Below are 115177 nucleotides of genomic sequence, written 5' to 3' on the forward strand. Positions count from 1 at the left end.
CACGCCGACCGGAACGCAGCCCGCAACATCGCCGCACGCGGTGTTACGGGCTGGGCAGCCGTCAGCCTGCCGAACGCGGCGTGACCTCGTGCTCATCACCACGAGCCGTCACGATCCGCAAGCTCGGCCCTTCAGGGTCGAGAAGCTGACCGTGGATCCATGGGGTTCGGGTGGGGTGTCACGGGCCGGCGGCCAACAGCCGGCTGATCTCTCCGGCGGCCGGATGCTCCGGAGCGATGGTCAGGAAGCGTCGCAGGGTGCGCGCCGCCTCGGCGGACCGGCTGCCGCGCTGCGCCAGCCCGAGCACGAGCAGGCCGTCCGGGGAGTCTGGGGAGCGGGTCAGCACCTCCCGCGCCGACTGCTTCGCGCCGGCGTTGTCGCCGGCGCGCAGCAGCGCGAAGGCGAGCCGCAGCTGGATCGCATCGTCGGGGCGGTCCCGCAGGGCCTCCCGGTACATCCGCGCTGCGGCGTCGTAGCGGGCCTGCCCCTCGAGGTCGCGGGCCAGCTGCACGGCGACCGTCACGGGATCGGCCGGTTCCGGATCCGGGCCCGGCCGTTCCAGGCGGCTGGCGGCCACCGTTACCGACGCGACGAGGCTCACCATTCCCACCGACACCGCGCGCCACGCCCGGCGTGCGACCCGACCGGTGGGCGCCGCCCGCACCGCCGTGGCCCGCGCGGACGGAGTCAGGCGGGGACGCAGCGTGCGCAGGGCCGCGTAGCCGCCGGCCAGCAAGGTCAGCGCGGGTACGGCCCAGAGCAGCAGCTCCGCCCGGCGGGTCGGCGGGTCGGTCAGCACCTCCGGGCCGTAGCGCTGGACGAACCAGCGGCGGATCTCGTCGCGGTCCCGCCCCTGGGCCAGCTGGTCCGCCACCACCTGCCGCATGGCCGCCGCGATCGGCGACCGGGAGTCCGCCACCGACTCACCCTGGCAGGCCGGGCAGCGTAGACCCACTGCCACGGCGCGTACGGGGTCCTCCCGACCGGTGCCGCCGGTCGACCGGACCACCCCCGCGCCCGCTGCGGCGATCAGCGCCGCGAGGACGAGTGCCCCAACGGCCGCGCGCCACCTCATCGGGCCAGCAACGGCGCCACCCGCTGCTCAAGCCACTGCCGGGTGACCACACCCTGCAGCCGGTCGACGATCCGGCCGTCCCGGTCCACCACGAACGTCTCCGGTACTGCCCGCACGCCCCAGTCGACCGCCCGGGCGCCCTCCGGGTCTGGCAGCACGGTCAACTCCCGTGCGCCGGTCTCGTCAAGTAGCGCCCGGACCGCCTCGGCGCCGTCCCGGACGTTCAGCCCCACCAGCCGCAGCCCACGGGGCGACCACTGCCGTTCCGTCTCGACCAGTAGCGGCAGCTCGTCCCGGCACGGGCCGCACCAGGAGGCGAACACGTTGACCAGCAGCACGTGGCCACGGGCTTCGGTCAGGTCGAACCGGCCACCATCCAGGGTGGCGCCCGTGAGCGCCGGGGCCGGCGCGGGGGTGACGCCGTTGGCGGCGCCGGCGTCGAGCGGCGTCGACGGTGACCGCAGGCCGAGGGCGACCACGGTGCCAACGGCGACGATGAGCACCAGCACCAGCGTCGGGCCAGGTCGCAGCAGGCGGCGGGCGGTCATCACCGGGCCTCGGCGGCGACCGGGTCAGGCGACGCCGCGACGACGTCCGGGCGTCGCGGGCGGGCGGTGCGGATCGCCGCCAGGAGTCCCCCCGCGGCCGTCAGCGTGCCGCCGGCCCAGAGCAGCCCGACGAGCGGGTTCACCGCGAGCCGTACGGTCGCGCTGCCGCTGTCGGGGGCGACCGCGATCAGGGTGACGTACGTGTCCCGCAGCAGTCCGGTCTCGATCGCCGGTACCGTGACAGCGGTGTCCCGGGCGGCGTTGTAGCGTAGGGCGGGCCGGACCGTTCGTTCCCCGCCGCCCGCCTCGGTGAGCCGGAGCCGCGCCCGTACGGTCATACCCCCGCTGGCGCCGCTGCGGTCCACGCCGACCAGGCGCGCGGACACGTCGCCCACCCGCAGCGCCTCCCCAGTGTGGATGGTTCGCTCCGTGTCGCGGCCGTACGCGGAGGATCCCGCGACACCCACCGCAACCAGGGCGATCCCGGCGTGCGCGACCAGTCCGGCAGCCCTGCCCGGTCGCCGGTTCCGGCCGGAGCGCGGCCGCCGGTCGGCCAGCTCTGCGGTCACGCCGGTGAGCACGAACGCCGCCGCTCCGAACGCGGTGAGCGCGGGCAGGCCGGGCCGGCTGAGCAGCCCCACCACGGCGACGGTGGCGAGCGCCACGGCGCCGGGTAGGGCGAGTCGCCGCAGCGCCTGCGTCCGGTCGCGAACCCGCAGGGCCGGCGTCACGCCCATCATCAGCAGCACCGCGATCGCCAGCGGTACCGCCGTCCGCTGGTAGTAGCCGGGTCCGACCGAGGTGCGCACCCCGCCGAGCGGTTCGGAGAGCAGCGGGAAGATCGTGCCGATCAGCACCACCGCTGCGATCGTCACCAGAAGCACGCCGTTGACCAGCACGGCCGTCATCCGGGACAGCAGCGGTGTGCTCCTGCCGTGGGCGGGTTCGGGATCGCGCCATCCGGTCAGGACCGTCGACACGACGACCGTCAGCAGCACGAAGCCGAGCAGGATCGGCCCCAACGGTGAGTCGGTGAAGGCGTGCACGCTGGCCACCGCGCCGGACCGGGTAAGGAACGTGCCGAGCAGCACCAGCACGAAGCTCGCGGATGCCAGGGCCAGGTTCCAGCCGGCCCGGCCGGCGGCGCGGCCCAGGGTGGCGTGCAGGAAGGCGGTGGCGGTCAGCCAGGGCAGCAGCGACGCGTTCTCCACCGGGTCCCACGCCCAGTAGCCGCCCCAGCCCAGCACCGCGTACGACCACCAGGCCCCGAGCCCGATGCCGGCGGTCAGCGCCGCCCACGCCGCCAGGGCCCAGGGTCGGGCGGCCCGTACCCAGTCCCGCCCCTGCTGGCCGGCCAGTGGTGCGGCGATCGCGAAGGCGAACGGCACGACCAGGCCGATGTAGCCGGCGTAGAGCAGGGGAGGGTGTACGCCCATCGCCGGGTGCTGCTGCAGCAGCGGGTTCGGCCCCGGGCCGTCGGCGGGTACCGGGTTCACCTCGCGGAACGGGTTCGCGGCGAAGGTGGACAGCGCGAAGAAGAACATGGTCACCGTGCTGACGACCACCATCGCGTAGGCGTGCAGCCGGGGCGGGTGCCGGCGGTGGGCCAGCAGTGCCGCGTACCCGGCGAGGATCAGCAGCCAGAGCAGCAGCGACCCGTCCAGAGCGGACCAGAGGCTCGTCAGCGTGTAGTACAACGGCACCTGGCGTCCGCCGTTCTCCGCCACGAAGCGGACGCTGAAGTCGTGCCGGAGCAGGGCCGCCTCCAGCAGCGCGCAGGCGACGGCGGCGGTTGCCAGGGTCGCGGCGGTCCCGAGGCGGGCCGCTCGGGTGGGCGTGGCGAACAGGGCCGCCCGCAGCCAGAGCAGGGCGGTCAGGGTGGCGCAGAGCAGACCGACCGTGAGGCTGGCGGTGCCGAGGTCAGCGAGCATCGACCGACCCTGGCGGGGCGGTGGACGGGCGGTATTCGTTGCCGTGCCGGACCACGACGTGGTCGGAGCGGAACACCCTGTCCGGTGACAGGGTGCCCTCGACGACCGCTCCCTCGCCCTCCCGGAACGTCTCCGGTGGGACGCCGCGCTGCTCGACGGTGATCTCGTGACCGTCCTCGGCGAGGCGGAACACCAAGAGGTCGCCGGTGCGCCGCAGCGACCCGGGCACCACGTCGCCGCCGAGGCGTACCCGTTCCGAGGTCGCGTCCGGATCGCCGAGCACCTCGCCCGGAGTGCGGTAATAGGTCAGGGTCTCCCGGAGCGCGCTGGTGACCAGCAGCGCGCCGGCGGCGAGGAGCACGGCGACGACGGCGGTCCGGCCCCTGCGGCGACGGATCATCCGACACGGACCGGGACGCGGTCGGGGGCCGTGTCGGGGGTCAGCCAGCGTTCCAGCCGGACCACCCGGTACAGCAGGACGCAGAGCGCGGCGAGCGTCGCGGCGGCGACGGCGAGCAGCAGGGCGACGGCCATCCTGGGGTCGATGGGCGGGCGCTGCGGGGCGAGCACGGTCGCCTGCTGGTGCAGCGACCGCCACCAGACGACGGAGAAGTGCACCACCGGGACGAGCAGGAAGCTGGCCATCCCGACGACCGCGGCGGGCCGCGCCACCCGGTGGTCGCCTCCGTCTCGCGCGCCGGTCCGCTCTGCCAGTGAGCGGCGCAGGGCCAGGTAGCCGGCGTACGCGAGCAGCAGCAGGACGGTGCTGACCAGCCGGGGGTCCCACGCCCACCAGGCACCCCAGACCAGCTTCCCCCACAGTGACCCGGTGGCGATCGCGACGGCGGTCAGGGCCGCGCCGATCTCGGCGCCCGCCCGCGCGAAACGGTCCCAGCGAAGGTCACCCCCGATCAGGTACGCGCCGCTGGCGGTCAGCACGACGGCGAACGCGGCGTAGGCAACCCAGGCCGCGGGGACGTGGAGGTACATCAGTCGCTGCGCCTGGCCCTGCACCTCGTCGGGGGGTGCCAGCCATCCGCCGGCCACCGTCGCCGCCGCGATGAGCCCGCCGGCGAGCCAGGCCATGGTCCGGCGGCCGGCGGCCGCTCTGCCGGTGTCCGCGACAAGGTCCACGGTGGAGGCTCGCATGATCTCCCTGTCCGCGCCCCGGGGCGCTTGCGGATCGAGGTGCGGTATCACCATAAATCGGTCCGGTCGCACTCGTCGGGTTATCAGCCGCAAACAGGGACGAAGGGGGTTCGGAAGGGCCTAGTGTCGCTCTCGGTGGACACGACAGCAGGGATGACCAGGAGCGCCGCCCGACCCGCCGGGCGGCGCCGGCAACCGCGCCCGCTCCCGGTGCTGACGGCCCTGTGCGGCCTGGCCCTGCTCGCCGGATGCGGTGGTGACCCGCCGTCCGCCCTCAACCCCGCCGGCACGGGCGCCGCCCGCGTCGCCAACCTGTGGTGGCTGCTCTTCTGGATCTCGCTGGCGGTGGTCGCCGAGGTCATGGCGCTGCTGATCTGGGCGCTGGTGTTCCGGCGGGGCAACGTCCGGGTGCGCCACGGGCAGCCAATCCGCTTCGTCGCGATCGCCGGAGCCGGGCTGCCGTTCGTCATTCTCGTCGCCGTCTACGGGGTGGGGCTGCGGGACCTCGCCGCGCTCGCCGTCGATCCCGACCCCGACGCCCCGACGGTGGAGGTGACCGGCCACAAGTGGTGGTGGGAGGTGCGCTATCCGGGGGCGTCCGGGGCGACCGCGAACGAGATCCACATTCCGGTGGGGGAGCGGGTGAAGGTCCGGCTGCGCACGGACGACGTGCTGCACAGCTTCTGGGTGCCGCAGCTCATGCCGAAGACGGACCTGATCGCCGGTGAGACCCGCGAGACCTGGTTGCGGGCGGAACGGGCCGGCCGCTACCGCGGCCAGTGCGCCGAGTACTGCGGCACCCAGCACGCCCACATGGCCTTCCTGGTCGTGGCGGAACCCCGCACCGACTTCGACGCGTGGCTGACCCGCCTGAACGCCCCGGCCCGTCAGCCGCGCACAGAGGCCGAGCGCCGCGGCCAGCAGGCGTTCGTGCAGGGCACCTGCGCCGCCTGCCACGCGGTGCGCGGCACCGGCGCCCAGGGGCAGGTGGGGCCCGACCTGTCGAACGTGGGCTCCCGATGGAGCCTCGGCGCCGGGGCGGTACCGAATGACGCCGGACACCTGGGCGGCTGGATCGTCAACTCCCAGACGGTCAAGCCCGGCAACGCGATGCCCCCACAGCCGGTCAGCGCGGCCGCGCTGCCCGACCTGATCACGTACCTGCGGTCGCTGGATTAGGTCGGGGAGGGGAACTATGGCCACGACCAGCACGCCGCCGGGCGTCAGCCGGGTGGACCTGGCCCGGCTGACGGAACACTGGGCGGAGTCGCCCTCGCTACGCGGCTGGTTCAGCACGGTCGACCACAAGAGGATCGGCCGGCGCTACCTGGTCACCGCCGGGGTCTTCTTCGTCCTCGCCGGACTCAGCGCGCTGGCCATGCGCACCCAGCTCGCCCGACCCGAGGCGGGACTGCTGTCGCCCGAGGAGTACAACCAGCTCTTCACCATGCACGGCACGGCGATGATCTTCCTGTTCGCCACGCCGATGCTCTTCGGCTTCGGGAACTACCTCGTACCCCTGATGATCGGCGCCCGGGACATGGCGTTCCCGAGACTGAACGCCTTCGGCTACTGGGTCTTCCTGTTCGCCGGCCTGTTCATGTGGGCGAGCCTGCCCTTCGGCGCCGCCCCCAACAACGGCTGGTTCGCGTACGCGCCGCTGAGCTCCGAGCAGCACAACCCCGGCCTGCACATGGACGTCTACGCCCTCGGTCTGCTCTTCCTCGGCATATCCACGACCGCCGCCTCGATCAACTTCATCGTCACCGCGCTCAAGCTGCGCGCACCGGGAATGTCGCTCAACCGGGTACCGCTGTTCGTCTGGGCGATCGTCGCTACCGCGTTCATGGTGATCTTCGCGCTGCCGGCGCTGAACCTCGACAACGCGATGCTGTTCCTCGACCGCCGGTTCGACACCCACTTCTTCGACCCGTCGGCCGGCGGAAACGTCCTGCTCTGGCAGCACCTGTTCTGGATCTTCGGACACCCCGACGTGTACATCATCGTCATGCCGGGGCTGGGCATCGTCTCGGCGGTGCTACCCGCCTTCACCCGGCGGGGCGTGGTCGGCTACCCGCTGATCGTGCTGTCCATCGTGGCGATCGCGATCATCTCGTTCGGGGTCTGGGTGCACCACATGTTCGCCACCGGGCTGCCGCAACTGTCGTACAGCTTCTTCAGCGCGGCCAGCACGATCATCACCATTCCGTCCGGGCTGCAGATCTTCGCCTGGCTGGCCACAATGCTGCTCGGCCGGCTGGTCATCCGGGTGCCGCTACTGTTCGTCGTCGGCTTCATCGTGACCTTCGTGCTCGGCGGCGTCACTGGCACGATGTTCGCCCTGACCGCGTTCGACCAGCAGGTCACCGACACCTACTTCGTAGTGGCGCACTTCCACTACGTGCTGATCGGCGGCGCGGTCTTCCCGATGCTCGCCGGCATCTACTACTGGCTGCCCAAGATCACCGGGCGGATGTACCACGAAGGGCTGGGGCGCTGGGCGTTCTGGCTGGTCTTCGCGGGCATGCACGTCACCTTCTTCCCCATGCACCTCTACGGTCTGTTCGGGATGCCCCGCCGGGTCTACACCTACGCCAGCGAGCCGGGCTGGGGCGGATGGAACCTGGTCAGCACCATCGGCTCCTACGTGCTCGCTCTCGGACTGCTGCTCGTGCTCGTCGGCGTGGTGCACGCCGTCCGCCGCGGTCGGCCCGCTCCGCCGGACCCCTGGGGCGCCGACACCCTGGAATGGGCCACCACGTCACCGCCCGAGCCGTACAACTTCCCTGTCCTGCCCCGGGTGCACAGCCTGCACCCGGTGTGGGACGAACGGACCGCCGAGTCGACCGGCGAGGGGGCGACCGCGGACCGCATCCTCAGCGAGGGACGCGTCACACTGCTCACCAGCGAACTGGACGCCCGCGTCGAACGCCCGGTGCCGATGCCGGAGTCAACGCTCAAGCCCCTCGTGCTCGCCGCCGCGTTGCTGGTCCTCTTCGCCGCTCTGCTCGTCGCCTGGTACCCGGTGGCGGCCGTCGCCGCGGTGGTGGTGGCCGCGACGATCGCGGTCTGGCTCTGGCCAGCTGGACCGAGCCGGACGAGCGGGGTGGCGACACCATGACGGATCGGGGCGGGATCATGGCGGCCACCGGCGCCGAGGCGCTGAGCACCGAGCTGCCAGCCGGTCGATCGACCGGCTGGTGGGGCATGGTGATGTTCGTGGCCACCGAGGCCACCCTCTTCGCCTGCCTGCTCGGCAGCTACTTCTACCTCCGCTTCCAGTACGGCCCCCAGTGGCCGCCGGGCGCCATCGGGACCCCGGAGCTGCTCAAGCCGTTGATCATGACCGCCGTGCTGCTGCCCAGCAGCCTGCCCATGGTGTGGGCCGAACACGGCAGCCGGCACGGCCGGCGGTGGCAGCTGCGGTGCGGCCTGGGCGCCACCATGGTGCTGGGGCTGACCTTCCTGACCCTGCAGGCCATCGAGTACGCCGAGAAGCTCCGGCACTTCACCCTGACCACCGACGTGTACGGGTCGCTGTTCTACCTGATCACCGGTTTCCACGGGCTGCACGTCCTGGTCGGCCTGACCATGATCGGCTGGCTGCTCGCCGCCGCCCTGAGCGGCGGCACCATCGACGCCCACCGGCGCGAGCGGGTCCGCAACACCGCCATCTACTGGCACTTCGTCGACGCGGTGTGGGTCGCCATCCTGTTCACCATCTACCTCTCCCCACGACTATGACCACCACACCACCCGGGCCACGGGCCCGTCTGACCGGCGGGGTGCTGCTCTGGTACGGCGTCCTCGGCGGCGCCGTCGCTTGGGCCGTACACGTGGTCGCCGCCTGGGGCCTCGACGAGCTCGCCTGCGCCGCCGGCTCCGACCGCGTCCTCGCCATGCCGCTCGGGCGGGTGGTCGGGCTCGCGGTGATCGTCCCGGCCCTGGTCACCGCGGGCTCGCTGGCGGTCGCCGCCCTGGCGTGGCGACGCACCGCCCGCGCGCAGGCCACGGGCACCCAGGACCGGGCGTACGGCCGGTCCCGGATGCTCGCCGTGGTGGGCGTCTGGGTTAACCTGCTGTTCCTGACGATCATCGTGCTCGGCGGGGTCGCCGTGCTGGTGCTGCCGCCATGTCAGCTCTGAGCGTCCACCAGGCACACGGGCCCGGCCAGAGCCCGCTGGCCGAGAGCCTGCTGGCGATGCTCGTCGTCGTCACGGTCTGCCTGCTGGCAGCCGGCTACGGGCGGGGCGTCCAGGAGCTGTGGTCGCGCCGCGGCGCGGGGCACGTGGTCCCCCGCTGGCGGGTGGCCGCGTTCGGCGCCGGACTGCTGGTGGTGCTCGGCACTGAGCACGGGCCGGCGCACGAGATGGCGGAGTCCTCCTTGGCCGGGCACATGGCTCAGCACATGCTGCTCCTGCTGGTGGCCGGGCCGTTGCTCGCGGCCGGCGCGGCGGGGCTGCCGCTGAGCATGGCCGTGCCGCTCCCGCTGCGCCGGCTGCTCGCCCGCTGCCGGGTGGCGCCGCCGATGCGCCGGCTGCGCCACCCGGGCACGTACGCCCTGCTGGCCGGTGGCGGGCAGACCGTCGTGCTCTGGTTCTGGCACCTGCCCGGGCCGTACGCGGCCGCGGTCGACCGTCCCGCCGTGCACGCCACCGAGCATCTGTGCTTCCTGGCCACGGCCTGGCTGTTCTGGGCGCCGGTGCTCGGCTCGCCACGGCACCGCGCCCCCGCCCCGGTGACGGTGCTGCTGCTGGCCGGCACGATGCTGCCCGCCTCGGCCCTCGGCGCCGTGCTCACCTTCGCCCCGCAACCGATCTATCCGCGGCGGGTGTTCGGCGCCGACCCGCTGCCCGACCAGCAACTCGCCGGGCTGTTGATGTGGGCGCCGATGGACCTGGCCGTGCTGGTCGTGGCGCTGACCGTGTTCCTGGGCTGGCTGCTGCGGATGGACCGCGACCGGCCCGACGGCCTGCGCGGGGGGCCGCCACCCGGAGGGACCCGCCCGATGGCGACCACAGCTGAAGCGGAAGGGGTGGTGCCATGATGCTGCCCCGCCGGCTCTGGGCACTCGGTGCGGCCCTCATGATCCTGCCGATTGTCGCGGTTACCGCCTGCGCCTCGACGGCCCCACCCCCACCACCGGAGTCGCGCAACGGACGGCCCGACCGCGGCGCGGAGCTGATCGCCCAGTACGGCTGCGGGTCGTGCCACACCATCCCCGGCATCAACCGCGCCGACGGCCTGGTCGGCCCGCCCCTGACTCGGTTCGGCGCCCGCTCCTACATCGCCGGTCAACTGCCCAACAACGCCGACAACCTCCGGCGCTGGATCGCCGATCCCCAGGCCGTGGAGCCCGGGACCGCGATGCCGAACCTCGGTATCAGTGCCATTGACGCCCAGGACATCGCCGCCTACCTCTACACGCTGGACTGACCGATGCGGCACTCACGAGCCGCGGCCCGGCGGCTCACCCTGCATCCCCGCCGGATGCTCGCGGTCGGAGCCGTGCTGGTGCTCGTGGCCGGTCCGGTGGCGCTCGCCCCCGAGCCGACCCCCGGGGCGGCGGCCCCGGCCGCGTCCGCGCCGTCGTCCAACCCGGCGGACCGGGGCACCGAGCTCTACCTGCAGCAGTGCGCGAGTTGCCACGGTGAGCAGGGGCGGGGCACGCAGCGGGGCCCGTCGCTGATCGGCGTCGGCCCCGCCTCGGTCGACTTCCAGGTCTCCACCGGACGGATGCCGCTGTCGCGGGAGGAGCAGCAGGCCCGGCGCGCGGAACCGGTGTTCTCGGCCGACGACATCGGCGCACTGGTGGGCCACGTCGGCAGCTTCGGCGGGGGTGGTCCGCAGATACCCCGGGTCGCCCCGGGCAACCTGGCCTCCGGTCAGGAGATCTTCGCCGCCAACTGCGCACCCTGCCATGGGGCCACCGGCGCGGGCACCGCGCTGACCGACGGCTGGACCGCCCCGCCGCTGTACGACGCCACAGCGACGCAGGTCGCCGAGGCGGTCCGGGTCGGCCCCGGGCTGATGCCGGTATTTCCCAGCCAGGTGCTCGACGACCAGCAGGTCAACGACCTCACCGCGTACGTGCAGCGGCTCCGCGGCGAGCGGCTGGACCGGGGCGGCAACCCCCTCGGTCGGCTCGGCCCGCTGGCCGAGGGACTGGTCGCCTGGGTGGCCGTCCTTGGTCTGCTGGTGGCAGCCGCGCGGTGGCTGGGCAGGAGGGCGGGGGAGTGAGCGCGCGGCGTCCCTCGGCGAGCGAGCGGGCGGCCAGTCGCCGGACCGTCGTCGCGTTTCTGGTCAGCGCCGCCGGGGCGGTGGGCTTCGCGGTGACGTACGCGGTGGGCGGCGACACCCGCTGGGAGGGGGTCTGTCTCGCGGTGGCCTTCGCCGGGCTGGCCGTGGGCCTCGCCATCTGGGGCCGGCGGCTCGTGCCGGTCGACGGGTACGTCGAGGAGCACGAGGGCTTCGCGCCGCCTCCGACCGAGCAGGCGATGACCGCCGCGGTGCTCGCCGCGCCGGACAGCCCGGTGCGGCGGCGGGGCCTGGTCGCCGCGCTCGGCCTCGCGCTGAGCGCGCTCGGCGCCGCCGCGCTGTTCCCGCTGCGCTCCCTGCTGCCCTTCGGACGGGCCGACCCGCTCCAGGCACGCAGAGACACCCCATGGGGACCCGGCGTGCGGCTGGTCACAGCGGACGGACGGCCACTGCGGCTGCAGGACGTGCCCGCCGGCACCGCGGTCGGGATCTTTCCCGAGGGCCACCTCGACACCGGGGACGGCCCCGCTTTCGCGGTCCGCCTTGATCCGGAACGCTTCTCCCGCCCGCCCTCCGCCGGTCACGTGAACGGACTGGTCGTCTACTCGCTGCTCTGCACGCACGCAGGGTGCCCGGTCCGGATCTACCTCAAGGGCACCGGGCAGGTGCTCTGTCCCTGCCATCAGTCCTCCTTCGACCTGCTGGCAGATGCCCGGCCGGTGGCCGGTCCGGCCGCCCGGGCGCTGCCAGGGCTGCCGATCGAGGTCGGACCGGACGGCTTCCTCCGCGCGACCGGTGACTTCACCGTGCCGCCCGGCGCGGGCTTCTGGAGCTCACCATGATCACCGGCCGGCTGGCCCAGGCCCTGGACGACCGGCTACGCCTCTCGCCGATCACCCGCCGGGCGCTGGTGAAGGTCTTTCCCGACCACTGGTCGTTCATGCTCGGCGAGATCGCGCTCTACTCGTTCATCGCGCTGATCCTCACCGGCGTCTACCTGACCTTCTTCTTCGACGCCAGCTCCGCCGACCGGGTCTACCGCGGTGCGTACGCCCCGCTGGACGGCGCCACCACCTCCGCGGCGTACGCCTCGACGGTGCGGCTCAGCTGGGACGTCCGGGCAGGCCTGCTGATCCGGCAGACCCACCACTGGGCCGCGCTGGTCTTCGTCGCGGCCATCGTGCTGCACCTGGCGCGGGTCTTCTTCACCGGGGCGTTCCGCAAACCCCGTGAGCTCAACTGGCTGATCGGCGTGACCATGCTGACCCTCGCCCTGGCCAACGGCTTCACCGGCTACTCCCTGCCGGACGACCTGCTCTCCGGGCTGGGCCTGCGGATCATCACCTCGGTGGTGGAGTCGATCCCCCTGGTCGGGGCGTGGCTGGTTTCCCTGGCCCTGGGCGGGGAGTTCCCCTCCGACGAGATGATCCCCCGGATATTCGTCGCCCACGTGCTGCTGGTGCCGGCCGTCCTCGTCGCCCTCGTGTCGCTGCACATGGGCATCCTGGTGCGGCAGAAGCACAGCCAGTTCCCCGGTCCGGGGCGGACCGAGCACAACGTCGTCGGCTCCCGGCTGTGGCCGAGCTACACCCTGCGCACGCTCGCCCTGTTCGCCTGGGTGCTGGCGGTACTGTTCGCCCTCGGCGGCCTGATCCAGATCAACCCGGTCTGGCTCTACGGGCCCTTCGAACCGGCCCAGTCCACCGCGCCGGCCCAGCCCGACTGGTACGTCGCCTGGGGTGATGGGGCCCTGCGGCTGTTCCCGCCGCTGGAGTTCCGCGTCGCCGGGCATCTGGTGCCCGCGCCGTTCTTCCCCGGCGTGGTGCTCGGCGGGTTGACCTTCCTCGTCCTCTACGCGTGGCCGTTCGTCGAACGGCTGCGTACCGGCGATCGCCGGCAGCACCACCTGCTCGACCGGCCCCGCGACCATCCCGTCCGGATGGGCATCGGTGTGGCCGCGCTGACCTTCTACGCGGTACTCACGGTGGCGGCCGGCGACGACATCATCGCCCGCCTGCTGCGGGTGCCGATCTACGACCTGCTGTCGGTGTTCCAGGTGCTGGTGCTCGTCCTGCCGATCCTGGCCGGGGCGCTCGCCTTCCTGACCGCGCGGGCGCTGCACCGCGGCGGCGCAGCCGGCGTCGGCGAACTCACCCGCGCGGACCTGCGGCGGGCCGCCCACCGCTCGCCTCACCCGCCCGAGGGCGAGGGTGAACCGGAAACACCCGCCCTGGACAGGCCGGGGGAGCGAATCGAGCTGTGGCCGGAGGGCGACCTGTGGCGTTGGCGTTACCGCGACGAGGCCCGGCACCTCGTCATCGGCGGGAACCGGGCCCTGCGCTCGGAGGAGGAAGCGATCTCGGCCTCCCGGCTCGCGTACCCGAGGGTCGACCGGGTGGTGGTGCCCGGACCGCCGCCGGCGCCACCGCCCGGGCCGATCCGCGCCGCCCTGCGCCGTTGGGGCCGGGCGGCGGCCGTCGGGTCGCTGCTGCTCGCAGCCCTCGTCGAGAAACGGCGGGACCGCCGGGAGCGGGAACGGGTGGACGGCCCGACGCCGCCGGAGCCGGCGGAAGAGGCACCGACCGGGGATGGGCGGACATGACACACCTGGTGGGGCGCGTGGAAGGAAAGGGCCGATGAAGGCTCCGCCGTCGCCGAGGGTGGCGCGACCGGTGATGTATCACCGATGGAGCTAGACGCTAGCCTCGGCGACGGTGCCGATCGCCTCGTCGTCGAGGAGCGCCCGAACCGCCGCCAGGACCTCCTGCGGATCGTTGGCCATCGCCATACCCGCCTAGGCGAGCAGCGCCGCGGTATCGGCCTGCCGCTGCCGGTCGAGGTCGGCCAGCAAGTGGTCCACCTCCGACACCGACCGCTCTCCGGACAGCGCGCGGGTGGGCGGCTGGAGGTCCATGAAGTGGCAGAGCAGCCGCAACGGCCGGTGACCGTATACCCGGGTGCCGCTCGGCAGGGTGGACCAACCGTAGGTGAGCAGCCGCGCCACGGCGCCGTCGAGCAGCGGCGTGGCCCAGTGGGCGTTGTCGAACAGGCTGTTCGAGGACGCCTCAGGCAGCCCGAGCCGATGCGCGGGGCGGCGTTGATGCAGGCCCTCGCCCGAGTCAACCGTCGATGGGGCGAGAAGCCCAGCGGTCTGGTGGTGAACTTCCTCGGCATCGCCGACGACCTCACCAAGGCGCTCGCCGAGTACACCCGGACCGACATCGACGAAAAGTCGATCGGGAAGGACATCAGCGCGGCGGTCGACATGGTGGTTGAGCTGCACGGCGTGATCGGTAGCCAGCTTCACGGCATCAACTGGAAGGCCAAGCGCGACTCGGGCAGACCGCGTGCCCTCTACCATGCCGCGCTCGACGTCGTGGATTACCTCCGCCGCCCGGAACCAGACCTGGAGGAGGGCAAGCCCACCCTCGCCGATCGCTACGCCGACACCGTCCGCAAGATCGCTCGCGCCTACAGCAAATGCCCGCGTGAGGACAAGCTCCGGCCACTGCGGACGGACCTGGAGTTCTTCGACGCCGTACGTCTGTATCTGGCCAAGCTGAGGGCCGAGGAGCGGGCGGAGCGGGGGCTCGCGACGGCGGCGGACGTGGAGCTGGCGATTCGATCGCACCTGGGCGAACATGGTGGCCATGGTGTTACCCAGACGCTTGGCGCGGTTCAACTGGGTCGTCACCAACCGCGTGACCGGTCCGCTGGCCGGGCGGCTGCCCGGCTTCGGCGTCATCATCCACCGGGGCCGCCGCTCCGGTCGGGTGTACCGGACTCCGATCAATATCTTCCGGACGTCCGACGGTTACGTCGCCGCGCTGACCTACGGGGTCACCGACTGGGCGAGAAACGTACTGGCGGCCGGCGGCTGTGAGCTGGAGACCCGCGGCCGGCGAGTGCCCCTCACCGGTCCCCGCCTCGTGCACGACCCCACCCGCCGGGACATGCCGCCGGTCGTGCGCCAGGTCGTCGGGGTGATCGGCGTGACCGACTTCCTCTATCTCGACACCGTGCCCGATGCAGACCACGTCCGCTAGGCAGATCTCCGCCGGGCTTTCTACCGAAGGCTCGACGGTGGCAGCGAGTCGGCGAGTTCGGCGATAACCTCGGCGTGGCAGCGCTCCGGCACGCACCAGCAGCCGAGCCGGCGTCCGCGCAGGCCGGCGCGGAGGGCGAGGAGGTCGGGTCGGCCGAGCAGGTACGCCCGGTACTTGTCGAGGATCTCGTTTCGGGTGCCGTCAGGGCCAGGGCGGTACGGGCCGGACAACGGTGGGCGGGTCCATCCACGCCCGACCAGCTTGCCGGTAGGCCAGACTGCATGGGGGAAAGGCGCCGCGCTCAGTCACCTGTGCGACGAGGGATTTACGCGACGCGCCCGTCGAACCGCCCAGAGGATGCCCTGGTGGACCACGACACCGGCGCCGGCGTTCAGCACGGCCAGCCCGGACGCGGCAGCGATCAAGCCTGGCTCGATGTTCATCGTGTCCGTGGCGACGAGCAGTACGGGCCAACCAACGGCGGAGATCAGGAGCGGCAGCCACCACCAGCGCCCGAGGAGCAGGCCAACGAGGATCAGGGTCGGGATCATGGCACGGCCCCCTCCATGTTCCCCGCACCTCCGTCCCTTCAAGAACGTTTCCCAGACCGCTCCGGCGGCCACGTGAGCTTGTTTGAGCTCCACCGATCACGCTCATGGAACGTGCGAGGCGTACGTCGAGTGGCCCGGATCAGACCTGCGTGATGACGTTCTTGCCGTACGAGGAGAGGGTCTTCTCCTTGTCGTCATGCATGAGGTAGAGGGCGAAGTTGTGCACCCCGATCTCCTTGAGCTCCTGCAGCCGGTCGACATGGGCTGACTCGGGGCCGACGAGGCAGAACCGGTTGACGATCTCATCGGGCACGAAGTCGGTGGACGCATTGCCAGCGCGGCCGTGGTGTGCATAGTCGTAGCCCTCGCGCCCCCTGATGTAGTCGGTCAGGGCCTTCGGCACGACCCCGGAATCACCGTAGCGGGCGACCAGGTCGGCCACGTGGTTGCCGACCATGCCGCCGAACCAGCGCAGCTGATCCCGTTGGTGCGCGAGGTTGGTGCCCACGTAAGCGGGCGCGGCCACGCACATCGTGATCGAGTCGGGATCTCGACCTGCTGCGGTGGCCGCATCGCGTACCGAGCCGATCGTCCAGCGGGCGATGTCGGGATCGGCCGTCTGCAGGATGAAGCCGTCGGCCTGCTCGCCGACCAGCCGCAGCGCTTTCGGGCCGTAGGCCGCCATCCAGATCTCCAGCCTGCCGTCACGCACCCACGGGATGCGCACCGGCGTGCCGTGGTGTTCGACCTCGTTGCCCTCGGCCAGCTCTTTGATCACGTGCATCGCTGCTTTCAGCGTGGCCAGGCTCGCCGGCGGCTGGCCGATGACCCGCCGGGCCGAGTCGCCGCGGCCGATCCCGCACACCGTGCGGTTGCCGAACATGTCGTTGAGCGTGGCGAAGAGCGACGCGGTGACCGACCAGTCGCGGGTGCTCGGGTTGGTCACCATCGGCCCGACGATCAGGTGCTTGGTTGCGGCGAGGACCTGCGAGTAGATGACGAACGGCTCCTGCCACAGCACGCAGGAGTCGAACGTCCACCCGTAGCGGAACCCGTTGTCCTCGGCGGCGGTGAGGCCCGCCACGACGTCGCGAGCTGGCGGGTCGGTCTGGAGTACGACACCGAAGTCCACGGCTTCTCCTTTTCAGACCAGGTATTGAGTGAGATCGCGCTTCAGGAACCTGCCGTGCCCGGCCGCGCCGTGGAAGGCGTTGTCGTCGACCACGACTCGACCACGGGACAGCACGGTGCAGACCTTTCCGGTCAGCTTCATGCCCTCGTACGCGGAATAGTCCACGTTCATGTGGTGCGTGCTGGCCGAGATGGTCTGCCGGGCTGTCGGGTCGTACACCGTGATGTCCGCGTCGGCGCCCGGCGCGATGATGCCCTTGCGCGGGTAGAGCCCGAACATCCTGGCGGGCGTGGTCGAGCTGATCTCCACCCAGCGCGGCAGGGTGATCTCGCCTTTCACGACGCCCTGATAGAGCAGGTCCATCCGGTGCTCGACGCCGGGCATCCCGTTCGGGATCTTGGAGAAGTCTCCCCGGCCCAACTCCTTCTGGTCCTTGAAGCAGAAGGGGCAGTGGTCGGTGGACACCAGCGACAGGTCGTTGGTGCGCAGGCCCCGCCACAGTTCCGCCTGGTGCTCCCTGGGGCGCAGCGGGGGAGAGGCGACGTACTTCGCGCCCTCGAAGTCGGGCCTGGCCAGATCCTCCAGCGACAGGAACAGGTACTGCGGGCAGGTCTCGGCGAACACGTTCTGCCCGGTGTCACGCGCCTGGGTGACCGCGTCCAGGGCGTGCGCGGCGGAGAGGTGCACGATGTACAGCGGCGAGCCGGTGACCTTGGCCAGCGCGATCGCCCGCGACGTCGCCTCGCCCTCCAGCTCGGGCGGCCGGGTCAGGCCGTGCTGCACCGGGTCCGTCTGACCGTTGGCCAGCGCCTGGAGGACGAGCTGGTCGATGGCGATGCCGTTCTCCGCGTGCATCATGATCATCGACCCGGTGTCCCGGGCCTTCTGCATCGCCCGCAGGATCTCCCCGTCGGTGGCGTAGAAGACCCCCGGATAGGCCATGAACATCTTGAACGTGTTGACGCCCGCGTCGATGCAGGCCTCCATCTCCTTCAGAGACGTGTCGTTGACGTCTGAGATGATCATGTGGAACCCGTAGTCGATCGCGCAGTTGCCGTCAGCCTTGCTGTGCCACTTGTCCAGCGCGGACAGCACGGACGTGCCCTTGCCCTGCACGGCGAAGTCGACGATGGTCGTCGTGCCGCCCCAGGCTGCCGCGATGGTCCCGGTCTCGAAGTTGTCCGCCGAGAACGTGCCGCCGAACGGCATCTCCATGTGGGTGTGGCCGTCGATGCCGCCCGGCACCACGTACTTCCCGGTGGCGTCGATCACGCGCTCGGCACCGGAAGCCCACTGCTCGGCCAGACCCGAGTCGGGTGCGGCGAGCGCCGCTATCCGCTCGCCCTCGACCAGCACGTCCGCCGGGGACGCCCCGGTGGCGTTGACGATCGTTCCGTTGCGGATGACGATGCTCACGGCTTCACCAGCGATTCGTACGTGTCGGGACGGCGGTCGCGGTAGAAGGCCCACAGGTCACGGACCTCGGCCAGCTTGTCCATGTCCAGGTCGCGGACGACGACCTCCGCCTCGCTGTCCGACGCCGCGTCGCCGATGAGTTGCCCGCGCGGGTCCACGAAGTACGACTGGCCGTAGAAGTCGTTGTCGCCCAACGGTTCCACGCCGACCCGGTTGATCGCGCCGACGTAGTACTCGTTGGCGACCGCGGCAGCGGGCTGCTCCAGCCGCCACAGGTACTCCGACAGGCCGCGGCTGGTCGCCGACGGGTTGAAAACGATCTTCGCGCCGGCCAGGCCGAGCGCCCGCCAGCCCTCGGGGAAGTGCCGCTCGTAGCAGATGTAGACGCCGATGCGCCCCACGGCGGTGTCGAACACCGGATAGCCGAGGTTCCCCGGCCGGAAGTAGAACTTCTCCCAGAACCCCTTCACCTGCGGAATGTGGTTCTTCCGGTGCTTGCCGAGGTAGGTGCCGTCAGCGTCGATCACCGCGGCGGTGTTGTAGTAGACACCGGGCTGCTCCTGCTCGTACATCGGCACGATCAACACCACGCCGTGCTGCTCGGCGACCTCGCGCATCAGCGCGGTCGTCGGCCCGTCCGGGATGGCCTCGGTGTACGAGTAGTAGTCCGCGTCCTGGATCTGGCAGAAGTACGGGCCGTAGAACAACTCCTGCAGGCAGACCACCTGTGCGCCCTGCGAGGCGGCGCTGCGGATGGCCTCGACCGCGTTGGCGATCATCGACTCCTTGTCGCCGGTCCACTTCTGCTGCACCAGCCCGGCTCGGATGATGTTGCTCATTGCTCCCCCTTCGCGTGCGCGGTGCGCGGCATCGACAGCGCCAGGTAGACGAGGAACCCGGCGACCAGACCGACCACCCAGCTGTAGTCGTAGAGCGGCTTGAGGAACGGGATGAGCCCGTCGGACGGGAACGGCCCCTTGCCGGGTGCGGAGTAGGCGCCACCCACCGCGAGGACCGCGCCGACGACGGTGGCGACGATGGCGGCCCAGTTCCACCCGCCGGAGAACCAGTACCTGCCCTCGGGGCGGTAGAGGGCCGGCAGTTGGAGCCTGGTGCGGTGGCGGATCCAGTACCCGGCGATGAGTACGCCGGCGACCGCGCCGAGCAGGCCGCCGTAGAACCCGAGCCAGACGAAGATGTAGATGTTGGGGTCCTGCACCAGGCGCCACGGCTGGATCAGGATGCCGAGCACGCCGGTGATCAGGCCCCCGGTTCGGAAGCTCACCAGTCGGGGCGCGGCGTTGGAGAAGTCGTACGCCGGGCTGACCGTGTTCGCCGCGACGTTCACCGACAGCGTGGCGACCACGACGGTGAACAGGCCGAGTGCGACGACCAGCGGGTTCTCGAACTTGGCCGCGAGTTGGATGGGGTCCCAGATCGCCTCACCGTAGATCACGGCGGTGCCTGAGGTGATCATGATCGACAGGATGGCGAAGAACGACATCGTGGTCGGCAGGCCGAGGATCTGGCCGTACGCCTGCTGCCGCTGGCTGCCGCCGAACCGGGTGAAGTCGGGGATGTTCAGCGACAGCGTCGCCCAGAAGGCGATCATGCCCATCAGGGACGGCGCGAACAGCTTCCAGAAGTCGGCGCCCCAGCCCAGCTTCGATGGCTCGGACAGGATCGGGCCGAGCCCGCCCGCCTCGACCAGCACCCAGATCAGCAGGGCGACGGCGACCACGATGACGAACGGTGCGGCCCAGTTCTCGAAGCGCCGCAGGGTGTCCATGCCCCGCCAGATGATCGCCATCTCGATCGCCCAGAACAGGAAGAACGAGGCCCACAGCGTCCACGGGTAGTCCATCACCGTGGCCGCGTTGACCCACCAGGAGCCGAGCAGCTTGCCGGCGATCGCGTAGATCGCTTCGCCGCCGATCCAGGTCTGGATGCCGAACCAGCCGCAGGCGATGAAGGCGCGGAGCAGGGCTGGGAGGTTCGCGCCTCGGACTCCGTAGAACGCGCGGGCGAAGACCGGGAACGGGATCCCGTATTTCGTGCCCGCGTGGCTGTTCAACAGCATCGGGATCAGGACGAGCAGATTGCCCAGCGTGATCGTGAGGAACGCCTGCACCCAGTTCATGCCGAGCTGGATGAGCCCGGCGGCGAGCAGGTAGGTGGGGATGTTGTGCGCCATGCCGATCCACAGCGCCGCGAAGTTGTATGTGGTCCAGGTGCGCTTCTCGATGGGCACCGGGGCGAGCTCTTCGTTGAAGTACGGGCTGTCGGCGATCGTGGAGAAATCACGCAGCTCGACTCGGCCATCCGAATGGGTGATCTGTGTGCCCGGCTCGGCCGCGGTGGTCTCGGCGGGGGGCAGGGGTTCAACGGCCATCGGTCACCTCCCTGTCACGCTGCCGCAACAGCGACCGTCCAACCGGCGCGTGCTGCGGGTGGGGGCGGATCAGCACGATCTTTATCTCGGAATGGTGGGTGCCCCGGACCCGCCACGGGCAGCGGCAAAGTGTCCACGCTTGCCATGATCGGGGCACACTCTGTCCACGGGCATGCCCGCACGGAGCTGTCAATCGCCACGGCGGATGGATTCGGGCCGTCTGCCGGACCCTTGACCCGTCACGCGTCGTCGAGTTCGTGCACCAGCAGCGCCACGTACAACGACAACATCGACTCCGGGTCCTCCAGCGACACCCCGAGCACCTGCGCGATCCGCGACAGCTGCTGGTAGTAGGCCGTGCGTGACAGGTGCGCGGCGCCGGCCGCCGCCGACTTGTTCCCGCCCTGCTCGCAGAAGCAGCGCAGCAGCTCCACGAGCCGGCTGCCCTGGCTGTCATCGCGCGCCAACAGGGGCCCGAGTTCCCGGTGAGCGAAGGCCCGGACACGCTCGTCCTCGCGCAGCAGGTGCAGCAGGCCACGCAGTCGCACGTCGTCCAGCCGGTGGTAGACCTGGGCGCCGGGGGAGCGTAGCGCGGCACCGGCGACGTGTGCGGCCTCGCCAAGACTGCGCCGCACATCGGACACCTGCGACACCGTCGTGCCGACGGCCACCACCACGGCACTGGCGGCCGAGCGGTGAACTTCTCTGGCCAACCGTCGCAGGATCGCATCGACCTCCGCCTGCGCCGGCAACGACAACAGCGCGCGCACGCTGGTGTCGTCCACGACGCCCACCAACGCCGGCACACTCACCCGTCGCGCGGCCAACGCGGTGGCCTCCGCGAGGTCCCGCAACACCTCCTGCGTGGCCAGTGCGGGGGCGCGCGGCGTGATGCTCCCCGGTCGGATCGCCACCCCGACCAGTTTCCGCCGCTCCAGCGCAACGCCCAACGCGGCCGCCCGGGTGGTCAGATCAGCAGGAGGCAGGGCCTGGCCGAGCAGTTGCGCGAGCAACATCCGGTGCGTCTGCCGCTCCAGGCTCTCCCGATCCCGCGCCACGAGCCGGTGCACCGCCAGTGCCGACGCGGCCCGCTCCGCGACCACCACGTGACGGTGCGGGGGAGGGGCCGGCGAGAGCAGAACCAGCCGTCCCCAGTCGGCGCCCTGCGCGCCGACCGCGGTGATCAGCCAGCCGGCTTCCTCGTCGTAGGCGGTCCGTTGGGACACCGCCACGGACCGGGATCGCTGCCCCCAGTCGGTCAGCAGCTCGATCGGGTCCTGCCCGGCCGCGTCGTACGCGAGCACGTCGTGCCCCAGCGTCTCCAGGACGACCGGCAGCCCGGAGATCCTCGCGACCTCGCGCAACACCTCGGCTGGCTCCGCCCCGGCGACCGTGAGCGTGGTGAACGTCTCGTGCACCTGCTCAGCCGCCCGCAGCTCGGCGAGCTGCGCGTCCACGATCAACGCCACGACCGCCTCCGTGACGGACACGAACTGGGTCTCCCGGGCCAGCGTGATCAAGGGAAGTCTGTGTCGTTCCGCAGCGGCCACCAGCGCGTCCGGCACGTGGTCGCTCCAGCGCCGGACCAGCTCCACCACGAGCCCCGCCGCGCCGACCGCGGCCAGGTCGTCCACGTACGCCGTCAGTGCCGTTTCCTCGTCCGGCAGCGCGATGCCGGTGGTCAGCACGAGCTCGCCGCCGCGCAGCAGATGAGCGATGTCGGCGACCTCCGCCGCATGAACCCAGCGGACGGGCCGCTGCAGGCCATCGGACCCCGCGACGACGCGCGGCCGGCCGCGCCGGATCACGGGCAGCGCCACTGCTTCTGCGACCGTCGGGTACATGCCGCCTCCCCTGGGGGGTTGCACACAACGTAGCGCCATCGATGCCGACCCGTACAGGTTGTCGGTGGCGGCGACCACCGAAGTCTCGGGACACTCGGCTGAGGTACGAGATACGGAGGACGCGATGGCGCATCGGGAGTTGTTGCATCGACACCGGTCCGTGCTGCCGAAGTGGCTGGCCCTCTATTACGAGGAGCCGATTGAGATCGCCAGCGCGCACGGTCGCCGGGTGACCGATCGCGAGGGCCGCACGTACCTCGACTTCTTCGGCGGCATTCTCACCAACTCGGTCGGCTACGACGTGGCCGAGATCAGCGACGCGGTCCGCTCGCAGCTCGACACCGGCGTGCTGCACTCCTCGACGCTGTACCTGATCGAGTCGCAGGTCGAGCTCGCCGAGAAGATCGCGCACCTGTCCGGAATCCCGGACGCGAAGGTGTTCTTCACGAACTCGGGTACGGAGGCCAACGAGACCGCGTTGATGCTCGCCACGCAGCACCGCCGCAGCGGGCAGGTGCTCGCCCTGCGCAACTCGTACCACGGGCGCGCGTTCGCCACCGTCGCGATCACCGGCATCCGCGGCTGGTCGGCCAGTGAGCTCAGCCCGATCAAGGTGAGCTGGGTGCACGGTGGCTACCGGTACCGCAGCCCCTTCAAGGACCTGTCGGACGCCGATTACGTCAAGGCGTGCGTCGCCGACCTGCGCGAGGTGATCGAGACCGCGACCGCCGGCGACGTGGCGTGCATGATCGTCGAGCCGATCCAGGGCGTGGGCGGTTTCGCCTCCCCGCCCGACGGCCTGTTCCGCGAGTTCAAGAAGGTGCTCGACGAGTACGGCATCCTGCTCGTCTCCGACGAGGTCCAGACCGGTTGGGGCCGTACGGGCGAGCACTTCTGGGGCATCCAGGCGCACGACGTCGTGCCGGACGCGATGACCTTCGCCAAGGGACTCGGCAATGGTCTGGCGATCGGCGGTGTCGTCGCGCGCGCGGAACTCATGGACTGCCTGCAGGCCAACTCGATCTCCACCTTCGGTGGCAACCCGATCTCCACCGCGGGGGCCCTCGCCACCCTCAACTACCTCCTCGACCACGACCTGCAGGCGAACGCCGCGAAGCTGGGAAACCGCCTGATCCACGGCCTTCGCTCGGTCGCCGCGACGCATCCGGTGGTCGGCGACGTACGCGGCAGGGGTCTGATGCTCGCCCTCGAGTTCGTCGGCCCGGCCGGCGAACCCGATCCCGCGGCCGCGGCCGCCCTGCTGGAGGAGGCGCGCAGTCGCGGACTGCTGGTCGGCAAGGGCGGCCTGCACGGCAACGTGATCCGGCTGGCGCCGCCGATGACGCTCACCGAGGACGAGGCCGACGAGGCGCTGGACATCCTCGCCGAGGCCATTGAGGCGGTGTCGGCATGAGGATCACGCACCGGATCGGCGGCAAGGCATGGACCGGCATCGCCCAGCGCACGGGTGACGTGTACGACCCCGCGACGGGTCAGGTCGGCGGGAAGGTCGATTTCGCCAGCGCCTTCGACGTCGACGAGGCGGTCACCGCCGCCCGCGAAGCCTTCTCCCGGTGGCGCAACGCCTCCCTCGCCCAACGCGCGAACGTGATGTTCGCGTTCCGCGAACTGCTCAACGCCCGCAAGTCCGACCTCGCCGAGATCATCACCGCCGAGCACGGCAAGGTGCTCTCCGACGCGGCGGGCGAGATACAGCGTGCGCTGGAGGCGGTGGAGTTCGCCTGCGGCATCCCTCAGTTGCTCAAGGGCGGATTCAGCGAGAACGCCTCGACCAGGGTGGACGTGTACTCGATCCAGCAGCCGCTCGGCGTGGTCGGGGTGATCTCCCCGTTCAACTTCCCGGCGATGGTGCCGCTGTGGTTCGTGCCCAACGCCATCGCCTGCGGCAACACCGTGGTGCTGAAGCCGAGCGAGAAGGACCCCTCCGCGGCGAACTTCCTGGCGGATCTCTTCGCCGAGGCCGGGCTACCCGATGGCGTGTTCAACGTCGTGCACGGCGACAAGGAGGCGGTCGACCGGATCCTCGAGCATCCGCAGGTCAAGGCGGTCTCGTTCGTCGGGTCGACGCCGATCGCCCGGTACGTCTACGAAACCGGAACGCGCAACGGCAAGCGGGTGCAGGCGCTCGGCGGCGCGAAGAACCACATGGTCGTGCTGCCCGACGCCGACCTCGACCTCGCCGCGGACGCCGCCGTCTCGGCCGGTTTCGGCTCGGCCGGTGAGCGCTGCATGGCGATCTCCGTCGTCGTGGCCGTGAACCCGGTCGGCGACGAGCTGGTCGGCAAGATCAGCGAGCGGATCGCCGGAGTGCATGTCGGCGACGGCCGCCGCCCGGGCTGCGAGATGGGACCCTTGGTCACCGGGGCGCACCGCGACCGGGTGCGGTCATATCTGGACGCCGGCCGGTCCGCGGGCGCGACGCTGGTGGTCGACGGACGCGGTCAACCGATCGACGGCGACGACGCCGGCTTCTGGCTGGGGCCGACACTCTTCGACCACGTCGACGTGGACATGTCCATCTACACCGACGAGATCTTCGGTCCGGTGCTCTCGGTGGTACGGGCTCCCAGCTACGACGCGGCGGTCGACGTGGTGAACGCCAACCCGTACGGGAACGGCACCGCCATCTTCACCAACGACGGCGGCGCCGCCCGGCGGTACCAGAATGAAATCGAGATCGGCATGGTCGGCGTCAACGTGGCGATCCCGGTTCCGGTCTCCTACTACTCGTTCGGGGGGTGGAAGGACTCACTGTTCGGTGACTCGCACGCGTACGGGCCGCACGGCGTGCACTTCTTCACCAGGGCCAAGGTGGTCACCAGCAGGTGGCTCGACCCGTCCCACGGCGGCGTGAACCTCGGCTTCCCACAGAACACCTGATCAGCTCGACAGCCCCGCCGGGCCTCCTACCGGAGGCTCGAGGCCGGCGGCGAGTCGGCGAGTTCCGCGATCACCTCGGCGTGACAGCGCTCCGGCACACACCAGCAGCCGAGCCGGCGCCCGCGCAGTTCCGGCAGGAGGGCGAGCAGTTCGGGGCTGTCGAGCAGGTACGCACGGTACTTCTCGACGACCTCGTCCCGGGTGCCGTCCGGGCCCGGGCGGTACGGGCTGGACAACGGGGAGCGGGGGAGCTGCCAGCCGCCGCGGTACATGGCGCGCCCGACGTAGACCACGTCGGCGTACGCCGGGTCGTCGCGGTGGCCCTTCAGGTTGACTACTGTGGTTGCCCGCATGGCTCGGCTCCTCGCTTCTCCCCGGCGAACGGTAGTCGGGTCGATCCGCGCCCGGCCAGCCTGCCGGTGGGCCAGACTGCACGGGTGAGAGTCACCGCGCTCACCATCCGGTGGACGCCGTGGCGGTTCGTGACCGCCTTCGGTGTGGTCAGCCTGCTGTCGGACGTGGTGTACGAGGGCGCCCGGTCGGTCATCGGCCCCTATCTGGCCACCTTCGGCGCGTCCGCGACCGTCGTCGGGCTGGTCACCGGCGCCGGCGAGGCGACCGCCCTGGCCGGGCGGCTGGCCACCGGACCCCTCGCGGACCGGACCCGCGCCTACTGGCCGCTCGTCCTGGTCGGCTATGCCGTGACCATGGTCGCCGTGCCCACTCTCGGGCTGACCACCGCGCTGTGGCTGGCTGCGGCGCTGTTCGTCGCGGAGCGCGCCGGCAAGGCGATCCGCGGCCCGGCGAGGGATGTCATGCTCTCGAACGCCGCCGCGGCAGTCGGCCGCGGCAAGGGCTTCGCCGTCCATGAGGCGCTCGACCAGACCGGCGGCGTGGCCGGGCCGCTGCTGGTCGCCGCCGTACTGGCCGCCACCGCCCACAACTACCGGCCCGCGTTCCTCGCCCTGGCCGTACCCGCCGTGGCGGCGATGCTCCTGCTGCTGTGGCTACGCGCCGGCGTGCCCGACCCACGCCGCTTCGAACCGGGCCCTCGACCCGGCGCGGCACCCGCTCCGCCGGGCGGCCGGCTGCCCCGGGTGTTCTGGACCTATCTGGCGTTCACGGCGATGACCACGGCCGGCTTCGCCACCTTCGGGGTGCTCAGCTTCCACCTCGCCACCCGGCACGTCGTACCGCTGGCGGTGATCCCGGTCGTGTACGCCGCCGCGATGGGCGTCGACGCGCTCGCCGCGCTGGCCTCCGGGTGGCTGTACGACCGGGCCGGCGTCCGGGTACTGGCCGCGGTGCCTGTGCTGACCGCCCTGATCCCGCTGGCTGCCTTCACCACGACCCCGGCGATCGCAGTCGCCGGAGTCCTGGCCTGGGGCGCGGTGCTCGGCATCCAGGAATCCACCATGCGGGCGACCATCGCCGACATCGTCCCCGCCGCGCGGCGGGGCACCGCGTACGGCACTTTCGCCGCCGGGTTGGGCGCGGCGACGCTGGTCGGCGGGCTGCTCACCGGCGCCCTCTACGACTACTCCATCACCGCGGTGATCGTCACCGTGGTCGGCATCCAGGCCGTCGCCCTGGCCCTGTTCCTCGCCATCGTTCGACCGGCGACCTGACGCAACCTCTTGTCAGCTCACCTTCGGGGTGGCGCGGGAGATGATCGCGGCGAAGTCGACGCCGGTCGGCAGGGTGCCGTACGCCTGGCCGTGATCGCCGCCGAGCCGGGACGCACAGAACGCGTCGGCGACGGCGGGGTGGCCGTGCCGCACCAGCAGCGAGCCCTGCAGCACCAGGGAGAGCCGCTCGACGACGCGCCGCGCCCGCAGTTCGAGGTCGTCGAGGTTGGACAGGTCGGCCCGCACCTGGCGGACTGCGGCGTCGAGCCGTGCGTCGGTGCCGGCAGCGGCGCCCACCTCGGCCTGGAACGCCTCCATGACCTGGTGTTCCTTGACGAGAGCACGCAGGACGTCCAGGGCGGCGACGTTGCCGGAGCCCTCCCATATCGAGTTCAGTGGCGACTCGCGGAACAGTCGCGGCATGCCCGACTCCTCGACGTAGCCGTTGCCGCCCAGGCACTCGAGGGCCTCTGCGGCGTGTGCCGGCCAGCGCTTGCAGACCCAGTACTTGCCGACCGCGAGGGCGAGCCGCTTGAACGCGGTCTCGCTGGCGTCGCCGCGCGCGGATCGGTCGGTCGCTCCGGCGAGGCGCATCATGAGGACGGTGGCGGCCTCGGACTCGACCGCGAGGTCGGCGAGCACGTTGCGCATCAGGGGCTGGTCGATGAGGTACCGGCCGAAGGTCTGCCGGTGGATGGCGTGGTGGGCGGCGGTGATCACGCCTTGGCGCATCCCGGCCGCCGCGCCGATCACGCAGTCGAGGCGGGTCAGGTTGACCATGTCGATGATCGTGCGCACGCCACGACCCTCGTCTCCGACGCGCCATGCGACCGCCTGCTCGTATTCCACCTCCGCCGAGGCGTTGGACCGGTTGCCGAGCTTGTCCTTCAGGCGCATCAGCCGCATCGGGTTGCGGGTGCCGTCGGGCAGGACACGCGGGACGAGGAAGCAGGTGATTCCGCCCGGTGCCTGGGCGAGGGTGAGGAAGATGTCGCACATCGGCGCCGACGTGAACCACTTGTGCCCGACGAGCCGGTAGGTTCCGTCCGGATCAGGGCGGGCGGTGGTGGTGTTGGCGCGCACGTCCGAGCCGCCCTGCTTCTCCGTCATCGACATGCCCGCCAGCAGCCCCTGCTTGGCCAGCGGCGGACGCAGCCCGAAGTCGTACGTCGTAGCGGTGAGCAGCGGCTCGTACCGCGCGGCCAGCTCCGGGTTGTGCCGCAGCGCCGGCACTGCTGCGTAGGTCATCGAGATCGGGCAGCCGTGGCCGGCGTCGGGCCGCCACGTGTAGAACTTGGCGGCGCGGGCCACGTGTGCCCCCGGTCGGGCGTCCGCCCACGGTGCGGCGTGCAGGCCGTGCGTGACCGCGGTGCGCATCAGCTCGTGCCACGCGGGGTGGAACTCCACCTCGTCGATCCGATGGCCGTAGCGGTCGTGGGTGCGTAGGACCGGCGGATGCTCGTTGGCCAGCCGCCCGTACTCGATGGCCTGCTCGGCGCCGCCCAGACGGCCGAGCTCGTGCAGCTCGGCGGCGGCCCAGCCGGCGCCCTCCCGCTCGAGCCCGTCGAGCAGTGCCGGGTCGTCCGCCGCGTCGTAGCCAGCGAGCGGGGAAACCTGGTTGAAGACCTCGTGTGTCGTCACGGCGATACTCCCAGCGCGCGGTGGATGAAGGCGATCAGGGCGGGGATGGTCTCCGGGCCGGCGACCCCGGCGGCCAGCGGACCGACCATGGCCTCGGCCAGGGCGCCGACCAGCGCGGTCGCGGTCAGCTCCGGATCTTGCGGGGGTAGTTCACCGCTCGCCACACCGGCCGCGACGTACCCGGCGATCAGTTCGGCGTACGCGCGGCGAAAGACGAGCCGCTCGGCGTCGACCGCCGGGTCGACCGGCTCGGCGAGCAGGGCATACGCCAACCGTGGGGACTGCAGGGCGCGGCCGGAGAACGTCTCGACGACGGCGGCCATCTGCTCGGCGGCGGAGGTCTCCAGCGCTGCGGCACGCGCGACCGCGTCCACCTCGCGCTGAGAGGCCGTGCGGAACACCTCGGCGAACAGATCGGCCTTGGTCGGGAAGTGGCGGTAGACGCTGCCGGTCGCCACGCCGGCCCGCTCGGCGACAGCGGCGACCGAGCAGCCGGCGTACCCGTGCTCGGCCATGATTCCCAGTGCCGCGACGATGATCCGTTCCCGGGAGGCGCTCAGCCGAGCCTTCACCCGCTCAGTGCTTCGGTACGCCACGCAAGGATTGAACCATCATTCAATCCTTGGCGACAAGGTGTCACTGGGAACCCAACCCGGGACAGCCACGTCGTAGGGGGCATGACGCGTAGCAGCGCCCACGTACCCCAGCCAACGGCCGCCACCGGCGTCCCCCGGATCATGACCCCAGCTCGCGTCATCGGACTGGCCCTGGCCGCCGGCCTGGCGCTGGTCACCGGCTGTACGGCGGAGCCGGTCCCCGTGCCGCCACCTGACCGGCACGTGCCGGCCGGCGGGTTCCAACTCGTCGCGTTCGACTCCTGCCCGGAGGCGCTGCGGCAGCTGAAAACGGCGGCCAAGGCGTACGTCGGGCCCTGGGGGCTCGGGCCGAACGGGGACATCCGTACCTTCGGCCGCGCCGAACAGGCTGCCGGGCCCGCCACTGCGGCGCGGGCGGATGCGGCGCCCAAGAGCTACTCGGGCACCAACACCCACGAGGCCGGGGCCGATGAACCGGACCTGGTCAAGACCGACGGCAAACGGATCGTCACCGTGCAGCACGGCAAGCTGTACGTGGTCGACCCGGCCACCCGCCGGCTGACCGGAGAGCTGGAGCTGGCACCGGGTTCCGATGGATTCCGCGGGGGCGAAGACGGCCTGCTGCTGCACGGCGACCGGGCGCTGGTGCTGCTCCGCGACGGGTGGGCCGGCGTGGCGAAACCGGCCGTCCGAGGGGGAGGCGCGCGCCCGGCAGACGCCCCGACGCCGGACGGCATCGTCGGCCCCCGGCTGATCATGGTCGACCTGTCCGGCGAGCCGAAGATCCTCGGCGAGTACCGGATCGACGGCAATCTGGTGGACGCCCGCCAGGTCGGCACCACTGTCCGGGTCGTGGTCCGCTCCGCGCCCCGGCTAAACTTCCCGCACCCGCAACGGGCCACCGATGAGCAGCGCACCGCCGCCAACCGCGAGATCATCGACAACGCCACCATCGACGACTGGCTGCCCCGGTACGAGGTCACCTCCGATGGGCGAACCAGCGCCGGACGGGTCGGCTGCGAACGGGTGAGCCGGCCGGCCGCCTACTCCGGCACGTCGCTGGTGACCGTGCTCAGCTTCGACCTCGGTGTGGCCACGCTCGGCGCCGGCGACCCGGTCACCGTTATCGCCGACGGCGACACCGTCTACAGCAACGGACCCCGCCTGTACGTCGCCAACGACCAGCGCTGGCGGGTGCTGCCGATGCTGAGGGCGCGGAACATCGCACCCGATCCCGAAGACGAGACCACCGACATCTATCAGTTCGACATCTCGGGCGCCGGTGCCCCGCGGTACGTCGCCGACGCGTCCGTACCGGGCTGGCTCATCAACCAGTACGCCATGTCCGAGTGGGACGGCCACCTGCGAGTGGCCACCACCAGTGGCCGCACCTGGGGCAACAAGCCGAACTCGACGTCCAGCGTGCACGTCCTGCGCGCCGACGGCACGGCGCTGACCCAGGTCGGCAAGGTCACCGGACTGGGCAAGGGAGAGCGGATCTACGCGGTACGGTTCGTCGGCGGCACCGGGTACGTCGTCACCTTCCGGCAGACCGACCCGCTCTACACCGTCGATCTGCGTGATCCGAGGGCGCCGAAGGTGACCGGCGAACTGAAGATCAACGGGTATTCGGCGTACCTGCACCCGGCCGGCGAAGGACGGCTGCTCGGCGTCGGCCAGGAAGCGTCCGACCAGGGCCGCGTCCAGGGCACCCAACTCTCACTCTTCGACGTCTCCGATCCGGCCAAGCCGACCCGGCTCGCCCAGCACCACGTCAAGCAGGGGCACTCCGAGGCGGAGTTCGACCCGCATGCGTTCCTCTACTGGCCGGACGAACGCCTGGTCGTGGTCCCACTGACCGTCTACGGCAAGGGCCTGCCGAGCAACGTGGCGCTGGCCCTGCGAGCCGGCGACGGCGGCTTCACCGAGGTCGGCAGGGTCGACCACACGCCGGGCACCGAGCGTACCGAGGGGTTCACGACGATCCGCCGGTCACTGGTGGTCGACGGAGTGCTCTGGACCGTCTCCGCCGCCGGCCTCAAGGCGACCAGCCTCTCCACCATGACGACCCTCGGCTGGCTGCGTACGACGTGAACGGGACGGTGGTGTGGGCCGGCCGCCCATTGCCCTGGCGTCCGCTCGACTACGAGTGATCAGGCCCATGGTGATCAGGCGGCGGGTACCGTGAACGCCGTGGAGGATCTCGGCGCGAAGGTCTCGTACCTTGCGCTCGCCGTCGGCACCCGGGTCTACGACGTCGACTCGGCACCCGTCGGCGTGGTCGAGCACGTGATCGCTGACGAACAGGCGGACATCCTCCACGGCGTGATCGTGGCACCGCCGAAGCCGTACCGGTCCCACCGCTTCGCCCACCGTGAGCAGATCGCCGATCTGTACGAGCGGGGGGTCGTGCTGTCGGTGCCCGGTGCCGAACTGCACGAGCCCCGCGAGGATACGCCGGCCAGAGAGGTCGAGGCCGCGGGTGACGACCCGGTGCAGGTGGGCCTCCGCCGAGCCTGGGAATGGCTGAGTCGACCACGCTGAACCTGGCGGGTAGATCTGGCATTGCCTGCTGCCCTGCGAGTTCAACGGTCACCGGACGGGCCTGTCGTACGGCCCAGGTCTCAGGCTGATCGGGCAGCGTCGGTGATGTGCGCGATCACGGCCGAGTAGTCCCGGTCACCAAGGCCGGCCTCCTGAGCCGACGCGACCCACTGCCGCGCGGCCGCCGCGACCGGCAGTTCGACGCCTGCCGACTCGCCGGCCGACACGACCAGATCGGCGTCCTTGAGGGCGAGTGACAGCGCGAACCGGAGCGGGAACTGATCGGATTCGATCGCTGGTCGTCGCCGATCCGCTTGCGAGCCGACGGGAGTCGCGGACAAGACCTCAAACGCTGTGTCACGGGGCAGCCCAAGCCCATCCGCCAGGGCGAGCGCCTCACCGAGAACAGCGAGCACTCCGAAGAGGGTCGAATTGGCGACCAGTTTGGCCGCCGCGCCGGCACCGAGCGGTCCGACATGCGTCGGCGAGCCAAGCGCGCCCAACACCGGCATCCACCGTTGGGCGAGCGGCTCCGGCCCTCCGACGAAGATCCGTAGCGAACCGGACTCGGCCTCCGAGACGCTGCCCAGCACCGGCGCATCGAGCAGGCCAACGCCATCCGGCAGCATCGCGGCCAACCGTCGCACCGCGGGCGGCCCGACCGTGGACATCTCAGCGAGCGTCGTCGACGCGGTAGCACCGGCGAGGATGCCCTGCGGGCCCTCGGTCACCTCTTGCAGCGCGGCCGGGTCGGCCAGCATGGTGATGACCAGATCGGCCCGGCGGGCAGCCTCTGCCGGACTGTCGGCGGCGACCGCGCCACGCGCCACGAGATCGCTGGCCCTCCGCGGCGTGCGATTCCAGACAACGAGGTCATGGCCGGCATCGAGCAGCCGGCCCGCTATCCGGCTACCCATTCCACCCAGACCGATCACAGCGACCGTGGCCATGGCGCCATCCTGCCAATTTCCCCCGGGCAATGCCGCACAAAGCGCCGACTCGTCTACATCGATCATCAGCTCCGTGGCCCTGAGGCGCCGCAGCCCGGCCGAGGTCGAGCCCGCCTCGACCGGGCGCAGGGTGCCTGGCCGCTGCGGTCTCCCTGCCCGGGCCGCCTCAGCCGAGGGGGCTGAAGCTGCGGCAATCGAGGACGTTGATGAGATCGTCGTCGCGGGTCACCTCGTAGCCGCGCTGGCGCAGGTCGGCCACCAGCTCGGCTTCGTGGTCGAGCGGGATCTCGAGGATGTCGCCGTTGAGGGCCGCCGCTGGCCCTACTCGGCATCACCTGACGACTTTGCCGGGCCCTGGGTCACAGCCACACTGCTGCTGTCGTCGTCTTGATGCTCTGCGGCGATGACGTCGCTGGCCTTCTCGCTGATCATGTAGACCGCCAATGCGATGAAGAACCCTGGGATGTCTGGGAAGATCGAAGCGTCGACGACCCGCAGGCCTTGCACCCCGCGTACCCTGAAGTCGCCGTCGAGCACCGCGTTCGGGTCGTCAGGCCGCCCGATCTTCGCCGTGCCGCAAGCGTGGTGTCCCCAGGCCTGCTGACGCACGAAATCCTTCAGCGCGGCCCGGTCGGTGACCGCACTTCCGGGCACCATCTCGCGGGCCACCCCGGCCAACTGCAGGTGGTCGATCACATCTCGGGCGATCTCGATGCCGTCCACGACACCCTCGAGATCCTCCTCGTGCCCGGCAGTGCCTTCCTCGAAGTAGCGGAAGCGGATGTCCGGCACCTCGCGCGGGTCGCTTGATCGCAGGCTCACGGTGCCGGCCCGGTTGTTGGTGTGGGCCTTGAGCACCAGCATCGAGAGCCGGTTGTGGAACTCCATGCCGTTGCGTGAGTATCCGGGGTAGTACCCGTGGAAGTCGATCGGTATCGAGAAGACGATGAGGTCCGAGTCCTGCTTGGCGACACTGGACTTCGCGATGATCGCGGCGAGTGTGCCGTTGGTGGTGTACGGCCCGTTCGCCTTGTCCCGCCACTCCGAGAACATCGCGTCGCCGGCCGTGAGGTCGCTGGGCACGTCCAGCTCCGAGCCGTCAAAGATCGGGTAGTCCCGGTCCAGCTCGCAGGTCACCGCTACCTCGTAGCGATCGTGCAGGTTCGCGCCGACCCCGGGCGCATCGACCCGCACCGCGATGCCGTGCTGTTCCAGCTCCGCCCGAGGCCCAATTCCAGACAGCTTCAAAAGCTGCGGGGTGTTGTACGCACCGCCTGCGAGGATGACTTCCTTCCGGGCATACACCACCGATGGCCGCGGATCAGCAGGGACCTCGCCGTCACGTCGCCCAGCGTCGTCGACGCTCGAGGTGACCGGTGCGGCGGCGTACAGCCGTTCGCCCTCGAGGTATTCCACCCCGACTGCGCGATCGCCGTTGAACACGACTTTGGTGGCGAGTGTGTTGAGGCGTATTTCGAGGTTGCTCGACGCCCGACGCTGCACATCCTGCAACCGTTCCCGGCTGCCGTTACGGTGACCATCGCGCACTGCCACGGAAATGAACGCCATGCCCTGGTATTGAGGCGGTGTGTCGAGCGCGTTGGGATCACGCGGCAGCGTGATCTCCTGCGGGATGCCGAAGCGGTGCCTGCTGGTCTGTTCCATCGCATCGATGATGTCCAGGAACATTGGTTCCCGACCCCCGACCTGCGGATTGGCTCTGGTAGTGCCGAGCCACCCCTCCGCGCCGTGCGCGGCCTTGCGGTTCCGCGCTGCTTCGTCGTCACCGGGCAGAGGCAGGGCGTCGACACCGCGCCAGGATTCCAGGCGGTGAAAGAGCTTGCGCATCGGAGCCGAACCCCACGAGGGGTCGCCGGTCAGGTCGGCCAACCGGTCCCAGACACTGGGATGCGGGTAGACCGTTATCATTGCACTGATCGCAGTGCTCCCGCCAAGGGTACTGCCACGCGGGTAGAGAACCCCGTCCCGCTCAGCGACGAACTTGGAGTCCTTGGCCTGCATCTCCCGCTCGTCCCAGTGCCGCACGAAGAAATCCCAACGCATGTTGGCGTCCTCGCCGGCATACAGATGCATGATGGGGATCGAGTAGTACGGGCAGGCGTGGTCGTCCCCTGCTTCGAGCACCAGCACGGAGTGCCCGGCCAGCGCCAGGTTCGCGGCAAGTGGACCGCCGCCCGCGCCTGAGCCGACGATGACGAAGTCGTACTCGTCCCGCGGCGGCCCGGAATTGTGCGTACCCGCTTCGCTCTCCTGCATCCGCATGGCCTCCTCGGTCGGGGCTCGAAAGCCCCTGAAGGGATCAGCATCCTGTTCGCATTGACTCGCCGGGGATCGTGGATCTGGGATTCCAGCGGTGGATCGGATGCTGCCAGTTTGCCGGGACCCGCTCCACCGGCGTGGGAAATCCCTGGTCCTGGAGGCGGCTGGTCTCTGTCGGGATGGCCCCGCCAGCATGGCCCTTGGTGCCGGCGCAGGTCGACCAAGGGGTCGAGGACGCCTGCGCGACCGGGAAGCGTCTCGCGGCCGGCGGCCCGCTGCATCGGCCGTCGCCGGAGCAGACGTGGTGCTGTTACGCGGTATCGCCGCGACCGGTGCGGAGCTGCACTATCGCACTGCTCGAGGAGGTCGTGCTCGAGTCCCTGCTCGTCGACATGGCCGCACGGACTGGTGTCGAACGGGCCATGTGACTGCGGTCAGGTGAGGGCGTGGCCGCTGACACCCAGGGTTGCACCCGCCGGTGGGGCGCGTCGCGCCGCCGGAGAAGATGTCAGCATGAGCGATCCCGCACTGCCCAAGCGCGTCGTCGTCACCGGTGCCACCGGCAAACTCGGTCGCGCCGTCGTCGCCCACCTGCGCGCCGTAGGCGTCGACGTGCTGGCCGTGGACCGCGCCGGCGGACGCGACCCCCGCGACGTCAACGGCGAGTTCCTCCTGGTCGACCTCACCGACTACGGGCAGGTCGTGGAGGCGTTCACCGGCGGCGCCGACGAGCACGCCGGCGGTATCGACGCCATCGTGCACCTGGCGGCGGTCCCGGCCCCCGGCCTGATGTCGAACGCGACCACCTTCGCGAACAACTCCGCCGCCACGTACAACGTCTTCGCGGCGGCCCGCGCGGCCGGGATCAAGCGGGTGGTGTGGGCGTCGAGCGAGACGGTGCTGGGTCTGCCGTTCGACACCCCGCCGCCGTACGCGCCGGTCGACGAGGAGTACGCGCCGCGACCGGAGTCCACGTACTCGCTCAACAAAGCGCTCGAGGAGGAGATGGCACGGCACTTCTGTCGCTGGGACCCGGAGCTGGTCATGGTGGGTCTGCGGTTCTCCAACGTGATGGACGTCGAGGACTACGCGCCGTTCCCCTCGTTCGACGCGGACCCGCAGCTGCGCCGCTGGAACCTGTGGGGCTACATCGACGCCCGCGACGGGGCTCAGGCGGTCGAGCGGGCCCTCGCCCACGATCAGCCAGGCGCCGAGGTCTTCATCATCGCCAACGCCGACACCGTCATGATCAGGTCCAGCGCCAGCCTGATGGCCGAGGTCTACCCGGGCGTCGAGATCCGCAAGGAGCTCGGTGAGCACGAGACCCTGCTCAGCATCGACAAGGCACGCCGGGTGCTGGGCTACGAGCCCCGCCACTCGTGGCGGGACCACGTGGACCTGCTGTAGTCCGGGTCAGCGTGCGGACTGGTAGGCGCGGCCCACGGCGGTCGCGTCGCTGCCGGTACGGAAGAGCCCGGTCTGGTCCTTGTCCGTGGCGGGCAGGCCGAACCAGGCGTACCGGTGCAGCCAGGGCAGCCCGCCCAGCATCCGGGTCGCCGCGGTGAGGAACGCGGCCTGCTGGGCCTGGCTCGGGAAGCGGACGCCGTCGGAGAAGTCGATCAGGGCGAACTCGGTGTACCGCCGCGTGGCCCTCGGTCAGGCCGAGCGCCGAGGCGAGGTCGGCCCGGTCGAGGTTTCCGGTGGCCTCCAGCCACCAGAGGGCGAGCAACGTCTGGTCGTCGTCGTCGAGCCAGCGGGTCGCCTCGGCCACCTCGCGGCGCTGGTCGGTCAGGCCGAGCCGGAGGATGGTGATCCCGGCGAAGTCCGCGGCCGGGTCGGGCACCCCGTACGCGCTGTCGAGGTCGACGGTGTGGGTCAGTGCGGTGCGGCGCTGCTGCTCGCGGTCCCGCACCTGCCGCACGGTGATGGCGATCAGCCAGGACCGGTACGCGGCCGGATCGCGCAGGTCGGGCAGGTGCCGGACGACGCGGAGCAGGGTCTCCTGGACCACGTCGTCGACGTCGGCGTGCCCGCGCAGCGCCCGGCCGACCACGTTGTAGACGAGGGGGAGCGACGCTGCTACCAGGGCGTCGAGCGCCTGCGGATCGCCGTTGCGGGCGGCGACCACCAGGTCGGTGTCGGCTCCGCCTCGACCGGTTCCGCGCATCGTTCTCCACTCCCTCGTGTGGTTGTACCGCTAGCGGTGGAAGAGCGTTGGTGGTCGCACCACCAACGCCTCCTCTCAGGAGACGGGCGGGCCGCACCGGGATAACAGTTTCCACGGGCGGGCCGGACAGGGCCAGGCGCGTGGGTCGAGTTCGGATCCCATCGCAGTGAACGTCTTCACTTGACCACAACGAGCGCGTAGCCTGCCTGAAACGATTCATAGAGCGGAGGCCCGCGTGACTCGTCGTACTCTCGGATTCCGGCCGGCTGCCCGACGGCGCCGGACAGCGGTGCTCCTGGCGGCGACGACCGTCGTCGCGGTGGTCCTCAGCGGGGGGCCGCCGGCGCTGGCCGCGCGCGGACAGGCGCCGGGCGCACCGGCCTCGCTGACCGTCGGTGACCGAAGTCGCCCGCTCAACGTCGAGGGCGTTCCGCGCTTCGGCTGGCTGCCCCGCGACGCCGACCCCGGTGAGACGCAGAGCGCCTACCGGATCACCGTCACCCCGACCGGCGGCGACCGGATCTGGGACTCCGGCAAGGTCTCCTCGGACCAGCAGGCCTACGTGCCCTACGCGGGGCCCGCCCTGCGTCCGGGCACAGCGTACGAGTGGACGGTCCGCACCTGGGACCGCACCGACCGGCAGTCCCCGCCCGCCACCGGCGCCTTCGAGACCGGCATCGACGACACCCAGTGGGAGGGCGCGAGCTGGATCCGGCGCGCCACCACCGAGGCCGACGACTACACCCTCGCTCGCACCGAGGTACGCCCCAACGCCAGCCGGGTGGTCCGGGCCCGCGCCTACACCGCCGCCGACCACACCTACGAGCTCTACCTCAACGGCACCCGCGCCGACCGGGGCACCTCCTTCAGCTACCCGGGGGAGGACTACTACCAGGCCGCCGACGTCACCAGGCTGGTGAAGGCCGGCGCGCCGCTGGTAATCGGAGTGCGCTACCACTGGTACGGCAGCGGTCAGGGCCGCCCCGCCGGCGCCCGTGGCCTGCTCGTGAAGCTGGTCGTCGAGCACGCCGACGGCACCCGCGAGGTGTACGGCACCGACGGCTCCTGGCGGGTCGCCCGGGACACCCAGTTCGTCGCGAACGCCGAGCGCCGCAACGGCGAGGGCGACCGGGTCGAGCGGCAGGACGCCCGCGCCGAGGTCGCCGGCTGGATGCGGCCCGGCTACGACGACAGCGCCGCCGGGTTCGCCGCCGCCGAGGTGCTCGGCGCGCATCCGACCCCCTCGTTCCCGCACCTGATCGGGCAGGAGACCCGGCTGGTCGAGTCCGCGGTCAAGCCGGTCGCGCTGCGCACCGCCGCCGACGGCACGGTCGTCGCCGACTTCGGTGTGGTCATCCCCGCCCGCCCGGTGGTCCGGTTCGACGCCGGCGTCGCCGGGCGCACGGTCGACCTGCGGGCCGGCTACACCCTCACGGAGACCGGCCGGGTCGACACGTCCACCCTCCAGTCGCAGGGCACCACCATGAGCTTCCCGTACCTGCAGAAGGACGGGCCGCAGGAGTACCGGGCCTTCACCCACCTCGGCTTCCGCTATCTGGAGATCCCCGCCGCCGGCGAGAAGATCTCGACGCGGGACGTCTCCGCCGTCGTGGTGCACACCGACGTCCCGTCCGGCCGGGAGGCGAGCTTCACCAGCTCGAACGCCACCCTCGATGCGGTGTGGACGATGATGAAGCGGTCCGCGATCTACTCCGTCCAGGAGGCGTTCGTCGACACCCCCACCCGGGAGAAGGGCCAGTTCCTCGGCGACGCCGCGAACATCTCGTACGCCACGATGGCCGCCTTCGGCGAGCGCGACGCCACCCAGCAGGCCATCCGCGAGTTCCTCCGCTCAGCCGCCCGCTACTGGACCGCCGAGGGCGACCGGGGCCGCTACAACGCCGTCTACCCCAACGGCGACGGCAAGCGGGACATCCCCGACTACTCGCTGATGTTCGTCGACTGGGTGTGGCGGTACTGGACCGAGACCGGCGACCGGGAGCTGCTGGCCGAGGTGTACCCGGCCATCCGGGACACCGCCGAGTACGTCCTGCGCCACATCCCGGCCACCGGCCCCACCGCCGGCCTGGTCACCGACCTGTCCGGCGGCAGCGGCGCCTACCGCTACGGCATCATCGACTGGCCCGAGCCCGGCCGCTTCGGCTACGACATGACCACCGCCGCCCGGACCACCATCAACGCCCAGAGCGTCGACGTGCTGCGCACCACCGCACGGATGGCCGAGGCGCTCGGCCGGCCCGCCGCCGAGGTGACCACGTACGACGGGCGGGCCGCGGACCTCACCGACGCGGTCAACGCCACGCTGCGCGCCGCCGACGGCAGCTACGTCGACGGGCTGTCGGCCACCGGTGAGCGCAGCGGCCACGCCGGTCAGCACGCCACGTCGTACGCCATCGCGCACGGGCTGGCCCCGCGGGCCGACCTGCCCGCGCTGGCCGACCACGTCGCGTCGATGGGCATGAAGCAGGGGCCGATGACCGCCCACTGGCTGCTGCGGGCACTTGCCGACGCCGACCGGCCGGAGGCGGTGCTGCGGCTGCTGACCAACCCGGACGACCTGGGCTGGGCGAACATCCTCGCCCAGGGCGGCACCTTCACCTGGGAGGCCTGGACCCTCGATCCCGGCAGCAACTTCAGCCAGTCCCATGGGTGGGGTGCGCAGGCGGTGGTCGACGTGCAGGAGACCCTGCTCGGCGTCCGCACCGCCAGCCCGGGCGCCGCCGTGGTCGACGTCGTGCCGCCCGCCACCGGGCTCGACCGGGCGAGCGGCACGGTGCCCACCCAGCGCGGACCGGTCCGCCTCGACTGGCGGCGCACCGGCGCCGGCCTGCGCGTCGACCTCGACGTGCCGGTCAACGTCACCGCCCGGGTCGCCCTGCCGGTCATCCCAGGAAAGTCCTACCGGGCGGCCGGCCCGAGCAGGGCCACCTTCGTCGGCATCGAGGACGGCCGCGCCGTCTTCCAGGTCGGCTCCGGCCGGTCCAGCTTCCACCCGGTCGCCGGTCCGGCGGCCCAGCCCCGCTGACGTCCCGTTCGGGGCCGGTCACCGGCCCGCCGCCACCACCGGAAGGATGAGGACCAGGAATGATGCGCATGACGCGGCGCCGCGCCGCACCCTCCACGCTTCTCGTGCTGCTGCTCGGCCTGACGCCGACGGTGGTGCCGGCCCCGGCCACCGCCGCCGCCCCGGCGGCCCCCGCGCTGACGGTGACCGGACTGACCACCGAACGGGCCACCGAGCCGATCGGGCTGGACGTGGAGCGGCCCCGCCTCGGTTGGCGCATCGAGGCCACCACCCGGGGCGTGCTCCAGGAGTCGTACCAGGTGCGCGTCGCCACCAGCCCGGACCGGCTGGACGACGCCGACGTCTGGGACAGCGGCCGGGTCCGGTCCCGGGAGAGCACCCTCGTCCCGTACGCCGGCCCGCAGCTACGAGCCCGCAGCCGGTACGCCTGGCAGGTCCGGGTCTGGGACACCGCGGGCCGCGACTCCGGGTGGAGCGCGCCGGCGTCATGGGAGACCGGCGTACGGGGCGGCGACGGCTGGCGGGCCGACTGGGTCGGCATGCCCTCGCCCACCGAGTCCTGGACGGACTACACCGTGCAGACGACGGTACGGCTGGAACGCGACGCGGCCGGGATCTTCCTGCGCGCCCGGGGCGCGGGCAACGCGTACATGTGGCAGTTCTCCATCACCGGAGGCAGCGCCAAACTGCGCCCGCACGTACGCGTCGACGGCGCCTGGACGCTGCTCAAGGAGGTGCCGCTCGCCGGGGTCGTACCCGCCGACAAGCTGACCACGCCGCACACCCTGCGCATCACCGCGGCCGGCGACACCATCACCACCTGGGTCGACGGCACCCAGGTCGACGTCACCCGCAGCACCGTGCACCGGGCCGGGTCGGTCGGCCTGCGCACCAACGGGGTGGAGACCGGCGTCTTCTCCGACTTCTCGGTGACCAGCGGCAGCGACACCCTCTTCGCGGCCAAGCTCACCGACGGCGAGAATCCTTTCGGGGCGGGCACGGCCACCCCGGGCGGCCTGCGGGTCACCGGCGACGCCGAGGCCATGCTCACCGCGCTGGACGCGAACCCGCTGCTGCGCCGGGGCTTCCGGGTCTACGGCACGGTCGCCCGGGCCCGGATCTACGCCACCGCACTCGGTGTCTACCAGCTGTCCCTCAACGGCCAGCGGGTCGGCGACCACGAGCTGGCGCCCGGCTGGACCGACTACGACAAGCGGGTGCAGTACCAGACGTACGACGTGACCCGCCAGCTCCGCGTGGGCGACAACGCCCTCGGCGCCCTGCTCGGCGACGGCTGGTACGCCGGCAGCATCGCCTGGTTCGGCACCGACAACTACGGCTCCCGGCCGCACCTCAGCGCGCAGCTGCTGATCGACTACACCGACGGGCGCAGCGAGACGATCGGCACCGACAGCTCATGGCGCGCCACGGCCGGGCCCTTCCTGCAGAGCGACCTGATCCACGGCGAGACCTACGACGCGCGGCGACTGCCGGCCGGCTGGGACCGGCCCGGGTTCGACGACTCCGCCTGGTCGCCCGCCACCGTCGACGACGTCGACGCCACCGACCGGATCGTCGCCCAGGTCGACCCGCCGGTGCGGGTCACGCAGGAGCTGCCCGCGAAGGCGCTGACCCAGCCCACCCCCGGCACCTGGATCTTCGACCTCGGCCAGAACATGGTGGGCAAGGCCCGGCTGAAGGTCGACGGCCCAGCCGGCGCCACGGTCCGTATCCGGCACGCCGAGGTGCTCAACCCCGACGGCACCGCCTACACCGCCAACCTGCGCACGGCCCGGGCCACCGACCACTACACGCTGCGCGGCGGCGGGGCCGAGGTCTACGAGCCCACGTTCACCTTCCACGGCTTCCGCTACGTCGAGCTGACCGGCTATCCGGGCACCCCGGACCTGGCCACCGTCACCGGCCTGGTCATGCACACCGACGGGGAACTCACCAGCGAGTTCGAGACGTCCAACGCGATGGTGAACAAGCTGCACAGCAACATCACCTGGGGGCAGCGCGGCAACTTCCTGTCCATCCCGACCGACACCCCGGCGCGGGACGAGCGGCTCGGCTGGACCGGTGACATCAACGTCTTCGCCAACACCGCGACGTTCAACATGGACAGCCTGACGTTCCTCAGCAAGTGGTTGCAGGACCTGCGCGACGCGCAGTCGGCCAACGGCGCCTACCCCGACGTCGCGCCCCGCGCCTGCTGCGGGGACGGCGCGACCGGATGGGCCGACGCCGGGATCACCGTGCCGCACGCGCTCTGGCAACGCTACGGCGACACCCGGGTGGTCGAGGAGCACTACGCGTCGATGGTGCGGTACGCGTCCTGGCTGGAGAGCACCAGCTCGGGCCACCTGCGTAGCAACGCCGGCCCGTACCTCGACTGGCTCAACCTCGACGACCCGACGCCCGCCGGCGTCGTCGGCACGGCCTACTACGGGTACAGCATTCGTCTGCTCGCCGAGCTGGCCGGCGCCATCGGACGGGACGCTGACGCGGCCCGCTACACGGCGCTGTCCAGGGACATCGCGCAGGCGTTCGTCGACGCGTACGTCGCGGCCGACGGCACCGTGCAGGGCGACAGCCAGACCGGGTACGTGCTGGCCATCGGCATGGACCTGCTGCCGGAGGCGTTGCGGGCCAAGGCCGCCGACCGGCTGGTCGACAACGTGCGGCGACACGACTGGCACCTCTCCACCGGCTTCCTCGGCACCCCGGACCTGCTGCCGGCGCTGAGTGACACCGGGCACCTGGATGTCGCCTACCGGCTGCTGCTCAACGACACCTACCCGTCGTGGGGTTACGAGATCGCCAAGGGCGCGACGACGATCTGGGAGCGCTGGGACTCGATCAAACCCGACGGCAGCTTCGGCGACGTGGGGATGAACTCCTTCAACCACTACGCGTACGGCGCGGTGGGCGACTGGATGTACCGGACCGTTGCCGGAATCGCCCCCGACGCCGGCAACCCCAGCTACTCGCACCTCACGTTCGCCCCCCAGCCGGGTGGTGACCTCACCTCGGCCAGGGCGTCGTACCGCTCGGCGTACGGGACGATCGGCAGCGACTGGGATCTCGACGCGCGCGGGGACATGCGGCTGCGGCTCACCGTGCCGGCGAACACCACGGCGACCGTACGCCTGCCGGCACCGGGGCGGAACGCGGTCACCGAGGGCGGCCGGCCGGCGGAGCAGGCCGACGGCGTGCGATTCGTCCGGATGGACGGCACGGTAGCCGTCTACGAGATCGGCTCCGGTTCGTACTCCTTTGCGATCGACCGGGTGCTCGGCGACCTGGGCGATGCGGGCGACACGGCACGGGAGCTGGTGACGCTCACCAACCAACTCGCCGGGGAGCTGGGTCGACCGGTGGCCGACTACCTGCGGGGCCGGTTCAGCCGACTCTCGGCGGAGACGACGGCGGCGCGGACGGCGTACCTGGCGGGCAACTCCCGTTCCGCAGCCGGTGACGTGCACCGGGCCCTGGCGAGCGCCGCCGACACGACCCGGTGGCTGCGGACCCAGGTCGCCGCGGGTCGCCTCGACCAGGCCCCCGCGGACCGGTTCACCGTGCTGCTCACCAAGGTCGACCAGCGACTTTCCGCCGCGTCGTCGATCCTGGTCGACGCCGTGGTGAAACTCGACCTGCCGGTGGGGGAGCGGCTGCCCGGCGAGGTCGTACGCGCCACCGTCACGGTGACCAACGGCGGGCCGGACCCGCTTACCGGCGTGACCTCCGACCTGCGGGCACCCGATGGCTGGACGGTCACGCCGGTCGGGGGACAGGCCACCACGGTCGCGCCGGGCGGCACCGTCAGCCACCGCTACGACCTGCGGATACCCGCCGGTCAGACGCCGGTGAGCGGGGCCGTCGACGGGACCGCCAGTTACCGCCACCGGGGTGGCAGCGCCACTCTGCCCGTCGCGGGAACGGTCGCCGTCGCGACGGCGGTGCAGATCGTGTCGGCGGCCCCGGTTCCGGCCGACGTCGCCCCGGGCGCCGCGACGACGGTCGGCACGGTGCTGCGCAACCGGGCCGGCGTGCGGGTGACGGGGCGGCTGACCGTCACCGCGCCGGACGGCTGGCGGTTGGCGCCGGCCGCCGCCGGGTACGACCTCGCCCCCGGTGCGGAGACCACCGCGTCGACCGTCCTCACCGCGCCGGTGTCGGTGACGCAGGGGCCGGTGGAGATCACGGTGGCCACCGGCGACACCGCGGCCGAACGGCGCACGCTCGCGATCCCGGTCCGGTTCGACGATCCGCCGCCAGGTGCGTACGACCACGTCGACCTGGGTGCCGCGGCGTCCGAGCAGGCGCACCGCCTCGCGGCCTCGACCTACTCGGCCACCAGCACCGAGGCCGGCTTGACCCGCCGGTACACCGACACGACCCGCCCCGGCGGCTGGTTCGAGTTCGACCTCGCCGTCGAGCCCGGCGAGCCGTTCGTGCTGCGCGCTCGCGAGACGTACGACGGGCCGCAGCTGAAGGACTACGAGGTAATCGTGGACGGGGTGGTGGCGCACAGCCGCTCGTGGCGACGGACGGCGGGTGGAGCCGGCACGGTCAGCTACCAGTTCGTGGTCGACCTGCCGGACGCGACCCGCGACGGGGTGGTGCGGGTGCGATTCCGGGACACCGGCGACGGCTACGACCCGTCGATCGCCGACGTCTGGGCCACGCCCGGCCCGGCGGCCTGACCAGGCTTCACGCTCTCCGCCGGCACCAGACCGATCGCCCTCGGCGTCCCCGTGCCCGGGTTGCCGTCAACCGCCCTTTGCCCGGCGACCGGAGACCGCCGCACCAGCTCACTGGTGCGGTTCGGGCGATCAGCGCCGGGTGCGCCGGAGGTGGTCGCTGGAGCGGCGGACGACCAGCTCCGGCTGGAAGACCACGTGCCGGTGCCGGTGCGCGTCGCCGGGCTCGGCCTCCTCCAGCAGCAGCTGCGCCGCGGTGCGGCCGAGCTGGTCGCGGGGCTGACGTACCGATGACAGCGGCACCGCCGCCGCGTCGGCGAACTCGATGTCGTCGTAGCCGACGATGGCCACGTCGGCCGGCACCCGCAGGCCGCGCGCGGTCAACTCCTGGAGCACGCCGAGCGCGATCAGGTCGTTGGCGCAGAAGACGGCGGTGGGACGCTGCCGGGCCGGCAGCGTCAGCAGCTCCTCGGCGGCACGCCGGCCGGCGGCGACGGTCAGGTTGGTGGTCACCGCCACCCGGAGGTCGGCGCCGTTGCCGCGTTCCTCCAGCGCCGCGGCGGCACCGGCGTACCGGTCGGCGACCTGGGCGATGGAGAGTGGCCCGCCGAGGTAGGCGATGCGGTGGTGGCCTTGGTCCAGCAGGTGGTCCATGGCGAGCCGGCCGCCGAGGACGTCGTCGACCGCCACCGAGCAACGGTTCGCCCGGCCGGTGCCCCGGTCCACCAGCACCACCGGGATGCCCCGGTCGATGAGCTTGTCCAGGTTGGGCTGGGGGCCGTGGCCGACCGGGGTGATGAGGACGCCACGGACCCGCTGCTCCTCCAGCAGCTCCAGGTGGCGGCGCTCGCGGGCGCTGTCCTCGCCGCTGTTGCAGACGACGAGCATGGCGCCGGCTTCCTCGACCACCTGTTCGGCGCCGCGCACGACGTCGGTGAAGAACGGGTTGGCCACGTCCAGGACCACGATGGCGACGGTGCGACTGTGCCCGGCGCGCAGTTGGCGCGCGGAGTCGTTGCGGACGTAGCCGAGCGTGCTGATGGCGTCGAGCACCCGCTGGCGGGTGGCGGGGGCGACCGTGTCGGGCCGGTTGAGCACGTTGCTCACCGTGCCGAGGGAGACGCCGGCGTGCCGGGCGACCTCCTTGATGTTCGCCGTTGCCATGACTCCCTCGACGTTCCGTGCGGTGGTCGCGGCCACGGGCCCGGCGGGGGTCGCGGTCGCGGTGATCCCCCGTCGCGCGGGACGGCTGGACCGGGTAGCTCCGGCAGTGTATAGCGGCTAAAACGTTTCATCCAGCCGGCCGGCGGCCCGCGCGTCGCCTCGCCGACCGGCGGCGCGGGTCGGAGGGGGCGCAGAGCTCGCACCAGCAACAGGGAAGAAATCATGGCGAAACTCTTGACGCTCGCGAATGCCTCCCCCTACGGTCCATGCACGACTCATGAAACGATTCAGGAGGGGATCGGATGACCGCCGACGCACCAGGCACGGACGGCGTTCCGCTGCTGGTACTCGACGGCGTGACGAAGTCCTTCGGGGCCGTCGCCGCGCTGCGTGGGGTGCACCTGGCGCTGCACGCCGGCGAGGCCCACGCCCTGGTCGGCGAGAACGGGGCGGGCAAGTCCACCCTCGTGAAGATCCTGGCCGGCGCGCACCCGCCGGACGCCGGCGAGATGACCCTGGACGGGCAACCACTGCGGCTGCGCGGCCCCGCCGACGCCCGGGCCGCCGGCATCGCCGTCATCTACCAGGAGCCGACGCTCTTCCCGGATCTGTCCGTGGCGGAGAACATCTTCATGGGCCGGCAACCGCTTCGCGGCCTGCGCCGCATCGACAGCGCGGCGATGCACCGCGACGCCGAGCGGCTGTTCCAGCGGCTCGGGGTCCGGATCGACCCCACCCGCCCCGCCCGGGGGCTCTCCATCGCCGACCAGCAGCTCGTCGAGATCGCCAAGGCGATCTCGTTCGACGCCCGCGTCCTGGTCATGGACGAACCCACCGCCGCGCTCTCCGGTGTGGAGGTCGAGCGGCTCTTCGCGGTCGCCCGGTCGCTCTGCGAACGCGGTGCGGCGGTGCTGTTCATCTCGCACCGGTTCGACGAAGTGTTCGACCTCTGCCACCGCGTCACCGTACTGCGCGACGGCGCCTGGGTCTCCAGCGATCCGGCCGCCGACCTCACCGTCGACGAGGTGGTGCGGCGCATGGTCGGCCGGGACGTCTCCTCGCTCTACCCCAAGCAGGCCGCCGAGCTGCGGGACACCCTGCTCGAGGTTCGCAGGCTGACCCGGGCCGGCGTCTTCACCGACGTGTCGTTCTCCGTCCGGGGCGGAGAGATCGTCGCGCTCGCCGGGCTGGTCGGCGCCGGCCGCAGCGAGGTCGCCCGCGCCGTCTTCGGCGTCGACCGCTACGACGCGGGCGAGGTGCTGGTGGCCGGGCGAGGCGTCCCGGCGGGCAAGCCGGGCCGGGCGATCGCCGCCGGCATGGCTCTGGTCCCCGAGGACCGACGGCAGCAGGGCCTGGTCATGGAACTGTCGGTGGAGCGCAATGCGACGCTGGCCCGCCGCCGGGCACTGAGCCGGCTGGGCCTCCTGCTCGGCGGCGCGGAGCGCGCCGAGGCCCGCACCTGGACGCGGCGGTTGCAGGTCAAGGCCGCCCGGCTCGGCGCCCCGGTGGCGACCCTCTCCGGCGGCAACCAGCAGAAGGTCGTGCTCGCCAAGTGGCTGGCCACCGAACCACGGATTCTGATCATCGACGAGCCCACCCGTGGCATCGACGTCGGCACCAAGTCCGAGGTGCACCGGCTGCTCTCGGAGCTGGCCGGCGAGGGACTGGCCATCCTCATGATCAGCAGCGAACTGCCCGAGGTGCTCGGCATGGCCGACCGGGTCCTGGTCATGCACGAGGGGCGACTGGTCCGCGAGCTGCCCCGGGCCGAGGCGGACGAGACCTCCATCATGTTCGCCGCCACCGGTCAAGGAGTGACCGCATGAGCCGCACCGACGCCGGCGCGCCCGAGCAGATCGCCGGGAACGCCCCGACCGACCCCGACCGGCGGCGCCGCGGCCTCACCGAACGGCTGCTCGCCGTACGCGAGCTGAGCCTGCTGATCGCCCTCGGGCTGCTGGTCCTGGTGACCACCCTGCGCAACGACCGGTTCCTGAGCGGCCAGAGCGTCAAGGACCTGCTGCTGGGCTGCGCGATCCTGGTGATCCTGGCGGTCGGCCAGACCCTGGTCATCGTCACCCGCAACGTCGACCTCTCCGTCGGCTCGATCCTGGGTCTGGTCGCGTTCGCCACCGGCTCGCTGTTCCTCTCCGCGCCCGGAACCCCGTGGCCCGTGGCGCTCGTCGTGGGTGTCGCGCTGGGCGCGCTCTGCGGCGTGGTCAACGGCGGCCTGATCGCGGTGGCCCGGGTGCCCGCCCTGGTCATCACCCTGGGCACCCTCTACGCCTTCCGCGGCGTCGACTACTACTGGGCGTCCGGCCGGCAGATCAACGCCGCCGACATGCCCCCGTCGTTCCTGCGGCTGGGCAACCAGACCGTGCTCGGCGTACCCGTGCTGTTCCTCGTCGCGCTGGTCGTCGTCGCCGCCGTCGGCTACTACCTGCGCTCCTACCGAAGCGGCCGGGAGCTGTACGCGATCGGCTCCGAACCGGCCGCCGCCCGGCTCTCCGGCATCCCGGTGGGCCGGCGGGTGTTCGCCGTGTTCGTCGCGAACGGCGCGCTCGCCGGCCTCGCCGGTGTGCTGTACGCCGCCCGGTTCGGCACCCTCGACGCGGCCGCCGGCAGCGGCCTGGAACTCCAGGTCGTCGCCGCCGCCGTGGTCGGCGGGGTCGCGATCTTCGGCGGCAGCGGCAGCGCCTACGGCGCGGCGCTCGGCGCCGTGCTGCTGACCACGATCGGCAGCTCGCTCGCCGTCCTGCGCATCGACCCGTTCTGGCAGCAGGCCGTGGTCGGCGCACTCATCCTCGCCGCCATCGGGCTGGACCGGCTCCTGGCCCTGCGGGTGGCGGCCCGCCTCCGAGGGAGAAGCGCCCGTGACTCCTCTGACGCGTGAATACGCCAGCTTCTCAGGCCGCGCGCGCGGACTGAAGGGCAAGCCCTGCCCTGAGTACGTTGCTTGCACCGACCACGTCCGCGTGCCCGGTGTGGCCGCAGGCCACGCAGGCGAACTTGGCTTGGGTCAGGCGGTTTTCCCGAGCACAATGCCCACACTGCGGGCAGGTGCGGGAGGTGTTGGCCGGGTTCACCGCGATCACCAGCCGCCCGGCACTTTCAGCCTTAGCCGCAAGGACTCGCAGGAACACCCCCCAACCCGCGTCCAGGATCGACCGGTTGAGCCCGGACTTCTGGGCCACATTGGTGGCCGGCGTCTTGATGGTGCCGTGCGTCGAGCGGGTCATGTTCGTGATGGGCAGGTCCTCGTGCGCGATCAGGTCGTGGTGGCCGACCAGCCAGCGAGCGATCTTGTGGGCATGGTCGAGTCGCTGCCGCCCGATGCGGGCGTGCAGGGCCGCGACCCGCTCGCGTGTCTTCCGGCGGCGGATGGACCCACGCCGATGTCGAGCCAGGGCCCGCTGTGCTTCGGTAAGCCGTGCGTGCGATGCGGCGAGGTGCCGGGGGTTTGCGACGTGTACGCCGTCGGACGTGGTCAGGAACGAAACGACGCCCATGTCGACACCGACCACCCTGCCGGTGGCCGGCAGTGGCTGGGCGAACACCTCGTCGCAGGACAGGATCACATGCCATCGGCGGCCTTGCCGTTTCACGCTGATCGTCTTGACCGTGCCCTCCACCTGCCGGTGCGCGTGCACCCGCACGTGCCCGATGCCCTGCAGGTACACCCGCACCTGATTCGAGCCGAGCGCGGGGTTCCAGCGGCATCCGTCGCGGTCCTTGGGCCATTCGACGGTGTCGAACCAACCCTGGCCCTTGAACCGGGGGTATCCGGGGGTCTCGCCGGCTTTGATCCGGCGGAAGAACGCGGTGAACGCCTTATCGAGGCGGCGCAGGGTGGCCTGCTGGGAGGAAAACGACCAACGTGCGTGGTCAGGGTCGGCGCGGCGGATGTCTTTGAGTTGGGCGGACTGGTCGCCGTAGCGGAGTGTCACCCGGGACCGGCGCCACGCCTCCCGGCGTTCCTCCAGCGCGGAGTTGTAGAGGCTGCGGTGATCGTCCAGACACGCGGCGAGGGAGGCGGCCTGCCGGGTGGTGGGACGCAGCAGGAACTTATACGCCCGTCTCACCGGTCACGTTTCTGTGGCTCGGGTCCTACACGCACGTCCAAAACCTACCGGACTCATCCATGCGGAATTGAAGGGAGGGAGCGCGGATTCTCCCGATGCCTCACGGCGCTGGTCCCCTCCGCGCGAATCTGATGGCACATGACAGCCTGTACGCCGCACCGCCGTCCGTCGTGGGCGCTGGGCGGGAAACGAGCCGCTTCGCCACCCTGCGCGGGCTGTTCGGCTCCTGGGACGCGGTGATCGTCGGCGCCCTCGTGGTGGCCGTGCTGGTCGCCGGGCTGACCGTGGAGAACTTCGCCACCGGCCGCAACGCCCAGTTCCTGCTGCTCGACCTGGTGCCGCTCGCGTTCATCGCCCTGCCGATGACGCTGATCGTGATCACCGGCGAGATCGACCTCTCGGTGGCCAGCATGGTGGGTCTGTGCAGCACGTTGATGGGGCAGCTCTGGCTCTCCAGTGGACTGTCGCTGGAGCTGATCTGCGTCCTCGTGGTGCTGCTCGGGGCGGTGCTCGGCGCGGTGAACGGTCTCTTCGTCACCGGTTTCGGCCTGCCGTCCCTGGCGGTCACCATCGGCACGCTCGCCCTCTATCGGGGGTTGTCCTTCGTCGTGCTCGGCGATCAGGCGGTCGCGGACTTCCCGGCCGACTGGACGGCCGCCGTGGTGCGGAACATCCCCGGCACGTCGATCCCGGTCGTGCTGGTGCCGTTGCTGCTGCTCGCCCTGGTCTTCGGGGCGGTGCTGCACGCCACCCCGCCCGGCCGGGCGCTCTACGCCATGGGCAACAACGACCAGGCCGCCACGTTCACCGGCGTCTCGGTGGCGCGGACGAAGTTCTGGCTCTTCGTGGTCTCCGGTGCCGTGTGCGGGCTGGTCGGCATCTTCTGGACCCTGCGGTACGCCAGCGCCCGCGGCGACAACGCCACCGGCCTGGAGCTGACCGTGGTCACCGCCGTGCTGCTCGGCGGGGTCTCGATCTTCGGCGGCCGGGGTGCCCTGCTCGGTGTGCTGGCGGGCGTCCTGCTCCTCGGCGTCCTGCGCAACGCGTTGCAGCTCGCCGACGTCGACGCCAACGCCCTGACGATCGTCACCGGCACCCTGCTCATCGCATCCGTGGTGCTGCCCAACGCCGTCGCGGACATCCGCGCCCGGCTGCACCGTCGACGACAGCGGCACCCCGTCGCTTCGTGAGGTCCCCCGCTCACCAACCACCCCCGGAAGGATGACGATGTCCGCATACCGCAGAGGGCTCCGTGTCGGGGCCACCAGCCTCACCCTGGCCGCACTGTTGCTCAGCGCCGCAGCGTGCGGCGGCACCACCCGGGACAACTCCGGTAACGACGCCGGCGCCGGCAACCAGGCGAGCGGCGCCGCCAACCCCGACGCCGCCATCAAGGAAGGGCTCAAGATCGCCTTCCTGCCGAAGCAGCTGAACAACCCCTACTTCACCGTCTCGGACAACGGCGGCAAGGACGCGGTCACCGAGTTCAAGGGTGAGTTCAAGGAGGTCGGCCCGTCCGAGGCAAGCGCCTCGTCGCAGGTCAGCTACATCAACACCCTGTCGCAGCAGGGCATGGACGTCATCGTCACCTCGGCCAACGACCCGAACGCCATCTGCGGGGCGCTCAACCAGGCGAAGGCGGCCGGCGCGAAGATCGTCACCTTCGACTCCGACACCAAGCCGGAGTGCCGGCAGATCTTCGTCAACCAGGTCACCGCCGAGGGCATCGCGGAGAACCAGGTCAAGCTGATCTCGCAGCAGATCGGCGGTGAGGGCGAGATCGCTATCCTCTCCGCGACCGCCAACGCCACCAACCAGAACGCCTGGATCGCGCTGATGAAGGACGAGCTGAAGAAGCCCGAGTACAGCAAGATCAAGCTGGTCACCGTGGCGTACGGCAACGACGACGACCAGAAGTCCTTCCAGGAGACCCAGGGTCTGCTCCAGTCGTACCCGAACCTCAAGGGCATCATCTCCCCGACCACCGTCGGCGTCGCGGCCGCCGCCCGCTACCTCAGCGGATCGCAGTACAAGGGCAAGGTCAAGCTGACCGGTCTGGGCACCCCCAACCAGATGCGCCAGTACGTCAAGGACGGCACCGTCGACGCGTTCGCCCTGTGGAGCCCGGCCGACCTCGGCTACCTCGCGGCGTACGCCGGCGCGGCACTGGCCTCCGGCCAGATCACCGGCGCCGAGGGCGACAAGTTCAAGGCCGGCAAGCTCGGCGAGTTCACCGTCGGCAAGGACGGGGTGGTCATCCTCGGCCCACCCACCGTCTTCGACAAGAACAACATCGACCAGTTCCAGTTCTGACCGCCCTCCCGGACGGTGCGGCGCACACTGCCGCACCGACCGGGAGAGCCGACGGGAGAACCATGCCCCGCGTCTGCTTCACCCTTCAGGTCGACCCCGACCGGCTGGACGAGTACCGCGCCCGCCACACGCGGGTCTGGCCGGAGATGCTCGCCGCCCTGGCCGAGAGCGGTTGGCACGACTACTCGCTCTTCCTCCGCGAGGACGGCCTGCTCGTGGGCTACCTGGTCACCGACGACTTCGCGGCGGCCCAGGCCGCCATGCAGACCAGCGACGTCAACGCCCGCTGGCAGGCGGAGATGGCGCCCTACTTCGTCGGCCTCGACCAGGGCGCCGCCGACCGGGCCATCCGGCCGCTGGACGAGGTGTTCAACCTTGAGGCGCAACTCAGCGCAGAGCGTGAGACGCGGCTCGCCGCAGAGACGGGAGACACCCCATGACGCAGCCCGACGCGCAGACCCTCGAGCGGGTCCGTTCAGCACTGCGCGCGCAGCGGATCGAGACGCCGTCCTGGGCGTACGCGAACTCCGGCACCCGGTTCAAGGTGTTCCCGCAGGAGGGCGTGCCGCGTAACCCGTACGAGAAGATCGCCGACGCGGCGGTGGTGCACCGGCTCACCGGCGTCGCGCCGACGGTCGCCCTGCACATTCCGTGGGACCGCGTCGACGACTACGCCGACCTGGCCGCGTACGCGACCGACCACGGGGTCGGCCTGGGTGCGATCAACGCCAACGTCTTCCAGGACAACGACTACAAGCTGGGCAGCGTCACCAACCCGGATCCGGGTGTGCGGCGCAAGGCGATCGATCACCTGCTCGAGTGCGTGGACATCATGGACCGCACCGGCTCCCGGGACCTGAAGCTCTGGTTCTCCGACGGGACCAACTACCCGGGCCAGGACGACCTTCGCGCCCGCCAGGACCGGCTCGCGACGGCGCTGCGCGAGACCTACGACCGGCTCGGCGACGGCCAACGGCTGCTGCTGGAGTACAAGCTGTTCGAGCCGGCCTTCTACGCCACGGACGTGCCGGACTGGGGCACCGCGTACGCGCACTGCCTGGAGTTGGGCCCGAAGGCGCAGGTGGTCATCGACACCGGGCACCACGCGCCGGGCACGAACATCGAGTTCATCGTGGCGTTCCTGCTGCGCGTCGGCAAGCTCGGCGCCTTCGACTTCAACTCCCGCTTCTACGCCGACGACGACCTGATGGTCGGCTCCGCGGACCCGTTCCAGCTGTTCCGGATCATGCACGAGATCGTCCGGGGCGACGCGTTGGCGCCGGAGGCCGGCATCGCCTTCATGCTCGACCAGTGCCACAACATCGAGCCGAAGATCCCGGCCATCATCCGTTCGGTGCTCAACGTGCAGGAGGCGACGGCGAAGGCGTTGCTCGTCGACCCGGACGCGCTGGCCGCCGCACAACGGGCCGGCGATGTGCTCGGTGCCAACGCCGTGCTGATGGACGCGTACAACACCGACGTCCGGCCGCTGCTGGCCGAGCTCCGTACGGACCTGGGTCTGGATCCGGACCCGATGGCCGCGTACGCCCGCTCCGGCTACTTCGACAAGATCCGCGCCGAACGCGCAGACGGCCAGCAGGCCGGCTGGGGCGCCTGACCACCACCGAAGAACGCAGACTGGGGACGTGAGGACGATGCAACCCGAGGTTCAGGCGCTGATCGCGCGCAGCAACCGGCTCGGCGCCGACCCGACCACGACGAACTACGCAGGCGGCAACACCTCCGCCAAGGGTGCGGACACCGATCCGGTCACCGGCGGTCCCGTCGAACTGTTGTGGGTCAAGGGCTCCGGCGGCGATCTCGGCACCCTGACCCGGTCGGGTCTGGCCGCGCTGCGGCTGGACCGGCTCCGGGCTCTCGTCGACGTCTACCCCGGGATCGAGCGCGAGGACGAGATGGTCGGCGCGTTCGACTACTGCCTGCACGGCCGTGGCGGCGCCGCGCCGTCCATCGACACCGCCATGCACGGCCTGGTCGACGCGGCGCACGTCGACCACCTGCACCCCGACGCGGGCATCGCGATCGCCGCAGCCGCCGACGGGCCGGAGCTGACCAAGGAGATCTTCGGCGACCGGGTGCGGTGGGTCCCGTGGCGGCGGCCCGGCTTCCAGCTCGGCCTGGACATCGCCGCCGTGGCGCGGGCCAACCCGCAGGCGATCGGCGTGATCCTCGGCGGGCACGGCATCACCGCGTGGGGCGCGACCAGCGACGAGTGCGAACGCAACTCGCTGGAGATCATCCGGCGCGCGCAGGCGTTCCTCGACGAGCGGGACCGGGCCGAGCCGTTCGGCCCGGTCATCGGCGGCTACGAGCCGCTGCCGTCGGACGAGCGACGACGTCGGGCGGCGGCGCTGTTCCCGGTGCTGCGTGGCCTCGCGTCCACCGACCGACCGCAGGTCGGCCACCTCACCGACAGCGACGTGGTGCTCGACTTCGTCGCCCGGGAGAAGCACCCCGCGCTCGCGGCCCTCGGCACCTCGTGCCCGGACCACTTCCTGCGCACCAAGGTCCGCCCGATGGTGCTCGACCTGCCGCCCACCGCCCCGCTCGAGGCCGTGATCGCCCGGCTCAAGGACCTGCACAGCGCCTATCGCGACGACTACCGCGCCTACTACGAGCGGCACGCCGGCCCGGACAGCCCTGCCATGCGCGGCGCCGACCCCGCCGTCGTTCTGGTGCCGGGTGTGGGCATGTTCAGCTTCGGGGCCAACAAGCAGACCGCCCGCGTCGCCGGGGAGTTCTACGTCAACGCCATCAACGTCATGCGCGGCGCGGAATCCGTGTCCAGGTACGCGCCGATCGACGAGGCCGAGAAGTTCCGGATCGAGTACTGGGCCCTGGAGGAGGCCAAGCTCCAGCGCCTGCCGAAGCCGAAGGCCCTCGCCACCCGGATCGCGTTCGTCACCGGCGGTGGCTCCGGCATCGGCCGGGCGATCGCGCACCGGCTCGCCGCGGAGGGCGCCTGCGTCGTGGTCGCCGACCGTGACGCGGAGGCGGCCGCCACCGTCGCCGCGGAGATCGGCACCGCCGACGTGGCCGTCGCCGTCGCCGCCGACGTCAGTGACGGTGACGCCGTCGCCCGCGCCCTGGGCGACGCGGTGCTCGCCTTCGGCGGGGTGGACCTGGTGGTGAACAACGCCGGGCTGTCGCTGTCCAGGTCGCTGCTGGAGACGACCGAGGCGGACTGGGACATCCAGCACGACGTGATGGCCAAGGGCTCCTTCCTCGTCTCCCGCGAGGCCGCCCGGGTGCTCCTGGCGCAGGGGATGGGCGGGGACATCGTCTACATCTCCAGCAAGAACTCCCTCTTCGCCGGCCCGAACAACGTGGCCTACGGCGCGGCCAAGGCGGACCAGGCGCACCAGGTCCGGCTGCTCGCCGCCGAGCTGGGCGGCCACGGCATCCGGGTCAACGGCGTCAACCCGGACGGGGTGGTCCGCGGCTCCGGGATCTTCGCCGGCGGTTGGGGTGCCAAGCGGGCCGCCGTCTACGGCGTGCCGGAGGAGAAGCTCGGTGAGTTCTACGCCCAGCGCACGCTGCTCAAGCGTGAGGTGTTGCCCGAGCACGTCGCCAACGCGGTCTTCGTGCTCACCGGCGGGGAGTTGTCACACACGACGGGGTTGCACATCCCGGTGGACGCCGGCGTCGCCGCGGCCTTTCTCCGCTGACCACGGTTCACCGCGAAGGAGGACGATGTGGGGAACGGGCCCGTGCACCTCGCAGCCGTGGACCTGGGCGCCTCCAGCGGCCGGGTGATGGCCGCCCGCGTCGAGCCTGGACGGTTGGAGCTGACCGAGGCGCACCGGTTCCGCAACGATCCGGTGCAGGTGGCGGGCACCCTGCACTGGGACGTCCTGGCGCTGTACCGCGGCGTCCTCGACGGCCTGCGTGCCGCCGGCCCCGTCGCCAGCATCGGCATCGACACCTGGGCCGTGGACTACGGGCTGCTCGACGCGACGGGCGCGTTGCTCGGCAACCCGGTGCACTACCGGGACGGTCGCACCGAGGGCGTCGGCGACCGGGTGGCCAAGCAGCTGGGCCAGGAGCGGCTGTACGCCACGACCGGGCTGCAGCACCTGCCGTTCAACACCCTGTACCAGCTCGTCGCCGCGGCCGGTACGCCACAGCTCGACATGGCGCACCGCCTGCTGCTGATCCCGGACCTCATCGCGTACTGGCTCACCGGCGAGATCGGCGCCGAGGTCACCAACGCCTCCACCACCCAGCTGTACGACCTTCGCCGCCGAGCCTGGGCGACCGACCTGATGGCCGACGCGGGAATCCGCGGCGAGCTGTTCCCGCCACTGCGTGAGCCGGGCACGCTGATCGGCCCGGTGCTGCCCGCGCTGGGCCTGCCCGGAGAGCCCGCCGTCGTGGCGGTGGGGTCACACGACACCGCGTCCGCCGTGGTGGGCGTGCCGGCGGCGGGTGAGCACTTCGCCTACATCTCCTGCGGCACCTGGTCCCTCGTCGGGGTCGAACTCGAGGCACCGGTCCTCAGCGCGGCGAGCCGGCGGGCCAACTTCACCAACGAGTCCGGCGTCGACGGCACGATCCGCTACCTGCGCAACGTGATGGGCCTGTGGCCACTTCAGGAATCGCTGCGCAGCTGGGGCACTACGGACCTGCCCGCCCTGCTCCGGCAGGCGGCCCGGCAACCGGCCTTCCGCTCCGTGGTGGACCTGGACGACGCGGCGTTCCTGCCACCGGGCGACATGCCCGCGCGCATCGCCGACGCCTGCCGCCGCACCGCAGAGCCGGTGCCGGACACCCCGGCGGCAACCGTGCGGTGCATCCTCGACAGCCTCGCGCTGGCGCACCGGCGCGCCGTCGACCAGGCGCAACTGCTCGCCGGTCGGCACGTCGACGCGGTGCACGTCGTCGGCGGCGGCGCACGCAACGACCTGCTGTGCCAGCTCACCGCCGATGCCTGCGGCCTGCCCGTGCTCGCCGGGCCGGTCGAGGCCACCGGGCTGGGTAATGTTCTGGTGCAGGCCCGCGCCCTCGGCGTCGTCGGCGGCGACCTGGCGGCGCTGCGGGCCGTGCTGCGCGACACCCACCAGATCGTCCGGTACGAGCCACGCGCCACCCAGGCGGCCTGGCGGGCCGCCGCCCGGCGCCTCGGATGGGAGGACTGAGTATGCGAATAGCCCTGTTCGTCACCTGTCTGGCCGACACCCTGTTCCCCGAGGCGGCCAAGGCGACGGTGCGGCTGCTGGAACGGCTCGGTCACGAGGTCGTCTTTCCGCAGGATCAGACCTGCTGCGGGCAGATGCACATCAACACCGGCTATCCGGACGACGCGCTGCGCCTGGTCCGCCGGCACGTGCGGACCTTCGCGCCGTACGACGTGGTGGTGGCCCCGTCCGGCTCGTGCGTCGGTTCCGTGCGGCACCAGCACGCGATGGTGGCCCGGAGGGCTGGCGACGAGCGCCTGGCCAGTCGGGCCGAGGAGGTCGCCGGACGCACGTACGAGCTGTCGGAGCTGCTCGTCGACGTGCTCGGGGTGACCGACGTGGGCGCCTTCTATCCGCACCGCGTGACGTACCACCCGACCTGCCACTCGCTGCGGATGATCCGGGTGGGGGACAAGCCGCTGCGGCTGCTGCGCCAGGTCCGCGGCCTGGACCTGGTGGAGCTGCCGCAGGCCGAGCAGTGCTGCGGCTTCGGTGGCACGTTCGCCGTGAAGAACGCGGACACCTCGACGGCGATGCTGGCCGACAAGATGCGCCACGTGCTGTCCACCCGGGCCGACGTCTGTACCGCCGGGGACGCCTCCTGCCTGATGCACATCGGCGGTGGCCTGTCCCGGCTCCGTGCCGGCGTACGGACCGTGCACCTCGCGGAGATCCTGGCCAGCACCGAGCCCGTCGGGCGCCCGGCCGAGCAGGCGCAGCGGGACGGGGTGACGGCGTGAGCGAGACCTTCCTCGGTATGCCGGCCACCGCGCCGCGCGGTGTCGGGCACCTGCGCGGCGACGAGCCCTTCCCGGTCGCGGCGCGGCGCAGCCTCGCCGACGCCCAACTGCGCCGCAACCTCGGCCACGCCACCGCCACGATCCGCGCGAAGTCGGCGGCGGTGATCGGCGAGGTCCCCGACTGGCAGGAGCTGCGCGAGGCTGGCCGGGCCATCAAGACCGACGTGATGGCCCGCCTGCCCGAGCTGCTGGAACAGCTGGAGGCGGCGGTCACCGCCGCCGGCGGCACCGTGCACTGGGCCGCCGACGCCGTCGAGGCCAACCGGATCGTCACCGACCTGGTCCGGGCCACCGGCAGTGACCGGGTCATGAAGGTCAAGTCGATGGCCACCCAGGAGATCGGCCTCAACGAGGCACTGGAGGCCGCCGGCATCGAACCGGTGGAGACCGACCTCGCCGAGCTGATCGTCCAGCTCGGGCGGGACAAGCCCAGCCACATTCTGGTACCGGCGATCCACCGCAACCGGGCGGAGATCCGCGAGATCTTCCTGCGCGAGATGCCCGGCGTCGACCCGGCGCTGACCGACGAGCCGGCGATCCTGGCGGCGGCGGCCCGGCGTCACCTGCGCCGCACGTTCCTCAGCACCCGGGTCGCCGTCTCCGGTGCGAACTTCGCGGTGGCCGAGACCGGCACCCTCGCGGTGGTCGAGTCCGAGGGCAACGGCCGGATGTGCCTCACCCTCCCGGACACCCTGATCACGGTGATGGGCATCGAGAAGGTCATCCCCACCTGGACGGACCTCGAGGTGTTCCTGCAACTGCTGCCCCGGGCCTCCACCGGGGAGCGGATGAACCCGTACACCTCCATGTGGACCGGTGTCACGCCCGGCGACGGGCCGCAGGACTTCCACCTCGTGCTGCTGGACAACGGCCGCAGCGCGGTCCTCGCCGACGAGGTCGGCCGTCAGGCGCTGCACTGCATCCGCTGCTCCGCCTGTCTGAACGTGTGCCCGGTCTACGAGCGCACCGGCGGGCACGCGTACGGCTCGGTCTACCCCGGGCCGATCGGCGCCGTGCTCTCACCGCAGCTGACCGGCGTGGAGGACAACGCCTCCCTGCCGTACGCCTCCTCGCTCTGCGGCGCGTGCTTCGACGCCTGCCCCGTGATGATCGACATCCCGTCGATCCTGGTGCACCTTCGTGCCCAGCACACGGCCGCCCACCGCAGCGAGCATCGCCTGCCGAGCGCCGAGGCGGTCACCATGGCCGCCGCCGCGTACACCATGGACCATCCGCCGTTGTACGAGGCCGCGCAGCGCGCCTCGCGGGTCACCCGCTTCGCCGGCCGGCGAGGTGCCGGTCTTCCCCCGCCGCTGTCCGGCTGGACCATCGGCCGCGACCTACCGCAGCCGCCGCCGCAGACGTTCCGCGAATGGTGGGCGCAACGATGACCTCCCGCGAGTTGATCCTCGGCCGCCTCCGTGCCGCTCTCGGCCCTTCCCCGACCACCCCTGGCGACGTGGCGCGGGACTACCGGCCGGCCGGCGGTGCCGTGGACCTGGACGTCCTGGTGCACCGGCTCACCGACTACCGGGCCACCGTGCACCGCTGTTCCGACGGCGAGGTGGCGCGGGTCGTCGACGCGATCCTCGGTGGCCGACGTGTCGTGGTCCCGCCGGGGCTGCCCCGACAGTGGCTGCCCGACACCGTCGAGGTGCTGACCGACGACGATCTCCCGAGAGACCAGGTCGACGCGGCCGACGGGGTGGTCACCGCCGCGGCGGTGGCCGTCGCCGAGACCGGGACCGTCATCCTCGACGCGGGCCCGGCCCAGGGCAGACGGCTCATCACGCTCCTGCCCGACGTCCATGTCTGCGTGCTGCGTACCGATCAGGTCGTCGCCGGGGTGCCGGACGCCCTCACGCGCCTCGACCCGGACCGGCCGCTCACCTGGATCAGCGGCCCGTCCGCCACCAGCGACATCGAACTCAGCCGGGTCGAGGGCGTCCACGGCCCCCGGCACCTGCACGTGGTGATCGTCCCGGCAGAACAGCGACGGTAGGCGGCGAATTGGACCCCGCCGTCCGGTTGCGTGCCGACTGTCGGGTGTACCGACCGTGACGGCTGCAGCACTGCTCACAACGACTCGACGTGATCTAGGTACGGCTTGTCGGATCAGGTAGCGTCGCCTGTCACAGTCTTCGCATTAACCCTGGCTGCCCGCCCGCACGGGGAGCCGAACCGGAGGGATACAGCCGTGAGGTTTCACAGCGCAGCCCGCAAGGCCGGCCTCGTCGCGGCGATCGCCGCCCTGTCGCTGAGCGCGGGATGCGCCAAGAAGGACGAGGGAGAGACCCAGGCGAACGGGGTCAAGCTGGTCCAGGCGGGCAAGCTGACCGTCTGCACCCACCTGCCGTACCCGCCGTTCCAGTCGAAGGATGCCAGCGGCAAGGTGGTCGGGTTCGACGTCGACCTGATGGACCTGGTCGCCAAGGACCTGGGCGTCGAGCAGACGATCGTCGACACCCCGTTCGAGGGCATCAAGTCCGGCCAGGACCTGAACACGGGCAAGTGCGACGCCGCCGCCGCCGGCATGACGATCACCGAGGAACGGCAGAAGGTCATGAACTTCTCCGACCCCTACTTCGACGCCACCCAGGCGATGCTGGTCAAGACCGGCAAGCCCTACAAGTCGCTCGACGACCTCAAGGGCAAGAAGCTCGGCGTCCAGGCGGCGACCACCGGCCGTGACTACGCCCGGAGGTTCGAGCAGGAGAAGGGCCTCCAACTCGTCGAGTTCGAGGACCTCGCCGCCCTGCAGCAGGCCGTCTCCAACGGTCAGGTCGAGGCCGCCATCAACGACCTCCCGGTCTGGACCGAGTACCTCAAGGAGAACCCGGGCGGCTTCGTGGTCGCGGCCGAGTTCGACACCGGCGAGCAGTACGGCTTCTCGGTGAAGAAGGACAGCAACCCGGAACTGCTCAAGAAGATCAACGAGGCGCTGACCAAGGCCAAGCAGGACGGCTCGTACGACACGATCTACGAGAAGTGGATCGGCAAGCGTCCGAGCGCGTGATCGACGTTCAGAGTCGGAGGGCGCGCGTCTCGCGCGCCCTCCGCGTAGGTAACCTCCGGGAACGCAAGGAGCGACGAACGTGAAGCTGCGACGCCGCCAACGGGAGCGGCTGTCCCTCTGGCTCCAGTACCTGGCCTTCATCGCCGTCATCGCCGTGGCGATCTACGCCGCGGACTGGGGCCGGCTGCGAGCGGCGTTCTTCCGCGTCGACATCATCGAGTCGATGTTCCCGACGATCATCACCGTCGCGCTGCGCAACACGATCCTCTACACGCTGGGCGCCTTCGCCTTCGGCCTCGTGTTCGGCACGATCCTCGCGCTGATGCGGCTGTCCCGGGTGGCTCCGTACCGCTGGGTGGCGACGGCGTACATCGAGCTGTTCCGCGGCCTGCCCGCCCTGCTGGTGCTCTTCCTCGTCGGGTACGGCATTCCGATCGCCTTCCCGGAGCGGGAGATTCCGGGTGGCGTGTTCGGTTCGATCGCCATCGGTCTGGGGTTGACCGCTGCGGCGTACATGGCCGAGACCATCCGGGCCGGCATCCAGGCCGTGCCGAAGGGACAGATGGAGGCGGCGCGCACCCTCGGCATGTCGCACTTCACCGCGATGCGCACCATCGTCATCCCGCAGGCGTTCCGGATCGTGATCCCGCCGTTGACGAACGAACTCATCCTGCTCACCAAGGACTCGTCGCTCGCCTACGTGCTCGGCGTGACGGCGCAGACCATCGAGGTCACCAAGTTCGGCCGCGACATGCTGAACGACCGGGTGAACGCCACCCCGCTGCTGGTGGCCGGCCTCGCCTACCTGGCCATCACCCTGCCCCTGTCCCAGGTGGTACGACGCCTCGAACTCCGCTACGCCAAGGCTCGGTGACCCGCATGACGACTACCCAACCTCGGCCCGCCGTCGAGATCCGCGATCTGCACAAGTCGTTCGGGCCGCTCGAAGTGCTCAAGGGCATCGACTTCGAGGTCGGCCACGGCGAGGTGGTCTGCATCATCGGGCCGTCCGGGTCCGGCAAGTCGACGCTGCTGCGGTGCGTCAACCTGCTGGAGGAGCCGACCGCCGGCAAGATCTGGGTGAACGGTGTCGAGGTGACCGACCCGGACGTCGAGATCGACTCCGTACGCCGCGGCATCGGCATGGTCTTCCAGTCGTTCAACCTCTTCCCGCACCTGACCGTGCTGGACAACCTCACCATCGCCCAACGTCGGGTGCTCCGCCGCGGCCGTGGCGAGGCCGAGCGGATCGCGCGGGACAACCTCGAGCGGGTCGGCCTGACCGACAAGGCCCGAGCGTTCCCGGCGCAGCTCTCCGGCGGGCAGCAGCAGCGCGCTGCCATCGCCCGATCGCTGTCGATGGAGCCCAAGCTGATGCTCTTCGACGAGCCGACCTCCGCCCTCGACCCGGAACTGGTCGGCGACGTGCTCACCGTCATGCGCAAGCTGGCCGAGGACGGCATGACGATGCTGGTGGTCACCCACGAGATGGCGTTCGCCCGGGACGTCGCCGACCGGGTCGTGTTCATGGATGGCGGCGTGGTGGTCGAGCAGGGGCCGCCGCGTGAGGTGCTCGGCGCTCCGCAGCACGAACGCACCCGCTCGTTCCTCTCCCGCGTCCTCGACCCGACCCATGTCGCGCAGCTGGGTCAGCCCGACCAGGCCCCGGAGCCTCCGGAGCCCCCGCACCTGCCGGCCGACGACCGCCACAACCTGTGACAGTCGTTCGTCGCGTCGCCGCGCACGCCAGTTGACGCGGCGGGGGCATCGGCTCCCTACTGTCGGCCGGCTTCCTGCCGTGCAACTCTGCGCCGCCACGGGGTCGCCAGCACCAGGACGGCCAGCACGACGGCAGCGCCGAGGCCCAGCCCGGTGGTCACCGAGATCGAGGATTCCGCGGCGGGGACAGGGCGCTCGCCCTTGACGGGGACGTCGGGGCTGTCGTGCTTCTTCTCTTCGGGTGTCACCAGCCGGCCGACGGAGGCGTCGCGAGGCAGGGCGAAGCCCCAGTTGAGCAGCGCCGCGGCCTCTCCCAGGCTCCCCAGCGGCGCAGTCTCCGCTCCGAGCAGGGTCACCGCGAGCCGTCGACCGTCGCGTTCGGCCACACCGACGTACGTCTGCCGAGCCAGGTCGGTGAAGCCCGTCTTCCCCCCGAGCGTCCCCGGATAGCGGCCCAACAGCGTGTTGTCGTGAATGATGACGAATGCCGGGTTTCTCGGCTGCGCCGGTATCTGTGCCGCCCGCGTAGCCACGTACCGCCGGAAGTCCTCCCGGGCGAACGTGGCCCGCGCGATCAGCGCGAGGTCGTACGCGCTGGTGTACTGGCCGGGGCCGTCCAGGCCCGACGGCGTCGCGGCATGGGTCTGGTTCGCGCGCAACCGGCGTGCCTCGTCGTTCATCGCCTCGACTCCACCCGGTCTGCCCGCACCGCCGCCACCGACCCGGGCGAGCACGTTGGCCGCGTCGTTCCCCGAGGTGAGCAGCAACCCCAGCCACAGGCTCTCGATGGAGTACCGGCCACCGACGGTCACTCCCATCAGCGAACTGGCGGGGTCGAGATCGCGCAGATCCGCCCCGGTCACCTCGACCATCTGGGTCGGATCCAGGCGGGGCATCAGGGACGCTGCCAGCAGCAACTTCTGGACGCTGGCCGGCGTTCGGCGCTCGTGGGGGCCGCACCCGCCCAGGACCTCGCCACTGTTGAGGTCCGCCACGAGCCATGAGGTGGCGGTCAGTGCCGGCGCCATCGGCGCACCCACGGGAATGGCCAGTCCTGCCGTCGCCAGCGACTGTCCCCCGACCGCCCGGTCAGCGGGGTCGACCGGTGGAGGGGACGGTGTGGTGGGCGGCGGAGTCGGCGGCTTCACCGCCGGGCACGGCACGTACGGCGCGGCTGAGGCCCGCATCGGTGGCGGAATCGCCACGGCGGGCAGAATCAGCATGGCGCTGAGCGTCACGGCGGCAAACCGAAAGTCGGTCACGTCAACGAACGTAATCGTCAGCACGGCTGGCACCGGTCGGATTGGCGAAAGCGAGTCCGGTCCTCGCATTCTGGCCGGCCGTCTGCGCCGTTACCCTCCGGAATGACTCGTCCAGGTGTCTTCTCGCAAGACGGTGATGGTTGCTCACAAAAGCACCGTCGCCGCTTGGAATGGGAGAGTGTGCCGGAAACCGGTGCGGCAACTGGCGAACATCGTCCCTGCCTGGGTCTCGTGTCCTCGACATGAGATTTCGTACGACGCTGTTCCTCGGCGGCAAGACGGCCACCGGTATGACGGTGCCGGCGGAGATCGTGCAGGCCCTCGGCTCCGGCAAGAAACCGCGGGTCACGGTCACCATCAACGGCTACACCTACCGGAGCACGGTGGCCGTCTACGGCGGGCAGTGCATGCTCCCCGTCGCCGCCGACGTGCGTGCCGGCGCGGGCATCGCGGCGGGGGAGGAGATCGACGTCGACCTGGAGTTGGACACCGCGCCGCGGGTGGTCGACGTTCCGCCGGATCTGGCCGCTGCACTCGACGCGGAGCCGGGAGCCAGGCGGCAGTTCGAGGCGCTGTCGTACTCCAGGCAACGCCAGCACGTGCTGGCCGTCGAAGGCGCGAAGACCCCGGAGACCCGGCAGCGGCGGGTGGCCAAGGCGGTCGCGGCGCTGCTCGACCTGGCAGCGGGGCCCGGCGGCTAGCGGGGCGGTTGCCGGTCAACCGAGCAGGTCGCCGGTCGGCAGTGGCAGGTCGGGTAGCGACGGCAACACCGACGGGAGCGGCACCTCCGGGAGCGGCACCGGCGGTAGCGGAAGTCGGGGCAGCGTCGGGTTGGCGGTGGACGTCGGCGCCGGCGCGGGACGCTGTGGCGGCGGCGTCGTCCTGCCCGGTGCCGGGGCGCCGGACGTTTCGGGGGCGGCGGCGGTCGACACCGCGGGCGACGGCGTCGGGGCCACCGGGGACGTTGCGCAGCGGGGCCAGCCGGGGCACTGGTGTGCGGCCAGGTCCCGTTGGACGGCATCGATGTCGGCGCGCAGGCGGGTGGCGTCGGTCGGATCGGTGACGCGGCCGAGGTCCCGCTGAGACTGGTCGATCAGCTCCCGGGCCTCGTCGTACCGTCCCGCCGCGAGGGCCTCGCGGGCACGGGCGGTGGTGTGTTCGACGGCGAGTACCTCCGCACGCTCGGGATGGAGCACCCTGGTCAGCGACCACAACGGACTGGTCGGCCCGGCGTCGTGGCTGGCGACCCCGAGCCCCGTCGCCAGCATGAGCACGGCGAGCACGGCGGCGGCCAACCCCGGGGCTCGCCGCCCGGACGGTCGCCACCGGGGCGGGCCGGATGCGGGGGCGGTGGGGGTGCCGGTCCGGAGCGTCCGGACCCGACTGTCGGGAGGTGGCGGGTCGACGTGGACCGGGCCGCCGACCACGGTGTCCGGCTGGTCGGCGGCGACGTCGGCACGCCAGGCGGCCAGCATCGTCGTGAGATCGTCGGCGTCGGCCTCCTGCTCGCCGCGGCCGAGCGCGTCGAGGAGCAGGTCGTCGCGGTGGATCGCGGCGAGGTCCACCTCCTCGCCGCCGTCCGGCCGGGGCTCGCTCATGCCGCCACCTCGTCAAGTCCGTCGCCGGCAAGCGTACGGAGCCGGGACAGGGCACGGGACTGGGCCACCCGTACGGCCGGCGCCGACATTCCGAGGATCGAGCCGACCTCCTCGGCGGTGAGACCGACCGCCACCCGCAGAGTGATGATCTCCCGCTGGACGTCCGGGAGGCGGTGCAGCAGCACCGAGAGTCGGCGGGCCAGATCGGTGGCGACGGCCTGCTGCTCCGGCCCGGGTGCGGTGTCCACCTGCTCCAGGTCGGCGTCGGTGACGGCGGCGCCGCGGACCGCCGCGCGCTGGGCGTCGGCCACCTTGTTCGCGGCGATGGCGAAGACGAACGCGGAGAACGGTCGGCCCTCGTCGCGATAGCGGGGAAGGGCCTTCAACACCGCCAGGCAGACCTCCTGGGCGACGTCGTCGGCGGTGGTGTACGCGCCACCGACGCGGCCCAGCCGGGCCCGACAGTAGCGGACCAGGCCTGGCCGCAGGTTGGTGAGCAGGGCAGCGACCGCCGCCTGATCGCCGTGGGCGGCCAGGTGGACGAGCTCTGGCTCGATCGCTGTGGTCATGAGGGACGCGAGGCACCTTCGTTACCGGCGGGTTAACCGCACGCTATCGAGGCGTACGCCACTTTGCCTAGTTCACCTTGCGTGCTGTCCACGTAGCGCAAAGAAGTTGTTACGCCCGGCCGTACCGCCGCGATGTCTCAGGTAGCGACCCGAGAAGGGAGGGTGGATGGGCGTCGAGGTGGCGGTGCAGGGGCTGACGAAGTCCTTCGGTGGCCAGCCGGTCTGGTCGGACGTCAGCCTGACTCTGCCGGCCGGCGAGATATCCGTGCTGCTCGGCCCGTCCGGCACCGGCAAGTCGGTGTTCCTCAAGACCCTGGTCGGGCTGCTCCGCCCCGACGCCGGGTCGATCTGGATCGAGGGCAGGGACCTGCCCCGGCTCTCCGAGCGGGCGCTGTACGAGGTGCGCAAGCTGTTCGGGGTGCTGTTCCAGGACGGCGCCCTGTTCGGTTCGATGACGATCTACGACAACGTGGCCTTCCCGCTGCGGGAGCACACCCGCAAGTCCGAGTCCCAGATCCGCGAGGTGGTCACCGAGAAGCTCGACATGGTCGGCCTGGTCGGTGCCGAACGGAAGCTGCCCGGGGAGATCTCCGGTGGGATGCGCAAGCGAGCCGGCCTGGCCCGCGCGCTCGTGCTCGACCCTCGTATCGTCCTCTTCGACGAGCCCGACTCCGGGCTGGACCCGGTGCGTACCGCGTACCTGAACCAACTGATCATCGACCTCAACCAGCGGACCGGGGCGACCTTTCTGATCGTCACGCACGACATCAACACCGCACGCACGGTGCCGGACAACATCGGTCTGATCTACCACGGGCATCTGGCCATGTTCGGGGCGCGGGAGATGTTGCTGTCCAGCACCGAGCCGGTGGTGCGGCAGTTCCTCAACGCCCAGCGCTACGGACCGATCGGCATGGCCGAGGAGAAGGACGCCGAGGAGTTGCGAGCCGAGGCGGACGCCGGTGTGGAGCTGCCACCGCTGCCGCCCATCCCGCTGCAACTGCCGCCGTCGGACGGGCTGCCCCGCGCCGCCGAGCGTCCACCCGGGCAGTGGTGCCGGGAGCGCGGCGTCACGCCGCCACCCGGCTCCTTCGCCGGGCCACGCGACACCGGGGCGCCCACCGTCACGCTGCAGGGACCGCCGGCCGGGGACGGGCCGGAGGTGACCGGATGAGCGGACCGGTCACCGCCGTACGCCACACCGGCGAGTTCTTCGCGTTCTGCCTGGACACCCTGCGCGGCCTCGGCCGCCGACCGGTGCAGGTCCGCGAGTTCATCCAGCAGGCCTGGTTCATCAGCTCGGTGTCGATCCTGCCCGCCGCGCTCGTCTCCATCCCCTTCGGCGCGGTCATCGCGTTGCAGCTCGGCTCGCTGGTCCGCCAGCTCGGCGCGCAGTCGTTCACCGGCGCGGCGTCGGTGCTCGCGGTGGTCCGTGAGGCCGGGCCGATCGTCACCGCCCTGATCATCGCCGGCGCGGGTGGCTCGGCGATCTGCGCCGATCTGGGCTCGCGGAAGATCCGCGAGGAGCTCGACGCGATGCAGGTGCTGGGCATCGACCCCATCCACCGCCTGGTGGTGCCCCGCGTGCTCGCCTCGATGCTGGTCGCCGTGCTGCTCAACGGCCTGGTCAGCGTGGTCGGGGTGACCGGTGGCTACCTGTTCAACGTGGTCCTGCAGGGTGGCACGCCCGGCGCGTACCTGGCCAGCTTCCAGGCCCTGGGGCAACTGCCCGACCTCATGGTCGGCGAGGTCAAGGCGCTGCTGTTCGGTGCTGCCGCCGCGCTGGTCGCCTCGTACAAGGGGATGACCGCCAAGGGCGGCCCCAAGGGGGTCGGCGACGCGGTCAACCAGAGCGTGGTGATCACCTTCATGCTGCTCTTCGCGCTGAACTTCATCGTCACGGCCGTGTACTTCCAGGTCGTCCCGCAGAAGGGAAGCTGACGTGCTGGCGCTGCGGCACCTCGACAACCTGGGCGGACAGCTCGCCTTCTACCTGCGGGCGTTCGCCTGGGCGCCGCGCACCGTGCGCCGCTACAAGCGCGAGGTGATCCGGCTGCTGGCGGAGGTGAGCTTCGGCTCCGGCGCGCTCGCCGTGCTCGGCGGCACCGTCGGTGTCATCTGCTTCCTGACCTTCTTCACCGGCACCGAGGTCGGACTCCAGGGCTACCAGGCGCTCAACCAGCTCGGCAGCAGCGCCTTCACCGGTTTCGTCTCGGCGTACTTCAACACCCGGGAGATCTCCCCGCTGGTCGCGGCGCTGGCCCTGTCGGCCACCGTGGGCTGCGGGTTCACCGCCCAGCTCGGGGCGATGCGGATCTCCGAGGAGGTGGACGCCCTCGAGGTGATGGGGGTGCCCTCACTGCCGTTCCTGGTCACCACCCGCATGATCGCCGGATTCATCGCGGTCATCCCGCTCTACGTGGTGGGGCTGCTCTCCAGCTACCTGGCCACCCGCACCATCGCCATCCACTACTTCGGACAGTCGGCCGGCACGTACGACTACTACTTCCACCTGTTCCTGCCGCCGGAGGACGTGCTCTGGTCCTTCGGCAAGGTGCTGGTGTTCAGCGTGATCGTGGTGCTGGTGCACTGCTACTACGGCTACACCGCCAGCGGCGGGCCCGCCGGCGTCGGCGTCGCGGTCGGACGGGCCGTGCGGCTCGCCATCGTCGCGGTCAACATCGTCGACTTCTTCCTGTCGCTGGCCATCTGGGGCGCGACCACCACCGTCCGGATCGCGGGGTGACCATGAGACATCGCATCCTCGGCATCGTCTTCATCGCCGTGCTGACCACGGCGTTGACCGCCTCCGTGCTGCAGTACCGCAAGGCGTTCACGCCGGTCACCTGGGTCACCCTGCAGGCCGGCCGCTCGGGCCTGCAGCTCAGCCCGGGTGCCGACGTCAAGGTCCGCGGGGTCGTCGTCGGCGAGGTGCGCTCGGTCGGCAGCGAGGGCGCCGGCGCGACGATCCGGCTGGCCCTGGACCCGGCCACCACGCCGCGGATCCCCGCCGACGTCAGCGCCCGGCTGCTGCCCAAGACGCTCTTCGGCGAGCGGTACGTCGAACTCGTGCCACCGGCCGGCGGCAGCGGCGTACCGATCCGTGACGGCGCGGTCGTCACCCAGGACCGCAGCCGCACCGCGGTCGAGCTGGAACGCGTCCTCGACGAGGCGCTGCCGCTGCTCCAGGCGGTGCGACCCGACCAGCTCGCCGCGACGCTGGGCGCGATCGCCACGGCGCTCGACGGACGCGGCGAGCAGCTCGGCGCGAACGTCGAGCGGCTCGGCGCGTACCTGCGGCAGCTCAACCCGGCGATGCCGACCATCGCCGAGGACGTCCGGAAGCTCGCCGTCGTGCTGGACAGCTACGACGCCGCCCTGCCCGACCTGCTGGCCCTGCTCCGGGACGTCACCGTCACCGCCCGCACCGTCACCGACCAGCGTGCACAGTTGGCGTCGTTCCTCGCCGACACCACCGACACCGCCGACGCCACCCGCGGCTTCCTCGACCGGCACGGCGACCAGATCATCGAGCTCGGCAAGGTGAGCCGCCCGGTACTGGAACTGCTCGCCACGTACGCCCCCGAGTATCCGTGCCTGATGAGCGGCCTCGTCGCTCTGCAACCGCACGTCGAGGAGGCCTTCGCCGGCGGCCGGATGCACGTCACCCTGGAGGTCACCCGCGACGGCGGCAAGTACGAGAAGGGCCGCGACGAGCCCGCCTACGGCGCGCACGACGGGCCGCAGTGCAGAGGCCTGCCCCAACCGGGGCGGCCCGCGCCCGGCGTGTCGGTCGTCGACGGCTACGACCACGGCGACGCCCGCCCGCGTACCCCCTTGCCGGTCGGCCTGGCGGCGGCCGTGCCGGCAAGCGGCTCCCCGGCGATGGGCCGGGCCGCCACCGTCGAGGAGCGCGCCCTGGTCAAGCCGCTGGTCGGTGCCGTCACCGGCATCCTGCCCGCGGAGGTTCCCGACATCGCGGTCCTGCTGTGGGGGCCGTTGCTGAGGGGAGGGGTGGTGAACGCGCGATGAGCACGAAAACGAGGGCACCCCTGCTGAAGCTGGTGGTCTTCGCCGCGGTGACCCTGCTGCTGACGGCGCTGCTCGCGCAGACCCTCGGCGCCTTTCCACCGGGTGGCGTCACCTACCAGGCCCGGTTCACCGACGTCACCGGCCTGCTCCCCGGCGACGACGTCCGCGTCGCTGGCGTTCAGGTCGGCCGGGTCAGCGGCATCAGGGTCGTCGACGACACCGTCGCCGAGGTGAGCTTCACGGTCACCTCCGACGTTCCGGTGGCCACCAGCGTCCGCGCCAAGATCCGCTACCGCAACCTGGTGGGCCAGCGGTACGTGGCGCTGAGCGAAGGGCCGGGGGAGGGGCGTCCACTGCGGCCCGACGGCCTGATCCCGCTCGACCAGACGACGCCGGCGCTGGACCTCACGGTGTTGTTCAACGGGTTCCGGCCACTGTTCACGGCGCTCAACCCGGAGGACGTCAACAAGCTCGCCTACGAGATCATCCAGGTCCTCCAGGGCGAGGGCGGCACGGTCAGCAGCCTGCTGCGACGCACCGCGTCGCTGACCAACACCCTCGCCGACCGGGACGCCGTCATCGGGCGGGTCATCACCAACCTCAACGGCGTCCTGGGCACGCTGGCCGAACGGGACCAGAACCTGGACCAGAGCATCAGCCAGCTCCAGCAGTTCGTCTCCGGGTTGTCCGCCGACCGCACGGCCATCGGCGAGTCGCTGGTCAGCATCGGTGAGCTCACCGATGCCACGTCGTCGCTGCTGCGCGACGTACGACCACCGCTCGCCGCGGACGTGCGTGCCCTGGACGAGCTCTCCGGCACCCTCAACCGCAACGCGGCCGTCATCGACAGCACCCTCGGGCGGCTGCCGGAGCGGTACGAGTCGCTGACCCGCGTCGCGTCCCACGGCTCGTGGTTCAACTTCTACCTCTGCGACTTCGACGGCAACGTGGCGGTGTCGGGCCGGGCACCACTCGACCTGCCCACGTTCAGCGCCCCGGCCGCCCGATGCGCCGGAGGCAGCCAGTGACACCGTTTCGGGAACGCAACCCGGTGGTCGTCGGCACGCTCGGGCTGGTGCTGATCGTCGCCGCCCTGCTGGGCGCCTTCCAGCTCGACCGGCTGGCCGATCTCACCGGACGCGGCTACCAGGCGGCCTTTCACGACGCCAGTGGACTCGTCACCGGCAACGAGGTGCGGGTCGCCGGGGTGCGGGTCGGCAAGGTGACCGCCGTGGAACTCGCCCGCGACGGCGCGCCCCACGTGCGGGTCCGGTTCCGGGTCGACGACGACAGCGTCCGGCTCGGCACCGACACCGGCGCCACGATCAGGATCAAGACCGTGCTCGGCCAGAAGTACCTGGCCCTCTCGCCGGCCGGACCGGGTCGGCTGCGCGAGGGCGGGCAGATCCCCCTCGCCCGCACCGCGGCGCCGTTCGACGTGGTGCAGGCGGTCACCGGGCTCGCCGACACCCTCGACAGAGTCGACACCGACCAGCTCGCCGCCGCCTTCACCACACTGTCCGAGACCTTCGCCGACACCCCCGAGAGCGTCAACGCCTCCCTGGTCGGCCTCTCCCGGCTCTCCCGGACCGTCGCCGGACGCGACGCCGAACTGCGCGCGCTGCTCGACCGCGCCCGCCAGGTGACCGCCGTGCTCGCCACCCGGGACGAGGAGTTCCGCGCACTGGTCACCGACGGCGAGGCGCTGTTGACCGAGGTGAGCCGGCGTCGGGACGCCATCCACAAGCTGCTCGTCGGCACCGACGAACTCGCCACGCAGCTCTCCGGTCTGGTCAGCGACAACCGCGCCCAGCTCGCTCCCGCGCTGCACAAGCTGCGGGAGGTCGTCGCCGTCCTGCAACGCAACCGGGACGACCTGGAGAAGACCATCCAGCGGATGGGACCGTTCGTCACCGCGTTCGCCAACGTGGTGGGCAACGGCCGCTGGTTCGACTCGTACGTCTCCGGTCTGCTCCAGCCGTACCAGCCCACGGGAGGCCGCTGATGCCCGGTCCCATGCAGCGGTGGCGACGGCCGGTCGCCGTCACCACCACCCTCCTGGTAGCCGTCGCCGCCGGCGTGGTCGTTCTCCGCGACGGCACACCTCCGCGGCGGGTGGTGGCCCACTTCGACCGCGCCGTCGGCGTGTACCCCGGATCGGACGTCCGGGTGCTGGGTGTCCGCGTCGGCGAGGTGGTCGCCGTGACCCCGCAGGGCCGCACCGTCCAGGTGACCATGTCCTACGACCCGGGGATCGCCGTTCCCGCCGACGCGCAGGCGCTCATCGTGCCGCCCAGCGTGGTCAGCGACCGCTACGTCCAGCTCACTCCCGCCTACGCCGGCGGAGCCGCGCTCGCCGACCGGGCCGAGATACCGCTGGAGCGGACCGCCGCGCCCATGGAGATCGACGACATCTACCAGGCGCTCGACGACTTCAACCGCACCCTCGGCCCGGAGGGCGCCAACCGCGACGGCGCGCTGTCCGACCTGGTCGCCACCGGTCGCGCCAACCTCGAGGGCAACGGCCAGGACCTGCACGACACCCTCGACGGCCTGTCCCGGGCACTGGCCACCCTCTCCGACGGGCGGCAGGACCTCTTCGGGTCGGTCGCCAACCTGCAGCGCTTCACCACCGCACTGGCGCGCAGCGACCGGGAGGTGCGCGCCTTCAACCAGCAGTTGGCCGACGTCGCCGAACAACTGGCCGGGGAACGCGACGAACTGGCCGCCGCCCTGCGCAACCTCTCCACCGCGCTGGCCGACGTGACCACGTTCGTGCGGCAGAACCGGGACGCGTTGACCTCCAACGTCGCCGCGCTGGCGGACATCACCGGCATCCTGGTCCGCCAGCAACAGGCCGTCATCGACATTCTCGACGTCGCCCCGCTCGCCCTGAGCAACCTCAACCTGGCCTACAACCCGCGATCCGGCACCCTGGACACCCGCGACAACGTGATGGGTCCCTACGACCCCGCCGGTTTCGCCTGCTCGTTGCTGGTGGACCAGGTGCCCGCGGCGCAGGTGCCCGCCAAGTGCCGGGCACTCGCGCAGACCCTGCACTCGCGCGGGCTGCCCATGACCGATGAGCTGCGCAAGCTCCTCAAGCTGCCGCCCGGCGCCCCGGCGACCGGCGGGTCCTCACCGGGAGACTCTCCCCTCCGTTCCCCCGGTGCGCCGATCCCCGACCAGGCGCCGGGCGGCTCCGGCATCACCAGCGACCCCACCCTCGGCGGCATCCTGCGCGGTGTGTCGTGAGCGCCCGCATCCTGCGTGCCCTGGCGTGCGCGATCGTGGTGGTGATGCTGCCGGCCGGGTGCGGCCTGCCCGACCTCGCCGACCTGCCGCTGCCCGGTGGCGCCCCGAAGGGCGACGGGTACGCCGTCACCGCGGAATTCAGCGACGTGCTCGACCTGGTGCCACAGGCCGCCGTGAAGGTCGACGACGTGACGGTCGGCAGCGTGGAGAAGATCTCCCTGGCCGGCTGGACCGCCCGGGTCACCCTGCGCATCGGCGCAGACGTACGCCTTCCGTCCAACGCGACGGCCGCCGTCCGGCAGAGCAGCCTGCTGGGCGAGAAGTACGTGACGGTGGCGCCGCCGCCCACCGGTGTCGCAGCCGGTCGACTCGCCGACGGCGACCTCATCCCGCTGTCGCGCACCGCTCGCGGTGCTGAGGTGGAAGAGGTGCTGGCCGCCCTCGGACTGCTGCTCAACGGCGGTGGCCTGGCGCAGCTGAGGACCATCAACCAGGAGCTCGGCGCCGCGCTCGACGGGCGGGAGCCCGCCGTCCGGGACGCGCTGGACCAGCTCGACACGTTCATCGGCGGGCTGGACAAGCAGAAGGCCGACCTGGTCCGCGCCCTCGACGCCCTGGACCGGCTCAGCGGCCGGCTCCACCGCCAGAAGCAGATGCTCGGCGAGGCCGTGGACTCCCTCGCCCCGGGCCTGACGGTGCTGGCCGGGCAGCGCGCCCAACTGACCCGGGCGCTGACCGCACTGGACCGACTGGGCGACGTCGGCACCCGGGTCGTCAACCGCAGCCGCGACGACACGCTGGCCGACGTCCGGGCGCTGCAACCCATCCTGGAACAGCTGACCCGTGCGGGGGACGACCTGCCGAAGTCGCTGGACTTCATGCTGTCCTACCCGTTCCCACCCAACGTCACCGGCGCGATCGTCGGCGACTTCGTCAACCTCTCCATCACGGCCGATCTCGACTCGGCGTCGATCCTGGCGAACCTGGTCGCCGCCGCCCCCGCCCGTCCGGCCACGCCGTCGAAGGGAGCCACCCGCGGCGGGGCGCCGGCGACCAGCGGCGCCACACCTGCCGTGCCGCGACCGCCCGGCGGGTCCCGCCCGCTGCCCGACCTGCCGATCCTGAAGTGCCTGCCCGACCCGCGCAACTTCCCCGCGACCTGGACGCCGCCGAAGGACTGTCTGCTGCCGAAGGGCTGCGTCCTGCTCAAGCCCGGCTCGACGGTGCCCATCGGCGGACTGATCCTGCCGAAGGGTCTCGTACCACCGGGCACGGTCTTTCCGGTCGGGACCGAACTGCCCACCGGCACGGTCATGTCGGCACAGTGCGTCCTGCCGCTGACCGGCGCGGTGATCGGACAGATCGGCAGCCTGCCGGACGTCCTGTCAGGAGGATTGAAGCCATGATCGGGCGTACCGCGAAGGTGCAGGTTCTGGCGTTCCTGCTGGTGAGCGTCCTCGGTGTCAGCTACGTCGGCGTCCGCTACGTCGGGCTGGGCGACCGGCTGCTCGGCGGAAGCTACGTCGTCCACCTGGACCTCGCCCGGGCCGGCGGCATCTTTCCCAACGCCCCGGTCACCTACCGCGGGGTGCCCGTCGGCCGGGTCGCCGCAGTCGCGCTGCGCGGTGACGGGGTCCGGGCCGACCTGCGGTTGCAGCGCGATGTGCGGGTACCGGACGACCTGCGGGCCGTGGTGGCGCAGCGCTCCGCCGTCGGGGAGCAGTACGTGGACCTGCGTCCGGACCGCGACGGCGGGCCCTACCTCACCGACGGCGCGGTGATCCCGGCCGAGCGGACCGGTGTCCCGCTCGCCCCGGAGGTGCTGCTGAGCAATCTCGACGCCCTGGTCCGCTCCGTCGGCCCGGAGGATCTCACCGTCCTCATCAGCGAACTCGGCGCCGCGTTCGAGGGCAACGAGCTGGCCCTGGCCCGACTCCTGGACCACGGGGACGCGCTGCTGACCGATGCGACCACCCGCCTGCCGGAGACGCTCGCGCTGATCAACGATGGGCGAACCGTGCTCACCACCCAGGCCGAGTCGGCCAAGGCGCTGCGCCGGTGGGCGGCAGGACTGGCCCAACTGGCGGCCACCGTCCGCGACGCCGACCCGGACCTGCGGCGGCTGCTCGCCGCCGGGCCGCCGGCCGGTCGGGAACTGGTCGCGTTGCTGCGGGGGCTGGAACCGACGGTCGGTGCCCTGCTCGGCAACCTGGTGACCGTCAACGGCATCGCCGCCCGGCGGCTGCCCGGCATCGAGCACCTGCTGGTGGTGTACCCGATTGCCGTCGCCGGCGGTTTCACCGTCACTCCGGGCGACGGCACCGCCCACCTCGGTCTGGTCCTCAACGTCGACGACCCGCCGTCCTGCGTGTACGGCGGCGGCGGAACCACCTGCGATGCGGGGGAGCGGGCGGCCGGCGCCAGCGTGCGCGGTGCCGCCAACGCCCCGCGACCGGGTGGCCGCGAACCGGCCCCCGACCCGGGGCGGTCCGCCGAAGCCCCGACCGCCGGGAGCGAGACCGGCGGGTACGACCCGGCGACCGGTCTGGTGCTCGGCTCGGACGGCCGGCCGCTGCAGTTCGGCGGGACCGGGGGCCAGTCCCGGATCGCCGGGGACCAGTCGTGGAAGCAGTTGCTGCTGGCCGGAGTGACGCCATGAGCACCGCGAAGAAGGAGGGCGAGATGCGGGCCCGGAGGGACCACACGCTGAAAGTCATCAAGGGGGCGAAGCCCGGGGTGCCCGGCCGGGCGTCGCAGCGCCGGATCGTCCCCCGCCAGTTTCCCCGACCGGTGGAGCCGATCGAGGACCTGCTGGAGCGGCTCGACCAGGAGCCGGTCGAGGACCCGGCGGATGCCGCGGACCCGGCCAGCGGAGACGATCCCGCGAGTGCGGACGGCACGCCGGAGGAGGTCTCCGGTGGCCGACGCACGGGCGAGCGGGCCACGTCGACGACCCAGCGGCGGTCGCTGATCCTCCTGCTCGTGGCCGTGCTCGCCGCGACGCTGGTGGCCGGCGGCGTGACCGGCCACCGCTGGTACGTCGACCGGGCGACGGACCAGGCCCGCCAGCAGGCCCTCGCGGCCGCCAAACAGGCGAGCGTCAACTTCGTCTCGGTCAGCGCGGCCAGCGTCGACCGGGACATCCAGCGGATCACCGCCGGAGCCACCGGCGACTTCAAGGACGAGTTCACCCGGGGGCAGTCGCAGGTCCGCGCCGCGGTGGTGGAGAACAAGGTCGACTCGCGTGGGTCGGTGCTGCGGGCCGGGCTGGTCTCCGGGGATCGCCGCCGAGCGGTCGTACTGGTCGCCGTCGACGCCACCGTCAAGAACGTCAAGGCGCCCGAGGGGCGGCCGTCGCACTACCGGATCCAGCTGGACATCGTCCGCGACAAGGCATCCGGGCGGTGGCTCGTGTCGCGGCTGCAGTTCGTCGGGTGAGAGAGGGAGGACACGTGCGTACCCTGGTCCGATTCCCGCGACGGCCGCGGGTTCCCCGGCTGCGTCCCGCCCGGATCCGGCTCGTCCCGGCCCTGGTCGTCGCGATCGTGCTCGCGGCCGCCGTCGCCGGCGCCGGCTGGTGGGGCGACCACCGCGCCGAGCGGCGGGACAGCGCCGTACGCCAGGCGCTGGCCACCGCGCCCGCCGCCGCCAAGGCGATCTTCTCCTACGACTACCGTACGTTCGACGACAGCGTCGCCAACGGCCGCACCTTCGCCACCGGCGCGTTCGGCAAGGAGTACGAACAGACCACGGCGGCGTTGAAGCAGACCGCTGCCGCACAGCAGGCGGTCGTGGCGGCGGAGGTGTCCGCGACGGGTGTGGTGAGCGCCACCGCCGAGCGGGTCGAGTTGCTCGTGTACCTCAACCAGTACCGGCGCAACGTGAACACGGCCGGGGAGAAGGTCGATCAGAACCGGGTGGTGCTCACCCTGGTCCCGGTGGACGGGGAGTGGAAGGTGGCCAAGGCCGCGGCCATCTGACGCGCACCGGTCAGGTTGACGTAGGCCGGGCGGCTCCCGGTGTTGCGACCCATGGTCGAAAAGGGGCAAAGCGCCCAGTGTTCTTGGCCAGCGACCCGGTGCCTGGGCCCGGGTGGCGGGTGGGTGCTCGACGGTCTGGACCGATATGGGCCGTCCTCGTGACCTGCTCCGGGGCTCGGAAGAGTTAGGCTCCTGCCGTGATTGACGTGCAGGGGAGCGGGAGCGACGAGCGGCTGCGTCGCATCGAGGCGGTTACCGACGCCGCGCTGTCCCAACTCGACGTCAAGGACCTTCTGGCCGAGCTGGTTGATCGTGTCGGCGAGGTGCTGGGCGTCGACACCGCGGCCATCCTGCTGCTGGACCTGCACGCCCAGCAGTTGGTGGCCACCGCGACGAAGGGGCTGAAGGACGAGGTCCGGGAAGGTAGCCGGACCCCCGTCGGCCGCGGCTTCGCCGGCCGGGTCGCCCGGGAGAAGCAGCCCGTCCTGGTGGAGAACGTCACGGCCGCGGACGACTCGGCTCTGTTCGATCGAGGAGTGCGCTCGTTGTTGGGCGTGCCCATGTTCGCCGGCGGCGAGCTGATCGGCGTACTGCATGTCGGCTGCCTCCGGCCGCACCGGTTCACCAGCGACGATGTGCAACTGCTGCAACTCGCCGCCGACCGGGCGAGCCTCGCCCGCCGGACCAGGGCCAGCGGCCTCGACCGCAGCGCCGCCCTCGCGCTGCAGCGCAGCCTGCTACCCACCCACCTGCCCGACGCGCCAGGTGTGGACATGGCCGCCCGCTACGTACCCGGCCACGACGCCGGCGTCGGCGGCGACTGGTACGACGTGTTCACCCTGCCCTCCGGTTGGCTGGGTGTCGTCATCGGCGACGTGTCCGGGCACGGGTTGCAGTCGGCGGTCGTCATGGGGCGTCTCCGCAGCGCGCTGCGCGCCTACGCGCTGGTCTGCGACGACCCGGCCAGTGCGCTGACGCTGCTCGACCGCAAGATCCACCATTTCGAGACCGGCAACCTGGCGACGGTCCTCTACGCCATGATCTCCCCGGACCGCGCGATCATCCGGGTCTCCCTCGCCGGGCACCTGCAACCCGTCCTGGCCGCACCAGGACACCCGGCCGACACGCTGACCATTCCCGTTGATCTTCCACTGGGTATCGGCCCACGTCAGCCAGCCCGGCGGTGCACCGAGGTCGCGTTCCCCTCCGACGCGGTACTGATCTGCTACACCGATGGGCTCGTCGAACGCCGCGGCGAGATCATCGACGTCGGCATCGACCGGCTCTGCGCGGCCGTCGAACCGGGTCCCGCCGAGGAAGTCTGCGCCCGCGTCATGAGCACCCTCGCCGGCGAGCAGGCCACCGACGACATCGCCCTGCTCGCCATCCACTCAGCCACGAGACGTATCCCGTGAACGACTCTGACCGGCTGTTCCGGAGCTGCCCCCCGTACACTGCACCTGACCGCCGCCACGCAGGTCCGCGGCCTGATCCTGGCAGGGCCGACGAGGCGGCCGGATCACGCACCTCGGAGGCCACAGCTTGAGTATCTCCGTCGCCACCAGGACCGACAGCTTCGCGCACCCCGCACTCTTCTACGCGGGCCACGAGGAGTACCTGGCGGGCACGCTGCCATTCATCCAGGCCGGTCTCGCCGCGGACGAACCGGTCATGGTCGCCGTCCCCAGGGACAACCTCCACCACATCCGGACCGCGCTCGGCGCCGACGCGGGCAGGGTCCAGCTGCACGACATGAGCGTGGCCGGGCGCAACCCCGGGCGGATCATTCCGGGCGTCCTGCTCGCCTTCGCCGCGGCCCACGCCGGGAAGCGGGTGCGCATCATCGGCGAACCGATCTGGGCCGGCCGTACCGCGACCGAATACCCCGCCTGCGCCCAGCACGAGGCACTGATCAACGCTGCGTTCGCCGGCCGGCCGGCCACCATCCTCTGCCCCTACGACACCGGTCAGCTGGACCGGCGCTGGCTCGACGACGCCCACCGCACCCATCCCGTCGTCCAGATGGGCAGCGTGGTGCGGGAGAGCCCGCACTACGCGGACCCGGTGGCGGTGGCCGCAGGGTTCAATCTGCCGCTGCACGACCCGCCCGCCCAGGCGACCACCATCACCATCGACCTGCACGCCCTCTCGGTCATCCGCCGGGTGGTGACCGCCGAGGCCATCGCGGCCGGCCTGCCCCCCGACCGGGTCTCCGATCTCACCCTGGCGGTCAGCGAACTGGCCGCGAACACGGTCAAGCACACCGCCGGTGGCGGCACCCTCGCGGTCTGGACCGACGACACCCGGCTCATCTGCCAGCTCACCGACACCGGGCACATCACGAATCCGCTCGCCGGCCGGATCCCCGTGCCGCCGCACCAGCCCGGCAGCCGAGGCCTTCTCCTGGTCAACCAACTCTGCGATCTCGTGCGCGTCCACACCGTGCCCGGCGCCACCACGATTCGCCTGCACATGCACCGCTGACGGCCGCGGGCGACACGCGCCGCCGCGGCTGAGCCTGCCGGAGACCGTCAGCCCCGCAGGGTCGTGGACGGCGACTCGCCGAAACGCCCCCGGTAGTCGCTGGCGAAGCGGCCGAGATGGACGAACCCGTGTTGCAGGGCAACGGTCGTCACGGACGCGCCGGGACCGGCCGCCCGCAGCGCACGGTGGACCGCCTCGAGCCGGCAGGCGCGCAGGTACGCCGTCGGCGTGGTCTGCAACTCGCGGCGGAAGCAGTCCTGAAGCGTTCGTACGCTCACCCGGAGCGCCTCCGCGACATCCCCGACCGTCAGTGCCTCGCCGTGGTGGTCCGCGATCAGGGCGCAGGCCCGGCGCACCAGGCGCCCGGGGGCCGAGTGGCGCGCCGGCGCGGCGAGCTGGTCGGAATAGGTGTGCCGGTGGGCCAGCAACAACTTGCCGATGAGTCCCTGCTCGAACCGGGCGGCGACCTGAGGGTGGTCGAACAGGGACGCGTTCAGCGGCTGCGACAGTTCGTCGGCGAGGAAGTCCACGCCGCGCGCCCAGGCCTTCGCGGCCGCCGTGGTCATGGTCATGCCGATGTCGAAGCGGACCGGGCCGTCCACCGGACGGCCCAGCAGGCGGGCCAGCTCCCGGTCGATGGTGCGCCGGTCGGCGTAGAAGATCCGGTGCGGCGAACCCGCGGACCAGTGCATGTCCGAGGCGTCGTAGGGGGAGAGGACCGAGGCGACGTCGGGCGTCGAGGTCACGCTACGGCCGGCGTGCCGGAGCATCGTGCTGCCGCTGCGGGGGATCTGCACGAGATAGAAGGTCTCCAGCGGAGGGGGTTGGATCCGCACCGCCTGCCCGTAGTCGAGGTCGATGATGCCCACGCCTCCCACGCGGCGGGCCGCCATCCGCAGCCGAACGTCGCGGACACCCGCCTGCGGTGTGAGCCGGTGCGGGCAGAAGACGCGACCCACCTCGGCACGAGCGTGCTCGACGTCGTCCGTCCGGACCGTCACGGCATCCATCCGACACCTCCCGGGGCGCCCCGCTGCGCTGACCCTAGGACTCGACCCGGGCGGACAGCAGGGGAAAGCCGCCGACCCGACAACGAACGGCCGGCTGCGCACAGCGGACACACCCCGCGCGCGGCGGATAGCGGCCCGAGCGCCGTGCCCGTTAGCGTGCTGACACCGCCGGCGCCTCTGCTGCCGCGGTACGCCGTCAGCGGGTCACACACTCTCGGGAGGCCGCCATGAGGATTGCCATCGTCGGCGCTGGATTCGCCGGCCTGAGCGCAGCGAAGGTGCTGCGCCAGAGTGGCTTCGACGTCACCGTGTTCGAGAAGGCGCCCGATGTCGGCGGGGTGTGGAGCCGCACCCGTCGGTACCCCGGCCTCCGTACCCAGAACGACAAGGGCACCTACCACCTCTCCGACCTCCCGATGCCCGCGCACTACCCGCAGTGGCCGACGGGTGAGCAGGTCCAGCAGTACCTGGAGAGCTACGTGGAGATGTTCGGGCTCGGCGCCGTCCTGCGTCTCTCCACAGAGGTCGTTTCCGCGGCACTCCTGGACAACGAGACCGGGTGGCTGCTCGCGTCGCGCCCGGCGGGTCAGGACCCGGTGACCGTGGAGCGGTACGACCACCTCATCGTCGCCAACGGCATCTTCTCCGATCCGCTCGTTCCGTCCTTCGACGGCCGCGAGGACTTCACCGCCGCCGGAGGACGCGTCCTGGCGGCGGGCGATTTCCACGACCTCGCGGCGGCCCGGGGAAAGAACGTCCTCGTCGTCGGGTACGGCAAGTCCTCCTGTGACGTTGCGGTCCCCCTGAGCGACGTCGCCGCACAGACCCACCTCGTCGCCCGCGAGCTGCTCTGGAAGATGCCCAGGAAGCTCGGCGGCGCCCTGAACTACAAGTACCTCCTGCTCACCCGGATGGGTGAGGCGCTGTTCCGCTACCTCAGCCTCAAAGGTCTCGAGCGGTTCCTGCACGGTCCGGGAGACGGCCTGCGCCGTAGGCTGCTCGACAGCGTCGGGTCGGTCGCGACCAGGCAGCTCAAGCTGCGCGAGCTGGGCCTCGTGCCGAACGGGACCTTCCAGGACATCGCCCGCAGCACCGTCAGCCTCGCGACGGAAGGCTTCTTCGAGCGCGTCGTCGACGGCCGCATCACGGTCCACCGGGACCGGACGATCAGCGAGCTGTTGGTCGACGGCGGCCGACCGGCCGCGCGCCTCGATGACGGCACGGTGCTCGCCGCGGACCTGGTGATCTGTGGCACCGGCTTCCGGCAGCACGTTCCGTTCTTCGATGACGCGCTGCACGCCCGGCTTCAGGACGCCGCCGGCAACTTCATGCTCTACCGCCAGATCCTGCCGATCGACGTCCCACGCCTGACCTTCGCCGGCTACAACTCCTCGTTCTTCAGCCCGCTGAGCGCGGAGATGGCAGCGGTCTGGACCGCCGCCCACCTGCGCGGCGGGATCACACTGCCGCCCCGGGATCGGATGCGCGAGCAGGTTCGCACGCGCGTGGCCTGGATGGCGGCGCGGACCAGCGGGCGGCACGCCCGGGGCACGAACGTCATCCCGTTCTCGATGCACAACATCGACGAGGTGCTCGACGAGCTCGGGCTCAACCTCGGTCGGTTGGCACGGGCCCGACAGTGGTTGTTGCCGGTCGACCCGCGCTCCTACCGGAGGGTGACGCCCCGCATGATCCGGCGTACCGCCGGTGGCGGCGCGACGGGACGGGTCGAATCGGCCGGGGTACGTCCCGTGGCGCGGTGAGGTGACACGCCTACGGACCTGCCAGCCCGCACGCGCGGAGCGGGCCTACGGGCTGGACCGTCATCCGGAGGTGTATTCGCGATAACCGTCAGGAGTGGGGTGACTACGGGGATAAAATGCCTCATCACGGATGGGACTGGACGGTCGGCGAGGAGGCGCGGGGGCGATGGCGGCGCGGCAGATCACCGAGCACCGCCACCAGGCTTGGCGGCTGGACGCCCCGGTGCCCGTGCCGGCGGCCCTGGCCGGTAGCTGACCCCGTCCGGTGCGGACGGGCGCAGCGTTTCGAGGGCTCGGGGACAGCAGGAGCCCGGACAGGGCGACCGTCCTGGAACTGCTCTTCGACATCGTCTATGTCTTCGCGCTCGTCCGTCTCGCCGGGCGGGTCGCGGACGACCTGACCATCGTCCGGCACGCGCTGCTGTCGGAGGCCGGTCAGACGGTGCTGTTCTTCGCGGCGATGTGGATGATCTGGTCGCTCAACTCCCTGATGGCGAGCACCTACGACCCGCGTCGCACCGACATCCAGATCGTCCTGCTGGCGACGATGTTCGGCACGCTGGTGCTGGCGGTCACGTTGCCTCAGGCGTTCGGTCAGCGCGGTGTGATCTTCGCCTGCGCGTACGTCCTCATTCAGGTCGGCCGCCCGCTGTACCTGACCTGGGCCCTTCGGGGTCACCCGATGCGCGAGGTCTCGGCCCGGGTGCTGAGCTGGCACGCGGTGTCCGGCGTGCTCTGGATTGGCGGCGGCATCAGCGGAGGGCTCGGCCGCGGCGTCTTCTGGACCATCGCCCTCACCATCGAAATCGTCGGGGCCGCCACCAACTGGCCCGCCCTCATGGTTGCCCGCGCACGCCGCCGCGCCATGTCCGAAGTCTCCTACGTGCACCTCGCCGAGCGGTACAACCAGTTCTTCATGATCGCGCTCGCCGAGGTGGTGCTCGAAGCCGGCATCACCATCAGTTTCCCGGGCTTCTCGACCCTGCGGACCATCACCCTCGTCGCCGCGTTCGTGGCGGTGGTGGCCTTCTGGCGGATCTACTTCTACCACTTCGGTCCGGGTCGGGACACGACCGCCAGTCCGCCCGGGGAGGGGATGCAACTGTCCCGGTGGGCGAGCTTCAGCCTGCTGCTCATCGTCGGCGGCATCATCTGCACCGCCGTCGGCTTCGGGCAGGTCATCGAGGACCCGAATCCGCCGATCGACTGGGCGTTGGTGGCCATCATCTTCGGCGGCCCGGTGCTGTTCCTGATCGGGCGGACCTACCTGGAGCAGTTGCGCCCCGCCGGGCCGCGCTGCCGGATACTGCTGCTCGGTGCGCTGGCGCTGGTCGTCGCGGCGCCGCCCATGGTGTTCCTTCCGCCGATCGCGGCGGTTGTCACCGCCGGGTTGATCCTGGCCGCGATCGCCATCGCCGACGGGTCCGCCCATCGGCGCGGGTCGGAGACCAATCCGCCGCTGTAGCCGGGCGCTCGGGCTGCCCGACTCCACCTGCACGGCAGCCCGAGCGCGGCCTTGCGGGGCGGCGAGGACCTCCGATAGGTTTTTCGGGCACGCCGTCGAGCCGGGAGGAGGTCAGAACAATGTCCGATGTTCTGCGCCCCCTCCGCGCCCCGGCGTCCACGCGGATCTGACCCGGGGCGCTCGCTTTCCGGAGGATCAACCTATGACCGACCTGGTCATCCGTCCGCTTGTCGCGGGCGAGGAACACGTGTTCGACTCCATGCCCGATCCGCTACCCCAACTGCGTCAGGTCAGCTACGCCGACGGGATCGCCGGCGGCGGCTACCGACCCGAGAACACCTGGGTCGCCCTCCGAAGCGGCCGGGTGGTCGCCCGGGCGGCCTGGCTCCTCCCGCCCGGTGCCGTCGGTGCGCCCTGGTTGGAGCGGTTCGACCTGGACGCCGAGCCGGAGGTGGGCGCCGCGCTGCTGCGCGCCGCCCACGAGGCGCTGGGCGGTCCCGGCCTGTACTTCGCCGCCATGCCGGCGCACTGGCGGCGCCGGCCCGAGGTGCTGGCCGTGATGGAGGCGCCGATGGCGGCGGCTCGGCTCGCCGGGCTGGTCGAGCGGGGGGAGCGGCTGAGGTGTTCCTGGACGGGCACGCCGTTGCCGGCCGTCTCCGGGCGGTACGTTTTCCGCCCGGCCGCCGACCCGACGGAGATCAACGCACTGGTCGCCCGGATCGCCGAGCCGGACGTGCTGACCGGCATGGAGACAGCGCGGGCGGTCGGCGGCGTCGACCTGGCCACCGACCCGCTGGCCTGGCTGAGCGGCTCGGCCAGCGAGTGGCGAATCGCGCTGGACGACGGCGTGCCGGTCGGGCTGGTCCGACCAGCGGGGGACGCCTGTTACCCGCTCATCGCCTACCTGGGTCTGTTCGACGAGGCCGTCCGAAGTGAGCTGCTGGTCGAGGCGGTCCGGGCGCTGGCAGCCGGCGGCGCCCGGGAGGTGCTCGCCGACGTGGACGCCCACCGGGTGGCGGTGCTGGCGGAGCTGGAACGGACCGGGTTCCGGCAGCTGCGCTCACGGGTCCTCTTCGCGCCGGCGACCGGCACGCCGCCCGCCTCGGCGGCCCCGCCCGGTCCGGCGGTCGCCGCCGGCCATTTGGACTAGCTGATCGGGGTACGCCCTGGCGCCACCAGGGCGTACACCGTACCCACGGCCGGATCGACCGGACGGTCGGTGGGAGGATCTGGCGGTGCCGAAGATCGTTGCCAGCACTCACCACCAGGCGCGGCGTCGATGGAACTGATCGCTGACCATCAGACGTTCTTCGACTACTGCACAGCCCTGGTCGGGGCCGGGTTGACACTGCTCGTGTCGGCGGTCGTCGGGCTCCATCTCTGGCCGTTACGCCGCCGTGAACTGCGTGGGGCACCCGCGCAGCCGCTCGACTTCGCCGCCGCCACCCGTGTCGCCGAGACCATCATGGCGGCCGAGGCCGCGGATCCGCTGGTTCGGCCGGAGTCGCGCAGCCGGTTGCTGAGCCACGGCTCTCGTACCGGCAGGGTCGTGCTGCTGCTGCACGGATACACCCACGCGCCGGACCAGTTCGACGAGCTGGCCGAGGAGTTCTTCGCCCGTGGCTACAACGTCTGGGTTCCGCGCGCCCCCCACCACGGCACCGTCGACCGGCGGGCCCATCACCAGATCGAGGCCGGTGCGCTGACCGCGTACGCCGCCCAGGCGCTGACCGTCGCGGCGGGTCTCGGGGACGAGGTCGGTGTCGTGGGGATCTCCGGCGGCGCGGTCCTGGCCGCCTGGTTGGCCCAGGTCCGCGGCGACGTCGTGCGGCGCCTGCTGCTGCTGTCGCCGTTCTTCGGCCCCGATCCGCGTCAGGCGCCGGCGTTCGCCGTCAAGCCGCTCATCGTGCTGTACGGGCACCGCATCCTCCCTGACCGCGTCACCTCGCGCGGCTACTCCCTGTCCGCCGTCACGCAGTACCTGACGGTCGCGCGCGGTCTCCCGGATCGACCGCGACGGACCGGACTGCTGACCGCGGCGGTCGCGATCAGCCCGCTGGACGGGGTGGTGGACCGTCGGGCGGCGGTGACAGTGCCGGCCAGGATCGCCGAGGCGAACAACATCCCGCTCCGCGTCTGCGAGCTGCCGGAGTCGTTGGGCCTCCGCCACGACGTGCTCGACCTCGCCGCGCTCGGCACCGGCGGATCCGACCTGCACCGGCTGTACGTCGCGCTGTACGAGGGCGACCCGGCGGCGACGTCCGGCCGTGCCCAGAAGACCAGCGCAGGCGAGTAGCCGTCGGACGAGGTGGGGACGCCACGCCTGCTACCCCACGGTCGTGAGAGCACGCTGGTTCACCCTTCGGCCCGTTGCCGCTCCAGGCCGTCGAGAAGCGCCTGGAGACCGAACTCGAAGGCCCTGTCGGGAGCGGCGGCATAGGTGGCCGCCGCCGGGGTCTCCAGGCGCGCACGGAGGCGGGGGTGGCGCCTGGCGATCTCCTGGGCCTTGGTCATGGCGTCCTGGAACTGTTCCTCGGCGGTGGTGTCGTCCCGGGTGAGTTTCCGGGTGAGCGAGGCGGTCGCGGCGACGCCGGCCGCGTTGCCGAGGACGTAGGTGAAGACGGCGGAGGCGGCCTGGTCGGCCTGGGTGCCGGTGAAGCCGGCGGCCTCGTAGACGGCGAGAGTGTGGTCGTCGTGCCGTGCCTTGCCCTCTCCGTAGAGGACGTGGGCGGCGAAGGCCTGCACCAGCCAGGGGTGCCGGGTGAACATCCCGTACAGGTCGACGGCCATGGTGGTGGCCGCGCTGCGCCAGTCGACCGCGTCCAGGTCGGGCAGCGAGAGCTCGCCCCACACCTGGTCGGTGGCGAGCAGGACGAGGTTGTCCTTGTTCTTGACGTGCCAGTACATGGCCGTGGCGGCCGAGTCGAGGCGTTTGCCCAGGGCGCGCATGTTCAGGCCTTCGAGGCCCTCGGCGTCGAGGAGTTCGACGGCGGTGCGGACGATCTGGTCTCGGGTGAGGGTCTCGCGTGCCATGACCCGCAGGCTACGCAATGGCTTGCACAAAGTTCAACGCGACACTTGCACATTGTTCAAGTCTTGGGTTAGCGTCATCCCAGCTCACTTGAACTTAGTGCAACTCGAAGGAGACCCCGTGAACACCCTCGCCGCCGTGATGCAACTGCTCGTCGCCGTAGCCTTCCTCAGCATCCCGGTGGTCCGTCATCGCTTCGGCCCGGTCGCGAAGGCCGCCGCGGAGGCCGAGCTCCGCCGCCAGAACGTGCGCCCGGGGGTACTGGAGGAGAACAGGCTCCGGTTCGATGCCGGTGGCCACGAGACCGCAGCACCGGTGGCCGTCGCCGCGGTCATGATCGCCACCGCGGCCCTGAACCTCGCCGGCACCGACCTGGCCCAGCTGCTGACCTGGATCTTCTCCTCGCTGGTCGTGCTGATGAACGTGGTGATCGTCTACAGCAACCTCACCGCCGTGCGGTCCGTCGAGGCCGCTTTTCGCCGCAAGGGTGACCCGGAGCTGAGCCGCGTCCAGGTCAGGCCCTTCCTCCAGGCCGCCGAGGGCGCCTTCCCTCGCTGGGTACGCGCCCAGACCTACCTCCGCAACACGGTGGTGTTCGCCGGCTCCGCCGTCGCCCTGGTCGCCGTCTCCGTCGTCTGACCCTCCGCTTCCGAACCTGCGGCGGCGAGCCGGCGGGTGCACGCACAGGGCCTTCGCGGCGGTGCTGTCGCCGCGAAGGCCCTGTGCGTTCGTCGTGCTCCTTCAGTTGACGGGCTGGGTGGCGCCGTTGAACACCGGCGGGGCGTATCCGGCTGGCTTGTCGCCGATGCCGAGGCCGGGGCTCACGACCCAGGACTGGTACTGCGGGGTGAACATCCCGTAGGGCATCCCGACGTGTGGTGCGCTGGCCTCCTCGAGCCGGCGACGGGCGTCCGCCGGGATCTCGAAGTCGAGCGCGGCGAGGTTGCTGTCCAGCTGCTCGGGGCTGCTCGCTCCGATGACCACCGAGGCGACCGCCGGCTGGGTGGCCACCCAGTTGATCGCGACCTGGGCCATGCTGTGGCCCAGGTCGGCGGCCACGCCCTCCAGCGCCTCGATCACCTGCCAGTCCCTGGAGTTGATCTCCCGACCCGGGGCGTCGGGATTGGTCAACCGACCGGTCCCGCTCATGCCCTCGCCGGTCCGCCGGTACTTGCCGCTGAGCAGGCCGCCACCGATCGGGCTCCAGGCCGTAAGGCCCATGCCGAGGGTCTGGGCCATCGACACGTACTCCGCCTCGATGTCCCGCATGACCAGGGAGTACGGGAGCTGCACGGTGATCATCGGGGCGAGCCCGTGCGCCTCGGCGTAGCTCTGCGCCCGCGCCGCGTACCAGGCCGGTACGTCGGAGAGGCCGGCGTACCGGATCTTGCCGGCGCGTACCAGGTCGTCGAGGGTGTGCACGACCTCCTCGACCGGGGTGATCCGGTCCCAGGTGTGCAGCAGGTGCAGGTCGATGTAGTCGGTGCCCAGACGGCGCAGCGAAGCCTCCACCGCCCGCACGATGTGCTTGCGGCCGTTACCGCTGGCGTTCGGGTCGCTCGGGTCGATGGTGTTGGTGGCCTTGCTGGTGAGCACGAGCCGATCCCGGACACCGGCCCGGTCGATCAGGCGGCCGAGGATGCGTTCGCTCTCGCCGGCGGTGTAGAAGTCCGCCGTGTCGATGAGGTTCCCGCCCGCCTCCAGATAGCGGCGGAAGATCGGCTCCGCCTCCTCCTCGGTCCTGCCGTACGCGGCGTGGAACCCGTCGACGCCGAAGTTCATCGTGCCCAGCGCCAGTCGGCTCACCCGCAGACCGGACCGCCCGAGCAGGTAGTACTGGTTCATCGTTGCGTCCTTCCGATCGCGCGTCGGCCCGGAGCGGACCGCGTGGCCAAGACTTTTGCTCGCTAGAAATGGACCGGCAAGTCCAAAGAGCGAGCTAGGGTTGGACTGGCCGGTCCAGACGAGAATTGGTGATGGAGGTCGCAATGACGCGCGCGTTGACCCGCAAGGGCGAGGCGACCCGGGCGCGGATCGTCGCAGGTGCCGCCGCCGAGATCCGTGAGCGCGGCGTCGACGAGGTCCGCCTCGAGGATGTGATGGCCCGCACCGGCACCAGCAAGGGCCAGCTCTTCCACTACTTCCCGGAGGGCAAGGAGGAGCTGCTGCTCGCCGTGGCCCAGCACGAGGCCGACCAGGTGCTCATCGACCAGGAGCCGATGCTCAGCAACCTGACGTCCTGGCCGGCGTGGCTGGCGTGGCGCGACCGGCTCATCGAGCGCTACCTCGCGCAGGGCGTGCGATGCCCGCTCAACGGTCTGCTCGGCCAGGCGGGCCGGCGTGGGCCGGGAGCGCAGGCGGTGGTGACCGGGCTCATGTGGCGCTGGCAGAAGGCGATCACCGAGGGCATCCGGCACATGCAGTCGACCGGGGACATCGCCCCCGAGGTAGACGCCGACCGCGCCGCCGCGGCGCTGCTGGCGGGCATCCAGGGCGGCGTACTGCTGCTGCTCTCCACCGGGAAGATCGATCATCTTGAGGCCGTTCTCGACCTCACCATCGACTCCCTGCGGTCGGGCGCCCGCACCGCCTGATCGTGTCGGGATCTCTTCTCAGCTCGTCGGACATGGGCGCGGGCTGAGGCATGCCGCGCCACACCGTGAGCCGAGCGCCCGCGCTGAGCTATCCTTTCGCCCGAGTTGTGGGAGATCGGAGCAAGCGTGGCAGGTGACGACGACATCTCCGGGTGAGAGCCCGGACCGGCCGCCGACGGGCGCGTGATCGCGCCGCCGTCGCCGCGGCCTCTGTCGTCATGCCCTGCTCACGCCGGGCCGCCCGTGTGCGCCCGGATCTTCCTACTCCGAGGTCCTCATGTCTGCTCGACCCGCCCTCATCGCCCACGACCTGCTGCGCGTCCGGGGTGGCCGCCGCGTGCTCGACGGTGTCTCCCTGACCGCCGCGCCCGGCCACCGGATCGGCCTGATCGGCGAGAACGGCACCGGCAAGACGACCCTGTTGCGGGTTCTGGCCGGCGTCGACGAACCCGACTCCGGCACCGTCGCGCGCCCGCCGGATCTGGGTTTCCTGCACCAGGAGATGCCCTACGCCCCGTCCGCGACCGTCGCCACGGTGCTCGATGACGCGCTGCGCGAGGCCCGAGCGGACCTCGCCGAGCTGGACCGGCTCGGCCCCGCGCTGAGCGACGCGCCGGAGGGCACGGAGCGGCACGCCCAGTTGCTGGCCGCGTACGGCGAGGCACTGGAGCGGGCGCAGGACCGTGACGCCTGGGACGCCGGCCGGCGCGCCATGAGGGTGCTCGCCGGCCTCGGCCTCGGCGGAGTGGCGCACGATCGGAGGCTCAGGGCGCTGTCCGGCGGGCAGCGTGGCCGCCTCGCGCTGGCCGCGATGCTGATCCGCCGGCCGGACGCGCTGCTGCTCGACGAGCCCACCAACCATCTCGACGACGCGGCGGCGGCGTTCTGCGAGGACCAACTCCGCGCGCTGCCCGGAGTGGTCGTGGTGGCGAGCCACGACCGGGCGTTCCTGGACGCGGTGTGCACCGACGTCATCGATCTGGATCCGGCGGTCGAGGGTCCGGTCCGGTACGGCGGCGGCTACAGCGCGTATCTGGCGCAGAAACGCGCCGAGGCCGAGCGTTGGCGCCGACGCTACGACGACGAGCAGGCGCGGCTCGCCGAACTGCGGCAGGCCGCCGCCGTGACCGGGCATCAGGTCGCACCCGGCCGGGGCCCGCGCGACAGCGAGAAGATGGGGTACGGGCACACCGCCGGGCGGGTGCAGAACCAGATCTCCCGCCGCGTCCGCGCCGCCACCCGCCGCCTGGAGGCACTGGAGCGCGATCAGGTCGCCAGGCCGCCACAGCCGTTGCGCTTTCACGCATCCGTTCTCGCCACCGGCGCCGGCGACAACGTCGTCGCCACGTTGCAGCAGGTCCGGATACCCGGCCGGCTGTCGATGGCGTACCTCGAGGTCACGGCCGGCGACCGGCTGCTGGTGAGCGGCCCGAACGGTGCGGGCAAGTCGACGCTGCTAGCCGTCCTCGCCGGACGTGTCAGCGGCACCGGCGCTGTCTGGCGTCGGCCGGACCTGCGCGTCGGCCTGCTGACCCAGGACACCACCTTCGAGGATCCGCTGCGGACCGTCCGGGACGTCTTCGATGGGGCCGTCGGTGCGGAGCGGGCCGAGGCGGTGCCGCTGTCGTCGCTCGGACTGCTCGCGCCCGCGGACCTCGACCGACCGGTGGCGGAACTGTCGGTCGGCCAGCGTCGTCGGCTCGCCCTCGCGTTGCTCGTCGCCGACCCGCCGGAGCTGCTCCTGCTGGACGAGCCGACCAACCATCTCTCGCCGCGGCTCTGCGACGAGCTGGAGGAGGCCCTGGGCACCGGTCCGGGCGCCATCGTCGTCGCCAGTCATGACCGGCGACTCAGGTCCCGCTGGCCGGGTCGCGAGGTCGCTCTCGCTCTCGAGCCGTCCACCGTTGGAAACGTTTTCGTAACGAGCCCTTGACCTCTCCGCCGCAGGCGGCGCAGACTCCCGGAAACGTTTACAGCTATCGGGTGGAGGTGCCGAACGTGGGTCGTAAACGTTTACAGGAACCGGCTGACGGCCGGCCCACGGTGCACACGGTCGCCGCCCGCGCCGGTGTCTCCATCGCGTCCGCCTCGCGGGTGCTCAACGGCATCGGCGGCAGCCCGGAGACGATCCGCAAGGTACGCGCCGCGGCGGCCGAGGTGGGCTACGTGCCGAACGCGATCGCCCGGTCGTTGCAGTCCCAGCGCACCGGCCTCGTTGCGCTCGCCGTCGAGGACATCGGCAACCCGGTCTACGTCGAGATGATGCGCGCCATCGAGGCCGTGGTCGCCTCCTCCGGGCGGCAGCTGCTGGTGCACGCGACCGGTGGACGGATCGACAACGAGACCGCCCTGCTGCGCCGGCTGGCCAACCGCTACGTGGACGGGATGATCGTCTCGCCGATCCGGGTCACCGACGACCACCTGACCGCGCTGGTGGACAGCCCGGTGCCGGTGGTGGTGGTCGGCCAGCTCGGCGCGGACGCCGCGGTCGACAACGTGCGTACCGACTCCCGGCACGGTGTGGCGCTGGCCGTGGACCACCTCGTCGCCAGCGGCCGACGCCGGATCGGCTTCGTCAACGGCCCGCTCGACACCGTCCCGGGCGCCGCGCGTGACGCCGGCTTCCGGGCAGCGCAGGCGCGGCACGACATCCCTCTCGACGAGGACCTGATCGAGGTCGGCGACTTCCAGTACGTCGCCGGCCGGGCCGCCACCGAACGGCTGCTCGCCCGCGCCGACCCGGACGCCCTGGTCTGCGCCAACGACCTCATCGCGGTCGGGGCGCTGCACGCCCTGCTCGCCGCCGGGCGCCAGGTGCCGCAGGACGTCGCCCTCGTCGGCATGGACGACACCGAACTCGCCCGGATGATGTTTCCCCAGCTCTCCAGCGTCTCGCTCGGCTCCGCCGAGCGTGGACACCGGGCCGCCGAGCTGCTCCTGCAACGCATCGCCGACCCGACCCTGCCGCCGCGGCGCGAGCAGGTGCCACCGAGCCTCGCCATCCGCGCGTCCAGCGGCACTCCGTTGCCGGCGCCCCGGCCGGCCGGCCCACCGACCACCCACCCGTCCAGCGAAGGGGTGACCGCATGACCACGCTGGCCGAGCGGCCGGACGTCGAACGGGCCGGACCGGGCCGCCGGCCGAACCGGTTCCGTTCCGACCGGACCGCCATCTACCTGCTGCTCCTGCCGTCGCTGCTGCCGATCCTGGTGCTGTCGGTGTTTCCGCTGCTGCGGGGCATCTACCTCGGCTTCACCGACGCCCGGGCCGGGCGCAACGTCGAGGTCAGCTTCACCGGCCTGGCCAACTACCGGGAACTCCTCGGCGACGAGCTGTTCTGGAACTCGTTCAAGATCGGGCTGCTCTGGGCGGTCGGGGTGACGGTGCTCCAGTTCCTGCTCGCCCTCGGGTTGGCCCTGCTGCTCAACCAGCAGCTGCGTTTCCGGGGTGTGGCCCGGGTGCTCGCCGTGGTGCCGTGGGCGATGCCGCCGGTCGTGGTCGGCATCCTCTGGAAGCTCGTCTACCACCCGGACGCCGGCCTGCTCAACGAGTTCTTCCACCGGATCGGCGCCGACGGGCTGCGGACCAACTGGCTCGGCGACTTCAGCACGGCACTGCCCGCCGTGATCCTGGTCGGCGTCTGGGCCGGCATGCCGCAGACCACCGTCGTCCTGCTCGCCGGCCTCCAAGGGGTGGGCCGCGAGCTGCACGAGGCGGCCGCGGTGGACGGGGCCAGCACATGGCACCGGTTCCGGCACGTCACGCTGCCCGCCCTGGCCCCGGTGATCGTCGCGATCACGTCGTTGGACTTCATCTGGAACTTCAACTCGTTCGGCCTGGTCTACGTGCTGACCGCGGGCGGGCCGGGCGGCAAGACCATGCTGCCGATGCTCTTCGCCTACGAGGAGGCGTTCCGCTACGGCAACTACGGCTACGCCGCCGCGCTCGGCAACGTGATGGTCGTGCTCATCATCGCGCTGCTCGCCGTCTATCTCCGGCGCCGGCTGAGGGAGGCGAACTGACATGTTCGGAAAGCCGAGCCGTACCGGGCGGGCGTTGCAGTACCTGGCGCTCGCCGGCTACCTGATCTTCCTCGGGTTCCCGCTGATCTGGCTGCTCTCGACGGCGTTCAAGCCGCCGCGGGAGCTGGTGCGACTGCACCCCACGCTCATCCCGAGCGACCCGACCGTGCAGAACTTCGTCCAGGCCTTCACCGAGCAGGAGCTGGGCCGGGCGGCGCTGAACAGCCTCCAGGTCTCGCTCGCCTCGGCGGTGCTCACCGTGCTGGTCGCCATGCCGGCCTCGTACGCGCTGGCCCGGTTCCGCTCCAAGCTCGGCACCGCGGCGCTGGGCTGGGTGCTGCTGTCGCAGCTCTTCCCGTTCGTGCTGCTGATCATCCCGATCTTCCTGGTGCTGCGGCAGGTCGGCCTGGCCAACACGCACGCCGGGCTGGTGCTGATCTACGTGGTCTGGGCGCTGCCGTTCGCGCTGTGGATGTTGCAGGGCTTCGTCCGCAACATCCCACGGGAGCTGGAGGAGGCCGCGTCGGTGGACGGGGCGAGCCGGGTGCAGGTCCTGCGCCGGGTGGTCTTCCCGCTGCTCGCCCCGGGCCTGGTCGCGACCGCGCTCTTCTCCTTCATCTCGGCCTGGAACGAGTTCTTCTTCGCGCTGGTGCTGATCAAGACGCCGGAGCTGGCCACCCTGCCGGTGGCGCTGGCCCGGTTCGTCGGCATCGAGGGCACCGCCCGACTCGGGCCGCTGGCCGCCGGCTCGCTGCTGGCCACGCTGCCCAGCCTGATCTTCTTCGCGTTCATGCAACGCCGGCTCTCGTCCGGGTCGCTCGCCGGCGCGGTCAAGGGCTGAACCGTCCCCCAACCACCACCAAGGAGGTACCCCCATGCTCCGTACCCGATTCCGTCGACTGGCCGCGGCCACCGCGGTCGCGGTCGTCGGCCTCGGCGCGCTCGCCGCGTGCGGTGACGGCGGCGGCGACGAGGCCACGTCCGGCCCGGTCAAACTGCGCTTCCTCAGCCTCGCCTGGCAGAAGGAGTCGCTACAGGTCAACAAGGACCTCGTCGCCAAGTGGAATGCCGAGCACCCCGACATCCAGGTCGAGTACGTCCAGGGTGACTGGAACTCGGTGCACGACCAGCTGCTGACCTCCTTCGAGGGCGGCGACGCACCGGACATCGTGCACTACGAGGCGTCCTCGATCGGCGAGTTCAGCAAGCAGGGCTACCTGGCCGACCTCTCCGGGCTCGTCTCGGGCGACCTGAAGGGCCAGATCGACCAGGGCGTCTGGGACACCGCCACCTTCGACGGCAAGGTCGCCGGCGTGCCGTTCCTGCTGGAGTCGCAGGTCGTCATCGCCAACAAGAAGCTGCTCGACGCCGCCGGCGTCGCGGTGCCGCCGGCCGACGGCGGCTGGACCTGGGACGAGTTCCAGGGCAACGCGCAGAAGCTCACCAAGCCCGGCCAGTACGGCGTGGCCTGGGCGCTGAAGTCGCCGACCAACCGGGTGCTCAACCTGGCGCTCAACTACGACGGGAAGTTCTTCTACACCGACGGCGGGCGCACTGAGGTCCGGGTTGGTGACGCGGAGAAGGAGATCCCGAAGCGGATCCACGACATGATCTACACCGCGAAGTCCGCGTCCCCGGAGGCGCTCGGCATGAGCGGCGCGGACACCCTGCCCGGCTTCTTCGGCGGCAAGTACGCCATGCTGCCCGGCTCGGTGTCGCTGCGTCAGCAGATGGTCGAGCAGGCGCCGGCCGGCTTCGAGTGGGTCACCCTGCCGCCGGTCAAGGGACTCTCCGCCAAGCAGGCGGCGAACCCGCAGACGCTGTCCGTCTCCGAGGACAGCAAGCACAAGAAGCAGGCCGCGCAGTTCCTCGAGTACTTCCTGAACCCGACGAACATGGCCGCGCTGGCCAAGGGTGACTGGCTGGTTCCGACCGGCAGGCAGGCCAACGAGGAACTGGTCAAGATCACCGCCGGTAAGCAGGGCTGGGACGTCGCCGCGGACAGCGCTGCGGACCTGACCGTCGCCCCGTTCCAGCAGGCCGACGGCTACCCGGAGTGGAAGACCAAGTACGCCACCCCGGCTCTCCAGCAGTACTTCGCCAACAAGATCACCCTCGATCAGCTCGGTACGCAGCTGGTCGACGGTGGCAAGCAGGTTCTGAGGTAGACATGTCACTCTTGCTCGACACATCGGTCGGCTGCCTGGTCGGCGCCGCGGTCGGAGACGCCCTCGGCGGCGCCACCGAGACGGCACTACCGGAGCAGATCCGCGCGCGGTTCGGCGGCTGGGTCGAGGGCATCGTGCCCCCGTACCACGCCGACTGGGCCACCGCGCGACCGCTCGCGCCGTACCACAAGGGCGACGGGCACATCACCGACGACACGTTGATGACCCACGCCCTGGTCCGCGCCTACGCGGCCAAACGCGACCACCTCGACGCGTACGACGTGGTGGAGCTGCTGGTCCCCGACCTGATCGAGCGGGTGGTCTACATCCCCGACCTGGAGCGGGATGGGGTGACCTTCCACCGGCTCGCGGCCGCCGAACGGTGGCTGGTCACCCGCCTGCACCACGCCCACGCGGACCCACGCGAGGCCGGGGTCGGCAACATCGTCAACTGTGGTGCGGCCATGTACATGGCCCCGGTCGGCATCGTCAACGCGGGCGATCCGGCCGGGGCGTACGCCGAGGCGGTGGAGATCGCCGGAGCGCACCAGCACAGCTACGGGCGGGAGGCCGCCGCCGTGTTCGCGGCGGCGGTCGCCGCGGCGGCGACCCCCGGCGCGGGCGTCGAGGATGTCGTCACCGCGGCGCTGGACCTGGCGCGTGACGGCACCCGGGCGGCGATCGACGCGGTGGTCAAGGAGGCCCGGAGCCACCACGACTGGAAGCAGGCGATCCCGGCGCTGCGCGCCGCGGTCGCCCCCTACGACACGGTGGGGGAGGAGTACCGGAGCCCGGGCCTCGGTGCGCGGCGGCCCAGCCGGCTGCACGCCATCGAGGAGCTGCCGGTGGCCATCGGCATGCTCGTGGTGGCCGGCGGCGAGTTCCGCCCGGCGGTGCTCGGCGCGGTCAACTACGGCCGGGACGCCGACTCGACCGCGACCATGGCCGCTGCCATCGCCGGGGCGCTCGGCGGCGCCGCCGCGGTGCCCGCGGAGTGGTCCGAGGTGGTCGCCACCGCCTCCAGGACCGACCTGGTGGAGCCGGCCCGGGTCCTCGCGGCGGTGGCCGGCGAGGTCTTCGAGCGGGACCAGGCCCGGTTCACCCGGCGCGCGGAGCGCTTCGCCGGCCTGGCCGGCGGGGCCGGCCGGGGCGTGCAGCACGCAGCGGACGGGGAGTCGGCCCGGTGAGGATCACCTGGGTCCAGCCGGAGGACCTGCTGCCCCACGAGTTGGCGGCCAGCCGGGACGAGGGCCGCGACGTGGCGGCCCTCGCCCGGCGGTGGATGGAGGCCGGCGGGGACCTGACCCCGCCGGTCAGCGGGGCGTCGCCGACCGCGGCCCCGCCCGCGCTGCGGGCGCTCGCGGCGGAGCTGCTGGACGCCGCCGACGCGTTGCCCACCGTCGCGACCGACGATGAGCCGGACGACCTGGCCGCGCTCCGGGCCGGTTGGCCGGCGAGCTGGTCGCTGCCGACCGACGTGACGCACGACCGGCTGCACGGTGCGTGGCTCGGCCGGGCGGCCGGCTGCCTGCTCGGCAAGCCGGTGGAGAAGATCCCCCGGGAGGGGATCCGGGAGATCCTCACCGTCACCGACCGATGGCCGTTGCGCGACTGGTTCACCGCGAAGGGACTGCCGGCCGACGTCGCCGCGCGCTGGCCGTGGAACCGGCGCAGCGCGCCGACCAGCCTCGCCGAGAACATCGACGGCATGCCCGAGGACGACGACCTCAACTACGCGCTGCTGGCCCTGCGGGTGCTGGAGACGCACGGGCGGGACTTCACCAGCGCCAACGTGGCGCAGGCCTGGCTGGACTGGCTGCCCGGTGGCCGGGTCTTCACCGCCGAGAGGGTGGCGTACCGGAACCTGCTGCTCGGGCTCGCGCCACCGCAGAGCGCCCGCCGGCACAACCCGTTCCGCGAATGGATCGGCGCGCAGATCCGCACCGACGTGTACGGCTGGGTCAACCCCGGCCGGCCGGACCGGGCCGCCGAGCTGGCACTCAGGGACGCCGCCGTCAGCCACGTCCGGGGCGGCGTGCACGGCGCGCTCTGGGCCGCCGCCCTGGCCGCCGCCGCGCCTGTCGCCGACACCGTCGACGAGGTGCTGGACGCGGCCGAGGCGGTGCTGCCGCCGCGCAGTCGGTTCGCCGCCACGGTCCGCGAAGCGCGCGCCCTCGGCACGGGAGCCGAGGACTGGGAACGCGTGGTCGACGAGCTCCACGCCCGGCACGGTCACCTGCACTGGGTGCACGTGCGCAACAACGCCGCGCTGGTGGCCGCCGCGCTGGCGTACGGCCGCGGCGACCTGGAGCGGTCCATCACCGCGGTGGTCAGCGGCGGCTGGGACACCGATTCGACCGGCGCGACGGTCGGTGCGGTGACCGGGGCGCTCACCGGGGCGTCCGGGCTGCCGGCGCGGTGGGTCGCCCCGCTGCGCAACCGGCTGGCCAGCAGCATCGCCGGGTTCGACGGGATCGGCTTCGACGAGCTGGCGGAGCGGACCCGGGCCCTGGCCCGGCCGGGGAGCGGATCATGACGCAGCACCGGTGGACGGAAAGGAGCACGGCATGAGCGCGCGCGTGGCGGTGGTGGGCAGCAGCAACCTGGACCTGGTGGTGACGGCGTCGCGGCTGCCCCGCCCCGGCGAGACGGTGCTGGGCGAGAACTTCCGGACCGTGCCCGGCGGCAAGGGCGCCAACCAGGCGGTCGCCGCCGCCCGCGCCGGCGCCGCCTGCGACTTCGTGGGCGCGGTCGGCGACGACGAGTTCGGTACCCAGATGCGGGCGAGCCTGGTCGGCGCGGGGGTGGACGTTCGCGGCCTGCGGACCGTCGCCGGTCCCTCCGGCATCGCGCTGATCGCCGTCGACCGGGACGCGGAGAACTTCATCGTCGTCGCGCCCGGCGCCAACGGCACACTCACCGAACTGGACGCCGACGACCGGACGACGATCGCCGCGGCGGACGTGCTGCTGCTCCAACTCGAGGTGCCGCTGGCCGCCGTGGTCCGGGCGGCAGACTGGGCCCGGGCGGAGGGCACGACCGTCGTGTTGAACGCCGCACCGGCCGCGGTCCTGCCGACGGAGCTGCTCGACCTGGTCGACGTGCTGGTGGTCAACGAACACGAGGCGGGGGTCGTGGCCGGGGTCTTCTCCGACGACCCGTCGGTGCTGCTCGACGCCCTGCTGGAGCTGGTGCCCCGGGTGGTGCTGACCCGCGGCGCGCGCGGTGCCGCGTACGCCGACCGACACGGTCTGCGCCTGGCGGTCCCGGCTCCGCGCATCGACGCGGTGGACACCACGGCCGCGGGCGACGCCTTCACCGGGGCGCTGGCCGTGGGCTGGGCCGAGCGCGGCGGCGCCACCACCGAAGACACCGTCCTGGCGAGCCTGCGCTGGGCGTGCGCCGCCGGCGCGGCCTGCGCCCAGCGGCCCGGCGCGTCCACCGCCCTGCCCGAGCGGTCCGCCATCGACGCCCTCTACGACGCGACCTACCGAGGTACACCGTGAGCTTCAACCCGTACGTCCCGCGACCGATCGACCGGCCGACCGAGGTGCCGCTCGGCGGGCACGCCGACCTGACCACCCTGGACGAGGCGAAGATCTTCGCCGCACCGGCACACCCGGCCGACTGGCCGGCCTGGCGGGAGCAGCTCACCCGCTGGCGGGCCGACGCCCGCGAGCGCATCGGCTACACCGGCACCCACTACGACGAGATCGCCGGCGACTGCTTCAGCGTCTGCCTGGCGTGGCTCTGGGACGAGGCGCTCTACGACCACGAGCGCGGCGTCTTCACCGTCGACGAGTTCCTCGACGCGGCCGGACGGGACTTCGGGGGCTTCGACGGGGTGGTGCTCTGGCACGCGTACCCGGTGATCGGCCTGGACGACCGCAACCAGTTCGACTGGTACCGGGACGTGCCGGAGCTGCCGGAGGTGGTGCGGGCGTTCCAGGAGCGCGGAGTGCGGGTCTTCATCGACTACAACCCGTGGGACACCGGCACCCGCCGGGAGCCGGGCAGCGACGCCGAGGAGGTCGCGGCCCTGGCCGGCAAGCTCGGCGTCGACGGGGTCTTCCTGGACACCCTCAAGGAGGGCGCCGGCGAGCTGCGCGCCGCGCTGGACGCCGTCCGCCCCGGGATGGTCCTCGAAGGCGAGAGCCGGGTCCCGCTGGCCCGGATCGCCGACCACGCGATGTCCTGGGCGCAGTGGTTCGGCGACTCCGAGGTCCCCGGCGTGCTGCGGGCGAAGTGGTTCGAGCGGCGGCACGTGCTGCACCACACCCGCCGCTGGCACCGCGACCACCTCGACGAGTTGCACTCCGCGTGGCTCAACGGCGTCGGGGTGCTGGTGTGGGAGAGCGTCTTCGGCGTCTGGGTCGGCTGGAACGACCGGGACCGGGCGGTGCTGCGGGCGATGCGCCGGGTGCAGACCAGCCACGCCGCGTGGTTGCGCGCCGAGGACTGGGTCCCGCTCGCCGACCACCCCGGCGCGGGCCAGGTGTACGCGTCCCGCTGGACGCACGGCAACGAGCCACTGTGGACGGTGGTGAACCGGGGCGCCGACCACGACGGGCCGTGGCTGGTCACCGACGTCCGGGCCGGCCGACGATTCGTGGACCTGGTCACCGGCGCCGAGCTGAGCGTCACCGAGACCGGTGACGGTCGGCTGGCGGTGGGCGGCCCGCTGCCGGCCGGCGCCATCGCCGCCGTGATGGTGACCGACGCCGCCGTCCAGCGGCACGAGCCACCCACCGGCGACCCGTCCTTCCCCGCCCGCGCCGCGGTGCGCGTCCGGACCCCGTGGGCGCCCCGGCCGCAGCTGCCGCGAGGCATGGCAGCCGTCGAGGGCGGCCGGCGGGACCTCGTCGTCCGGCACCGGGTACGGGAGACCGGGCTGTACGGCGAGGCGCCCTACGTCGACGAGTGGAAGCCACTGCCGCCCCGGCTGCACCACACCGGCACGCTGCGCCGCAGCGTTCAGCTCGGCCGGTACGCCATCGCCACCCACGAGGTCACCCACGGCGAGTACGCCGAGTTCCTGCGGGCCACCGGCTACCGGCCGGTGCGCCCCGAACGGTTCACCGCGGGCCAGGGGCCGGCCCATGCCCCGGTGACCGGGGTGGAGCTGGCCGACGCCCGGGCGTACGCGACGTGGGCCGGGTTGCGGCTGCCCACCGAGGACGAGTGGCAGGTGGCCGCCGAGGCGGGGCTGCTGGTCCGCCGGGAACCGCTGGTGTGGAACCTGACCGAGAGCGAGCACTCCGACGGACGCACCCGGTTCGCCATCCTCAAGGGCGGCGCGGACCACCGGGCGGACGGCTCCGACTGGTACCTCGACGGCGGCCCGCAGCGGGCGGACGTCTCGGTGAAGCTGCTGCTGACCGGTGCCGGGCTCACCCGCTCCGACCAGGTGGGTTTCCGCTGCGCCGCGGACCTGGTGTCCGAGCCTGGTGTGGCGCCCGACTCGACGGAGGTGACCCGGTGACCGCACCCCTGGACGGGATCAAGGTCGTCGACCTGGCCACCCTCTTCGCCGGGCCGCTCGCGGCGGCGTTCCTCGGCGACTTCGGCGCCGACGTGGTCAAGGTGGAGCATCCCGCCAAGCCGGACCCGTCGCGAGGGCACGGCCCGGCCAGGGACGGCGTCGGCCTCTGGTGGAAGGTGCTCGGCCGCAACAAGCGGACCGTCACCCTCAACCTGTCCGATCCGGACGGCGCCGCGCTGCTGTGCCGGCTGCTCGCCGACGCCGACGTGCTGGTGGAGAACTTCCGCCCCGGCACGCTGGAGCGGTGGGGGCTCGGCCCGGCCGAGCTGCACGAGATCAACCCCCGGTTGGTCATCACCCGGATCAGCGGGTTCGGGCAGGTCGGCCCGTACGCCCGCCGGCCCGGCTTCGGCACCCTCGCCGAGGCGATGAGCGGCTTCGCCGCGGCCACCGGGGAACCGGACGGCCCACCGACCCTGCCTCCGTTCGGGCTGGCCGACTCGGTGACCGCGCTCGCCGCCGCGTACGCGGTGATGCTCGCCCTGCGAGCCCGGGACGCCTCCGGCACCGGACAGGTGGTGGACCTCGCCATCATCGAGCCGATCATGGCGATGCTGGGCCCGCAGATCACCTGGTACGACCAGCTCGGCTACATCCAGCCCCGGCTGGGCAACCGGTCCAACAACAACGCCCCGCGCAACACGTACCGTTGCGCGGACGGGCGCTGGGTGGCCGTCTCCACCAGCGCGCAGAGCATCGCCGAGCGGGTGCTGCGGCTGGTCGGCCGACCCGAGCTGATCGAGGAGCCGTGGTTCGCCACCGGCAGCGGCCGGGCCGCGCACGCCGACGAGCTGGACGCCGCCGTGAGCGCCTGGGTGGCGAAACGCGACCGCGACGAGGTGGTGGCCGCGTTCGAGACGGCGCAGGCGGCGGTCGCGCCGGTCTACGACGTGCGGGACATCCTCGCCGACCCGCAGTACGCGGCGCTGGGCACCGTGCGCAGCGTCCCGGACGAGGAATTGGGCGAGGTGCGGATGCAGAACGTGCCGTTCCGGCTCACCGACACCCCCGGGGAGATCCGGCACGCCGGCCGGCGGCACGGCCAGGACACCGACGCGGTCTTCGGTGCGCTCGGCCTGAGCGCCGACGAGCTGGCCGCCCTGCGCGAGCGGGGAGTGCTCTGATGCTGCTCAGCTGGCTCTACGTCCCCGGCGACCGCCCGGACCGGTTCGCCAAGGCGGTCGCCTCCGGTGCCGACGCCGTCATCCTCGACCTCGAGGACGCCGTCGTCGCCGGGCACAAGGCGTACGCCCGGGAGGCGGTCGCCGAGTTCCTCGCCGAGACGCATCCGGTGCCGGTGCAGGTCCGGGTCAACGAGCTGACCGGGCCGGACGTCGACGCCGACCTGGCCGCGGTGGCCGGTCGGCCCGGGCTGGGCGGGCTGCGGCTGCCGAAGGTGGAGTCCGCCGCGACGGTGGCGGCGCTCGCCGACCGGGTCGACGTGCCGCTGCACCCGCTGGTCGAGTCGGCGCTCGGGCTGGAGGCCGCGTACCCGATCGCGTCCGCCCATCCCGCGGTGGCCTCGATCGGTCTCGGCGAGGCCGACCTGCGCTCCGACCTCGGGGTGAGCGACGACGACGGGCTGCTCTGGGCGCGGGGCCGGGTGGTGGTGGCCGCCCGCGCCGCCGGCCTGGTCCCGCCGGCGATGTCGGTGTACGCCGACGTCACCGACGTCGCCGGTCTGGCCGCCTCCTGTACCGTCGGTCGGCGGCTCGGCTTCCTCGGCCGCGCGGCGATCCACCCGCGCCAGCTTCCCGTGATCGTCGAGGCGTTCCGGCCGGCCGACCGGGAGGTGGCCCGCGCGGCGGAACTGCTCGCCGCGGTGGCCGACGCGCAGCGACGGGACTCGGGGACCGTGGTGCTGCCCGACGGCCGCTTCGCCGACCGGGCGATGGTCGCCGCCGCCCGGCGAACGGTGGACCTGGCCGCCCGCTACGCCGCCTGAGGGCGACGGCCGGCGGGTCGCTGGGCGTCGAGCCGGTCGAGCCGCGCGAGGTCGGTGGTGCCGTCCCGGACCACCGTGGCGGCCAGGGTGGTGGTCGCCGGGTGCACGCCGCCCCGCTGCTCCGCGGTGGCCATCCGGGCCGCCTGCGTCAGGTGCGCACGCAGATGCCCCGCGAGCAGCCGCTGGAACGACGTCCCGGTCGCCGACCGCAACGCGGCCAGCTCCTCGGCCGTGATCATGCCCGGCATGTCGTGGCCCTCGTGTGGGTTGGTCGTCGGTGCGCCGAACTCGTGCAGCAGCTGACGGGACCGGCCCAGGTAGGCGCGGTGGGTGGCCTCGATCTGGGTGGCGAGGCGCCGCCAGTCGGGGTCCGTGGTCCGGGCCGACACCAGGTCCAGGACGGGCAGCAGCCGGTCGGCCATCGCCACCGTCAGTTGGAGCCAGGCGATGTCGGTCCCGCTGAACGGTCCGGCCGTACCCGTGGGTGACGCGGCATTCGACGGCGCTGCCGCCGGTCGGGTCGCGGACGGCGGCGTGGTGCCGGCGACCCCCGGTGACCCGTCGGCGCAGCCGGCGACGAGCAGGACCGCGACGAGCAGAGCGGACGGTACGGCGACGACGGCTCGCATCCGGCCTCCTTCCCACCCGGGACGGCGGGCCCGGTGTGACCGGACCCGCCCTCCGATGCGAACGTGTCGGCTCAGATCGGCCGGCCGTCGTGCCCGCACTTGATCACCGGACGGATGCAGTCCTGCACGCGGCGCGCCATCTCCGCCACCGGCCAGGCGTTGAAGAAGTCGCCGTGCATCGTGTAACCCGGACCGGAGGCCAGCCGGAACTGCGCCGGGTTGCCGTTGACCGGGTACCGCAGCACCTGCCGCAGCTTCGGCACGTGCACCGGGTGCGTCGACGGGCAGGCCTGATTCACCGGGTACGCCATGTGGCTCTTGTGGTCGGGTGAGTCCAGGTCGCGGCCGTTCCAGCACTGCGGGAAGTCCAGGTACGACTCCATCATCGTGCCGGCCGGGCAGGTGACGAAGTTCTTCGACGGTGGCACCTGCCCCGCGTGCAGGCAGGACCAGCGGGCGATGCTCTCGTTCGGCCCGGTCGCCCTGGCGTTGCCCGCCACGATCCGCAGTCCCTGCGGGATGGGCTGGGTGGCCGCGACGACGTCGGCGCGTACGCCCTCACCCAGGTAGTAGAACGTGACGATGGTCGGCTCGACCGGCACGTTGTTGTTGTACAGGGTGGGCACCCAGTACGACGAGACGTCCGTCCGCGGGTTGCAGGTGGTCGGAGAGTTGACCAGATCGGGGAGCGTGGTGTGGGCGTTCGTCACCGTGCTGCCGAAGAAGCTGTGCATGTGCGAGGCCCCGGGCAGCCCGGGGAAGATGATCGGGTCGTCCGGCAGCCGGTGGCTGTACGTGCAGTCGGCGGGGAACTCCGCGACCCGGATGGCGTTGACGCCCGGGGCGGCGTCGGCCCGGGCCGTGGTGGAAACCATGTACGTGCCGAGTAGCGCCAGCAGGGCGCCGATCGCCGTGGCGAGGCGCAGCCGGCGGGGGATGCCGGAGAGGGGTGCGGCCCTGTCCATCTCGTGACTCCTGTCGGGGGACGGGTCCAGGAACAGCTCCGGCGCCGCCGCCGAAGACATCGGAGTTTTCCCTGGCCAGACTGGTGGGTTGGTCTGTTGAGCCGGGGTGCGAGAGAGCGCTCTCACAAGACAAGCCTCACCCTGGACTCGACAGTTGTCAATACGTGCCGCAGTTGGTGGAAATGACGACGCGAAAGGGCCGGACCCGTGGTTGGGGTCCGACCCTTGTCTGCTGGTGCTGGTGAGTGGGTCAGCTGGTGGCCTAGCCGCGGGCGCATCTCGAGTAGGCCGGGACAGTTGGCTGAAAGCCCTATACCTCAAAGTCATAACTATGACTCAGAGGTATAACGCTGAATGTCGACCTCGCCCCGGACCCGCCTCGATCAAGTGGCCCTCAACCCGGCATGGCGGTCGGATGGCGACCAGATCGGCCGCCAACCCTGGTCAGGGGGCGACGCGCCCCGTGTCTGGGGCAGCTCGACAGGAAGCACTGGAATGTGCGGCCGGCGAGTGCGGGTGATCACGGCGTGCTCGGCAGCCTCCGTCGAGCGTCCACCGAGGAGCGTCAGGAAGGCGGCCAGGCCGGGTCGCTGGACTTCGCGGCGTGGCTGGCGTGTTCGGCTCGCGCGATGACCACACCAGCAGGTCGCCACCTCGGCGAGGCCGGCCAGCCCGAGGAACTTCCGTCGAGTTGACCGCACCGGCGATGTGATGCCGGCGGGCGCCGTGCCGATCAGGAGGCCGTCATGCCTTCCGGGCCGTACGCCGGTTACCGAACGACTCCATCGTGGTCGCCTTCTTGGCCGGCGCCCTCGTGGCGGACGCGGTGCGGGCCCGGGCCGGCGCGGCCTTCTTGGCGGCAGCCTTCTTCGCGGGCGCCTTCTTGGCGGCAGCCCTCGTCGCGGGCGCCTTCTTCGGCGGAGCGTTCTTGGCCCCGGCCGCCTTCGTCGTCGGCCTGCGGGTGGGCGTGGCTGTGGTGGCGGAGGTGTCCTTCTTCTGCGCGACGCGGGGCGTCGTCGGCGTGGGCTTCTCGCCGGCCGCCTTGGCCGTGCTTGCACCGGTGGCCCGCTTCGTGGCGGTGGCGACCTTCTTCGCCGCGACCTTCCGGCTCGGCGGCATCTTCTTCGCCTCGGTGGCCTTCGCCGGCCCGGTCGACCTGCGCGCCGGGGTGATCGTCCTGCGTGTCATCGTCACTCCTCCTCGGGGAACGCCGGCGTCGCCAGCAGTGCAGGGCGACAGGTGCCGGCGGGCCGCCCGGCCCGATCGGCGAGGTCTTCCCGCGCCGCAGCCCGCCAAACGCCGGACGGAGGGGGAGGTCCAGCAGCGGCCGGGACGCACGGGTGGGGCGGCCCGAGAAGGTCAGACCGCCCCACCGTGTGGGAAGAGTGAACTCAGAAGCCGAGTACGGCGCGTCCCCCGACCACGGGCAGCCGCAGCTCGCTGTCGTTCGGCGCGACCCGCAGCTCGGTGCCGCCCAGCGGCAGCAGGGTGTACTCCTGGTCGCTGGAGAAGACGACCACCCCGATCCGGTGGCCCGCCGGGAAGATGTAGTCCTTCGGCTCCAGGGTCCACCGGTAGTCGTACAGCTTGCCCTGCCTCACCGGCTCGGTGCGGGCCGGGCCCTTGCGGTTCTGCGGGTCCATCCAGCCCCGCGTCACCACGGTCGGCGCGGCGGTCGAGCCGGCCGGACCGTAATCGACCAGGTACGCGGTGAGGTTCGCGTCCGGCTTGTTGTCGATCGCCATCCGCAGCCGCATCTCCGGGCGTCCGGAGATGCGGACGTTCTGGGTCAGCACGGGGGAGCGGTAGGCGAGCCGGTTCGGGCTGGCGGTGTCCGGATTGGCTATCAGGGTGTCCGGGTGGATGGTCCGGCCCTCGTCGACGAAGCCCTGTTCGACCCGGGCCTTCGGCGGCCTACCCGTGGTGAGCGCCCCCGGCGAGGTCGCGTCGGTGGCGGCGAACCTCAGCCCGACCGTCCGGGCGGCCGGGTCGGGCCAGTTGGTGTACGTGGTGTAGGCCCGGTCCTCCCGCTGCAGCACCGCGGTCGGCTCGTCCATGATCCCGTTGCGCACGTTCCACAGCCAGAAGTCGAACCAGCGGTTCTCGGTCTGCTTGTACGTCCACGTCCGGCCGTCCGGCAGGGTCACCGACGCGCTGCTGCCCGGGCCGCCGTGCCCGCCCTGGTGCAGCCAGATCTTGCGCGGTACGTGGCGCTTGGCGAGCTCGTCCCACCAGCCGGCGAAGTGCTCGGTCTTCACGTTCCAGTCGTTGAGGCCGTGCACGACGAAGACGCTCGCCTCCACATCCCGGGCGTCGAGGTAGTCGCGGTCCTGCCAGAACGTCGAGTAGTCGCCGGTGACCCGGTCCTGCTCCTCGGTGATCTGCGCGATCTCGTCGGCGCAGGGCCCCTCGGCCCGTGCCTGCCCGGCGGTGTACTGCGCCAGGATGTCGGTGTCCTCGCCCTGGAACGTCCCGGGGGCGACGACCAGACCGTTGGCGCGGTAGTAGTCGTACCAGCTGCTGATCGCGGAGACCGGCACGATGGTCTTGAGGCCCCGGACACCGGTGGTGGCCACCTGGTTGGGCAGCGTCCCGTTGTAGGAGACGCCGGTCATGCCGACCGCGCCGGTGGTCCAGCCGGCGGTGACCGGGGCGCCGTTCGCGTCGTACCCCTTGGCCCGACCGTTCAGCCAGTCGATGACCGCCTTGGTGCCGAGCGTCTCGGCCTGGTCGCCGCTGGTCGGGCAGCCGTCCGAGTCGCCGGTGCCGACGCTCTGGCCGAGGACCACCGCGTACCCCCGCGGCACGTAGTAGTCGTCCAGCGAGCCCGGCAGGTTGGCCTTCGCCTGTGCCCGCTGGGCTTCCGCGTCGAGCGCCCGACGCCCGGAGCGGTCGGTCAGCCCGTTCTGCGGCAGGTCGTCGACCAGCACGCTCGGGTAGGGCACGTCGCCCCAGGTGCCCTTGCGGTACGGGCTGTGCTCGAAGATGACCGGCACCTTGAAGCCCTGGGTGGCGGTCTCCCGGGGCCGGGAGATGTCGATCGCCACCCGGTCGGGGCGGCCGTCGTGGTCGGTGTCCACCGGGGTCTGGACGAAGACCCGCTCCTCGATCGCGTCGGCGAGTGAGAACACCGGCTGGGTCATGCCGTCGCTGACCACGATGCCGGTCGGTGCGGGCGCCGCGGGCGGGGCCGCCGCTGCCGCCGGTGCTGCGCTCAACAGCAGTGCGCCGGACACACCGACGCCGAGTAGTGCCAAGGGGGTTCGACGCACGCGCGTTTCCCTTCGGTCGGGCTGGTCGCCGGGGGTCGGCCGAGGTGGATCCGGAAGATCCATTCAGCCCATGCTAGGTCCGGGCCGACGTTCCGTCGATCCCTCCAGTCGCGTCCGACCACACCAGACGAGGAGCAGGATGCTCAGGAAAACGGTCGGCAGTGTCGATCCGGCGGTGCCTCGTTCGTCGTGACGGTAGGACCTGACGCCGACGCGAGAGGTACGACCATGACGTCCCTGACCACCGTCCCCGAGGGGGCAACGCCGATCCGACTTCGGCGGACCCGGTACCTGCTGGTTTGCGGCACGGTCGCCGGTGTTCTCTTCCCGGCCCTGTCGTTCGGGCAGGCCTTCACCAGATCCGGTTTCGACCTGCGCCGGCACGCGTTGAGCTCGCTCACCCTCGGTGACCTCGGCTGGTTGCAGGTCGTCGCGTTCGTGGGCACCGGCCTGGTGGCCGTCGCCTTCGCGGTGGGCCTGTGGCGGGCGCTGCGTCCGGGCCGGGCCGGCACGGTCGGGCCGGTGCTGGTCGGTGTCTACGGGGCGGCGATGCTCGGTGGCGGCATCTTCGTGCCCGACCCGGCGCTCGGCTGGCCGCGGGGCGCCCCGGCGGGGCTTCCCGCGCAGGCCAGCACGGGCAGCATCCTGCACACGGTCTGCGGCGCGGCCGCGTTCCTGTCGCTGATCGCGGCCGGTCTGCTGTTCGCCCGGCGGTTCGCCGGCCAGGGGCGACGGGGTTGGGCGGCCTACAGCGCCGGCAGCGGTGTCGTCGCGTTCGTGCTCACCGCCCTGCCGTGGAGCGAGGAGAGCGCGAGCATCCGCTTCGCCGTCGGAGCGGTGATCATCTCGGGTTGGCTCGTCGCCCTCTCCTGGCGGGCGCGCGAGGATGCGGCCTGACCGGGGCGGGACCGGCGTGGCGGCTCCTCGTCGTACCGGGGTGAGAGCATCCCGTCATGGCGACATCGAAAAAGCCGGTGACGGTCCCGACCGAGGTCAGCGTCGACGATTTCCTGGCCGCGGTTCCCGATGAGCCTAGGCGGGCCGACGGGGGGCGGCTCCGCGCGCTCATGGCCGAGGTGACCGGCGAGCCGGCGGTGATGTGGGGTCCGAGCATCGTCGGCTTCGGCAGCTACCACTACACCTACGACAGCGGGCGTACGGGCGACGGACCACTGGTGGGTTTCTCACCGCGCAAACAGCACCTCGTCGTCTATCTGGTGGGCGGTTTCGAGGATCGGTACGCCCGGATCCTCGAACGGCTCGGCCCACACCGCGCCGGAAAGGGATGCCTCTACCTGAAGCGGCTCGACACCGTCGACGAGAGCGCGCTACGCGAGCTGATCGACCGCGCCGCGCGGGTGCACCAGGGCGTCGACCGGGCCAGTCGACGCTGACCCGCACCGCCTGGTCAGGTCACTGACCGGTCCAGACCGCCTTCGCGCCGGAGTCGCCGGTGCGGACCACGTAGTACAGGGCGACGCCGGCGGCCACCAGCGACAACACCTGCAACGACAGGGTCAGCGCCCGGCCGGTGCCGTCGCCTCCGGTCGCACTCGCCTCGGCAGCTCGTGGCGGCACGAACCGGACCAGTGCCAGCGCCACGATCGCCAGCCCGATGGTGGCCCAGAGCGTGATGTCGCCGGACTGCTGGTGTGCCTCGAGCGTCGGGACGAACTCCGGGGTTACCCGATTGGCGGCCCGCATGCGGTCGAAGAAGGCGTCACCGGAGAGCTTCGCCAGCAGCGCGGCGAGCGGTGCCCCCAGGGCGAGCAGCCCCAGCACCCAACGGGTGTGCGGCCGGACCGGCGCGACGAGCGCGTAGGCGACCGCCAGGAGGGCCAGGAGCGGCACGAACACGACCGCGGCGTGCAGCACGAGAGGGTGGGCGGGGATGCCCATGAACTCCTCGAACATCGGCGTCTCCTCCGGCGATGGCGGGCGGACCGTGATCGTCCAGGGATGGACGCTATCGGTACCGGCCGGGCGTGTCAGCCCCCAGCCTGCGAGCGCTTCGGCGGTCAGCGGCGATGGATAGGGTGCGATCATGCTCAAGGGCCTGCTGCTCGATTTCTACGGCACGGTGGTCGAGGACGACGACGCCATGATGGCCGACATCGCCGACGGGGTGGCCGCGCGCGCGTCGGTGCCGGTCTCCGGCCGCGATGTCGCGACGGCGTGGGGAGTGGAGTTCGAGGCTGTCGCGTCCGGGCCGCGGTTCCGCTCGATGCGGGACAGCGCGATGTCGAGCCTGGCCTCGGTGATGGCCGACGTCGGCTGCGCCGGTGACCCGGCCGCTCTGTGTGCGGCGCAGTTCAGGTACTGGCGCTCGCCACCGCTGCGGCCCGGCACCCGCGAATTCCTGTCCCGTGCCACCGTGCCGATATGTCTGGTGTCCGATGTGGACTCGGACGACCTGGAGGCGGCGATGGCGCATCACGGGCTGGCCGTCACGGCAGTGGTGACCAGCGAGGCCACCCGCGCGTACAAGCCGGACCGGGCCATGTTCAGTCGGGCGCTCGCCGCCCTTGAGCTGGAAGCGCACGAGGTGCTGCACGTTGGTGACTCGCTGACCGCCGACGTGGGTGGGGCGCACGCGGCGGGCATCCGGGCCGTCTGGGTCAACCACCGGGGGCAGAACGCGCCCACCGATGCCCCGGTCGCGTACGAGATCGCCGACCTGTCCGGGCTTGCCGGGATCCTCCGATAGCGGCCCGTCCGGCCGGTCACCGTCGTGGCCGTCCGGACGAGATGTGCTCAGCGGTCGCAGCGCAGCGCCGACAGGTCCACGGCGTCGGCCATCGCCTGCATGCCCTTGTCGTTCGGGTGCAGGTGGTCTCCGCCATCGAAGAAGGGCAGGAGCGCCTGCGGGTCGTACGGACTGCGGGTGATCCGGTCGAGGTCGACGACGGCGTCGAAGGCGCCCCCGTGCCGGATCCAGTCGTTGACGCCCTGACGCACCGCCTCACCGGCGGCGTCGTACTCGGACCAGCCCTTGTACGGCATGACCGTGGCGCCGACGACGCACCTGCCCGCCGCGTGCGCCCGGTCAACCAGTTCCCGGTAACCGGAAACCAGGTCGTCCACGGTGACGCCGGTATGCGCCTTGATGTCGTTGATGCCCTCGAGCACGAACACCGTGCTAACCCCGGGGTGGGAGAGCACGTCGCGGTCCAGCCGACGCAGTGCGGCCTGTCCGGCGCCGTCCGCGAGCACCTTGTTGCCCGAGATGCCCTCGTTGGCCACGCCCTTCACCGGGCTGTCGGGCGCGGCCTGGAGCCGTCGGGAGAGGTAGTCGGGCCAACGACGGTTGGCGTCCGAGGTGGAGGCCCACCCGTCGGTGATGGAGTCGCCGAGGGTCACCACCGAGCTGATCGCCGTGGGCGTCTCCACGCTGACGGCGTCCAGCCAGTACCAGGAGCCGATCGGGTCGGTCCAGTTCGTTGCCGCCTCCTCGGCGGCGTGGTCGCCCGCGGTCGCGTACGACGTCTGCATGGCCATGCCGTGACCGGTCGTCGGTCCCTGGGCGCCGGTGACGTACAGGCTGATGACCAGGTTGCTCTGGGCTGCCAGTTTCCCGGGCAGCGGATCGCTGAGGATCGTCTCGCCGGCCGGGACGGTGACCGAGGGCTGCCCGCCGAACGTCAGCCGCCGGTTGCTGCCCCGGATCAGCTCCGCACCCTGCCGCTGCAACCCGGCGTGGGCGCTGGCGAAGGTGACCGGGTGCTCGCCGAAGGCGTTGCTCAGCCGGATGCGCACCGCACTCCCGCCGACGCTGGTGCGTACGACCAGTCGGTAGCTGCGGTCGGCGGGCCCGGCGCCCTGCCGGTCGGCGCTGGCGGCCCAGGTGACCGCGAAGTGCCGGTCCCGACCTGCCGGGGCCGCTGCCGCGTCGTGCCGCGGCGGTGGCCCGGCCGACGGCCGGGCGTGCGCGGCCGGGGCCGTCAGGGGTACGCAGACCGCCGTGACCAGCGCGGCGGCGATCGCCGACAGTCGGCGCGGGTAGCCGTACCGGACCCGCATCAGAGGCCCCGCACCGTGACGGACTCGCCGGGCCTGAGGGTGATCCGGCGTGTGGCGCCGCCGGCGACCAGGGTGGTGCTGCGGCCACCGACGCTCGTCAGCCTCGCCTGGGTGACCGTGCCGTCGCGCCAGCTCAGGTCGACGGTGAAGCCGCCGCGGACGCCCACCCCGGACACCGAACCGGCGGCCGCCCAGGCGGCGGGCAGTGCGGGCAGCAGCTCGACGTGGCCCGGTCGTGAGCAGACCAGCATCTCGATGACCGCGGCGGGGGTGCCGAGGTTGGCGTCGATCTGAAAGATGCCGCGGCCCGGGTTCGTCTCGTAGATGTCGAAGAGGTTCATCGCGGTGCCGTTGCTGCCGTTCGTCGACGGCTTCAGGTTGTTGACGATGAGCTGGTACGCCTTCTCCGCGTCCTTGAGCCGCGCCCAGCACAGGCTCCGCCACGCGTTGGCCCAGCCGAAGCTGTTCATGCCGCGCGCGGTGAGCAGGGCCGTCGCCCCGGCGAGGATCTCCTTGGAGGTGGAGTCGTCCGGGCGGATCCGGTCGCCGGGGAAGAGGCCGATCAGCGGGGAGAGGTGCCGGTGGGTGGTCTCACCGAGGTTGTCGGGTGACATCCACTCCTGCAGCCAACCGGTCGTGGGGCTGACCACGGGCAGGTACAGGCGCTGGCGAAGCTTGTCGATGGTCTCGGCGTAGCCGCCGTCCCGGCCGAGCACCCGGGACGCGGTGTGGAAGTTCTCGAAGAGGTTCCACACCAGTTCCTGGGAGTAGGTGTTGCCCCTGGCGTCCTGCGGACCGTGTTCGGCCGACCAGTCGCTGTCGGCGACCAGGACCTCCCGCGAGGCGCCGGACGCGTCGGTGACGGTCGTGGTGACCAGCCGGGTCTCCCAGAACTCCACGGCACCCTTGAGCAGGGGGTAGACCTTCGCCAGGTAGGCGCGGTCCTGGGTGTACTCGTAGTGCTCGAACAGGTTCTGGCAGAGCCAGGCGTTGCCGCTCGGGTGCCACCACCAGCCGCTTCCGCCGTACGGGTTGGTGGAGAAGGCGACCGCCCATCCGGCGATCCGGCCGCTCGAGTTGCGGAACCGGTTGGTGGGGCTGTTGAACAGCCGCTGTGTGACGTCGGTCCAGGCCGGCAGTTGCGCGAGGCAGTAGTCCGCGAAGGCGTCGAAGCTGTCCGACAGGCCAGCCCGGTCGGCGAGCCAGTAGGTCATCTGGATGTTGACGTCGGTGTGGTAGTCGCCCATCCAGTCCGGGTCGTTGCCGTCCAGCCACGGGCCCTGCAGGCCGATCGGCAGGCTGCCCCGCGACCCGGAGATCAGCAGGTAGCGGCCGAACTGCAGGTACGCGGCCTCGAACTCCGGGTCGGGGACGTTGTCCCGCCAGCGCGCCCGCGCCCGTTCCCAGGTGTCCAGTTCGCGCTGGGCGGCGGACGACGTGCCGAGGTCGATGGCGAACTGCTCGAACGCCGGACGGAAGTCGGCGACGTGGGTGTGCAGCAGGTCGCGGGCGGACTCGCGGGCCGCGGCGAGCACCTTGGTCCGGGCGAGGCGCTCGGGGTCCACGGCCGGGTCGCGGAACCCGGCGGCGGCGTCGGGGGCGTAGTTGGTGCCGCCGCTGACGACGACGGTCAGTTCGCGGCAGCCGGTGAACGAGATCGAGGTGCCGGTGACCGAGATCGTCCCGGTGGTGCTGTACGCGGTGACGGCCGCGCCGTACCGCAGCCCGTTGGTGAAGGCGGCGCCGAACGACGCGTACCGACCCGCGGGGTCGACGGCGGTGGACTCGCCGTGGGTGCCGGCCAGGGAGACGGTGCCGGTGTAGGCGCCACGGCCCTGCTGGGAGAAGTGCAGGACGATCGCGTCGTCCGGGCGGCTGGCGAAGACCTGCCGCCGGTACCCGACGCCGGCGACGTCGTACGCGGCAGTCACCAGGCCCTGGGCCAGGTCGAGGGTGCGGCGGTAGTTGTCGACGGTCCCGAGGTCGTGCCCGGGAATGTCGACGGTGAGCGTGGCCAGCAGGGTCAACGAGCCGAAGTCGTCGCGGCCGTAGGGGAACTGGCCGTCGCTCTGCAATGTGTCGTTGAGGCCGCCGGTCCACAGTGTGGCGTCGGTGATCATCAGAAGCTCACGGGCGGGGTCGTTGCTCGCGAGCGCCCCGAGACGACCATTGCCGACCGGCAGCCCCTGCTCGATCATGGAGCTGGCGGAGCCGGGCGCCTGCCACCAGAGTTGGTTCTTCGCGGCGGCGTCACCGCTGAGCAGGGGCGACCCGGTGGGACGCCGGGGAGCCGCCGAGGCGGCGAAGGCGGGTAGGCCGCCGAGGGCGGTGGCCGCGCCGGTGGCGGCGGCCAACGCGAGGAAGCCTCGACGGCTCGGGCGCGGTTCGGTGTTCCGGATATCCATGTCGGTACTCCAACCTGGGCCAGCAGTAGATACGCGGAGTGGCGGGGGCCCGCCGGCGCCCCCGGGCCCCCCC

At 71.7% G+C, this 115177-nt stretch carries 100 protein-coding genes and 2 pseudogenes; 67 read left to right on the plus strand and 35 right to left on the minus strand.

What is annotated here, in order from left to right:
• Nucleotides 1-178: 178 nt before the first annotated feature.
• From KBX63_RS24065 to ccsA, 5 genes are read right to left on the minus strand one after another with little or no spacing between them, the layout of a single operon-like run.
• Nucleotides 179-1075 (minus strand): cytochrome c-type biogenesis protein, encoded by an 897-nt coding sequence (locus KBX63_RS24065; RefSeq protein WP_210914614.1) that lies wholly within the window; start codon nucleotides 1073-1075, stop codon nucleotides 179-181.
• Nucleotides 1072-1623: a redoxin family protein gene (locus KBX63_RS24070; RefSeq protein WP_210914620.1), complete on the minus strand. Its 552-nt coding sequence runs from the start codon at nucleotides 1621-1623 to the stop codon at nucleotides 1072-1074. Before KBX63_RS24070 ends, KBX63_RS24065 begins: the two co-directional genes overlap by 4 nt.
• Entirely contained in the window at nucleotides 1623-3554 is a 1932-nt protein-coding gene (locus tag KBX63_RS24075) for a heme lyase CcmF/NrfE family subunit (protein WP_210914626.1), read from the minus strand. The genes KBX63_RS24070 and KBX63_RS24075 overlap by 1 nt, the downstream gene beginning before the upstream one ends.
• Nucleotides 3544-3954 (minus strand): cytochrome c maturation protein CcmE, encoded by a 411-nt coding sequence (locus tag KBX63_RS24080; protein WP_210914631.1) that lies wholly within the window; start codon nucleotides 3952-3954, stop codon nucleotides 3544-3546. The genes KBX63_RS24075 and KBX63_RS24080 overlap by 11 nt, the downstream gene beginning before the upstream one ends.
• Entirely contained in the window at nucleotides 3951-4703 is a 753-nt protein-coding gene (gene ccsA / locus KBX63_RS24085; RefSeq protein ID WP_210914635.1) for a cytochrome c biogenesis protein CcsA, read from the minus strand. The genes KBX63_RS24080 and ccsA overlap by 4 nt, the downstream gene beginning before the upstream one ends.
• Nucleotides 4704-4838: 135 nt before the next feature.
• Here ccsA and coxB point away from each other — a divergent pair, with 135 nt between their 5' ends.
• The 9 genes from coxB to KBX63_RS24130 are packed head-to-tail and all read left to right on the plus strand — an operon-like array spanning nucleotide 4839 to nucleotide 13563.
• Entirely contained in the window at nucleotides 4839-5882 is a 1044-nt protein-coding gene (coxB, locus tag KBX63_RS24090; RefSeq protein WP_210914647.1) for a cytochrome c oxidase subunit II, read from the plus strand.
• Between the two features lie 16 nt (nucleotides 5883-5898).
• Entirely contained in the window at nucleotides 5899-7824 is a 1926-nt protein-coding gene (gene ctaD / locus KBX63_RS24095; protein WP_210914649.1) for a cytochrome c oxidase subunit I, read from the plus strand.
• Nucleotides 7821-8447 (plus strand): heme-copper oxidase subunit III, encoded by a 627-nt coding sequence (locus KBX63_RS24100; RefSeq protein WP_210914650.1) that lies wholly within the window; start codon nucleotides 7821-7823, stop codon nucleotides 8445-8447. Before ctaD ends, KBX63_RS24100 begins: the two co-directional genes overlap by 4 nt.
• Nucleotides 8444-8848 (plus strand): hypothetical protein, encoded by a 405-nt coding sequence (locus KBX63_RS24105; protein WP_210914651.1) that lies wholly within the window; start codon nucleotides 8444-8446, stop codon nucleotides 8846-8848. The genes KBX63_RS24100 and KBX63_RS24105 overlap by 4 nt, the downstream gene beginning before the upstream one ends.
• Nucleotides 8836-9750: a cytochrome c oxidase assembly protein gene (locus KBX63_RS24110; RefSeq protein ID WP_210914652.1), complete on the plus strand. Its 915-nt coding sequence runs from the start codon at nucleotides 8836-8838 to the stop codon at nucleotides 9748-9750. Before KBX63_RS24105 ends, KBX63_RS24110 begins: the two co-directional genes overlap by 13 nt.
• Nucleotides 9747-10139 (plus strand): cytochrome c family protein, encoded by a 393-nt coding sequence (locus KBX63_RS24115; RefSeq protein ID WP_210914654.1) that lies wholly within the window; start codon nucleotides 9747-9749, stop codon nucleotides 10137-10139. Before KBX63_RS24110 ends, KBX63_RS24115 begins: the two co-directional genes overlap by 4 nt.
• A 3-nt stretch (nucleotides 10140-10142) precedes the next feature.
• The gene (locus tag KBX63_RS24120; RefSeq protein WP_210914655.1) at nucleotides 10143-10943 is read left to right on the plus strand and encodes a c-type cytochrome; all 801 of its coding nucleotides are present in this window, start codon (nucleotides 10143-10145) and stop codon (nucleotides 10941-10943) included.
• Nucleotides 10940-11803, plus strand: a complete 864-nt coding sequence (locus tag KBX63_RS24125; RefSeq protein WP_210914657.1) for a ubiquinol-cytochrome c reductase iron-sulfur subunit — start codon at nucleotides 10940-10942, stop codon at nucleotides 11801-11803. The genes KBX63_RS24120 and KBX63_RS24125 overlap by 4 nt, the downstream gene beginning before the upstream one ends.
• Entirely contained in the window at nucleotides 11800-13563 is a 1764-nt protein-coding gene (locus KBX63_RS24130; protein ID WP_210914661.1) for a cytochrome bc complex cytochrome b subunit, read from the plus strand. Before KBX63_RS24125 ends, KBX63_RS24130 begins: the two co-directional genes overlap by 4 nt.
• 192 nt (nucleotides 13564-13755) lie before the next feature.
• Here KBX63_RS24130 and KBX63_RS36810 read toward each other — a convergent pair whose 3' ends face one another.
• Nucleotides 13756-13965, minus strand: coding sequence for a hypothetical protein (locus tag KBX63_RS36810; protein WP_374102260.1), 210 nt, complete (start codon nucleotides 13963-13965; stop codon nucleotides 13756-13758).
• 261 nt (nucleotides 13966-14226) lie between these two features.
• Between KBX63_RS36810 and KBX63_RS36815 the strand changes: the two are divergent.
• Nucleotides 14227-14523, plus strand: a pseudogene (locus tag KBX63_RS36815) (type I restriction enzyme endonuclease domain-containing protein); the annotation flags it as partial.
• Between the two features lie 88 nt (nucleotides 14524-14611).
• On the plus strand, nucleotides 14612-15007 hold the full coding sequence (locus KBX63_RS24140) for a nitroreductase family deazaflavin-dependent oxidoreductase (protein ID WP_210914668.1): 396 nt from the start codon (nucleotides 14612-14614) through the stop codon (nucleotides 15005-15007).
• A gap of 20 nt (nucleotides 15008-15027) precedes the next feature.
• On the opposite strand, the gene KBX63_RS24145 is transcribed toward KBX63_RS24140, so the two are convergent.
• From KBX63_RS24145 to KBX63_RS24175, 7 genes are all read right to left on the minus strand, one after another.
• Nucleotides 15028-15312, minus strand: a complete 285-nt coding sequence (locus KBX63_RS24145; RefSeq protein WP_307871822.1) for a DUF4326 domain-containing protein — start codon at nucleotides 15310-15312, stop codon at nucleotides 15028-15030.
• The gene (locus KBX63_RS24150) at nucleotides 15313-15558 is read right to left on the minus strand and encodes a hypothetical protein (protein ID WP_210914680.1); all 246 of its coding nucleotides are present in this window, start codon (nucleotides 15556-15558) and stop codon (nucleotides 15313-15315) included. It abuts the gene before it with no gap.
• A 139-nt stretch (nucleotides 15559-15697) separates the two neighbouring features.
• Nucleotides 15698-16690, minus strand: coding sequence for a TIGR03842 family LLM class F420-dependent oxidoreductase (locus KBX63_RS24155; protein WP_210914685.1), 993 nt, complete (start codon nucleotides 16688-16690; stop codon nucleotides 15698-15700).
• Between the two features lie 12 nt (nucleotides 16691-16702).
• On the minus strand, nucleotides 16703-18106 hold the full coding sequence (gene hydA / locus KBX63_RS24160; RefSeq protein WP_210914690.1) for a dihydropyrimidinase: 1404 nt from the start codon (nucleotides 18104-18106) through the stop codon (nucleotides 16703-16705).
• Complete coding sequence (locus KBX63_RS24165; RefSeq protein WP_210914692.1) at nucleotides 18103-18945, minus strand: nitrilase-related carbon-nitrogen hydrolase; 843 nt, start codon at nucleotides 18943-18945, stop codon at nucleotides 18103-18105. The genes hydA and KBX63_RS24165 overlap by 4 nt, the downstream gene beginning before the upstream one ends.
• Nucleotides 18942-20498: an NCS1 family nucleobase:cation symporter-1 gene (locus tag KBX63_RS24170; protein WP_210914693.1), complete on the minus strand. Its 1557-nt coding sequence runs from the start codon at nucleotides 20496-20498 to the stop codon at nucleotides 18942-18944. Before KBX63_RS24170 ends, KBX63_RS24165 begins: the two co-directional genes overlap by 4 nt.
• Before the next feature lie 239 nt (nucleotides 20499-20737).
• A complete protein-coding gene (locus KBX63_RS24175) occupies nucleotides 20738-22342 on the minus strand; it encodes a PucR family transcriptional regulator (RefSeq protein WP_210914695.1) in 1605 nt (534 codons plus the stop codon).
• 124 nt (nucleotides 22343-22466) lie between these two features.
• Here KBX63_RS24175 and KBX63_RS24180 point away from each other — a divergent pair, with 124 nt between their 5' ends.
• Together KBX63_RS24180 and KBX63_RS24185 are read left to right on the plus strand one after the other, a co-directional pair.
• Nucleotides 22467-23756, plus strand: coding sequence for an aspartate aminotransferase family protein (locus KBX63_RS24180; RefSeq protein ID WP_210914698.1), 1290 nt, complete (start codon nucleotides 22467-22469; stop codon nucleotides 23754-23756).
• On the plus strand, nucleotides 23753-25243 hold the full coding sequence (locus tag KBX63_RS24185; RefSeq protein ID WP_210914702.1) for a CoA-acylating methylmalonate-semialdehyde dehydrogenase: 1491 nt from the start codon (nucleotides 23753-23755) through the stop codon (nucleotides 25241-25243). Before KBX63_RS24180 ends, KBX63_RS24185 begins: the two co-directional genes overlap by 4 nt.
• A gap of 26 nt (nucleotides 25244-25269) precedes the next feature.
• Here the strand turns inward: KBX63_RS24185 and KBX63_RS24190 are convergent, their stop codons facing one another.
• Nucleotides 25270-25596: a DUF4326 domain-containing protein gene (locus KBX63_RS24190; RefSeq protein WP_210914706.1), complete on the minus strand. Its 327-nt coding sequence runs from the start codon at nucleotides 25594-25596 to the stop codon at nucleotides 25270-25272.
• Nucleotides 25597-25680: 84 nt separating this feature from the next.
• Here KBX63_RS24190 and KBX63_RS24195 point away from each other — a divergent pair, with 84 nt between their 5' ends.
• The gene (locus KBX63_RS24195) at nucleotides 25681-26871 is read left to right on the plus strand and encodes an MFS transporter (protein ID WP_307871813.1); all 1191 of its coding nucleotides are present in this window, start codon (nucleotides 25681-25683) and stop codon (nucleotides 26869-26871) included.
• 12 nt (nucleotides 26872-26883) lie between these two features.
• On the opposite strand, the gene KBX63_RS24200 is transcribed toward KBX63_RS24195, so the two are convergent.
• Nucleotides 26884-28512, minus strand: a complete 1629-nt coding sequence (locus KBX63_RS24200) for an isovaleryl-CoA dehydrogenase (protein WP_210914710.1) — start codon at nucleotides 28510-28512, stop codon at nucleotides 26884-26886.
• Nucleotides 28509-29108, minus strand: a complete 600-nt coding sequence (locus KBX63_RS24205; RefSeq protein ID WP_210914714.1) for a TetR/AcrR family transcriptional regulator — start codon at nucleotides 29106-29108, stop codon at nucleotides 28509-28511. The genes KBX63_RS24200 and KBX63_RS24205 overlap by 4 nt, the downstream gene beginning before the upstream one ends.
• Before the next feature lie 141 nt (nucleotides 29109-29249).
• Between KBX63_RS24205 and KBX63_RS24210 the strand changes: the two genes are divergently transcribed.
• Together KBX63_RS24210 and KBX63_RS24215 are read left to right on the plus strand one after the other, a co-directional pair.
• On the plus strand, nucleotides 29250-31202 hold the full coding sequence (locus tag KBX63_RS24210) for a beta-propeller domain-containing protein (protein WP_374102261.1): 1953 nt from the start codon (nucleotides 29250-29252) through the stop codon (nucleotides 31200-31202).
• A gap of 99 nt (nucleotides 31203-31301) precedes the next feature.
• A complete protein-coding gene (locus KBX63_RS24215) occupies nucleotides 31302-31652 on the plus strand; it encodes a PRC-barrel domain-containing protein (RefSeq protein ID WP_247662993.1) in 351 nt (116 codons plus the stop codon).
• Between the two features lie 80 nt (nucleotides 31653-31732).
• Here the strand turns inward: KBX63_RS24215 and KBX63_RS24220 are convergent, their stop codons facing one another.
• Together KBX63_RS24220 and KBX63_RS24225 are read right to left on the minus strand one after the other, a co-directional pair.
• Entirely contained in the window at nucleotides 31733-32668 is a 936-nt protein-coding gene (locus KBX63_RS24220; RefSeq protein ID WP_210914718.1) for an NAD(P)-dependent oxidoreductase, read from the minus strand.
• Between the two features lie 255 nt (nucleotides 32669-32923).
• Nucleotides 32924-34885: a GMC family oxidoreductase gene (locus KBX63_RS24225; protein ID WP_210914722.1), complete on the minus strand. Its 1962-nt coding sequence runs from the start codon at nucleotides 34883-34885 to the stop codon at nucleotides 32924-32926.
• 510 nt (nucleotides 34886-35395) lie between these two features.
• Here KBX63_RS24225 and KBX63_RS24230 point away from each other — a divergent pair.
• Nucleotides 35396-36289, plus strand: a complete 894-nt coding sequence (locus KBX63_RS24230; protein WP_210914724.1) for an NAD(P)-dependent oxidoreductase — start codon at nucleotides 35396-35398, stop codon at nucleotides 36287-36289.
• Between the two features lie 6 nt (nucleotides 36290-36295).
• On the opposite strand, the gene KBX63_RS36820 is transcribed toward KBX63_RS24230, so the two are convergent.
• Nucleotides 36296-36505, minus strand: a complete 210-nt coding sequence (locus KBX63_RS36820) for a hypothetical protein (RefSeq protein WP_374102262.1) — start codon at nucleotides 36503-36505, stop codon at nucleotides 36296-36298.
• A gap of 79 nt (nucleotides 36506-36584) precedes the next feature.
• Nucleotides 36585-37049 (minus strand): annotated as a pseudogene (locus KBX63_RS36825) (RNA polymerase sigma factor); the annotation flags it as partial.
• 235 nt (nucleotides 37050-37284) lie between these two features.
• Between KBX63_RS36825 and KBX63_RS24240 the strand changes: the two are divergent.
• Both KBX63_RS24240 and KBX63_RS24245 read left to right on the plus strand, forming a co-directional pair.
• Nucleotides 37285-40095 carry a family 78 glycoside hydrolase catalytic domain gene (locus tag KBX63_RS24240; RefSeq protein ID WP_210914736.1) on the plus strand — a complete coding sequence of 937 codons (2811 nt, stop codon included), beginning with the start codon at nucleotides 37285-37287 and terminating at the stop codon, nucleotides 40093-40095.
• A gap of 68 nt (nucleotides 40096-40163) precedes the next feature.
• Nucleotides 40164-44804 (plus strand): family 78 glycoside hydrolase catalytic domain, encoded by a 4641-nt coding sequence (locus KBX63_RS24245; RefSeq protein ID WP_210914740.1) that lies wholly within the window; start codon nucleotides 40164-40166, stop codon nucleotides 44802-44804.
• Nucleotides 44805-44933: 129 nt separating this feature from the next.
• Here KBX63_RS24245 and KBX63_RS24250 read toward each other — a convergent pair whose 3' ends face one another.
• Nucleotides 44934-45965, minus strand: a complete 1032-nt coding sequence (locus KBX63_RS24250) for a LacI family DNA-binding transcriptional regulator (RefSeq protein ID WP_210914741.1) — start codon at nucleotides 45963-45965, stop codon at nucleotides 44934-44936.
• 302 nt (nucleotides 45966-46267) lie between these two features.
• Here KBX63_RS24250 and KBX63_RS24255 point away from each other — a divergent pair, with 302 nt between their 5' ends.
• Both KBX63_RS24255 and KBX63_RS24260 read left to right on the plus strand, forming a co-directional pair.
• Complete coding sequence (locus KBX63_RS24255; RefSeq protein WP_210914743.1) at nucleotides 46268-47791, plus strand: sugar ABC transporter ATP-binding protein; 1524 nt, start codon at nucleotides 46268-46270, stop codon at nucleotides 47789-47791.
• Complete coding sequence (locus KBX63_RS24260; protein ID WP_210914744.1) at nucleotides 47788-48858, plus strand: ABC transporter permease; 1071 nt, start codon at nucleotides 47788-47790, stop codon at nucleotides 48856-48858. The genes KBX63_RS24255 and KBX63_RS24260 overlap by 4 nt, the downstream gene beginning before the upstream one ends.
• A gap of 13 nt (nucleotides 48859-48871) precedes the next feature.
• On the opposite strand, the gene KBX63_RS24265 is transcribed toward KBX63_RS24260, so the two are convergent.
• Complete coding sequence (locus KBX63_RS24265; protein ID WP_210914746.1) at nucleotides 48872-50047, minus strand: RNA-guided endonuclease TnpB family protein; 1176 nt, start codon at nucleotides 50045-50047, stop codon at nucleotides 48872-48874.
• 131 nt (nucleotides 50048-50178) lie between these two features.
• On the opposite strand from KBX63_RS24265, the gene KBX63_RS24270 reads away from it, so the two are divergent.
• The 12 genes from KBX63_RS24270 (at nucleotide 50179) to KBX63_RS24325 (ending at nucleotide 63093) form a co-directional block, all read left to right on the plus strand.
• Nucleotides 50179-51237: an ABC transporter permease gene (locus tag KBX63_RS24270; RefSeq protein WP_210914751.1), complete on the plus strand. Its 1059-nt coding sequence runs from the start codon at nucleotides 50179-50181 to the stop codon at nucleotides 51235-51237.
• A 37-nt stretch (nucleotides 51238-51274) separates the two neighbouring features.
• Nucleotides 51275-52360: a rhamnose ABC transporter substrate-binding protein gene (gene rhaS / locus KBX63_RS24275; protein WP_210914756.1), complete on the plus strand. Its 1086-nt coding sequence runs from the start codon at nucleotides 51275-51277 to the stop codon at nucleotides 52358-52360.
• Nucleotides 52361-52422: 62 nt separating this feature from the next.
• On the plus strand, nucleotides 52423-52800 hold the full coding sequence (locus KBX63_RS24280) for an L-rhamnose mutarotase (protein ID WP_210914762.1): 378 nt from the start codon (nucleotides 52423-52425) through the stop codon (nucleotides 52798-52800).
• Entirely contained in the window at nucleotides 52797-53978 is a 1182-nt protein-coding gene (gene rhaI / locus KBX63_RS24285) for an L-rhamnose isomerase (protein WP_210914767.1), read from the plus strand. The genes KBX63_RS24280 and rhaI overlap by 4 nt, the downstream gene beginning before the upstream one ends.
• 37 nt (nucleotides 53979-54015) lie before the next feature.
• Nucleotides 54016-56049, plus strand: a complete 2034-nt coding sequence (locus KBX63_RS24290; RefSeq protein WP_210914896.1) for a bifunctional aldolase/short-chain dehydrogenase — start codon at nucleotides 54016-54018, stop codon at nucleotides 56047-56049.
• 27 nt (nucleotides 56050-56076) lie between these two features.
• Nucleotides 56077-57519, plus strand: a complete 1443-nt coding sequence (locus KBX63_RS24295; protein WP_307871814.1) for a rhamnulokinase family protein — start codon at nucleotides 56077-56079, stop codon at nucleotides 57517-57519.
• Nucleotides 57520-57521: 2 nt separating this feature from the next.
• A complete protein-coding gene (locus KBX63_RS24300; RefSeq protein ID WP_210914769.1) occupies nucleotides 57522-58298 on the plus strand; it encodes a (Fe-S)-binding protein in 777 nt (258 codons plus the stop codon).
• Between the two features lie 17 nt (nucleotides 58299-58315).
• Entirely contained in the window at nucleotides 58316-59749 is a 1434-nt protein-coding gene (locus tag KBX63_RS24305; protein ID WP_210914902.1) for a LutB/LldF family L-lactate oxidation iron-sulfur protein, read from the plus strand.
• Nucleotides 59746-60360 (plus strand): LUD domain-containing protein, encoded by a 615-nt coding sequence (locus KBX63_RS24310; protein ID WP_247662994.1) that lies wholly within the window; start codon nucleotides 59746-59748, stop codon nucleotides 60358-60360. The genes KBX63_RS24305 and KBX63_RS24310 overlap by 4 nt, the downstream gene beginning before the upstream one ends.
• 195 nt (nucleotides 60361-60555) lie before the next feature.
• Complete coding sequence (locus KBX63_RS24315) at nucleotides 60556-61374, plus strand: basic amino acid ABC transporter substrate-binding protein (protein ID WP_210914778.1); 819 nt, start codon at nucleotides 60556-60558, stop codon at nucleotides 61372-61374.
• 79 nt (nucleotides 61375-61453) lie between these two features.
• Nucleotides 61454-62248 carry an amino acid ABC transporter permease gene (locus tag KBX63_RS24320; protein WP_074311141.1) on the plus strand — a complete coding sequence of 265 codons (795 nt, stop codon included), beginning with the start codon at nucleotides 61454-61456 and terminating at the stop codon, nucleotides 62246-62248.
• Between the two features lie 5 nt (nucleotides 62249-62253).
• Nucleotides 62254-63093, plus strand: coding sequence for an amino acid ABC transporter ATP-binding protein (locus tag KBX63_RS24325; protein WP_210914781.1), 840 nt, complete (start codon nucleotides 62254-62256; stop codon nucleotides 63091-63093).
• Nucleotides 63094-63149: 56 nt separating this feature from the next.
• Here KBX63_RS24325 and KBX63_RS24330 read toward each other — a convergent pair whose 3' ends face one another.
• Nucleotides 63150-64316 (minus strand): serine hydrolase, encoded by a 1167-nt coding sequence (locus tag KBX63_RS24330; RefSeq protein WP_210914905.1) that lies wholly within the window; start codon nucleotides 64314-64316, stop codon nucleotides 63150-63152.
• Between the two features lie 281 nt (nucleotides 64317-64597).
• On the opposite strand from KBX63_RS24330, the gene KBX63_RS24335 reads away from it, so the two are divergent.
• The gene (locus KBX63_RS24335) at nucleotides 64598-65056 is read left to right on the plus strand and encodes a YdeI/OmpD-associated family protein (RefSeq protein ID WP_210914782.1); all 459 of its coding nucleotides are present in this window, start codon (nucleotides 64598-64600) and stop codon (nucleotides 65054-65056) included.
• A 15-nt stretch (nucleotides 65057-65071) separates the two neighbouring features.
• Here KBX63_RS24335 and KBX63_RS24340 read toward each other — a convergent pair whose 3' ends face one another.
• The gene (locus tag KBX63_RS24340) at nucleotides 65072-65953 is read right to left on the minus strand and encodes an anti-sigma-D factor RsdA (RefSeq protein WP_210914783.1); all 882 of its coding nucleotides are present in this window, start codon (nucleotides 65951-65953) and stop codon (nucleotides 65072-65074) included.
• On the minus strand, nucleotides 65950-66522 hold the full coding sequence (gene shbA, locus KBX63_RS24345; RefSeq protein ID WP_210914789.1) for an RNA polymerase sigma factor ShbA: 573 nt from the start codon (nucleotides 66520-66522) through the stop codon (nucleotides 65950-65952). The genes KBX63_RS24340 and shbA overlap by 4 nt, the downstream gene beginning before the upstream one ends.
• A gap of 166 nt (nucleotides 66523-66688) precedes the next feature.
• On the opposite strand from shbA, the gene KBX63_RS24350 reads away from it, so the two are divergent.
• The 13 genes from KBX63_RS24350 (at nucleotide 66689) to KBX63_RS24410 (ending at nucleotide 80273) form a co-directional block, all read left to right on the plus strand.
• Nucleotides 66689-67696: an ABC transporter ATP-binding protein gene (locus tag KBX63_RS24350; RefSeq protein ID WP_210914793.1), complete on the plus strand. Its 1008-nt coding sequence runs from the start codon at nucleotides 66689-66691 to the stop codon at nucleotides 67694-67696.
• A complete protein-coding gene (locus KBX63_RS24355) occupies nucleotides 67693-68463 on the plus strand; it encodes an ABC transporter permease (protein ID WP_210914795.1) in 771 nt (256 codons plus the stop codon). Before KBX63_RS24350 ends, KBX63_RS24355 begins: the two co-directional genes overlap by 4 nt.
• A 10-nt stretch (nucleotides 68464-68473) precedes the next feature.
• Nucleotides 68474-69268, plus strand: a complete 795-nt coding sequence (locus tag KBX63_RS24360; RefSeq protein WP_210914906.1) for an ABC transporter permease — start codon at nucleotides 68474-68476, stop codon at nucleotides 69266-69268.
• Nucleotides 69269-69270: 2 nt separating this feature from the next.
• On the plus strand, nucleotides 69271-70554 hold the full coding sequence (locus KBX63_RS24365; protein WP_210914801.1) for an MCE family protein: 1284 nt from the start codon (nucleotides 69271-69273) through the stop codon (nucleotides 70552-70554).
• The gene (locus KBX63_RS24370; RefSeq protein WP_210914802.1) at nucleotides 70551-71582 is read left to right on the plus strand and encodes an MCE family protein; all 1032 of its coding nucleotides are present in this window, start codon (nucleotides 70551-70553) and stop codon (nucleotides 71580-71582) included. Before KBX63_RS24365 ends, KBX63_RS24370 begins: the two co-directional genes overlap by 4 nt.
• Nucleotides 71579-72559, plus strand: a complete 981-nt coding sequence (locus KBX63_RS24375; protein WP_307871816.1) for an MCE family protein — start codon at nucleotides 71579-71581, stop codon at nucleotides 72557-72559. Before KBX63_RS24370 ends, KBX63_RS24375 begins: the two co-directional genes overlap by 4 nt.
• Nucleotides 72559-73809, plus strand: coding sequence for an MCE family protein (locus KBX63_RS24380; protein WP_210914808.1), 1251 nt, complete (start codon nucleotides 72559-72561; stop codon nucleotides 73807-73809). Before KBX63_RS24375 ends, KBX63_RS24380 begins: the two co-directional genes overlap by 1 nt.
• Complete coding sequence (locus KBX63_RS24385) at nucleotides 73806-75215, plus strand: MCE family protein (protein WP_307871817.1); 1410 nt, start codon at nucleotides 73806-73808, stop codon at nucleotides 75213-75215. The genes KBX63_RS24380 and KBX63_RS24385 overlap by 4 nt, the downstream gene beginning before the upstream one ends.
• A complete protein-coding gene (locus KBX63_RS24390) occupies nucleotides 75212-76468 on the plus strand; it encodes an MCE family protein (RefSeq protein ID WP_210914812.1) in 1257 nt (418 codons plus the stop codon). The genes KBX63_RS24385 and KBX63_RS24390 overlap by 4 nt, the downstream gene beginning before the upstream one ends.
• On the plus strand, nucleotides 76465-77247 hold the full coding sequence (locus KBX63_RS24395; protein ID WP_210914816.1) for a hypothetical protein: 783 nt from the start codon (nucleotides 76465-76467) through the stop codon (nucleotides 77245-77247). Before KBX63_RS24390 ends, KBX63_RS24395 begins: the two co-directional genes overlap by 4 nt.
• Nucleotides 77248-77261: 14 nt before the next feature.
• Nucleotides 77262-77789, plus strand: a complete 528-nt coding sequence (locus KBX63_RS24400; protein WP_210914817.1) for a hypothetical protein — start codon at nucleotides 77262-77264, stop codon at nucleotides 77787-77789.
• A gap of 197 nt (nucleotides 77790-77986) precedes the next feature.
• A complete protein-coding gene (locus KBX63_RS24405) occupies nucleotides 77987-79204 on the plus strand; it encodes a SpoIIE family protein phosphatase (RefSeq protein ID WP_307871818.1) in 1218 nt (405 codons plus the stop codon).
• 127 nt (nucleotides 79205-79331) lie between these two features.
• Entirely contained in the window at nucleotides 79332-80273 is a 942-nt protein-coding gene (locus tag KBX63_RS24410) for a sensor histidine kinase (RefSeq protein ID WP_247662995.1), read from the plus strand.
• Nucleotides 80274-80320: 47 nt separating this feature from the next.
• Here the strand turns inward: KBX63_RS24410 and KBX63_RS24415 are convergent, their stop codons facing one another.
• Nucleotides 80321-81283: an AraC family transcriptional regulator gene (locus KBX63_RS24415; RefSeq protein WP_210914818.1), complete on the minus strand. Its 963-nt coding sequence runs from the start codon at nucleotides 81281-81283 to the stop codon at nucleotides 80321-80323.
• Between the two features lie 227 nt (nucleotides 81284-81510).
• On the opposite strand from KBX63_RS24415, the gene KBX63_RS24420 reads away from it, so the two are divergent.
• The 4 genes from KBX63_RS24420 to KBX63_RS24435 all read left to right on the plus strand — a co-directional run bounded on the left by KBX63_RS24420 (nucleotide 81511) and on the right by KBX63_RS24435 (nucleotide 86807).
• Nucleotides 81511-83046, plus strand: coding sequence for an NAD(P)/FAD-dependent oxidoreductase (locus tag KBX63_RS24420; protein ID WP_210914820.1), 1536 nt, complete (start codon nucleotides 81511-81513; stop codon nucleotides 83044-83046).
• Nucleotides 83047-83311: 265 nt separating this feature from the next.
• On the plus strand, nucleotides 83312-84511 hold the full coding sequence (locus KBX63_RS24425) for a low temperature requirement protein A (protein ID WP_210914824.1): 1200 nt from the start codon (nucleotides 83312-83314) through the stop codon (nucleotides 84509-84511).
• Between the two features lie 202 nt (nucleotides 84512-84713).
• Nucleotides 84714-85661, plus strand: coding sequence for an acetyltransferase (locus KBX63_RS24430; protein WP_247662996.1), 948 nt, complete (start codon nucleotides 84714-84716; stop codon nucleotides 85659-85661).
• 129 nt (nucleotides 85662-85790) lie between these two features.
• Entirely contained in the window at nucleotides 85791-86807 is a 1017-nt protein-coding gene (locus KBX63_RS24435; RefSeq protein ID WP_210914826.1) for a carboxylesterase, read from the plus strand.
• A 59-nt stretch (nucleotides 86808-86866) separates the two neighbouring features.
• On the opposite strand, the gene KBX63_RS24440 is transcribed toward KBX63_RS24435, so the two are convergent.
• The gene (locus KBX63_RS24440) at nucleotides 86867-87544 is read right to left on the minus strand and encodes a TetR/AcrR family transcriptional regulator (protein WP_210914829.1); all 678 of its coding nucleotides are present in this window, start codon (nucleotides 87542-87544) and stop codon (nucleotides 86867-86869) included.
• A gap of 118 nt (nucleotides 87545-87662) precedes the next feature.
• Here KBX63_RS24440 and KBX63_RS24445 point away from each other — a divergent pair, with 118 nt between their 5' ends.
• Complete coding sequence (locus KBX63_RS24445; RefSeq protein WP_210914832.1) at nucleotides 87663-88181, plus strand: hypothetical protein; 519 nt, start codon at nucleotides 87663-87665, stop codon at nucleotides 88179-88181.
• 102 nt (nucleotides 88182-88283) lie between these two features.
• Here the strand turns inward: KBX63_RS24445 and KBX63_RS24450 are convergent, their stop codons facing one another.
• Entirely contained in the window at nucleotides 88284-89387 is a 1104-nt protein-coding gene (locus tag KBX63_RS24450) for an aldo/keto reductase (protein WP_210914834.1), read from the minus strand.
• A gap of 143 nt (nucleotides 89388-89530) precedes the next feature.
• On the opposite strand from KBX63_RS24450, the gene KBX63_RS24455 reads away from it, so the two are divergent.
• The 12 genes from KBX63_RS24455 (at nucleotide 89531) to KBX63_RS24510 (ending at nucleotide 103813) form a co-directional block, all read left to right on the plus strand.
• A complete protein-coding gene (locus KBX63_RS24455) occupies nucleotides 89531-90136 on the plus strand; it encodes a TetR/AcrR family transcriptional regulator (protein WP_210914837.1) in 606 nt (201 codons plus the stop codon).
• A 277-nt stretch (nucleotides 90137-90413) separates the two neighbouring features.
• Complete coding sequence (locus tag KBX63_RS24460) at nucleotides 90414-92069, plus strand: ABC-F family ATP-binding cassette domain-containing protein (RefSeq protein WP_210914841.1); 1656 nt, start codon at nucleotides 90414-90416, stop codon at nucleotides 92067-92069.
• 65 nt (nucleotides 92070-92134) lie between these two features.
• Nucleotides 92135-93226, plus strand: coding sequence for a LacI family DNA-binding transcriptional regulator (locus tag KBX63_RS24465; RefSeq protein ID WP_307871819.1), 1092 nt, complete (start codon nucleotides 92135-92137; stop codon nucleotides 93224-93226).
• Nucleotides 93223-94158 carry a carbohydrate ABC transporter permease gene (locus KBX63_RS24470; protein ID WP_210914845.1) on the plus strand — a complete coding sequence of 312 codons (936 nt, stop codon included), beginning with the start codon at nucleotides 93223-93225 and terminating at the stop codon, nucleotides 94156-94158. The genes KBX63_RS24465 and KBX63_RS24470 overlap by 4 nt, the downstream gene beginning before the upstream one ends.
• 1 nt (nucleotide 94159) lies before the next feature.
• Nucleotides 94160-94999, plus strand: coding sequence for a carbohydrate ABC transporter permease (locus KBX63_RS24475; protein WP_210914846.1), 840 nt, complete (start codon nucleotides 94160-94162; stop codon nucleotides 94997-94999).
• A gap of 34 nt (nucleotides 95000-95033) precedes the next feature.
• Complete coding sequence (locus KBX63_RS24480) at nucleotides 95034-96326, plus strand: ABC transporter substrate-binding protein (RefSeq protein WP_210914847.1); 1293 nt, start codon at nucleotides 95034-95036, stop codon at nucleotides 96324-96326.
• A gap of 2 nt (nucleotides 96327-96328) precedes the next feature.
• Nucleotides 96329-97513: an ADP-ribosylglycohydrolase family protein gene (locus tag KBX63_RS24485; RefSeq protein ID WP_210914851.1), complete on the plus strand. Its 1185-nt coding sequence runs from the start codon at nucleotides 96329-96331 to the stop codon at nucleotides 97511-97513.
• Nucleotides 97510-98862 (plus strand): ADP-ribosylglycohydrolase family protein, encoded by a 1353-nt coding sequence (locus KBX63_RS24490; RefSeq protein WP_210914855.1) that lies wholly within the window; start codon nucleotides 97510-97512, stop codon nucleotides 98860-98862. The genes KBX63_RS24485 and KBX63_RS24490 overlap by 4 nt, the downstream gene beginning before the upstream one ends.
• 31 nt (nucleotides 98863-98893) lie before the next feature.
• Entirely contained in the window at nucleotides 98894-99832 is a 939-nt protein-coding gene (locus KBX63_RS24495; protein WP_210914859.1) for a ribokinase, read from the plus strand.
• On the plus strand, nucleotides 99829-101808 hold the full coding sequence (locus KBX63_RS36500; protein WP_307871820.1) for an SUMF1/EgtB/PvdO family nonheme iron enzyme: 1980 nt from the start codon (nucleotides 99829-99831) through the stop codon (nucleotides 101806-101808). The genes KBX63_RS24495 and KBX63_RS36500 overlap by 4 nt, the downstream gene beginning before the upstream one ends.
• Entirely contained in the window at nucleotides 101805-102992 is a 1188-nt protein-coding gene (locus KBX63_RS24505; protein ID WP_210914861.1) for a CaiB/BaiF CoA-transferase family protein, read from the plus strand. Before KBX63_RS36500 ends, KBX63_RS24505 begins: the two co-directional genes overlap by 4 nt.
• Complete coding sequence (locus KBX63_RS24510) at nucleotides 102992-103813, plus strand: CoA ester lyase (protein WP_210914866.1); 822 nt, start codon at nucleotides 102992-102994, stop codon at nucleotides 103811-103813. Before KBX63_RS24505 ends, KBX63_RS24510 begins: the two co-directional genes overlap by 1 nt.
• On the opposite strand, the gene KBX63_RS24515 is transcribed toward KBX63_RS24510, so the two are convergent.
• The 4 genes from KBX63_RS24515 to KBX63_RS24530 form a co-directional block, all read right to left on the minus strand.
• Complete coding sequence (locus KBX63_RS24515; protein ID WP_210914871.1) at nucleotides 103801-104442, minus strand: DUF305 domain-containing protein; 642 nt, start codon at nucleotides 104440-104442, stop codon at nucleotides 103801-103803. The two genes, KBX63_RS24510 and KBX63_RS24515, sit on opposite strands and share 13 nt — an antisense overlap.
• 71 nt (nucleotides 104443-104513) lie before the next feature.
• Nucleotides 104514-105467, minus strand: a complete 954-nt coding sequence (locus KBX63_RS24520) for a DUF1996 domain-containing protein (RefSeq protein ID WP_247662998.1) — start codon at nucleotides 105465-105467, stop codon at nucleotides 104514-104516.
• A 684-nt stretch (nucleotides 105468-106151) separates the two neighbouring features.
• Nucleotides 106152-106595 (minus strand): hypothetical protein, encoded by a 444-nt coding sequence (locus tag KBX63_RS24525; RefSeq protein WP_210914874.1) that lies wholly within the window; start codon nucleotides 106593-106595, stop codon nucleotides 106152-106154.
• Between the two features lie 203 nt (nucleotides 106596-106798).
• On the minus strand, nucleotides 106799-108679 hold the full coding sequence (locus KBX63_RS24530) for a Xaa-Pro dipeptidyl-peptidase (protein ID WP_307871821.1): 1881 nt from the start codon (nucleotides 108677-108679) through the stop codon (nucleotides 106799-106801).
• Nucleotides 108680-108907: 228 nt separating this feature from the next.
• Between KBX63_RS24530 and KBX63_RS24535 the strand changes: the two genes are divergently transcribed.
• On the plus strand, nucleotides 108908-109576 hold the full coding sequence (locus tag KBX63_RS24535) for a DUF998 domain-containing protein (RefSeq protein WP_210914881.1): 669 nt from the start codon (nucleotides 108908-108910) through the stop codon (nucleotides 109574-109576).
• Between the two features lie 56 nt (nucleotides 109577-109632).
• On the plus strand, nucleotides 109633-110073 hold the full coding sequence (locus tag KBX63_RS24540) for a DUF1801 domain-containing protein (RefSeq protein ID WP_210914883.1): 441 nt from the start codon (nucleotides 109633-109635) through the stop codon (nucleotides 110071-110073).
• Nucleotides 110074-110092: 19 nt separating this feature from the next.
• Here KBX63_RS24540 and KBX63_RS24545 read toward each other — a convergent pair whose 3' ends face one another.
• Nucleotides 110093-110593 (minus strand): DUF2231 domain-containing protein, encoded by a 501-nt coding sequence (locus KBX63_RS24545; RefSeq protein ID WP_210914884.1) that lies wholly within the window; start codon nucleotides 110591-110593, stop codon nucleotides 110093-110095.
• Between the two features lie 130 nt (nucleotides 110594-110723).
• Between KBX63_RS24545 and KBX63_RS24550 the strand changes: the two genes are divergently transcribed.
• A complete protein-coding gene (locus tag KBX63_RS24550; protein ID WP_210914887.1) occupies nucleotides 110724-111386 on the plus strand; it encodes an HAD family hydrolase in 663 nt (220 codons plus the stop codon).
• A gap of 47 nt (nucleotides 111387-111433) precedes the next feature.
• Here the strand turns inward: KBX63_RS24550 and KBX63_RS24555 are convergent, their stop codons facing one another.
• Together KBX63_RS24555 and KBX63_RS24560 are read right to left on the minus strand one after the other, a co-directional pair.
• Complete coding sequence (locus KBX63_RS24555; protein ID WP_210914889.1) at nucleotides 111434-112699, minus strand: SGNH/GDSL hydrolase family protein; 1266 nt, start codon at nucleotides 112697-112699, stop codon at nucleotides 111434-111436.
• A complete protein-coding gene (locus tag KBX63_RS24560; protein ID WP_210914890.1) occupies nucleotides 112699-115104 on the minus strand; it encodes a glycoside hydrolase N-terminal domain-containing protein in 2406 nt (801 codons plus the stop codon). The genes KBX63_RS24555 and KBX63_RS24560 overlap by 1 nt, the downstream gene beginning before the upstream one ends.
• Nucleotides 115105-115177 lie beyond the last annotated feature (73 nt).

The organism is Micromonospora sp. U21, from assembly GCF_018070045.1.
Classification (GTDB): domain Bacteria; phylum Actinomycetota; class Actinomycetes; order Mycobacteriales; family Micromonosporaceae; genus Micromonospora.

Bases quoted from the DNA above. Each gene is read 5' to 3' on its own strand.
- KBX63_RS24065 (WP_210914614.1), bottom strand. From the start codon at position 1,075: ATGAGGTGGCGCGCGGCCGTTGGGGCACTCGTCCTCGCGGCGCTGATC.
- KBX63_RS24070 (WP_210914620.1), bottom strand. From the start codon at position 1,623: ATGACCGCCCGCCGCCTGCTGCGACCTGGCCCGACGCTGGTGCTGGTG.
- KBX63_RS24075 (WP_210914626.1), bottom strand. From the start codon at position 3,554: ATGCTCGCTGACCTCGGCACCGCCAGCCTCACGGTCGGTCTGCTCTGC.
- KBX63_RS24080 (WP_210914631.1), bottom strand. From the start codon at position 3,954: ATGATCCGTCGCCGCAGGGGCCGGACCGCCGTCGTCGCCGTGCTCCTC.
- ccsA (WP_210914635.1), bottom strand. From the start codon at position 4,703: ATGCGAGCCTCCACCGTGGACCTTGTCGCGGACACCGGCAGAGCGGCC.
- ctaD (WP_210914649.1), top strand. From the start codon at position 5,899: ATGGCCACGACCAGCACGCCGCCGGGCGTCAGCCGGGTGGACCTGGCC.
- KBX63_RS24100 (WP_210914650.1), top strand. From the start codon at position 7,821: ATGACGGATCGGGGCGGGATCATGGCGGCCACCGGCGCCGAGGCGCTG.
- KBX63_RS24105 (WP_210914651.1), top strand. From the start codon at position 8,444: ATGACCACCACACCACCCGGGCCACGGGCCCGTCTGACCGGCGGGGTG.
- KBX63_RS24110 (WP_210914652.1), top strand. From the start codon at position 8,836: ATGTCAGCTCTGAGCGTCCACCAGGCACACGGGCCCGGCCAGAGCCCG.
- KBX63_RS24115 (WP_210914654.1), top strand. From the start codon at position 9,747: ATGATGCTGCCCCGCCGGCTCTGGGCACTCGGTGCGGCCCTCATGATC.
- KBX63_RS24120 (WP_210914655.1), top strand. From the start codon at position 10,143: ATGCGGCACTCACGAGCCGCGGCCCGGCGGCTCACCCTGCATCCCCGC.
- KBX63_RS24130 (WP_210914661.1), top strand. From the start codon at position 11,800: ATGATCACCGGCCGGCTGGCCCAGGCCCTGGACGACCGGCTACGCCTC.
- KBX63_RS24140 (WP_210914668.1), top strand. From the start codon at position 14,612: ATGGTGTTACCCAGACGCTTGGCGCGGTTCAACTGGGTCGTCACCAAC.
- KBX63_RS24150 (WP_210914680.1), bottom strand. From the start codon at position 15,558: ATGATCCCGACCCTGATCCTCGTTGGCCTGCTCCTCGGGCGCTGGTGG.
- KBX63_RS24165 (WP_210914692.1), bottom strand. From the start codon at position 18,945: ATGAGCAACATCATCCGAGCCGGGCTGGTGCAGCAGAAGTGGACCGGC.
- KBX63_RS24170 (WP_210914693.1), bottom strand. From the start codon at position 20,498: ATGGCCGTTGAACCCCTGCCCCCCGCCGAGACCACCGCGGCCGAGCCG.
- KBX63_RS24175 (WP_210914695.1), bottom strand. From the start codon at position 22,342: ATGTACCCGACGGTCGCAGAAGCAGTGGCGCTGCCCGTGATCCGGCGC.
- KBX63_RS24180 (WP_210914698.1), top strand. From the start codon at position 22,467: ATGGCGCATCGGGAGTTGTTGCATCGACACCGGTCCGTGCTGCCGAAG.
- KBX63_RS24185 (WP_210914702.1), top strand. From the start codon at position 23,753: ATGAGGATCACGCACCGGATCGGCGGCAAGGCATGGACCGGCATCGCC.
- KBX63_RS24190 (WP_210914706.1), bottom strand. From the start codon at position 25,596: ATGCGGGCAACCACAGTAGTCAACCTGAAGGGCCACCGCGACGACCCG.
- KBX63_RS24210 (WP_374102261.1), top strand. From the start codon at position 29,250: ATGACCCCAGCTCGCGTCATCGGACTGGCCCTGGCCGCCGGCCTGGCG.
- KBX63_RS24220 (WP_210914718.1), bottom strand. From the start codon at position 32,668: ATGATCGATGTAGACGAGTCGGCGCTTTGTGCGGCATTGCCCGGGGGA.
- KBX63_RS24225 (WP_210914722.1), bottom strand. From the start codon at position 34,885: ATGCGGATGCAGGAGAGCGAAGCGGGTACGCACAATTCCGGGCCGCCG.
- KBX63_RS24230 (WP_210914724.1), top strand. From the start codon at position 35,396: ATGAGCGATCCCGCACTGCCCAAGCGCGTCGTCGTCACCGGTGCCACC.
- KBX63_RS24245 (WP_210914740.1), top strand. From the start codon at position 40,164: ATGACGCGGCGCCGCGCCGCACCCTCCACGCTTCTCGTGCTGCTGCTC.
- KBX63_RS24250 (WP_210914741.1), bottom strand. From the start codon at position 45,965: ATGGCAACGGCGAACATCAAGGAGGTCGCCCGGCACGCCGGCGTCTCC.
- KBX63_RS24255 (WP_210914743.1), top strand. From the start codon at position 46,268: ATGACCGCCGACGCACCAGGCACGGACGGCGTTCCGCTGCTGGTACTC.
- KBX63_RS24260 (WP_210914744.1), top strand. From the start codon at position 47,788: ATGAGCCGCACCGACGCCGGCGCGCCCGAGCAGATCGCCGGGAACGCC.
- KBX63_RS24270 (WP_210914751.1), top strand. From the start codon at position 50,179: ATGGCACATGACAGCCTGTACGCCGCACCGCCGTCCGTCGTGGGCGCT.
- rhaS (WP_210914756.1), top strand. From the start codon at position 51,275: ATGTCCGCATACCGCAGAGGGCTCCGTGTCGGGGCCACCAGCCTCACC.
- KBX63_RS24280 (WP_210914762.1), top strand. From the start codon at position 52,423: ATGCCCCGCGTCTGCTTCACCCTTCAGGTCGACCCCGACCGGCTGGAC.
- rhaI (WP_210914767.1), top strand. From the start codon at position 52,797: ATGACGCAGCCCGACGCGCAGACCCTCGAGCGGGTCCGTTCAGCACTG.
- KBX63_RS24290 (WP_210914896.1), top strand. From the start codon at position 54,016: ATGCAACCCGAGGTTCAGGCGCTGATCGCGCGCAGCAACCGGCTCGGC.
- KBX63_RS24300 (WP_210914769.1), top strand. From the start codon at position 57,522: ATGCGAATAGCCCTGTTCGTCACCTGTCTGGCCGACACCCTGTTCCCC.
- KBX63_RS24305 (WP_210914902.1), top strand. From the start codon at position 58,316: ATGCCGGCCACCGCGCCGCGCGGTGTCGGGCACCTGCGCGGCGACGAG.
- KBX63_RS24310 (WP_247662994.1), top strand. From the start codon at position 59,746: ATGACCTCCCGCGAGTTGATCCTCGGCCGCCTCCGTGCCGCTCTCGGC.
- KBX63_RS24325 (WP_210914781.1), top strand. From the start codon at position 62,254: ATGACGACTACCCAACCTCGGCCCGCCGTCGAGATCCGCGATCTGCAC.
- KBX63_RS24330 (WP_210914905.1), bottom strand. From the start codon at position 64,316: ATGCTGATTCTGCCCGCCGTGGCGATTCCGCCACCGATGCGGGCCTCA.
- KBX63_RS24335 (WP_210914782.1), top strand. From the start codon at position 64,598: ATGAGATTTCGTACGACGCTGTTCCTCGGCGGCAAGACGGCCACCGGT.
- KBX63_RS24340 (WP_210914783.1), bottom strand. From the start codon at position 65,953: ATGAGCGAGCCCCGGCCGGACGGCGGCGAGGAGGTGGACCTCGCCGCG.
- shbA (WP_210914789.1), bottom strand. From the start codon at position 66,522: ATGACCACAGCGATCGAGCCAGAGCTCGTCCACCTGGCCGCCCACGGC.
- KBX63_RS24350 (WP_210914793.1), top strand. From the start codon at position 66,689: ATGGGCGTCGAGGTGGCGGTGCAGGGGCTGACGAAGTCCTTCGGTGGC.
- KBX63_RS24355 (WP_210914795.1), top strand. From the start codon at position 67,693: ATGAGCGGACCGGTCACCGCCGTACGCCACACCGGCGAGTTCTTCGCG.
- KBX63_RS24365 (WP_210914801.1), top strand. From the start codon at position 69,271: ATGAGACATCGCATCCTCGGCATCGTCTTCATCGCCGTGCTGACCACG.
- KBX63_RS24370 (WP_210914802.1), top strand. From the start codon at position 70,551: ATGAGCACGAAAACGAGGGCACCCCTGCTGAAGCTGGTGGTCTTCGCC.
- KBX63_RS24380 (WP_210914808.1), top strand. From the start codon at position 72,559: ATGCCCGGTCCCATGCAGCGGTGGCGACGGCCGGTCGCCGTCACCACC.
- KBX63_RS24390 (WP_210914812.1), top strand. From the start codon at position 75,212: ATGATCGGGCGTACCGCGAAGGTGCAGGTTCTGGCGTTCCTGCTGGTG.
- KBX63_RS24395 (WP_210914816.1), top strand. From the start codon at position 76,465: ATGAGCACCGCGAAGAAGGAGGGCGAGATGCGGGCCCGGAGGGACCAC.
- KBX63_RS24415 (WP_210914818.1), bottom strand. From the start codon at position 81,283: ATGGATGCCGTGACGGTCCGGACGGACGACGTCGAGCACGCTCGTGCC.
- KBX63_RS24420 (WP_210914820.1), top strand. From the start codon at position 81,511: ATGAGGATTGCCATCGTCGGCGCTGGATTCGCCGGCCTGAGCGCAGCG.
- KBX63_RS24430 (WP_247662996.1), top strand. From the start codon at position 84,714: ATGACCGACCTGGTCATCCGTCCGCTTGTCGCGGGCGAGGAACACGTG.
- KBX63_RS24435 (WP_210914826.1), top strand. From the start codon at position 85,791: ATGGAACTGATCGCTGACCATCAGACGTTCTTCGACTACTGCACAGCC.
- KBX63_RS24440 (WP_210914829.1), bottom strand. From the start codon at position 87,544: ATGGCACGCGAGACCCTCACCCGAGACCAGATCGTCCGCACCGCCGTC.
- KBX63_RS24450 (WP_210914834.1), bottom strand. From the start codon at position 89,387: ATGAACCAGTACTACCTGCTCGGGCGGTCCGGTCTGCGGGTGAGCCGA.
- KBX63_RS24455 (WP_210914837.1), top strand. From the start codon at position 89,531: ATGACGCGCGCGTTGACCCGCAAGGGCGAGGCGACCCGGGCGCGGATC.
- KBX63_RS24460 (WP_210914841.1), top strand. From the start codon at position 90,414: ATGTCTGCTCGACCCGCCCTCATCGCCCACGACCTGCTGCGCGTCCGG.
- KBX63_RS24470 (WP_210914845.1), top strand. From the start codon at position 93,223: ATGACCACGCTGGCCGAGCGGCCGGACGTCGAACGGGCCGGACCGGGC.
- KBX63_RS24475 (WP_210914846.1), top strand. From the start codon at position 94,160: ATGTTCGGAAAGCCGAGCCGTACCGGGCGGGCGTTGCAGTACCTGGCG.
- KBX63_RS24480 (WP_210914847.1), top strand. From the start codon at position 95,034: ATGCTCCGTACCCGATTCCGTCGACTGGCCGCGGCCACCGCGGTCGCG.
- KBX63_RS24485 (WP_210914851.1), top strand. From the start codon at position 96,329: ATGTCACTCTTGCTCGACACATCGGTCGGCTGCCTGGTCGGCGCCGCG.
- KBX63_RS24495 (WP_210914859.1), top strand. From the start codon at position 98,894: ATGAGCGCGCGCGTGGCGGTGGTGGGCAGCAGCAACCTGGACCTGGTG.
- KBX63_RS24510 (WP_210914866.1), top strand. From the start codon at position 102,992: ATGCTGCTCAGCTGGCTCTACGTCCCCGGCGACCGCCCGGACCGGTTC.
- KBX63_RS24515 (WP_210914871.1), bottom strand. From the start codon at position 104,442: ATGCGAGCCGTCGTCGCCGTACCGTCCGCTCTGCTCGTCGCGGTCCTG.
- KBX63_RS24520 (WP_247662998.1), bottom strand. From the start codon at position 105,467: ATGTCTTCGGCGGCGGCGCCGGAGCTGTTCCTGGACCCGTCCCCCGAC.
- KBX63_RS24525 (WP_210914874.1), bottom strand. From the start codon at position 106,595: ATGACACGCAGGACGATCACCCCGGCGCGCAGGTCGACCGGGCCGGCG.
- KBX63_RS24535 (WP_210914881.1), top strand. From the start codon at position 108,908: ATGACGTCCCTGACCACCGTCCCCGAGGGGGCAACGCCGATCCGACTT.
- KBX63_RS24540 (WP_210914883.1), top strand. From the start codon at position 109,633: ATGGCGACATCGAAAAAGCCGGTGACGGTCCCGACCGAGGTCAGCGTC.
- KBX63_RS24545 (WP_210914884.1), bottom strand. From the start codon at position 110,593: ATGTTCGAGGAGTTCATGGGCATCCCCGCCCACCCTCTCGTGCTGCAC.
- KBX63_RS24550 (WP_210914887.1), top strand. From the start codon at position 110,724: ATGCTCAAGGGCCTGCTGCTCGATTTCTACGGCACGGTGGTCGAGGAC.
- KBX63_RS24555 (WP_210914889.1), bottom strand. From the start codon at position 112,699: ATGCGGGTCCGGTACGGCTACCCGCGCCGACTGTCGGCGATCGCCGCC.
- KBX63_RS24560 (WP_210914890.1), bottom strand. From the start codon at position 115,104: ATGGATATCCGGAACACCGAACCGCGCCCGAGCCGTCGAGGCTTCCTC.